Here is a 115,343-nt window from a genome sequence, read left to right on the forward strand (position 1 = left end):
GGGGCGTGCCTCAAGCGAGATGCGCATTCTACAGACCGCAGATTTCCTGTCAACGCGCTTTCGGAAAAAACTTTCTGAACTTCGGTTTACACGTATTAGCCAGGCGATCCGACGTCTACAATGACTTTGCCCGCCGCTTCGACCGCCGTTTTCCGGGCCTCGGCTATGTCCCGCCCTTTCGTCAAAACCACCCCCATACGACGACGGCCCTGCAATTCCGGCTTGCCAAACAGGCGTAACTGGACATTCCGCTCCCCAAGGACGCTCTCAAGACCACCATAACGAACGTTACTGGAATGACCTTCAGGCAGGATAACCGCAGAGGCCGAAGGCCCTAACTGGTTAATAGCGGGTATCGGCAAACCGAGAATGGCGCGGACATGCAAGGCAAACTCCGACAGGTCCTGGGAAATGAGGGTCACCAAACCGGTGTCATGGGGCCGGGGCGACACCTCGGAGAACCAGACTTGATCCCCTTTCACGAACAGCTCCACACCGTAAAGGCCATAACCGCCCAGATCTTCAACCACCGCGCCGGCAATCCGGGCAGCTTCGGCAAACGCCTTGTCGGACATTGGATGGGGCTGCCAGGATTCCCGGTAATCACCATCCTCCTGCCTATGACCAATCGGTGCGCAAAAACTGAGGCCATCCCGATGCTTTACCGTCAGCAAGGTGATTTCGTAATCGAAGTCGACAAAGCCTTCGACAATGACCCGTCCCTCGCCGGCACGCCCGCCACTTTGAGCATATTCCCAGGCCGCCTCGACGTCGCTTTCACCCTTTACCGTGCTCTGCCCCTTACCGGAGGAACTCATCACCGGTTTTACCACCAGTGGCAAGCCGATGGACTGAACAGCGGCGAGGTATTCCTCCCGGGTAGCCGCAAATTGATAAGGCGAGGTTGGCAACCCCAGCTCCTCAGCCGCCAGCCGGCGGATACCTTCCCGGTTCATGGTCAGGTGCACCGCACGGGCGGTGGGTACCACCGAATACCCCTCGCTTTCGAGCTTGACCAGCTCATCGGTGGCGATGGCCTCGATTTCCGGCACGATCAAATCCGGCTTTTCCGTCTCGATCACCCGGCGCAGGGCCTGGCCGTCGAGCATATTGATCACGTGGCTGCGGTGCGCGACTTGCATGGCCGGCGCATTGTCATAACGGTCAACGGCAATGACTTCAACGCCAAGTCGCTGAAGCTCAATCACGACCTCTTTACCCAACTCCCCGGAACCACACATCAGCACCCGGGTCGCGCCAGGTGAAAGTGGCGTCCCGATATGCACCGACTGCCCAGTTGTTTTCATATCACTACTGTCCTTTTGCTTCTTTGCGAATCAAAGCGAAACCTTTTTCTCTCGCTCCGCGACTTTGCGTAACACTTCACGGCGCTGCTCGTTGGTCATGGACGTCCAGCGAAGAATTTCATCGCCCGTCCGCTGGCAGCCGATACACGTATCATTTTCATCCAGTGCACACACACTGACACAGGGCGACCGGACCTTGTCTGAAACACGGCTCATTACAATTTGACTTCCTGCAGGTTGGCGAGATATCGGGAGGCATTTTTTACGTAATGGTCTGCACTCAGCTCCAGCATTTTTTTCTGCTCTTCACTGAGTTCCCGCTTGATCTTGCCCGGCGAGCCCACCACAAGGGAGCCGTCCGGCACCTCCATGCCCTCCGGAATCAGGGTGTTGGCACCAATCAGACAATGCTTACCAATCTTCGCACCATTCAACACCACGGCATTAATGCCGATCAGTGAATAGTCACCAATGTCACAACCGTGGAGCATCACCTTGTGTCCGACGGTGACCCCTTTACCGACGGTCAGCGGAATTCCCGCATCGGTATGCAATACCGAGCCATCCTGGATATTGCTGTTCGGGCCAACCGTGATGACATCGTTGTCGCCACGAATCACCACATTGAACCAGACACTGGCGTTCTCCATCAGCCGGACACTGCCAATAATGGTGGCGTTATCGGCGACAAACTGCCCGTCACCGTGTTTTTCGGGCGTGCGTTGATCAAGGCTGTAAAACATGGTTGTCTCCGTATTGTTATTTTGGCGGTTCAAGAATATCGATACCGGCATCGTAAACGGCGTTGAGGAAGTCCACCAACACCAGCGCCGACATGCCCCATATCTGGTAATGCTGCCACTGATAGCAAGGCACATAGAAGGTATTGTCAATGTAACTCAAAGCATCGGTGCGCTCGCGCCGGTCCTCGAGAAAAAACGAGATAGGTACGCGGAAAATACTCTCGATTTCATCCGGGTTGGCCTGCATCGGACAATCTTCCGGCACGACTCCCACGTAAGGCGTCACCAGTATACGATGCAGGGACATCACCTGGCTCAACGGCGCCACAACATCAATCTGCTCAGGGGGCAGGCCGATTTCCTCGTGGGTTTCCCGCAAGGCGGTGACCAGCAGGGACTCGTCTTCAGCATCACGCATACCGCCCGGATAAGCGACCTGTCCCCGGTGCATGCTGAGCCGTGATGAGCGGAGGGTAAAAATCATTTCCGGGTTATCGGGGTTGTCGGTGATGGGGACAAGCACCGCCGCCTCGGGGAAATCAAGGGTCAGTTGGCTGGGCGCGTAATTCGATAATTTCTCTGACAACAGCTCTCGCACGGGATCGACTCCGGTTAAGGCCAACATGGGATGAGACATGGCCAACGCTGATCGTTAAACTGATCACAATAGTTCACCAGTATACGGGGAAAACCATGAATTATTGCAGCACTTGCGGCAATCCGGTTGAACAACGCATTCCCGATGGGGACAACCGCCACCGCTACGTTTGCGTGAGCTGCGAGACCATACACTACCAGAACCCGAATATTGTGGCGGGCACCGTGGCCGTCTGGCAGGGACAGATTCTGTTGTGCCGCCGGGCCATTGAGCCCCGTTACGGTTACTGGACCCTGCCCGCGGGTTTTATGGAAAACGCTGAAACCACCATGGAAGCGGCGGAGAGGGAAACCCGTGAAGAGGCACTGGCGGAAGTCACCATTGAGGGCCTGTATGCCATGATTGATGTCCCACATATCAATCAGGTGCACATGTTCTACCGGGCGGCCCTGGTGGATGGCCGCTTTGGTGCCGGTGAAGAATCTCTGGAAACCCGCCTGTTTGCGCCCGCCGACATTCCATGGGATGAAATATCCTTTCCCACCGTGCGCAAGACCCTGGAGCTGTTTCTGGCGGATATGGAATCACAGCAGTTCGGGGTTCATGTCACGGACATCCGCCACCCTATGGCAAAAAGGGCCTGATCAGAAGTCTTCGAGCCGATACACCTCATAAGCAGGCTCTTCGTAGGGATGAGCCTGTTTCAACGCGGCCACGGCTTCGGCAATCACATCATCACCGGTAACCAGCTCCACCTTGAATTCACTGACCGTTTCCAATTCACCATTTTTCCCGAGGAACGGATCGCTACCCGCCAGGGGCCGAAACTGCCCCTGGCCCTGACACTGCCAGGCACACTGATCGTAATCGCCGATTTTTCCTGCGCCGGCCTCAAACAGCGCCTGCTTGGTGACCTCCAGATGGGTACCGGGAACGAAGTAACACAGTTTGTACATTTTCCACCCAAATTGATCAAACTTTGTAAATTATTGAGGTTTCCCAAGTTACCCACAAAATCTGTGGATAACTATGGGGATAGTTTTTGGGAATGTCTCGCCAGACCCCATGGTTACTGACCTTACCTCAAATTGGCGAGAAATTCGCCCACTTCATTTATTTCTTATTTTTCATACACTTAGCAAGCATGATCAAAAACCATGCGAGAAATCAGACAGTTGTACACAGATGCAGCAAACGCGCCCCGGAAATGTGCATAAAGGCGCCTCGTCAAGCCCTTGACACACCAATATAGACCCTTTTTTTCACTGATTTCTGTAGACAATGCCCTTGAACCATGTTCCAAAAACCCACAAAAAAAACCGGCCCGCCGCGCCCTGACCAGGGGGCGCAACGAGCCGGCTTTCCCGGAACCAGCTTTCGAGGCCGTCGCCTCTAACCAAGCCAGCGTCTGGCGTTACGGAACATCCGCATCCAGGGACCGTCTTCCTGCCACTCCTGTGGTCGCCAGGAATGCTGTACGGCACGGAATACCCGTTCCGGGTGGGGCATCATAATGGTGACCCGACCATCACGGTTGGTTACACCGGTGATGCCCATCTCGGAACCGTTCGGATTGTACGGGTAGCGGGTGGTCGCCTGACCACGATTATCCACGTACTGCAACGCGACCCGGCCATCTTCTTTCAGGGCCGCAGCCGAGCTACCCGACGGCAGCTCAATCCGCCCCTCGCCATGGGCCACGGCAATCGGCATTCGGGAGCCGGCCATACCATCAAGGAAGGCGGATTCCGACGATTGCACTTCCACCATGGCAAAACGTGCCTCGAACTGTTCGGACTGGTTACGAACAAAACGCGGCCAGCCATCACTACCGGGGATCAGTTCGTGCAGGTTCGACAGCATCTGACAGCCATTACAGACGCCCAGCGCCAGGGTATCCTGCCGATTGAAGAACGCTGCAAACTCGTCACGCACACGGTCATTGAACAGGATTGATTTCGCCCAGCCTTCACCAGCACCCAGTACATCGCCGTAGGAAAAGCCACCACAAGCCACGAGGCTCTGGAAGGCTTCCAGGCTGACCCGCCCCGACAGCAGGTCGCTCATGTGAACGTCAACCGCCTCAAAACCGGCGCGATCAAAGGCCGCCGCCATCTCAACCTGGCCATTCACGCCCTGTTCCCGCAGCACGGCCACCTTTGGCCGGGCGCCACTGCTGACAAACGGCGCCGCGACGTCTTCATTGATATCAAACGTCAGCTCCGCGCTCAGGCCCGGATCTTCGGCATCCAGCAAATTGTCGAACTCTTCCCGGGCGCAATCGGCGTTATCCCGCAGCGACTGGATGCGATAACTGGTCTCTGACCAGAGACGCTGCAATTCCGAACGGGGCTCATCCATCACGGTTTCAGCACCAAACGTGAGCCGCAACCGGTCTTTGTCGTTCAGGGTACCAACGACGCTGATGTGATCTCCCAGCCCCGCACCGGAAAACTGCTGAAGTACAAAGGCGGTGTCTTCCCGACGAACCTGGATCACCGCACCCAGTTCCTCGTTGAACAGCTCACGGGCAAACTGACTGGTTTCTTCAGCCAGGCCATCGAGCTTGATATCGGCACCGGTATGGCCGGCAAAACACATTTCAGCCAGGGTCACGAACAGGCCGCCATCAGAGCGGTCATGGTAAGCCAGCAGTTTATCGTCGGCGTTCAGTCCCTGAATGACCGCAAAGAAGGCCTTGATATCTTCCGGATCGTCCAGGTCCGGCGCCACCGCGCCGGTCTGGCTGTATACCTGGGCCAGAGCCGAGCCACCCAGTCGATTCTGTCCGGCGGCCAGATCAATCAGTATCAGGTCGGTTTCACCGGCATCGGTGCGAAGTTGCGGTGTCAGTGTACGCGCCACGTCGGTTACCGGCGCAAAACCGCTGACAATCAGGGACAGCGGTGAAGTCACGGATTTCTGGTCGCCGTTATCCTCTTCCCAGGTGGTCTTCATGGACATGGAGTCCTTGCCCACCGGAATGGTGATACCCAGTGCCGGGCACAGCTCCATACCCACCGCTTTCACGGTTTCATAAAGGTTTTCGTCTTCACCGGGATGACCGGCGGCAGCCATCCAGTTGGCCGACAGGCGAATGTCCGAAAGCTTGCCAATAGGCGCGGCCGCCAGGTTGGTAATCACCTCACCCACCGACATCCGCCCGGAGGCCGGCGCATCAATAACCGCCACCGGGGTGCGCTCTCCCATGGCCATCGCTTCACCGGTGCGTACGTCAAAGGATGCGGCGGTTACCGCCACATCGGCCACCGGCACCTGCCAGGGCCCTACCATCTGGTCCCGGGCCACAAGGCCGGTAATGGTGCGGTCACCGATAGTGATCAGGAAACTCTTGGAGCCCACAGAAGGCAGACGCAGCACTCGACGAACGGCATCGTGCAGATCGATTTTCGAGGAATCGAAGACCGGCTTTGTGAACGACGAGCGGGTCACACTGCGGTGCATTTTCGGCGGCTTGCCGAACAGCACATCCATGGGCAGGTCAACGGGCTTGTCGTTGAAATAGGAATCCGCCAGCTCCAGGTGGTGGGCCTCGGTGGCCTCGCCCACAACCGCGTACGGACAACGCTCACGACGGCACAGCTCGTCAAACAGATCCAGATTCTCCGGTGCCACCGCCATCACATAGCGTTCCTGGGATTCGTTACACCAGATTTCCAACGGAGACATGCCCGGCTCGTCGCTGGGGATATCACGCAACTCGAATTTGCCGCCACGACCACCGTCTTTGACCAGTTCGGGCATGGCATTGGACAGGCCGCCGGCCCCCACGTCGTGAATAAAGCAGATGGGGTTACTCTCGCCCATCTGCCAGCAGCGGTCGATCACTTCCTGGCAGCGGCGCTCCATTTCCGGATTGCCCCGTTGTACCGACGCAAAATCCAGATTCTCATTGCTGGCACCGGAATCCATGGAGGAAGCCGCACCGCCACCCAGACCAATCAGCATGGACGGCCCGCCGAGGACAATCAGTTTCGCCCCTTCGGGAATGTGACCTTTCTCTACGTGCTGCTCGCTGATGTTGCCCAGACCGCCGGCAATCATGATCGGCTTGTGATAGCCGCGCATTTCCTCGCCGGCAGCCCCCGGCGCCAGGGCCTCGAAGGTCCGGAAATAACCGGCCAGATTCGGCCGGCCAAACTCGTTATTGAACGCCGCCCCGCCAACAGGGCCTTCGATCATGATATCCAGCGGCGAGGCAATGCGCTCGGGCTTGCCATAACCGGTTTCCCAGGGCTGCTCATCGCCTGGCAGGTTCAGGTTGGATACAGTGAAACCGGTGAGACCCGCTTTCGGCTTCGAGCCGCGACCGGTTGCCCCTTCATCGCGAATTTCACCACCGGCGCCCGTGGCGGAACCGGAGAACGGCGAAATTGCTGTCGGGTGGTTGTGGGTTTCCACCTTCATCAGAATGTGAACCGGCTCTTTGTTGTAGCCATAGGTTCCGGTTTCCGGCGCCGGATAAAAACGCCCGGCTTCACTGCCGACAATCACCGAGGCGTTGTCTTTATAGGCGGACAACACGCCCTCGCTATTCATTTCATAGGTGTTGCGAATCATCGCGAACAGCGATTTCTCCTGAGCTTCGCCGTCAATATCCCAACTGGCGTTGAAGATCTTATGCCGGCAGTGTTCGGAGTTTGCCTGGGCAAACATCATCAGCTCAACATCGGTGGGATCTCGCTCAAGCGAGGTAAACGACTCCACCAGGTAATCAATTTCATCATCCGCCAGGGCCAGGCCCAAAGAGGCATTCGCCTTGACCAGTGCCTCGCGGCCGCCGGCCAGAACCGGCACCCGGTTCAGTTGCCGTGGTTCTTCTTCGCTGAACAACAGCTCGGCACCGCCCATCTCGTGGAAGACCTTTTCAGTCATGCGGTCGTGCAGCAACGTGGCAATCTGCTCACGCTGCTCAAGCCCCAGCTTTTTACGGGCCTTCACATAATAGGCCACGCCCCGCTCAATCCGGCGAATCTGGCGCAAGCCGCAGTTACGGGCGATGTCGGTCGCCTTGCTGGACCAGGGCGACAACGTGCCGGGACGGGGAACCACCAGAAACAGCACCCCGTCAGGCTCTTCGGTTTCAGCACTGGGCCCGTAGGTCAGCAACCGGTCCAGCACGGCCTGTTCGGCGTCGGACAAATCCGCCTCCAGGTCGGCAAAGTGCATGAACTCGGCATACACATGGTCCACATCCGGAACCAGTTCCTGGATACGTGAATGCAACTTACGGGAACGGAAAGGCGAGAGCGCGGGCGCGCCGCGAAGTTCAAGCATGATATCAACCTGTATCGCGCGAATCGGGAGACGTTCGAAAGCCGGCAATGATACCCGAAAGAAGGCCAGGGATACAGCAGCCAGACAAGACTCCCCACGGGGAGATTTGTTACCATGTGAGGTACCGATTGACGCCTGAGAGAGTCGCCTTTGTTACCCATTACCGGTCACCGGTCAACCCCGGGCCTTGCCCTGACAGCCCTCCTGCTGGCTGCGCTGGCACTATCCGGCTGTTCGCGCCCCAGCACGCTCCAGGAAATACGTAACGAAGGCGTGTTGCACGTGATTACGCGGGAGGCTCCCTCCCTTTATTACCGGCAGCGGGGTAATCCCACCGGCTACGATTACCAACTGGCTCGGCACCTGGCCGACCACCTGGGCGTCGAGCTCCGGGTCCGGGTGGCCGAAGACAACTCGGAAATCCTCTCGGTACTGGCCAACAACTACGCCCATATTGGCCTGACGGGCGTCACCGACCATCCGGAACTCTCCGACAACTTCCGCACCCTGCCCACCGGCATCAAGGCCCAGTCTGTCATTGTCTATCACCGTGATGCCGAACCGGTATCCGGCATGGAGGAACTGGCCGGCCAGACCGTCCACATGTTGCCGGACAGCAGTCACGAACATCTGATCCAGCAACCCGATGAGAACCATCCGGAAATCCGGCTTCACCCTGGACTGGATGCCGCGGGCCTGCTGGCCAGGGTGGACCGGGGCGAATTCACCTATGCGGCCATTGCCTCCAATGAACTGGAGCTCAACCAGGTTTTTTATCCCAACATCCTGAAGGGATTTGCCCTGAGCCAGCCCAAAGACCTGGTCTGGCTGTTTCCCGCCGATCAGGACACAACACTGGTTAACAAGGTGTCCGATTTTTTCGAACGTGCCCGCCAAAGTGGCCTGATGGCACAGCTGCGGGAACGCTTCTACGGGCACCTGGAACAACTCAATTACGTGGGTGCGCTCACCTTCATGAAACACGTTGAAGCACGGCTGCACCGTTACGAGCCGCTGTTCAGGGAATACGCCCGTGAAACCGGCTTTGACTGGCGACTGCTTGCGGCCATTGGCTACCAGGAATCCCACTGGCGCCCCAATGCCATCTCACCCACTGGCGTGCGTGGACTGATGATGCTCACCCTCTCGACCGCCCGCTATGTAGGCATCGACAACCGGCTCAATCCGGAACAGAGCATCGAGGGTGGCGCCCGGTATTTCCGACGGGTGTATGAAAAAATCCCGGATCGCATCCCCGAGCCGGACCGCACCTGGTTCGCCCTGGCCTCTTATAATGTAGGCTTCGGACACCTGGAGGATGCCCGGCGACTGACCGAAGGCGCGGGCAAAAACCCGGACCGGTGGGTGGATGTAAAGGAATTCCTGCCCCTGCTGGCGCAAAAAGAATGGTACTCAAAAACCCGCTTTGGCTACGCCCGTGGCCACGAGCCGGTATTGTACGTTCAGAATATTCGGCGGTATCTGGATTTTCTGGTGCGACTGACCGAGCCGGAAGCGCCTGCCGGAGCACCCCCTGACAAACAACTGTTCTGGCTGGAGCCCGCCGAGAACGAGGCGCTCGAAGACCGCAGTACAGAAGCCACCGGCAATCCGCCTGCCAGAGCATCACTACCGCCGGAACTGGGTCCGATACCGCCGACGCTATAGATTCTCGGGATCCGTCACGCCCAGCGCCTTTTCCACCTGACCGGAAGAAAAGCCGCGCCGGGCCAGAAAGCGGGCCTGGCGCATTTTTTCCTTCAAATCATCCTGAACCGGCACAAGCCCGAAACGCCGCTCCCGCAGCTGCGCAGCCATCCGGCACCACTGTTCATCAGACACCTGATCAAGACACTCCGGGCTCTGGTGGACACCCCTCTGCTGCAATTCCGCCAGGATGCGCAACGGGCCGTAACCCAGATCCATTCTCTGGCGGGCATACACATCGGCGAAACGCTGGTCATCCAGCCACCCTTCTGCCTCGTATTCGTCAAGGACCGCCTCAATCACGGCCGACTCCAGTTTGCGCTGGCGCAATTTCAGAGCAAGCTCCTGCCGACTGTGTTCGCGCCGGGCCAGCAAGCGCAGGGCAACCGAACGGGCCTTGTATTCAGGATCGTGCTGTTTTTCGTCTTTCACCGATAAGCCCCTTTCCGCACACGCTTGCAAAACGCTAGACTAGCGCCCCGTTTTCATTACTGCCCGACACTGCAAAGTGCCGATGCCCGGTGGCCAGATACTTTGCCGCCACCGCAGACTGGTTTCAATGCCGAAGGATACGTTATGGCTGCATTCATTCAGAAACTGTTCAGAACCCGCAAGGCGACGCCGGTAAAACATCCGAACCAGACGACCAGAAAGCCGTCGGCAAAACAGGAGACACCACCGGCACCAGCTCAGGACAGCAAGGAAGTGCTGGTCAATGAACAGGAAAGCCAGCTGGCAGGCGAGCCGGAGCAAGCCGTTCTGGCAAGGCTTGCCATCGAGGGCGCGACCGCCGGCATCAGGCTTCAGGCTGCGCGGAAACTGTCGGATGAAAGCTGCCTGCAGCAAGTTCAGAAGCAATCCAGGGGCCGCGACAAGAACGTTTACCAAACCGTCAAGCAGACACTACAAACCCTTCGCGAGCAACAGCTGGCCGAACAGGCCGATCAGGAAAAAATTACAGACCTGGTTCGCCAGGCCCGGGAACTGGCGGTAACCGAAGACACAAAACTGTACCAGCCCAGGCTCGAATCACTGCTTGAACAGTGGAAACCCCGGGAAGAAAAAGCAGACACCGAACAGACACGGCAGTTCCTGGAAGCTGTCTACCACTGCCGCGAGCGCCTCAGCGAGTTGGAGCGCGAGCAGAAAGAAGCCGAATGGCACCGCGAGCAGGCACGCCAGCGCACAGAAACGCTGACCCTGCTGGAACAGACCCTGGCCGACCTGAAAAACCACAACCCGGCGACACTACCCTCCACTTCTGCCCTGGATGCCCTGCAGAAGACCCAGGAAAACCGCTGGCTTGAAGCCACCCGCGACACCAGCGTCAGCAAGGCCGAACAAAAGCAGTACGAGCAACACATGCAGGCGCTGCGTAACTACCTCGCCGCCACGCGCCGACTGGAGCAGGCGCGGGAGTCGATCGCCAACCTGCTGCAGAATGAAGCCTCCGGCGATGAAGCCCGGCAACTGTTGAGCGACATTGACTGGCCCAAGGGTTTCACCCTGCCCGACGCACTGGCGTCATTGCAGGCCCAGGCGCAACACCACAAGTCAGAACGCCAAACCCTGGCGGACGAATCGGCCGCACAGAATCGTGAACAGCAAAAAGCCCTGGCCCGCGCGGTCAAAAACACCCTGGCCGAACTCGAAGCGGCCCTGGAGGCAAAGCAATACAAGGAATCAAAACAGCGCCTGAAGGCCGCCCAGCAGCAGTTCCAGCAACTCGACAGCCGGCACAGGAAAGATTTCCAGGCCAGGCTGCAGCTTTTGAACGGCCAGTTCCGGGAATTGAGCGACTGGCAGGGCTTTGCCACCGAACCCAAACAGATCGCCCTGTGCGAACAAATGGAATACCTGGCTGAACAGCCCATGGAGCCGGAAGCCAAAGCCGAACGCATCAAAGAGCTGCAGACCGAGTGGCGGGAACTGGGCGGCTCTTCCGACCGCGCTCTCTGGAAGCGCTTCAAGAGTGCTTCGGATCAAGCCTATGAACCGTGCAGGGAGTACTTCCAGGCCAAATCCGGCCTCAAGCAGGCAAACCTGGAGACGCGGGAGGTCATTTGCGGGCAACTGGCCAGCTTCCTGGATAACATCGACTGGGCCAGCGTGGACTGGAAGAACGCCGAACGCATCCACCAGACCGCCCGCCAGGAATGGAAAGCCGCCTGGCCGGTGGATTTTCGCCAGAACCGTCCATTGCAGAAGCGCTTTGACAGCCTGCTCAAACAGCTTGAAGCACCGCTGAACGACGAGCGGATGAAAAACGAGGCCCTGAAACAGGCCATTGTCGACCGTGCCGAAGCATTGATTGACCACCAGCCACTGGACGAAGCCATGGAGCAGGCCAAAGCGCTGCAGGCCGAGTGGCAGGCGGTCGGCATTACCCGCCACCGGGAAGATCGCAAGCTCTGGAAAGCCTTCCGCAAAGCCTGCGACGCCATTTTTGCCCGGCGGGACAGCGAAAGAGCCAACCGCCAGCAGGAACAGGAGCAGGCCGAACAAGAGGCCCGGGCCAGGCGCGCCCGCAAAATGCAGGCAACCATTCGCCAGTGGCAGGCACTCATCTCCGAGAGGCTGACCGCAACCAGCCCTCTGGAAACACCGGCTCACTGGCCAGAGCTGGTGGCCAGCGCCGGCGAGCAACCCACCCGTGATCTGCTGATCCGGCTGGAAATACTCACCGGCACCGCCAGCCCGGAGGCCGATCAGCCAAGGCGCATGGAAATCCAGGTGCAACGCCTTGCCGAAGGGCTTGGTAGCGAAGAGTCCACCAATCCGCTGGAGGCGGCCGAGCAACTGGTTGCCAGCTGGTGCCTGCAAGACCCTGACCGGGATGTAACCGAGCAGGACGCGGAACGACTGAACCGCGCCCTGGACACATTACTGCCCGCCAGTTGATCTTCCGCGCGATGGACAGATTGTCACATACTGCCGGGCCCTGAACGGTAGCCACCTGCCCGGCGGTTACCTACAATAAAACCTAGCGGCTTGCCGCCGGCACCGGTTCGGCCTGGCCAGTTGTCCCGTCTTTCAGGACTGCCTTCTATGACCATTGCACAAACGTTAAAGAAGTCTTGCTCGCGAGCCGGCATGATCCGGGTAACTGCCCTGGCCCTGCTGCTGCCGGCCCTCTCCGGCGTGCAGGCGAAGGTTGAAACTCCCACGGTTTATGAGCCGGTGGCACCCACCGTGGAACAGGCCCGGGCCAACATCCTGATTGCCAGACAACTCCAGTTCACCCACTTCCGCAACCTGGGAGTCAGTGACGAACTCTCCGCCGACGTCTTCGACGCCTACCTTGATTATCTGGACGGGCAGCGCGTCTATCTGTCCCGGCAAGACATCGACAGCCTTGCTACCTTCCGCGAACGCCTGGGGCCGGCCCTGCGCACGGGCCAGCTGCAACCCGCTTTTGAAATATACAATCTTGTGCAACAACGGATGATTGAGCGGCTGGAATTCGCACTCGGCGTGATTGACACCGGCATAGATCAGCTGGATTTCAGCGAAAACGATCGCATCCGCGTGGATCGTTCGGACGCGACCTGGGTCAAAGACCAGCAGGCCCTGGATGACCTGTGGACCCGTCGCATAAAAAACGCCGTACTTTCCCGTCGGCTCAACGGCACCGATGACGACGTGATCGAGGACAATCTGCGCCGGCGCTATGAAGGGCAACTCAAACGCGCCTATCAGGCCCGCAGCGAGGACGCCTTCCAGGCCTACATGAATGCCTTTACCGGCATGTGGGATCCGCATACCTCCTACTTCTCCCCGCGCACATCGGAAAACTTCAACATCAACATGAGCCTGTCCCTCGAAGGCATCGGCGCGGTACTGCAATCCGACAACGAATACACCAAAGTGGTGCGGCTGGTACCCGGTGGCCCGGCAGCCAAGCAGGGCCAGCTGCAGCCGGCCGATCGAATTGTCTCGGTTGCACAGGAAGGCGAGGAGCCGGTTAACGTGATCGGCTGGAGGCTGGACGAAGTGGTTGACCTGATTCGTGGCCCACGGGACTCCACGGTCACGCTGGAGGTCATTCCGGCCACCGCCAATGACGAAACCATGACCCGCACCATCGACATACAGCGTGACCGGGTCAAACTGGAAGAACAAAGCGCCAGCAAGGATGTGATCGAGCTTGAGCGCCAGGGCAACACCTACACCATTGGCGTGATCACCATTCCGACGTTTTATGCGGACTTCCAGGCCATGCAGGCCGGCGATCCGAACTACAAGAGCACCACCCGTGACGTACGCCGGCTGATCAGCGACCTCAAAGCCGAAGGGGTCGATGGCATTGTCATGGATCTGCGCAACAATGGCGGTGGCGCCCTGCAGGAAGCCAATGACCTGACCGGCCTGTTCATCGAACAGGGCCCGACCGTGCAGATCCGCAACGCCAATAACGACGTTCAGGTACTTAACGACGAAGACCCATCGGTGGCTTACGATGGCCCTCTGGTGGTTCTGGTCAACCGGATGAGCGCCTCCGCCTCGGAAATTTTTGCCGGTGCCATTCAGGACTATGGCCGTGGCCTGGTGGTAGGTTCACAGACCTTCGGCAAGGGAACTGTGCAGGCCGTTCGCCCCCTGAACCACGGTCAGCTGAAAATCACCCAATCCAAGTTTTACCGGGTTTCCGGCGGCTCCACCCAGCACAAAGGGGTGATGCCGGACATAGAGATTCCCTCGCGAATCGACAAAACCCGCATTGGGGAAGACGCCCTGGACCATGCCCTGCCCTGGGACCAGATCGACTCGGTGCCCCATACCCGTTATTTCGACTTCAGCGGCGTGATTGATCAACTGCGAAAGCGTCACGAGCAACGCTTCAGCACCAACCCGGAATTCCGGCTACTGGAGCAGGAAATCGAGTTCCTGAAAGAGCAGAGGCAAACCGACTACGTGAGCCTCAACCTGAACGAGCGCAAGGCGCACTTCGAGCAAATTGAACGTACCCGGCTGCGCATAGCCAATACGCGCCGTGAGATGCGCGGCGAAAAGCCTTTCGACTCACTCGAAGCGCTGGAAGCCTGGCAGGAAGAACAGGCCGCAGACCCCAACAGCACTGACGAAGAGCTGGATTTTGTGATCCGCGAAGGCGGTCATATCATGGCGGACCTGCTGGAGCTGGACCAGAGGATGGCGTCCATTCTGCAGCCGGCCCGATTGGCGGCAAAAAACGAAAACCCCTGACCGGTGGCCGGGCGGGCCTGCGCCCTGCCCAGGCCCAAGGGATCATTTACCGGCGCAACTAGCCGAACAGTGCCTCCATGCCGGTAATGTTGGGGTTATGCACCACGCCTTTCTCGGTCACAATCACATCAATCAGGCTCGCGGGCGTGACATCAAACACCGGGTTGAAGACCTGGACATCCGCCGGCGCCAACTGCCGGCCACCCACCTCGCGAACTTCGGTGGCATCCCGCTCTTCAATGGGAATATCCGCTCCACGGGCCAGCGCCATGTCCACCGTGCTTGACGGTGCAACCACCATAAAGCCCACTTTATGATGCCTCGCCAGCACCGCCAGGCTATAGGTGCCAATCTTGTTCGCCACATCGCCATTGGCGGTAATACGATCAGCGCCGACAACCACCCATTTCACCTTGCCGGCGGCCATAATGGAAGCGGCCGCCCCATCCGCATTCAGAGTAACCGGTATATGATCGCGAGCCAGCTCCCAGGCCGTCAACCGACTGCCCTGTAGCCAGGGCCGCGTTTCATCGGCGTACACCCGTTCAAGCAACTGCTCCCGGTGCAAACGGCGAATCACCCCAAGCGCGGTGCCGTAGCCACCGGTGGCCAGTGCACCGGTATTGCAATGGGTCAGCACACCTATCGGCTGCTCCGGACACATAGCCTCCAGTGCGTGGCCCGCCATGGTGTAGTTGGCTTCTATATCTTCCCGGTGAATGCGAATAGCCTCCGTCTCGAGCCGCTCCGCTGCTTCAGCCAGCGAGTGGCACGCGTGCAGCGTCTGCTCCATGCGCTCCAGCGCCCAGAACAGATTAACCGCCGTCGGCCTCGACGCGGCCAACTCCCGGATACCCTGCTTGATCTCGGCCTGCCAGTCGCCACCACCGGCATACCGGGCGGCCAGCGCCACGCCATAAGCCGCCGCAATACCAATGGCCGGTGCACCCCGCACCACCATGTCGGCAATACATCCGGCCACTTCCGACGCCCGGACCGCCTTCACCCAGCACTCTTCGCCAGGCAACAAACGCTGATCCAGCAGCTCCAGACAGTCGCCATGCCAACGCATCGCCATGGTGGTCTGGTTTTCAATAATGGATGGTCCGGCCATCAGTTGCTCCTTTGTTATCTAAAAAAGCGAGTATACAGCCATCACAACACATTACAGTCAGACTTTACCACCAGATGCCGGGCGTATACGGGTAGGCCTTTCCGGGAATTTCGAAGGCCATGGATGGCCTGAGAGAAGCGCACATGGATGTGCTTGTAGCGGTTCCCGGAAAGGCCTACCCGTATACGCTCCCCCAAGGTAAAGGGCTAGTCCTCTACAACCACCACCGTTATACTTTCAGATTAAACTTCCCGGCGCAGACCACCCGCGCACCAACCGCAAGGCAGGTTAATGACGGCAGACACCATCACCGCAGCCGACACCCGCATCAACGCCCGCTGGCTGATTCCCATGGAACCCTGTGAAGCGGTCCTGGAGCATCAGGCGGTGATTCTCCAGGGCAAGCACATTCTGGCGGTTCTGCCGCAGCATGAGGCAGACCGGCAATACCGCACCCGGGAAACGCTGGACCTGGACACCCACGTGGTACTGCCGGGGCTGATCAACCTTCACGGCCATACCGCCATGTCCCTGTTCCGGGGCTTGGCCGACGATCTGCCGCTGATGACCTGGCTGAACGACCACATCTGGCCGGCCGAGGGAAAGTTTGTCAGCAGTGCCTTTGTCGAAGACGGCAGCCGGCTGGCCATGGCCGAGATGCTGCGAACCGGCACCACCACCTTCTCGGACATGTACTTCTTCCCGGAAGTCACGGCCCAGGCGGCACACGACGTCGGTATGCGCGCGCAAATCTGTTTCCCCCTGCTCGACAGCCCGACCGTCTGGGGCTCCGGGCCTGAAGAATACCTGCAAAAAGGCGCCGGACTGATTGAAACCTGGAAAAACGACGATTACATCATTCCAGCCATTGGCCCCCACGCACCCTACACCGTCTCTGACCAGCCGCTGACAGCGGCGGTCGAGCTGTCCGAAAGCACCGGCGCGCCCCTGCAGATCCACCTGCACGAAACCGCCTTTGAAGTTGATGAGGCCCTGAAAGCCACCGGCCAGCGCCCGGTGGCCCGCATGGCCCAACTGGGTGTATTGAACGCAAACAGCCAGTGCGTGCACATGACCCAGATTGACGACGCTGATCTGGAACAGATAGCCCGCAGCCGGACCCATGTGGTGCACTGCCCGGAATCCAACCTGAAACTGGCCAGTGGCTTTTGCCCGGTGCACCGCCTGATGGAACGGGGTGTCAATGTCGCCGTCGGCACCGATGGTGCGGCCAGCAATAATGACCTGGACCTGTTCGGCGAACTGCAGACCGCCGCCATGGTGGCCAAGGCGGTCTCGGGTGATGCATCCGCCGTCTCTGCCCATCAGGCCCTGGCGATGGCCACCATCAACGGTGCCCGGGCGCTGGGCCTGGAGCATGAAATCGGCTCGCTGGTGGCCGGCAAGCGGGCAGACCTGATCGCCGTTGATCTGGGCGACCCGTTTCTCCAACCGGTGTATGATCCCGCTTCCCACCTGGTTTACAGCAATCATGGGCGGGCAGTAAGCCACAGCTGGATCAACGGCGTACCTCAGTTGCAGGACGGCCGGCTGACCCGCATCGATGTGCCGGATTTGATGCTTCGGGTCAATCACTGGCGTCAACAGATTCTCAGTTAACAGGTAAAGGCCATGAGCAACCACAACATAGACCAGAATGAAATTGCCAAATTTGAAGCCCTGGCCAGTCGCTGGTGGGACCCGAGCAGTGAATTCAAACCACTGCACGACATCAACCCCCTGCGCCTGAACTATATCGACGAGCGTGTACCGCTCGCCGGCAAGAAAGTGGTCGACGTGGGTTGCGGCGGCGGATTGCTGTCCGAAGGCATGGCCCTGCGCGGCGCCCATGTGGTCGGTATCGACATGGGCGAGGCGCCCCTGTCGGTGGCCCGCCTGCACAGCCTGGATTCCGGCGTGAAAGTGGATTACCGTCAGACCACCGTGGAAGCACTGGCAGCCGACCCTGAGCACGCCGGCCAGTACGATGTCGTCACCTGCCTGGAGATGCTGGAACACGTGCCGGACCCGGGCTCGGTTATCAAGGCCTGCGCGCAACTGCTGCGCCCCGGTGGCCACCTGTTTGTCTCCACCATCAACCGCAACCCCAAATCCTTCCTGTTTGCCATTGTCGGCGCTGAATACGTGCTGAAGATGCTGCCCAAGGGCACCCATGAATGGAAAAAGTTCATCCGGCCATCGGAAATGTCTGACTATCTGCGCCAGGCCGGGCTGGATGTGAGCGAGCTGACCGGCATGAGCTACAACCCGCTCACCAAGGAATACAAACTGGGCCGGGACGTGGATGTCAACTACCTGATGCACGCCCGGGACACCCGTGAAGACTGACCGGCAGCCGGCTGCTGTCCTGTTTGATCTGGACGGCACCCTGATTGATACGGCGCCGGATTTCATCCGCTGCCTGAACCAGTTGCGCGCTCAACATGGCCTGCCGGCGCTGCCCGCCGGGCACATCCGGCCGTCTGTGTCCAATGGCGCCCGTGCCATGATTCGTATCGGCTTTGGCCTGGAGCCGGAGCACCCGGACTATCGGCAAAAGCACAGTGCTTTTCTGGACCTCTATGAAGCCGGCGTAGCCATTGAAACCACCCTGTTCGAGGGCATGGATGCCATACTCGAGGCCCTGGAGGACCGCGGTATACCCTGGGGCATTGTCACCAACAAGCCCGCCCGCTTTGCCGTTCCGTTGATTGACGCCCTGGGCCTTGCGGATCGCTGTGGCGCACTGGTTTGCCCCGACCACGTAACCGAGCGCAAGCCCCACCCCGAATCCCTGTTCCTGGCTTGCCGGCAGATCCAGGCAGAACCGATGAAATCTGTCTATGTCGGTGATCATCAGCGGGACATTGAAGCTGGCCGAAACGCCGGAATGCGCACCATCGCCGTGCGCTACGGCTACCTGGAGCAACCGGAGGCGATTGACCTGTGGCAAGCCGATGTTATCGCCGACACGGTCAGCGACCTGGCAAAACTGTTACACTAGCGCCCAGTTAATTTTCACCACCGGCGCCCTGCGCCGGGCAGCCTGATGAACACGGAGACAGGTTATGCACGATTACCAGGCACCTGCCGATCTTCTGAAAGATCGCATCATTATGGTCACCGGTGCCGGCAGCGGTATTGGCCGGGCAGCGGCCATGGCCTACGCCGCGCACGGGGCTACCGTGATTCTGGTGGGCCGGACCGTGGAAAAGCTCGAAGAGGTGTATGACGAGATTGAAGCCGCCGGTTACCCTCAGGCCGCCATCGCCCCGATGAATTTCGAAGGCGCGGCGGTCAAGGAATACGACGAGCTGGCCATGACCATCGAGCAGAACTTCGGCCGGCTCGATGGCCTGTTGCATAACGCCGGCATCCTCGGCGCCCGCAGCCCGGTGGAACTCTACGACCCGGAAACCTGGAACCGCGTCATGCAGGTGAATGCCACCGCACCGTTCCTGATGAGCCGTGCCATGATCCCGCTGCTGCGCAAATCGGCCGATGCCTCGGTCATCTTCACATCCTCTGGCGTCGGCCGTCAGGCAAGGGCCTATTGGGGCGCCTACGCCGTCTCCAAGTTTGCCGTGGAAGGGCTGGCCCAATTGCTGGCCGATGAACTGGATGACGACCAGCACAACATCCGGGTGAACAGTCTGAACCCCGGTGCCACCCGCACCGGCATGCGAGTACTGGCTTACCCGGCCGAAGACCCGAAAAAGAACCCGGACCCGGAAGCGCTGATGCCCGTATACCTGTACCTGATGGGCAGGGACAGTCGCGAACTGAACGGCCAGCAACTTGACGCGCAACCGAAAAAATAATGGAACTGCTGTTTTACACAACCTCCCAGTGCCACCTGTGCGAGCTGGCCGAGGCGCTGCTGGTGCAGACGCCCATGCCCGAGCCGATTCCGGTGGATGTGGTGGACATTGCCCAGTCTGAAACCCTGGTGGAACGCTACGGCACCCGCATTCCGGTGCTGCGCCGTAACGACACCGGCGCCGAGCTGGATTGGCCGTTCACCCAGGACCAGTTACTGACGTTTCTGCAATGAGGATTTTCCAGTCATGTTGATGATCATTTCCCCCGCCAAAACGCTGGATTACGACAGCCCGCTGGCGACAGAAACCCACAGCCAGCCGGATTTCCTGGACGACGCCTGCGAGCTGGTCGACCAGCTCAAGGAACTGGAACCGCATCAGGTCAGCAATCTGATGAGCATCAGCGACAAGCTCGGCCAGCTGAATGCCGAACGCTTCCGCACCTGGCACACGCCGTTCACCCCGGACAATGCCCGCCAGGCGGTGCTGGCGTTCAAGGGCGATGTCTACACCGGCCTGGACGCAGAAAGCTTCAGTGAGGAAGACTTCAGCTTTGCCCAAACCCATCTGCGCATTCTTTCCGGCTTGTATGGTCTGCTCAAGCCACTGGATCTGATGCAACCCTACCGGCTTGAGATGGGCACAAAATTCGAAAATACCCGCGGCAAAGACCTTTACGCATTCTGGGGCAGCAAAATCACCCATGCCCTGAATGACTTGCTGGCCGCCGACGACAAGGTAATGGTAAACCTCGCGTCCAATGAATACTTCAAAAGCGTGAAGAAAAAGGAACTGGACGCCCGGCTGATCACCCCCCAGTTCAAGGACTGGAAAAATGGCCAGTATAAGATGATCAGCTTCTACGCCAAAAAGGCCCGCGGCCTGATGTGCCGCTACGCCATCCAGAATCGCATCAGCAATGCCGAAGACCTGAAAGGCTTCAATCTGGACGGCTACTACTTCAGTGAAGACCAATCCGACAACAACAACTGGGTTTTCCTCCGCGACGAACAGTAAAAGGTTTGTTCGCGCGCATCATCACACTCATGTTCTGTTGAATTCGGAGACTCCATGAACGAAGCAGTATTTTCCCAGATCGCCATGCTGGTGCTTCTGACCGGCCTTATTGTCTGGATGGGATTCATCGTCTGGGACCTGGCAAAGAAATCCCAGGCCGGCAAATTCGGCACCATGGCCCTGTTCACCGTACTCGGTGCCGGGGTGGTTGGTTTCATCATCAAGACCGTACTGGTCGAAATCATGCAAATCTGATCTGACCCGGCCACCCTGATCTGACACCGCAACAAGGATATTCAAACCCATGTGGTTTCGTAACGCCCGATTATTTCGTTTTAGCAAGCCGTTCGACATCTCCGCCGAGGAGCTCGAAGAAAAGCTGCAGGCGGACGCCTTCAAGCCGTGCGGCCCGCAGGAAACCACCCGTTCCGGCTGGGTACCGCCGCTGGGTAAGCACGGCGAGCAACTGGTGCACAGCGCCAACGGTTACCACCTGATTTGCCTGCGCAAGGAAGAAAAAATTCTGCCCGGCCCGGTGGTGAAAGAGGCCGTGGAAGAGCGCGCCGAGGCCATCGAGCTGGAGCAGAGCCGCAAGGTTCGCCGAAAGGAAAAAGATGAGATCAAGGAACAGGTGATGCTGGAAATGCTGCCCCAGGCATTTTCCCGCAACCGTCGCTGCTACGCCTACCTGGCCCCCCAGGATGGGTTCCTGGTGGTGGATGCCGGTTCGGCCAAACAGGCCGACGACCTGGCCTCCACCCTGCGTAAAAGCCTGGGCTCACTGCCGGTTCGCCCGCCGGCGGTGGAACAGGCTCCGGCATTCACCTTCACCGGCTGGCTCAATGAAACCGTGGACCACCCGGCCACCGTGGTACTGGGCAGCGAGTGCGAGCTGAAAGACCCGTCCGAAGACGGCGGCGTGGTGCGCTGCAAGGGGCTGGACCTGAAAGCCGAGGAAATACGCAATCATCTGGACGCCGGCATGCAGGTAACCAAGCTGGCGCTGACCTGGGACGACAACGTCTCATTCGTACTGGATGAGGAACTGGGGATCCGCCGCCTGAAATTCGGTGAAACCCTGCAGGATCAGCTGGAGGAAGTCGATGGCGATGACGCTGTGGCCCGATTCGACGCCGCCTTTACGCTGATGACCCTGGAGTTGTCCCGAATGATTCCGGGGCTGCTGGACGCCCTCGGCGGCGAAGACCGTTCGGCCATCGTGGAGGAATAACCAGCTGCGGCGGGGCAGTCATCACGCAAGCCCGATGACCGCCCCGCCACACAGTCTCTCATCCGTGCTTTTTCAGTTGTTCCTTCTGCCAGTCGCTTTGCGGCTCATTGAGCAACAACCGCAATTCCATCACATCTTCTTCATGGTTATAGCGGATATCGAACCCCAAATGTTCCGCCAGCTGTAACATGGGCCGGTTATCCGGCAGTACATCGCCCACCATTTCGATGGTGCCCCGGGCACGGCAGTAATTGATCATCTTCTGCATCAACCGCAATCCCAGGCCTTCGCCTTTCATACGATCGTCCACCATCACGGCGAATTCACAGCGCAGGTTGTCGGCATCGGTCCAGGTGCGCACGGTGCCCAGGGTTTCCTCGCCGCCACCGCCCTCTCGCCGGGCGTTGGCGATAAATACCATCTCCCGGTCGTAGTCAATCTGCACCATCTGCGCCACATCCTCCCGGGAAAAGTGCTTCCGGTACTGGAAAAACCGGTAACGGATGGATTCCGGAGACTGGTGCTCGTGAAATTCCCGGTGTGCTGGCTCGTCCTCCGCCAGCACCGGACGAATGATCACCCGCCGGCCGGATTTGGGCAGCACGATCCATTCCTCCAGTTCCCGGGGATAGGGCTGGATGATCGGCTGGCCCGGTTCATCATCCAGATCAATGGCAACGCTGACCGCCACCGCCCCGTCGCCGTTAAACAGCAACGGCGAGATCTCCAGACCACGGATTTCCGGCATGTCGATCGCCATCTGGGACAAAGTCACCAGGGTTTCAGAGACCGCGCGAATGTCCTCCTCCGGGCGCAGACTGTGTTCCTCCAGCAGTTTGTACATATAGGTACGCCGCAGCAACTCCCTTGCCAGCACCATGTTCAGGGGTGGCAGGGCAATCTGCCGGTCGGCCATGATACTGACCTGGGCACCGGCCGCGCCACACACCACCAGCGGACCGTACACCGGGTCACGGGTGATGCCGACACTAAACTCAATGCCACCCACATGCTGGTAGGAACGCTGCACCGAAAAGCCCAGGAAACCACTGTCCGGGAAATGCCGGAGATATTCGTCCATCAGAAAATGGCAGCCATCCATAATCGCCTGCTCATTGCCCAGCTTTTTCAGTGTGCCTTTGTAGCGTCGCTGTGACGGGCTCAACTCCATGAATGGATAACAGGCATCCTGATGCAATACGGTGACATCGATCGGCCGCCGCTCAACCGCAAACACCTGTAACACTTCTTCCACATCGTCACAGTACATGGTGTCGACAGTGCTTATGCCATAGTCCCGGATAACGCCCCGGGCTTCTCGGTTCGACAGGTAATAGCGGCCCTGGGCGAGCGCCCGGGTCAACACCCGACGGGTATCACTGTGATCGGCAAAGTGGTCTGTAAAGGATTCCGGCGTTTCCGTCAGAAGGCGCTGGAACCGTTGGTGACGCACATGCTGCATGAACGCCATCACCGCCTTTTCCGGATTGAAGAAAGATGGCAGGCCGGCCCGGTAGAACACATCACGGGATTCCATTACCGTGCTTTGCCCCAGCCAGCAGGTGAACACGTTCAGACGGGTGCCTTTGGCCGCTTCCACCACGGCATTGGCGGTTTCCAGGCTGTTACCCGTCAGGGTCGGAGCGTACATCACCAGCACATTGGCGATGCCGGGGTCCTTTGCCAGTATCTGGATGGCCTGGGCATAGATTTCCGGGGTGGCATCGTAGTTCAGATCAATCGGGTTCTTGCGGGTCCAGTAAGGGGGCAGAATCTCCGACAGTGCATTAAGGGTCTGTGGGGAAAGCTCCGCCAATTCGCCCCCGAGATCCGCCAGACGGTCAACCGCCAGCACTCCCGGGCCCACACCGTTACCCATGATGGCCAGGGATTCGCGGCGTAACGGGCGCATGCGGGTCAGAGTCTCCAGGGCGTCGAACATCTGCCCCAGACCATCCACCCTCAACACACCGGCTCGTTGCAGCATGGCATCGAAAATCGGGTCACTGCGGCGGATACCGGCTGGCAGCTCGTGGGGCTCCCACTCGGATTCCGGCACCCGGCCTGATTTCACCGCGATCACCGGCTTGGTGCGCGACGCCACCCGCACCGCCGACATAAACCTTCGGGGATTGGGGATGTTCTCCATATGCAGAAGAATGGCGCGGGTCTGGGTGTCCTGGGCCAGGTAATCGATGAGGTCATCATGACCGATGTCCATGCCATCACCGAGTGTGAGGAAGTAGGAGAAGCCCACCCCCCGGGCATAGGCCCAGTCCAGCACCGAACTGGCAATGGCGCCGGACTGACCAACAAAAGCGACTTTTCCGGGCAAGGAGCCGATGTGCGCGTAGGTTGCGTTCAACTGCCGGCCCGGCACGATCAACCCGATGGTGTTTGGCCCAAGCACCCGCAGGCCGGTTTTCCTCGCGGCCTCGCGCACAGAGTACATAAGCGGTTTGCCGCTTTTACTGTGGGTACGGGACATGCCACCGGTCATCACAATGGCGGTGCGCACACCAATTTCACCCAACCGTCGGACCACCCTGGGCACGGTGACCGGCGGCGTACAGACAATGGCCAGTTCCGGCACAAAATCCAGCTCGCCGATCCGGCTATGGCACGGCACACCGTAAACCTCCTTGTAGCCACGGCGGTTCACCACCGCCAGGCGCCCCGGGTAATTGCCCTCCAGCAGGTTTCGAACCACCACACCACCGAGATTCTTGGACCGCTCGGACGCGCCCACCACGGCAATGGATTGGGGGTTAAACAGGCTTTCCAGATAGCGGGTACTCAAAATCTCTCTCCCTGACGCCGGCACCAGCGTGTGTTGGCAATCGTCGACACTTGATGCCTCTATCTTAACGTACATCCGGTCAGGTTGATGCCTGCGCGCTATCAACAGCATTGAAAACAACAGGCAGGACAGGCTTCACCCTCGCCTGCTACCATGTCGCCCTGTTTCCATCGAGGTTCGGATTCCGGCTCATGACAACGGCTTTCTACTCCCACGACGACTGCATGAAACACGACATGGGCCCGGACCACCCGGAAAGCCCGGAGCGTATTTCACGCATTCTGGCGCGCCTGGCGGACACCCGGCTGGCGCAGGAACTGCAGTGGATTCGCCCCGATGAAATTACCCGGGAACAACTACTGACGGTACACCCCGAGAGCTACCTGCGGCAGCTCGAAGAACTGCAGCCCACACACGGGCGAGTGTTTACCGATGAAGAGACCGCGATGACCCCCACCACCCTGCGCGCCGCTCGTCTGGCTGCCGGTGCCTGCGTGCAGGCGGTTGACCGGGTTATGACGGGGGCCTCCCGCAATGCCTTTGCCTGCGTGCGTCCACCCGGGCACCACGCCGAACGCGCCCGGTCCATGGGGTTTTGCTTCTACAACAACCCGGCGCTGGCCGCCCTGCACGCATTGACCAACTACGACATTGACCGGGTGGCGATCATCGATTTTGACGTACACCAGGGCAATGGCACGGTGGACATCGTTGGCGGCGACCAACGCATGCTGATGTGCTCCAGCTTCCAACACCCGTTTTTTCCCCATTCCCACGTTTACCGGCAGGCGGGCAACATCATCAATGTGCCCATTGAAGCCGGCTGTGGCTCGGAGGATTATCGTAAACAGGTTATGGACGCCTGGCAGGAGCCACTTCGGGCCTTCAGACCACAATTAGTGGTGGTCTCGGCGGGGTTCGACGGCCACCGGCTGGACCCCATGGGCGAGCTGAACCTTGAGACCGATGACTTCCGCTGGATTACCCAATGGCTGGTTGACCTGGCCGCAGAATATGCCGGTGGCCGCCTGGTCTCGATGCTGGAAGGGGGCTATCACATGGAAGCACTGTGTGACAGTGTGATCGCCCACCTTGAGGTGTTGACGGCGGCCTGAGCAGACCACCACGCCTGCCTTACCCTGAAAAGTCCTCGCCGCCGGCATTGGCCTGCTGAAACGCCGGCCGCTCACCTTCCCGTTGCAGACGAATGGTCACCCGCCGGTTATCAGCCGCCCGCCGGGACGCGGGATACTGGTCGGCATGGGCGCGCACGGTCATCATATCCGGGTCCACGCCTTGAGCCTCCAGGTAATCGGCCACCGCCTGCGCCCGCTCTTCTGACAGTGCCCGGTTATCGATTCGACTACCAATGCTGTCCGAATGGCCATCGACAAACACCCGCTCAATGGCCGGATCAGCCAATACAAACGTGGCTACCTTATCAAGCCATTCCCGGTCGGCTCTGGACAAGCGGGAACTGGCACTGGCAAACGGAATGCGTGAACGACGCACCTGATCGTAATTCACCGGCAACAGGGTCGAGGTGCATTCCCGGTATCCTGCCCAGGGCCCGGCAAAATTCACATTCGATAGCTGAACCCGCACCGGTCTGTCCTGATAGCGGGATTGGCGGCTCAGTGTCGGGCGCATACCGTCCAGCAACCCTTGCACCACCGCCATGGCTTCCCGGTTGCCCAAACGAACCGTACGCCGGTCGCCGGAGACATTCACCGCGCCAATGGCTCTTGGCGCCACGCCCGGGCGCCATGCGGGCGCTTCCACAACCAACCGCCCCTGCCCCGGCCGCATAACCGGCGTATCGCTTTCCAGATAGAAACTGAGCTGCTCGCCGGCCCGGTGGCGAAACACCGCACGACCGTAACCGGGCACATCGTGCACCAGGGAACATTCAAAAATGGATTCCGAGAGGTACCACTGGCTGTTCTCGATACCGGCGCCGTAACTGGAGGCCTGCACCGGCCCGATCATCACCGGCAACAGCGCAGTGCCGCACAGCACAGCCCACCCGTGCCTGAGACGGTACCTTAGAGAGGGGCGAAACCCGTTAGCCATAGTCATGTCCCGAGTAATACAACGAGAAAGTTCGACGAAAACAGTCAACTGACTCCTTAACGGCAACCCCGGGCATTACTTGAGCCCGGCCTTCGCCCCGGGGCAAACATTCGCCCTGCCTTCTGGTATACTCCAGCAAAATTTTTGGCTGCTTTGCGGATGACTTCATGACCAGACAACTGACCATTACCCGCCCGGACGACTGGCACCTGCACGTGCGCGACGGTGAAGTGCTCAACAGCGTGGTACCGGCCACCGCCGCCTGCTTCGGCCGGGCCATCATCATGCCCAACCTGGTACCGCCGGTAACCGACACAAAAGCTGCCCTGGCCTATCGGGAACGTATTCTGGCAGCCGCCGGCGACACCGGCTTCCAGCCGTTGATGACCCTGTACCTCACCGAAAGCACCACACCGGAAACCATCCGCGAGGCAAAAGCCGCCGGTATTATCGCGGCCAAACTCTACCCGGCCGGCGCAACCACCAACTCTGCATCAGGTGTGACAGACATCCGCAACATCTACCCGGTGCTGGAAGCCATGGCCGAATGCGGCATGCTGCTACTGGTGCACGGCGAGGTCACCGACGGGGACATAGACATTTTTGACCGGGAAAAGGTCTTCCTGGAACGGGTGCTGGCGCCAACCCTGGCCGCCTTCCCCAATCTGAAGGTCGTGCTGGAACACATCACCACCGCCGATTCCGTGGCGTTTGTCCGCAACCACCAGGGCGGCAATCTGGGTGCCACCCTCACGCCTCAGCACTTGATGTACAACCGCAACAACATGCTGGTGGGCGGCATTCGCCCGCACCTTTACTGTCTGCCCATTCTCAAGCGCAACCAGCACCAGAAGGCCCTGCGTGAAGCGGTGGCCAGTGGCGACCCACGCTTTTTCCTGGGTACCGATTCCGCCCCGCACGCGCGGGACAAAAAAGAAGCCGCGTGTGGCTGCGCCGGCTGTTACTCCGCCTACGGCGCAATCGGCCTGTATGCGGATATTTTTGACGAGCTGGGCATTCTGGACAAGTTCGAAGCCTTCGCCAGCCACAATGGCCCGGACTTTTACGGCCTGCCCAGAAACACCGACACCATCACCCTGGTGCGCGAGCCCTGGACCATGCCCGATAAGCTGCCGCTGGCAGACGGCCACATTGTGCCCCTGAAAGCCGGTGAAACCGTTAACTGGCGCCTGGCGTAAACAACACCCACATTCACAACGCGAACATCGGAGTTCGAGTGTCAGACGAAAACAAACAGCCCCATCCCCTGTCCCGTCGTTTCCGCGGCTTTTTGCCGGTGGTGGTCGATGTTGAAACCGCCGGCTTCAATGCCGAGCGCGACGCCCTGCTGGAAATTGCTGCCGTGATGCTCACCATGGACGACGACGGCTGGCTGGTGCGCGGTGAAACCCACGTACAGCAGATCGATCCGTTCGAAGGTGCCAACCTGGAACAGTCAGCCCTGGATTTCACCGGCATCGACCCCTGGAGCCTCGACCGCGAAGCGGTGCCGGAGCGCGAAGGCCTGAGCGAAATTTTCCTGCCGATTCGCAAGGCCGTGAAAGCCCATGACTGCAAACGGGCTGTCCTGGTCGGCCACAACGCCACCTTTGATCACAACTTCGTTTTTGCCGCCGCCATGCGCGCCGACATCAAGCGCAATCCGTTCCACCCGTTCTCCACCTTTGACACCGCCACCCTGGCAGGCCTGGCCTATGGCCACACGGTACTGGCCCAGGCCTGCAAACTGGCGGGCATTCCGTTCAGCAACAAGGAAGCGCACTCCGCCGCCTACGACGCCGAAAAAACCGCCGATCTGTTCTGCACCATTGTTAACCGCTGGAAAGAACTGGGCGGCTTTCCGCCACCCGCTGTAGAGCCTGCGGCCGACAGTAACGAAAACGGCCAATCCTGACACCACGCGCCGGGAACTTCCTGGGCCCGGCCGCGTCTCACCTTCCACGAATAATCCGATCCGGACTCATCTCCATGACAGATCAAGCCAATACCGAACGTTACATCACCATTGCCCGGGCCTGCCTGAAGGCCATCAACGATACCGCCACCGACAACGGCTCCCGGGAAGAGAAAATCCAGGCGGTCTACCAGGCCATTGACAGCGCCTTCCAGGCCGAATTTTCCGAATACCAGCAGAACATCGCCATTATGGCCACCGTACTCGAACGCATCGCCGCCGGTGACCTGAGCAGCGAGAAAGCCGCCGACCTGGCCCGGCAAACCCTGGAACAACAACCGAGCACCGGCAACAACACCCGGGTGCACTGACGTCCCGTCGCTGTTGTCCGCCACCGCTGAATTCACTTGAACGAGGGGCTTTATGAACGCGGAACACGCCCGTTTCACAGGTGCCAGGCACCTGCCGGTTTTTCTTCTGATCCTGATGATAACGTTATTTCTCAGCCCGACGGTGAACGCCAGCGTGAATCCCACCAAAAGCCCCAACGACAACAACGACTACCGTTTTCTGGAACTGGACAATGGCCTTCGGGTGATGCTGGTTTCCGATCCACAAGCGGAAAAAGCGGCAGCCTCCCTGAACGTGGCCGTTGGCAGTGGCGACGACCCCGATGACAGGGCCGGTCTCGCCCATTTTCTGGAGCACATGCTGTTCCTGGGAACCGAAAAATACCCCGATGCCGGCGAATACCAGCAGTTCATCCGCAGCCACGGTGGCAGTCATAACGCCTTTACCGCCTTCCAGGACACCAACTATTTCTTTGACGTGGAAGCCGAATTCCTGGAGCCGGCCCTGGACCGCTTCGCCCAGCAGTTCTCCGCACCACTGTTCACACCAGAACTGGTGGACCGGGAGCGCAACGCCGTGCACTCGGAATTTACCGCCAAACTGAAAGACGATGCCCGGCGACTGTTATCGGTGCGCAAAGCCGGCGGCAACCCGGACCATGCATTCAGCCGCTTTGCCGTGGGCAACCTGACCACCCTGGAGAACACCGACGACAACCCGCTACGCCCTGACCTCATCGAGTTCTGGCAACAGCATTACTCCGCCAACATCATGACCCTGGCGGTTTACGGCCCACAGAGCCTGGACGATCTCGAACAAATGGTGCGCCCGCGCTTCAGCGCCATAGAAAACCGCAACCTGAGCCCGAAAACCCACCCCCAGCCGGTGCTGGATGTGGACCGGCTGCCGGAAAAAATCACCGCCGAAAGCCTGAAAGACAGCCGGCACATGACCCTGGCTTTCCCCATACCGTCACAAAAAGCCAACTACAAAACCAAACCGGTCTCGTACCTGGCCAACCTGATTGGCCACGAAGGCGAAGGCAGCCTGTTTGATGTACTGAAAAAAGCCGGCCTGGCGGAAAGCCTGTCTGCCGGCCTGGGCATGGACACCGGCGAACACGCCACCCTGGAAATCAGCCTGTCGCTGACCCGCGAAGGCCTGAAGCGCCAGGACGAGATCATCGCCCTGACCTTCGACTACCTGGACAAAATCCGTGAGAACGGCATTGAAGAGAGCCGGTTCCGGGAAATGCAGCAACTGGCCACCATCGATTTCCGCTACCGGGAAAAAGGCAAGCCAACCAGCGAGGCCATGCGCCTGTCCCGTCTGTTGCGGGATTACCCGGCGGAAGACGTTTTGAGCGCTCCTTGGCTGATGGAACGTTACGCACCGGAACAGTACCGTGAAGTACTGGCACAGCTCACTCCCGACAACCTGCTGGTGCGCGTATCAGAGCCCACACCGGAACTGGATAATCCGCAGATCACCCAGTGGTACCAGACCCCCTGGCAAAGAGTGCCGCTGGATATCACCAGCACCGCCAGTGCCCGACTGGCCAACAAGTTAACGCTGCCGGAAGTGAACCCTTTCGTACCGGAAGACCTGGAACTGGTGCCTGGCCAGACCATGGAACAGCCTAAACGCCTGGCACAGCTGTCCGGCCTGGATGTGTGGTACGCCCGCGACACCCGCTTTGAAACCCCGAAAGCCAATGTACTGGTCAGCCTGCGCACGCCGGCGGCCAGGGGCTCAGCCCGCGAAAAAGTACTGACCCAACTCTTGCTGGATGCCGTCAACCATGGGCTCAACGCCCAGACCTACCCGGCCAGACTGGCAGGGCTGGATTACCGTGTGTACGGCCATTTGCGGGGCATCACCGTGCGCGTGGGCGGCTACAATGACAAACTGCACACCCTGCTGAGCCGGGTGCTGGCCGAACTGGCCAGCCCGGAACTGACAGAACAGCGCTTCAATCTGGCACAGCAACGGCTCATCGACAGCCTGGAAAACAAAGCGAAAAACCGCCCGGTGCAACAAACCTCCGAGTTTGTCCAGACAGCACTGATTGAAGGCACCTTCCCGACGGACGCCAAACTGGCCGCGGCCCGTGACGTTTCACTGAAGGATTTGCAGGTCTTTGCCCAAAAGCTGCTGGCGCAGACCGACCCGGTCATGCTCGCCCACGGCAACTTGACCGAAGCCTCCGCCCTCAACCTGGCCAAACGGGTTGAAGCACAGGTGCTGGCAGTTGGCGGACGCACCGACGTAGCCCGGGCGGGCATTCGCCAACTGCCAGAAGGCCAGACAGACGCCGGCCTTGAGATCGACCATCCGGATACCGGCTACACCCTCTACCTGCAGGGAGACAACACCGGTTATGAGGAGCGGGCGCGTTACCACCTGCTTGCCCAGATTATCGGCAGCCCGTTCTACGAGGAAATCCGCACCAACCGGCAACTGGGGTACATTGTCTACGCCACCAACTTCGAAATACTGGAAACCCCGGCAGTGGCGCTGGTGGTGCAGTCCCCCGAAGCCAGGAGCCAGACCATCGACCAGGCCGTGAGCGAATTTGCCACAAACTTTACCGATGAACTCGCCAAACTGGATGACAACCGCCTTGACCGTGAAAAACAGGCCGTGATCAGCCGCCTGCTGGAAAACGAACGTCAACTGGGCGAAATCTCCAGCCGCTACTGGCAGGAAATCGATCGGGAAAACCACGACTTTGACAGCCGTGAACGCCTGGCCGACGCGATCCGCAAGGTGTCTCTGGAGGAACTGCAGAACACCTTTGAAAAAGCGCTTCTGGAACGTAAAAATGCGCTACTGGTCAGCACCAGTGAACAGCTTCCCGACGCAGGTCAGGTGCTGGAACAGCTGCGCCGCCAACCCACGGTGAACTGACCAACCAACGCAACCCGCCACCATACCTGGCCGGCACCCCTTGAGACCCAAGCCGGTGCCGGCTATGATACGCCCTCTTCAAAAAGCCCCCGTAGCTCATCTGGATAGAGCGTCCCCCTCCTAAGGGGAAGGTAGCAGGTTCGAGTCCTGCCGGGGGTACCAGTTACCCTTCCGCATCGATCCACAACCAACCCCAAACACCTGTTTTAAAAGTCTTTTTTCGAAAAACGGTGTCCTTATCGATCCACAATATTCCGCCCCAATCTACATGTTCTGGGGGTACATCCGGGGTGCAAACTGAAGTTCGCCCCGCTATAGTAGATTTTGTACCCCCAAAAAGAGCTCAAGCCCCGCCATGTCCAGGCCTATAAACCTCCTGACCGACAAAAAAATCCAATCCGCCAAGTTCGAGAAATTCGGTAAACGAACCAAGCTCTCGGATGGAGCCGGACTGTACCTGGACATCCAGCCCTCCGGGAGGTATTGGAGGATGAAGTACCGATTTGACGGCAAGGAGAAAACACTTGCCCTTGGCGTCTACCCGGATGTCTCGCTGAAGCTGGCTAGGGAGCGTCGAACGGGCGCCCGGGAACAGATTGCCGACGGCATTGATCCAAACGAGGTCAGAAAAGAAAAGAAGGCCGCCCTGAAAGAACAGGCAGACACCTTCAAGGCTGTCGCAGAGGACTGGCTCAAGCTAAAGAAAGGCGAGCTTGCCGATAGTACGCTGGAAGTTGCGAAGAGAAGGCTCGAAACATGGGCTTTCCCTAAACTGGGCCACTTGCCGATCAGGGAAATCAAAGCCGCCACTGTCATGGAGGCCCTGAGACCCATTGAAGACCAAGGTAAGCACGAGACCGCACACCGAATCCGGCAACGCATTGGCGAGATCTTTCGATATGCAGTGGCAGCAGATCGCGCTGAGATTGATCCCACAGCAACGTTGAGAGGGCAACTCAAAACCACCCCCACCAGACACCGTTCCGCCATCACCAGCCCAGAGGAGTTAGGCAAGCTGCTGAAGGCCATCGATGCCTATGGAGGGCACGCAACAACCAGGGCCGCTCTGAAGCTGGCTCCCTTGCTATTTCTACGACCGGGAGAGCTTCGCAACGCAGAATGGAGCGAAATAGATCTGGACAACGCAACCTGGATTGTTCCTGGCAAACGCATGAAGGGCACCCAGAAGGCCAAGAGAGCAGGACAAGTCCCTGACCATACTGTACCGCTATCCACTCAGGCCCAGGGCATCCTGAAGGAGCTCAAAACCATCACTGGCCACCAAAGCCTGGTATTTGAATCCGTTAAACGGGGCCGCCCATTGTCAGAGAACACAATCAACGTCGCACTCAAATCGATGGGTTACGATGGCTCTGTCATGGTGGGTCATGGATTCCGGGCAACAGCATCTACCCTCCTTCACGAGCAGAACTGGCAGCCAGAGATCATTGAGCTTCAACTGGCCCACAAACAGCGCAACCAAGTAGCTGCCGCTTACAATCGCTCGGCGCGCATTGAGGATCGGAGGGTAATGATGCAGGAATGGGCTGATTACTTAGACCGGATCAGGAAATCAGAATGACTCTCTGCTCCTTCACAGCCTCAACTATCGTGGGCACCCTTGCCAAATTGATCGAGAACAGCATTCCAGGCATCAGCCAGAGGCTTCACGCTATCTGGTGAGTCTGACGAAGACGAAAAGGTAATCATGCTCTCGATTCCGTCGCCTTGATCAACATTGATGCGGACATCGAGGTCATCCACAGCACATTCCATAACCGCACTCAGCAGTTTCTCGAAGGCAGCCAGGCGATCCAGTCTCTTAGCAAAGCTATCCTCCCGTCGGGATAGTTCAATGCCGGCAGCCTTCAGCTCGTCTTCCCTATCCCTCAATTTCTTGGAATCTTCTTTTATCTTTTGACGCTGCTTTTTCAGGGCAACGCTCTCTCCCCTTCTGACTGCATCTTCATCGGTTATCAGATCTTCAACCACGGTTGATTCACGCAGCCTGGTTGCTCGGGACATTGCCGCCAACTTGACGCAGATGGACTCCCTCAGATCCAGGCGCTTGATTAGCCTCTTCTCCTTTTCCCGGACCCTGCTTGCACGCTCCTGCCTCACCGACTCCAGGAGCAATCGGTAACGTAGCTTGCCAGCGTCAGACCCTTGCAATCTCAGGACCATTTCTACCAGCTGCTCCCTTCGCGGCATTCTTGCTGCGGACCTTCTACGGTTGTCAGCTGGAAGGGCCACATTGTTCTTCTGCAGGTGCTCAATCGCAAAGTCCACGAGCTCTTCCTTCTGAAGACGATCAGCCCACTTCTCAATCCTTGAAATCAATTAGCACACCATCTCATTTGCAAATACTACTCATTTATTTTTTTAAGTACTCATGTAACAAGCTACCATAAACAAAACGTTGTGCAATCGTTATGTTTCACGGGTACTGTATATAGTACCTACTATATATAACTGAGTTCGGCATGCTTCTACGATTTTCATTGATTTCTTGCTCACCTTTCGCAAGGTTTTTCCTGCTTAAATTCGTCACACGTTATGGGAATCAGATGCCGTGGGTGGATCAGGTGACGGAAATTATCAATGCGATTGAACTACCGAAATCACGATTTTATGAAGTCGTCAAAGAGCTTCGCTCATTGGGTGTTCTGGAGGTCCAAGAGACCAAACCCACTGAGATCCATCAGGTCCGATACCAAGTCACTATTGAAGAACCGGAAATATGCTCGTTCGCCCTAAACAATCAACCGCGCTTACATCAGCACAAAGTCGACGAGTTACTGACATTGAAACCACGGCCAATCAGTAGGCGGCCGCATCAGTTAACGATACCTCAGCGGGTCCTAATGATTGCCTTGCTTGAAGAGGCCGATGCGGGAGGAATAATCAGAAATATCGGGTTTTCTGACCTGGCTCAACGGACCGGATTGGCGATACGACAAGTCAAGAATCAGATGGCGAAACTCCGAGAATTTCACTACGTTCGAGTCTCGCTCCCCGGGGGGAACACAACGGGCCTGACTGGGAGATATAACAGCGTTCACGCATTGAATTTAAGACACCCTGATTTCGACCGGCAATCGACATCCGGAGGAATTGTGATTTTCGGGCAGTCGGTCCCGTCCATCCCAGATGAGTACCTCAACTACTTTCACTTCCAACACAGAGAATTACGCAAGGGCCTTTTAAAGCAAAGGCGTACCTCGCATGTACAAATCGACCAACGTGACGAGCTTCTTAAGCTCGCGAGCCGAGCAGGAAATTTGCAAGCGTCTTCTACCTGGATTTTCCTGAACTGGCTTTGCCACGACCTTGCCTCAAGAACATTATCAGAACTCTGGAACGAACTATCAGAACTGACCGCCGGGGAGCTAAACACAATAATTGGCAACAAAATTCGTGGAGAGTGGCTATCCGCCTACCGCGCAATCATAGAAATAGATGACGCCAAAAACCCCGGACAAAAAAAAGCAGTTCGTAGCAAACAGCCCGAGCTGTCGATACTTCCATTGATTGAAATGAGTATGAGCACTGCCGTACGCGATATTGCCGGTGGGGTGAAGAAAGCTCTCACTTATTCGGAAGCCCTACCCAATCACGCCGAGAACTACCATTTCCAAATTCTGCCCATCCCACACAAAGGCGAAAGGGGGCTCTTCGCGCTCGAAATAACGGCAGGCAGTGGAACCCGATTAAATCAAAAAAATGAATTTGTAATGGCCCTTGGGTTTGACCCAAAGCGGGGAAAGATAACTGTTGACAGCATTTCAGATGTCTATGCGCTCAAGCACAACACTCTGGCAATGACAGGGCTAGCCACCCCTCCATTGGCGTGCCCGATACTTGCCAGTCTACCTAAAACGGAGAAGTGAATCCGCCACCGTCTATCGCAGACTTCACAGGCGAGATCAGCGTACGGGGACGGATATTGCTCCTAATACGCTAAACCCCAACTGACCCGGACACCATTTCGGCAAAACTGATCATTTCTTACACCGCCTCCCAATCTTCTGAACCAACAGGTCAGGAGATCAAACATGCAGATTTTACGGCTTAGAGACGTCATTCACACAACAGGCCTCGGCCGCTCATCAATATATAAGTTTTCAGGCCGGGGCCTGTTTCCCCGCCCCATAACTCTTGGTGGCATGTCAGTTGGCTGGAGAGCAGATCGAATAGACCGATGGATTGTTGAACGCATTCGCGAGCGTGATTCCGTCGCCGGAAACGCAGAACACACTACGCCATGGGCCGTCACTATTGGAAAAGAAGGCGAAGGCCAAACGGGCCTTCGGGTCCTCCGCATCAAGCAAGTTATGGAGCTAACAGGCCTCGCCCGGGCAACGGTGTACAAATATATTCACGAAAGAAATTTTCCGCTTCCGGTATCGCTGGTAGGTGCCTCGGTGGGCTGGGTGCGAGCCGAAATCGAGTATTGGCTGGCTTCCTGTGCCGAGGACAGCAGCGACGAGCTCCTCAATGAATCTGAAGCGTTTTCCGAAGCTGCCTGACCCAACCTCAATATACCGTTCTCAGTAACGCCTCTGGCTAGACCCGCTACCGACACTAATTCTTTTTGCAACCAATCGATCTATCCTCCAGTTTTGCGCCACATCCAGCATCCAGCATTCCCGCCTGTCCTAGCAAAGTGACCCATCCCCTTTTGGGTTTGTATGTTATTGGCTATCAGCAGTACGCCTTATCAGTGGATACAGTAGCAAAGAGGAGATGGGCTCACACAGTGAAAGCCCATTGCGGTACTGGGAGTGATTACAGAGATATTGAGAGAATCAACACCTTAAAGCAATGCAGTGGATACAGGTGGCAATGAACCGCATTCAGCAATTCAAACGAGCATCAAAAGGGGCTTAACCGAATTACGTTCAGGAGGACAGATAACTTTTTACATACCGGGGTAATGGTACGAGCACAACGCTCAGGCCATCTAACCTGGAGACTTACAATGGACCAATACGCTTACTACGATACCCCGAACGATGAAGAGATGCTGGACTGGTTGGGCGGATTACACGGCAGTGAAATCATTACCAATGCAGCAGGCCAGCCAATTGCGATGCCCTCAGATTACCACTGGCGCAACGATCTGGTCTGGGTCGACCAACAGCTGAAAGCTATGGCCAATACGCGGCAGTTCCTTGATCACCAGCGACTCATTCAGCCAGAGGCCTTCGGCGCAGATACGGTGGTGTTGGCCCCAGATCCGCTGTTAGAGAGACTGACCACACTTTTCACTGTATTAGTGACCATGTTTCATGAAACAGATATTGGTCAGTACTATCGACCCAGTCCCTACGCTACGCGCTTCCTGTGGGCCTTTGGTCAGTGCGCGTACCTTCATGAGGCTGGATTTCGCCAACCACCAGCAATGAGCCGTCACGAAGCAGAGCAGGTCCTCACTGATCTCAATCAACGACTGGAAGCCTGGCACCAGAGCATGAACCAGCTGGACTTTACTTACGAATGTAATCGCAACCGACGTAACAGCCGCAACAATTACAAACGCCTGTGTGAGCTCATGGAAGCCCTCTTCGAGTGCCACAGTCGCCTGATGGTTGTTCGAGTAGATCTGGGCTACAGCGAGTTCGATAGTCCCTACATTGGCTACGAGACGGCCCGTTATCACCGAAAGCAACTTTGCCACGCATTTAATACCGACCCACTGTTCAACCATTTGTTGGGCTACGCCTGGAAACTGGAATGGCAGCCCAAAAAGGGTTTCCATTACCACTTCATCTTTTTCTTCGATGGCCACCAATGCCAGGAGGACATTACAAAGGCTCGCCTTATTAGTGAAATGTGGGCCAAGGCCATTACCGGCGGCCAAGGTCATCCTTGGAATTGCAACCTCGATGCCGAGCAAACCTACCACTACAACGCCATGGGATGCATCGACTACCATGACACCGCAAAACAACAAGGGCTTTTCAAGCTGGCCAAATACCTGACCAAGATCGACGAATACGCCGCTATGTTGGTTAACGGCAGGACCTTCCAGACAAGCCGCAAACCGAGCAGTCAGGACGGACCACGTCGTGGGCGGCCTCGTTTATATCAGGGCAGGCCTTTTAATTCTGGGCGCTGAGTCGACGTCGATAACTCCTAGCTTGATGTGGACACTGAGCCGCCCGGCATGACCGCTTGAACTCTCCGACAAATACTCTGAGCAATTGGAGGAGAAAGATCTATGAGAGTGCTCAGACTGGCGGAAGTGCAAGATAAAACCGGACTGGCCAGGTCCACACTGTACAAATATGTTGATGCGGGCACGTTTCCACGGCCTATCTACCTTGGCGGCAGAGCCGTCGGCTGGATTGATTCCGAGGTGCACGCATGGTTGCTGGAAAAGCAAGTCGAACGTGATATGACCCATGGAGCAACGAGAGGCTGGAGCCTCTAGGTATTTCGGTGGGCCCCATGGACGTCAGTGGCAGCCAGTGGACGCCGGAAAGGGCCCACCCTACGAACAGACCTGCAATTTTGTGGCATCATGTTGGTTCAACTTAATGAATAGAAAGGGTCGAACTCGTGAACCACAAGAGCCGAGCGGAATCTGCAACAGCTTCCCTTAAAATAATAGTCGAGAGAGTGGAAGCCATTGTCAGTGAAACGGGACGTGACAGAGACCCCACCGTGAACCTGAACCATTTCCTAGACCAGCTCAGCCTTCCTGAGGTGAAGGCGATTTACGTAATCAGTCAAGCTGGAAGAAATCCTTCCTGGCTAGAGGAAACCAGTTCCATAGGCCCTCTTTATGTGAACCTCACGGAGATTCGTCCGGCAAACGAAGGCAAACAAGGCTTCATTAATTTCATCTCAACCAACACGCACAACCTAAGAAACTATATCGATCGGTACCTTGAAACCTGCAGCAGACTGAGCCTTGACCCATTTGAGGAAATAGGAATCCTGATTCAAAACGAAATGGCGCAGGAGCATTGATCCGATCGATCGTGAGGTAACCAATTGAATCACTGGACTAAAGAATTTTAGGTGGCAGCGCTATCAAAAAGGCTCCATCAAGGCCTTATATTACCACCTGAGACCATGTTGCCCAGCGAAGCGATACCAACACCTCAGACACTGCACCTACCGCGAGCTCTGCTTGTCGATCCGAAACGGGCGGAAATTTCGTTTCAGCGGGCTTGCCCCTTGCGTGCAATCTGGCGACCGTGTGAGCAAGACTGGCGACCACAGTTCTTGTCTCTGTCACAGCATCATACTTTTTTATCAGGTAGCCCAGGTCCTTACCGCTTATCTGGAGCTCTATCGACAAGAACACCGTCAAAGCGTCGCGGCACCGGTCTATAACTGAAGCTGGCGGGGAGGAACGGAAGCCCTGCACAACGTCGTCTAGTGCCAATTCGACACGGCGTTGGTCCTCTGCGCTAAGAGCACCTTTTTTTATGTGGGGAAGAAACCCGAACTGCGGCCTCATCTTTATCGTCAGCAGCTCCTGACCAATCGCGTCCGGCTCGAAATGGACCAGCTCACCAATCGTGAAGTTCGCCTGGCTGCCAAAGGTTAACGTGACCTGACCGGGTAACGCACCGCCCAACACACCCTGAAACCCCTGATACTGGAAAGTAATCAACCTGCCATCTTGGCAAGGAGGATGCCCCCAGTACTGAGGTTGAGAGTCCATTCTGCGCCACACATACCCGCGCCGTATTTGGGAAACGGGATCAAACGAAACCTCCTGGAACACGTACTCAGAGACGATAAATGAATCTACTTCCGGCCCAGAAATAGCGTCAGGCAGCTTTCCCCAAATCCGAACTGGAAAAACCGGCACATGCTGGGCTCGTTCTGGACCACGGTCCCGACTGCCGATGTATATGTCTCCGGTATCTTTATCAATGCCTAGATTCTTCAACTGAACCACCCTTACTCAGTGAACGTCGCAGTGCCCGATCTCAAAGCCTATTTCTCTGCTCGGTATTCGGCCACTTACCTATCGGGTATCATTGCGCAGAATCAAACAAGATAGCACCTGGCAGACGACAAGTCGGGATTTCCTCTAGCGGATCGCAGAGCCTAGCAGCTTCCCGCGTAGACTAGTCCGTGGCAACCCGCGTCGCACTTACCAAGACCGCACTCTCTCACTGCGAATAGACAAGGGACCTGTATGCACCGCCTAAGCCATCTGACAATCAAAAACTTCCGGGCATGCCAAAACGTCGCTCTGCCTCTGGAGGGTTATACCCCGCTAGTGGGCCAAAACAACACGGGGAAGTCTACCATCCTCAAGGCCGTTGAGTGGGTTTTGAAGCCAACGGCACTTTCAAAACAGGACTTCCACGACCCCGACATGCCGGTAGAAATCTCTGCGTGTATCGATGGGGTCAGCGAAGCCGTTCTGGATCAAATACCCGAGGCTAAACACCGCAAAGCAATCGCCCCATATTGCAAAAACGGCCGCTTGTGGATTCGCGTCGTCGCTTCCGGCACCACTGCAAAGTCCATCGAAAAACAGGTTTGGGATGCAGAGCAATGTGCGGACGCTGACAAACCCGACCAGTGGCGTAATTATCCAACTGGCCTGCCACAGGCTGTGTCGGCTCTACTCCCAGAGCCGCTGGTTGTCCAGGCAATGCACGACATCGGCGAAGATCTTGGCAAGGCCAAAGCAGGCACAACTATCAAAAGCCTACTCGATGAAATTATGGGGCCGCTTCTGGAGGCCCACGCAGAGCTCAGTGCAGCATTGGAGACAATACACCACGTTTTAACCGCTGACGGCGATAACCGATCAGACCACCTTCAGAAGTTCGATTCCGACGCAACCGACGCACTGGCACATTTTTTCCCGGGTCTCGCTCTTGATCTGGATCTTCAAGTTGTAGACGTCAAAGAATTTTTCAAAGCTGGCGATCTCCACGTCACAGACAAGGTCACAGGTGACAGGCGGCGCTTCGATCAGATGGGTACTGGCACACAACGGGCCATCCAAATGGCCCTAATTCGATATTTGGCGGATACGCGCAAGAGCAGTAACGATAGCCCATCCCGCCGGCTTCTCCTGATCGACGAGCCGGAACTCTATTTGCACCCACAAGGAGTTCGGCGATTGCGGCAGGCGTTATCGCACCTATCTGGCGCCGGTTTTCAAGTTGTCTTCTCCACTCACTCTCCGATGATGCTAAGTCGAGACAACGCAGCCGATACCGTGATTGTTGGGAAAGCTGCCGAGACCGGCGTAAACGTTCGCAAACCACTACGACAAGCTGTCGAAGAGGCGCTGGAAGGAGGGCCAAGTCAATCGCGGACGCTGTTCGAGCTGGGCAACCTGACTGAAATTTACTTTGCAGATCGAGTAGTCATTTGCGAGGGCAAAACGGACCGCCGATTGCTCCCCCTTGCCTACGAGCGGCTTTATGACCAAGCGCCAGAGCTCGATCACATCGCTTTTGTGTCTCTTGGCTCCTGTGCCGACATCCCCAAGGCGCTGACTGTTCTTTCTGCCATGGGCATTAAGGCCTGTGCCATTGCCGACCTGGACTTTGCCTACACACACGCCCGAAGTAGCGGACTCCTTGAACGAAATGGCGAAGACATTCAGTCTGCAAAGCGAGTTCTGAACGGTTTAAGCCAGGAACAAGGGTTTGCGCTCAGTGGCAACGGACTCCCTCAGAACGACAAGAGCTCCGGCTGGTCGGCTGCCGATGCCTGGGCTTGCTACGCAGCCAACGAAGATGGCCAGGCAATTGCCCTGAGTAGCCATGAAACATTAAAGTACACCGGCGTGTGGGTCTGGCTGGAGGGCTGTATCGAACAAGTCACGAAAGCTGACCAGAAGGGTGAAGATGCCATTGCAGAACAAGAAGATACTCTTCGAGCACTCAGCGCGGCCGAGATTGAACAACAGATGCCCGCCTTCAAGGCGTGTTTTGACTGGATCAGGAGTTATTAATGCCAACGCTTGAATTCAAGGGCAAGCAATTTGTCTACTCCCACCACCTTGGGGTGCCATTTCGCGAGTTGAAGGTGATTTCGGACAAATCCCTGCCCGCTAAGGGCCAAAAGCCCTCGTTGGACGACAACCTGATCATCCACGGCGATAATCTGGAAGCACTCAAGGCCCTGCTCCCCACTCACGCCGGAAAGGTCGACTGCATCTTCATTGACCCGCCTTATAACACCGGTAATGAGGGTTGGTGCTACAACGACAACGTGCGTTCTCCTCTAATGAGGGAGTGGTTGAAGAAGTCCGCCAACCCGGTGGACAAGGAAGACCTGGAACGGCACGACAAATGGTTGTGCATGATGTGGCCTCGATTGCAGCTATTGAAAGAGCTTCTATCTGAGCGTGGAAGTATCTGGATTACGCTGGACGATAACGAAGCGCAGCGTTGCAAGATGATGCTGGACGAAATTTTCGGCGAAGAAAACTTCGTTGCATCCTGCATATGGCACAAAATGGACAGCCCCAAGAACACTGCTCGCTACTTCAGCGAAGACCATGACTATTTGCTGGTTTACACAAAGAACATAGCGTTTTGGGAGCTAAACCATCTCCCCAGAACCGATGAGATGGTTTCTCGCTATCAGAACCCAGATAACGACCCGCGTGGACCCTGGCTCCTCAGCGACCTTGACGCAAGAAACAAGTACTCAAAAGGGCTTTACTCCATCACCACTCCGAAAGGACGAGTGATACAAGGCCCACCGAAAGGCAAGTACTGGCGGATCAGCGAAGAAAAGTTCAAGGAAATGGATCAGGACGGGCGAATCTGGTGGGGCGCTGATGGGAATGCAGATCCAAACATTAAGCGATTTCTGAGTGAGGTGCGGGATGGTGTTGTTCCCCAGACGATCTGGAACTGGAAGGACGTAGGCAGCACCCGGCATGCTAAAACTGAGATCCTCAAGGTATTTTCCGATACCGATGAGCGAGAAATTTTTGTTACTCCGAAGCCCAAGGCCCTCGTAGCACGGGTACTGGCGATTGCGACAGATAAGAACTCTCTCATTCTGGATTCATTTGCGGGCAGCGCAACCACAGCTCACTCCGTCCTGGAAGCCAACAAAAAGGACGACGGAAACCGCCGCTTCATACTTATCGAGTGCGAAGATTATGCAGATACTCTCACTGCTGAACGCGTGCGCAGGGTAATCAATGGCTACCCTTACACCGGTACTCAGCGTGACGAACTGCACCGAGAAAACATTACCTGGAGCACATTCGAGAAGAAGCACTCCAAGGTGCTGGACCATGTTGCGTCTATAGAGAATCTGCAGGGCCACGAATACGACAAGATCAGTAAACAGATAAAAGATGGCGTGCTCACTGTCACCGGTGAGCGCAAGGTGAAAGGAACCGCGCCAGGGCTCGGGGGAAGCTTCACCTATTGCACACTCGGCGAACCTATAGACATTGAAAGCCTGCTTACCGGCAAGGGACTGCCCACCTTCGAGGCACTGGCCCGCTATGTTTTCTACACTGCCACAGGCCAATCACTGGCCAAAGTCGGCGAACCGGCACCCGATGGCTTTATTGGTGAGACAGACCTATTCCGAGTACACCTATTCTACCAGCCAAACCGGGAATGGTTGCGTTCCAATGAAGCTGCACTGAATGCCGAGAGGGTGACGGCGATAGAACAGAACAGCAAAGGTGGCAAACGCGCAATTGTTTTCGCCGTTGCTAAGTTCATGAGCCAGAAAGAACTGACTGCCCGCCGCATCGAGTTCTGCCAACTCCCCTATGCAGTCCACAGAATCCTGGGGGATTGAGCATGGAACTGAAGGAGTACCAACAAGGTGTATTGAGCAAGCTGGACCGTTACTTGTCAGTGCTTCAAGAGCAGCGCGAGCAGGCTGAAGAATTTGTTGAGTTCCAGCAAAGCAAAGGCAAAACGGCGACCCTTGGCGATTACTGCCGCGAAACATGGGATCAACTCAATGCAGAGCGGCTACTGCCTTATCTTTATCATGGCGACCAACCGGTAGTAGCGCCCCACCTGTCTCGCCATGATGGCCAGGGCCTTTCGATACCCAACATATGCTTCAAGGTGCCGACTGGCGGCGGCAAAACGCTGCTGGCCACCGCCGCCTTGGAACGTGTGCAAACGGACTACTTCAAGCGCCAGCTTGGACTGGTTTTATGGGTTGTGCCCTCTGAAGCCATCTATCGACAAACCTGGAAGCAACTAGCAAACCGCGAACACCCCTACCGACAAATGCTGGAACGCGCATCTGGTGGACGGGTAAAGCTGTTAGAAAAAGGCGATGCCTTCACTCGCCGTGATGTGGAAGGCCAGCTGTGTGTAATGCTACTAATGCTTCCCTCTGCCGCACGGAAATCCAAAGAAACGCTGCGCCTGTTCCGCGACAGCGGGCGCTTTACTTCCTTTTTTCCAATCGAGGATGACAGCGAGGCAAACCGTGCCCTTTTGGATAAAGTGCCAAACCTGGACCAGAATGACCTGGCTGACCTTGGTTTTGCTGAAGGGGTCGTGCCGGACTCCGTTTCAATCAAGCAAAGCTTGGGTAATGTGTTGCGACTGGTGCGCCCAGTTGTCGTAATCGATGAGGGCCACAAGGCCTATTCCGACACGGCTCGCGATACTATCGCCGGTTTTAATCCCCGCTTCATTCTGGAGCTATCCGCTACACCGAATACCAACAACAAGCACCAGTCCAATGTCCTGGTGAACGTGCCTGGGGCGGATCTCAAAGATGAAGAGATGATCAAGCTGCCCATCAACGTGATCAACGAGGGCAAAGGTGGTTGGAAGCACACTCTGACTTTGGCCCATTTGAAACAACAGGATTTAGAGCGAGCAGCGCTCGCCTTCCAGAATGAGACAGGGCGCTATATTCGGCCTATCGTTCTGGTGCGAGTGGAACGCACCGGAAAAGAGCAACGTGATTCCGGGATGGTTCACGCAGAGGATGCCCGGGAGTACCTGCGGGATCAGTTGGGAGTAAAGGAAGAACACATACGCCTCAAAACCTCTAGCGATGATGAGTTGGCTGACGAGGACCTCCTTTCGCCGACCTCTTCCGTGCGATTCATCATCACCAAGGACGCACTGCGTGAAGGTTGGGACTGTCCATTCGCCTACGCGCTGGCGGTGCTGTCACGCACGACCGCAACCACCGCACTGACACAAATGATCGGCCGGGTGCTGCGCCAGCCTCATGCCAAAGCTACAGGGGTCCCCGCACTGGACGAGTGTTACGTATTCACGTTCGATCAGGATGTAACGGCGGCAATTAACAGTGTGCGCAAGGGCCTGGAAGATGAGGGGATGTCAGACCTGGCCTCTAGCGTAACATCGGTAGACCCTGGTACCGGAAAACCACGGAATATGCGCCGCGAGACCATTCAGCGGCGAAATGAGTTTGCCGGTTTGCCGCCGATCTTTCTGCCCCGGGTACTACATCGAGACATTAATTCGCCTGATGGCTACCGGCCTTTGGATTACGAAAGGGATGTTCTCGGTGCTTTGGATTGGGAGGCTTTGCAGTTTCTTGGCGCCGACAAAGCCACTATGGATACTGACAAGCTTGAACGCACTGTGGCCAGGGTGACACTTGATCGAAACGCAAAAAAAGACGGACAAACCTCATTCGCGCTTGAACAAGAAGCCGTTTACTCCGTACCAGAGGAAGGATTGGACATACCCTACTTGGTGCGTCAGCTCCTGGATGTCGTACCAAACCCATGGCAAGGCATGCGCCTGCTTGAGGAAACACTCACTGCCCTGAGAAATCGGGACGTGACCGAGGCTCAGATCTACGCAAACCGGCTTGACTTGATTCAGGCAATGAAGGTCGACTTGCGAGAACAAGTCAACGCAATGGCTGAAAACCTATTCCGAGATAAACTCGATAGCGGGGAGATCAGCCTGCGCCTGGTATCGTCGAATGACCCAGCCCTTAACTGGAAAATTGCCGAGACTCTGGAAATCAACGTCTCTGACGTGGACCCGCTGCTGTATCGCAAGAATGGCGACCCACTTGAAAAGAGCCTGTTCGAGAAGGTCTATCAAAGTGAGCTTAACGATCTGGAGAAAAGCACCGCCTGGTACCTGGACGAGAGCAAATGCATTTATTGGTGGCACCGCATTGCCGTCAACCAGCGTTCATACGGGTTACAGGGGTGGCAGCGCCATCGGGTTTACCCCGATCTCCTCGCCTGCGTGCACGGTGTTGAAAATGGCAAATTCCGTTTCTCAGTACTCGAAACCAAGGGTGACCACCTGAAGGGTAATGACGATACCGAGTATAAGCAGAAACTCTTTGACCTATTTACCCGATATGCGGATGTGACAGCATCCATCGGGCAGCTTGCACTTGAGGGGCAAGACGAGCCCTTGAGTTTCAGAATGGTGATGGAGAAAGACTGGAAAGAGACCCTGGTTGATGAGGGCATCCGCTGAAAAGCGGTTGCCGGGCTGGCACCATATCGGGTGGTGCCAACCCCATCCCTCACTCAGGTTTATTGCAGGAGCTCGGCGAAATCGATATCAAACTCCTGCTCTAAATACTTTACCGTTTGTGGCTGGCCATCCAGCGAAGCCCGGACCAACTGAGAAGTAAACAACCCGCTCTTAGACTTCCACTTCGCCTCACTTCGGGGGACAGCCTTCACCCAATCGACGAGGGCAACATACTCAGAGTTTTCCAAATCATTCGAATTCTCAGCGATATTTGGGCAAACCAGTTCTTTCTGAAGAAGCGGAATGTTTCCAACCAAGACATCGCGAACCGGTTTCGCACACTGGGTAACTTGCCCTACCCCAACGAATCCCTGACCTTTTAAATAGGCCGCCACGAAGTCCCCGACTTGAAGCCCCTGAATAGCATCGCGAAAGCGCGGCGCCTGACCTGCCGAAATAAATCCGTACTGGACATAATCATCCCAGTTGCGATGCAAGCCTTCCCCAACGTTGTAATAGTAAAGCCCATTCTGAAAATCGAACCCGGAAAGATTCTTGTGCAACGAATCGTGAGGCCGGAAATTGTCAGCGTAGTGGCCGGAGGAAACATTTGTCAGCTGCTTACCCAATTTCCAAAGCAGCGTCTTCTCAACCAACAGCGCATCGTGCTCGGACAGATTACGAGCAATCACCCGAATGATTGGCTCTAACCCTTCTTTCCTGATCGCCTTAATCCGTCTGGTCTTCTCGCTATCCGATTCATCATTCACATGGGCGTACTTCCGGGAGCCCTTTCCTTTTCCATAATAAAACTCCTCGAAATTCCGAGGGTCGATGTAAACGTATACGTAATAATTGCTCATGGGCTCTCAGGAGTCGCTGCCAAGGGATGCATTCTCATACGCTATTTCGCCGGGCAAGTACTGGTACATACGACGTAGGATTCCCGGCATGCTCTCAGCGTTTCTGTTTTAAAGCCAACTTGATTCCCCTGTGAAACGCAAGAAGAGTAGCTTTTTGAGCATTCCCTTACGCAGCTCGACTCCAACCCACTTACATCTACATCTTTGATGCTATAAGCGCATCCATAAAGGCTGAGCAACACTCCAACGAGAGTAGCGACTTTCAACTCTGAACTCAGGATCATACATAGCTGCCTTTCTTGTATTTCTGCGCCCCAGTTTCGGGTCACGCCAAAAAACTTCCGGTTACGTAGCGGTAGCGTTCAATTTGATTAAGGCTCTAGGCATCCACCGCATCTGTTCTGATTTTGGTCCTTGTATAGTTGATCGGCGGATACTCGCAATGATTCTGAAAATACCACCAAAGGAATTGCCCCTCAGCTTCGATCAAGGTTTTTCCGAACCTACGGTAATCACAAACAGCAACTTCTATCGGACCATACTGCCGTAGTATTGCGTTGAATTTCAGTGAATTGGCTTTTGAAGTTGCATGCAGGTTCGCATGAGGAAAATATCTTGATCTGAAATCATTCTTCGTTTGGCCAATGTAGAGGATACGGCTTTCGCCATATAGCCTAGGGACCGGCATCGAAGACAAAAAGAAGTAGATTATGCCTTTTGCCTTCGAAGCCTCAGCTGACCCATAAACCTTCTCAAATGAATCCTTTGACAGCTTGTCAATTTGGCCTGGAAGTCGCTCAAACCCATCAACAAGAGGGTATAGATCGTTTTTAGTGATCAAAATCATCCCCTATTGTGGAATGGCCTGAAAGATGCGTTGTTCCGTCTGGTAGCCACTCAATATTCATTGCTCCATCACCAAAACGAACTACTCCCTCTTTTCTCGGTGTTTCAGCACACTGCCCGCGATACGCAACGAAATTGTCGAGAAGATCGATCAAATGCACCTTGAAACCGGATTCCGTGATCTGGTCGGATATATCCTTTTCAAGCGTCCAGGACGTGCCGCTTAAACGATCTTCATTGTCTTCGGCCCTGAAAACCACCTCACCCTTTACATCTACAATACCCGGGTGCTGCTGAGCGAGCATAGCGAGGCGAGCGGATTCAAAATTCGGATCAAAATTCGGCATCTCTTTTCCTTTTAATCATTCTTGGTCAGGTTAGAACACAGACACGACATTGCATATCGCATTAACGAGCCAGCTCAGCCGCTGCTCTCGCAAGACCAATTGGCGAGTGGTATTTTGCTCGATCCTACTTTTCGGCGTTGCAGTCCAAGCTGCCCGCCTTTGCGTCCTGAATTTCGATATGGATCTTCACGATCTTCTGGATGAACGGGAGGCAATGTTCTGTAAAAAACTCCCTGGCCCTGTTGATACGAAATGGGTCAAGTATCTTGTGAAGCGCCTGCTCAAGCTCGGCATAATTTTGGACATCGAACGTTTCAATCACGCGGAATTTTGTTGGAACTCCGGTCGTGTAGAGCTGCCGAATGCGCGCAGAGACATCACCTGTAGTGATACCAATCTTGACAATTTCCACACCCAATTTTGTGAATAGCCCGGTACCAAGAACGTAGACTGTGCCAAATCCTTGCTCCAAGAGCAGCAAGTTCTCCGACTCTATTAGATCCTCCGCTTCGACCTCTGTCTCCCCCGGAATCGAAGACGAGGGGTCCATTGTCAAGGTCATTGGCCGAGTTGATTTGTCGGCGAATATATCTGATGCCTGTCGTGTGGCGATATAAATTTCAGCCAAAAGAGCATGGTCTAGATTGTTGTAGTGGCCTTTGTCGACATTTCTGCGATGGGCCGCTGTTCCATACCAATCCGGACAGTCCGCTTTGATCTGATCGCGTATCTGTTGAGGAGTTGCCCCTTCAGGTCTGTCACGCAAGATCATTCGAATGAGGTCAATAAACTTCATCGCCAACAAACTCCTCCAATTCAGGCTAGATAAGGCTGAAAACTGCCATTGATGCTGCTGTGATCAGGGGGCATGAAAATTGGCACCGGTTATCAAGGCTTGTTCAAAGGCCAGACTTTGGTCCCAATGCTTTTGAATTTCGTCACCGCCAAAGCGCCACGTTCATTCCTTGCTTTCGAACCCGGCGCCAGGATTGCAGCTTCGATTAAGTGGCGGTCAGCCTCCCACATTTCGATTACTTCAAACCTGTCGTCCAGCAAAACCAGCAAGACGATGTCCCATTCATGGTCAAGGCGAATCGATCCCAGCCTTTGACCAGGGCCAGGTTTCTCTGGCAAACAACGGCCCTTTATCTGAACCTTTCGTCCCGCACGATCAGTGGCATCGTAACCAGCTTGTCTCGCCTCGGCTAACTTTAAATCGAGTAGCTTAGCGGCGCTGAACTCTGCAATTTCGCCTGTAATCCCTAACGGTTTGCCAGTCAGCTTTTTAAAACGAATAGCCACGTCTTTTGCAGCCGAAAGAATCTCCTGCAACTCGTTATTCACGGAATTCCTTTTGATTGGGAATTCGCCGCCCTGATCGTGTATGCGAGTATTAGCCATTATCCAACAACGTCTTCAGGTGGCTCATATTTCGTCGTAACGTAACCAACTGACTCTCTGCATCCAAGATGTGCTCATTTTCATGTAGCACGAGTGTGCTGGCCTCGCCTGAGAAGTACAAACACCTTGCAAGTCGAATGCAGGTTTCAAAAACCGTATCGGCAACCATCCGCACATGTTGGCTCTCTTGATTATTCCTGAGGATGTCCCCTGAAAACTCGAAAGCGCGAAGTACCTCCGTAGATATGGTCTCCTCATCACCTATTTGAACCTGAAGCTCGTGCCCGACTAGGCCTCGGTGAAGCGCTTCTAGGGCTAACCTGTGATATTTATCATCCAGCTCTTTGCTCATGGCTAACACCAGCAACTATTAATAGATCTGAAAAGGAGAAGTCGGAACGGTACCATGTCGCAACAACGAGGCTCAGGAAAGCCACCTCCACACGATTAATCAACAGGTTAGACTACTCCCTTTGCCCTTACCATGAGTTTTCTGGAACTTTTCATCGCCCAGCACGAGAATCACCAGCTTGGCCAGTAACACTTCACCAGTCAGCACCTCACCACAAAAAATAAACATACTCAGAGTCAGACAAGTGGCCCCCATAGGACCACTTGCCAGAATCTAACCAGAAATCGACCTCGCCGAATCGACATCTCTCTTCAGCTTCGATACAACAGAAGAATGGTCCGGCGATTCTTCGCGAGGAGCAACGGGATAAAACTCCTCAACCACCTGACTCACCTCATCCTCATCGTACTCAAACAGCGCATTACCAAATCCCTTCGCTGCAGCCGCATCCAGCGCAGCCTGATCAACGCCTTCCTCTTTTACCTGCCTGGCCTTTTCCCTTGCCTCGGCCACCGCTTCCCGCAGTGACAGCCCTTCCTTGACCACCAAATCCACATAGTAGATCGGCGTGCGATGACTCTGTGTAGTGCTTTTCCCTCGCAGTTTCAATTCCAACGGCATGTACGCCAGCAGACCACCAGAGACTGCCTGGTAGTAACTCAGCCTGGCAGCAAGCGTCCGGATGCTGTTAAAGCCGGTGGTGCGGAAGATGAAGGTACCGAGATCATCGTCGTCACCGACCTTCACGTTCAGGCGGCCATACGGCTTGCACAGGCCGCCTTTGCCGAACTCACATAACGTCGGCCCCGGGCACGGCAAAGACTGCACTCCCGACTGCGTCAGGCGCTTACAGGTGTCGCCATTGCCTACACACATAGGCCGTCCGCTTTTGCGGTCGAACATGGTGTACTCCGCCCTTAGGTTGAGATCCGCATCGTTGAACAGCATGCGCACCGGGATGGTCCGCAGTTTGCTGTTTGGGGCATCCTTTCTTAGTTCCTCGTCTAGCGGATGAAGCAGCCACCCGGCGTCCTTTTCCTGGATCTGGGAGGTGATGGTGAATTGATCGTCCTTTTGCGGTAGCCGGATGCCATTCTTTTCAACGACTCGACCAATGCTGATACGCCCCAAAACCGGAGGCGTGATGGCTAAACCTTTAATCATGATGACTCTCCTGAAAAAGGACCACGGGACACTCGTCACGCCCGCGTGGCCAAAGGGGGTTTTATGCTTGGATGAGGAATCGACGGCTTCCTGGCTTCGTCAGTGGGTATTGCTCCAGCAGTTCTGGCTGATCCTTCAACAGCTGTTTCACGTTGAGCCCAACGGAATCCTTGCTCCGTTTCCAGCTCACGCTGCCACTCGGGAAGGTTGCCTTTGAGGCTTCGCCCATCTGACTCTCGATTCGCTGTTTCAGGTGGGATTCGGTAGATCTGAGGGCTTCCATTTCCTTGCGGATTGCCAGCAATTCGTCGAAGGCATCGGACAGCTCCTTGCTTTGGCTGAAGTCCAGGATCTCCCCTCTATCCACTGGGTACAGGTGGCGTAAGGCACGTTCAGCAGAATCGGTTCCATCGACCGGTGGTGGGGTATCCGTCTCCACAAAACCCCAGAACTGGCGCTCCAGCACGTACAGCGCCTCGATGAGCTCTTCATTCCGCTCAATGCGGTAGATCTTCAACTCCTGACCACACAGCAGAACGCATACGTCGGCTGCCTGTTTGCCGGTGACAGCCAGTTGGTGCTGAACCTGGCACTGGATGTAATCCGGCACGCCCTCGTTCCACAGGCGCGACCCGAACTCCCCTGCCGTTTTGCACTCCAGGATTTGCACGTCGTCATCGGCCACCACGGAGTAATCCAGGTTGGCCAACATCCAGTGCTTTTCCGGGTCTGGATGCTGCAATACTGCATTCACCCGGCGCACCTTACGGCCGGTTTGCTGGCTGTACTGCTCGGCCACAATCGGTTCCAGGATATGCCCCCAGTAGACCGGTGAAGCGGGATCGTCTGAATCCGGTTTTGGTAAGCCATTGTCTCTGCCGGTCTTCACCATCCAGAGTTCCAACTGGGATTGGTATGGGTTCATGCCCACGGCTGCAGCCGCATCGCTACTGCCAATACCCTGTTTACGTACCCTCAACCACTCATCCCGGCTGAGGCCTTTGGTGGAGACAAGGCGCAACGCTGGTCGTTGTTTCTGAATTACCTTTTCACTCATGCCCATGGCGTTTTCCTCCAGACATAAAAAAGCCCACCAGAGCATCAGGCTCCGGCGGGCTTTATGGCGGTTTTGCGAGTTGTAGGATTGGCTCAAGCCACAAGTGACATGGCCTGCTCTAATGCACGGCTCTTCAAGGCTGCACCGGTGCCAAACCAGGCTGAATCCAGTCGGTGATCCACGGTTTTGGCTCGACGTTGATGATCGACGAACTCCGTTACCGCATTTAGCAGCCCGTATGCTGTGCCATCAGATGAAGCCAACGTCGCGCCCATGCCCTCACCTTCATAAAGTGACAGAGCTTTGGCCATGGATCGCTCGTTCGTTTTGCCAACACCACTTCCGGAATCATCAGTGAATACCTTCAGGAAGTAGTTCCTGGCCTCAGTGGTCTTCACCTTTCGCTCACTCAGGGTCTTCAGGCCATACATAAACTGGTCCCAAGCTGAGACCGAAATTCCTAGCTGCTTCTTGACCAGGTCCGCATCGAAGGCAGTGTTGTGCTTCACTTTTACGGAGTTGGCCGTGGAGCCTTTCAGGGCAACCGCGAGGGTGTTGTTGCACACCACTCGGATGCTGGTGAACTGAGCAGTCGTCGCCATCGTTCCATCGCAAGCGGTTGCCAGCAGGACATAGGCATTGGTTTGATCGTTGCCTTTGAGCATGCCCGATTGGCCGGTGCGGGCCAGAGCCCACATCTTGCGGCCACCTTTAAGGACCCCGGCTGTCTCCAGCTCAAAACCAGAAACCTCGGTCAGATCCCGATAGAACTCCAGGATCTCCTCGGGCTGGACCACTTTGAAGCGATTACCGACAACTGACAGCGGCGCCTTGGTATCCGAGCGGTAAAGCACTTTAGAATCCGGGTAGGACAGGATTTCACCTAAGCTGCCACTGGAATTGGTGACGAAGCGGACAGGGCTTTCCTGAATCTGCCAATCCAAGCCCGCTTGTTTTGCCCAGACCTCCAAGGGCTGATTCGAAGTCAGTTCGTTCCCCAGGCCATGCCAGGGGGTTTGACCAACGTAGGCCATTTGTTCAATGAGATGTGCCATTGTTGTTCTCCTATGGAATTTGCGAGTGGAATCAGCGGATATCGTCGCGGGAGTCGGGATCGGTACTGAAGGAATAGCCGCAATCAAGGCAGCGAAGGTTGTCCAGCACACGGTCATCCAGGACATCGCCCAGAATCACGCCAGCGGAAGCGCCAGTGGCACCACCCAGCAGCGCACCAATGACGGCACCACCGATACCACCCACGGTTGCACCTACGGGACCGGCAACGATTCCCAGGGCAGCACCCGCTTGGGCACCGGCCGTGGCAGCCGCATAGCCGCCGTAGGTACCGGCAGACGCACCGACCACACCGGCAGTTTTCTTGCCGTAGTTGTTCTTACCAATCCGCCGAGACAGGCAGTTGGGGCATTGTTCAGACATTGGAAATTACCTCTGTGAATTGGGAGGGAGAACACTGTCAGTGCCTTGGTTCACAGAGGTGATATAGGTTTGAGATTTTTTTGAATTCGCACACCCGGGCTTTATGCGGATTTAATTGCGTTGATTCCGGGCAGCCCCTTTAGATTCCTGAGGAGTCGAGCTGCTATTTACTGGGCCAGCGAGGGTGCAACTCATCAATCTGGTATGGGTGCGAGTGTTCAACCCCCGAATCAGCGACGTGCGGATGGGTCAATGCCAACTCACTGTGCTGGTGAACGACTTCCGACGGATCAACTGCGGGCCACAGGCGAAAAGCTGGGATTAGGGAAAATAAAGCCATAGCCGAAAATACAATCAGGGTGACCTGAATACCCAGTACAGACCCAAGCCAACCCGCAAGCGGATATGAAATCAACCAACCAGCATGAGATAGTGAAAACTGCGCGGCAAAGAGCGCCGGGCGGTCTTCAGCATGGGAAGACTTCGTAAGGACCCTGCCGATGGGCGTTTGAACGGTGGAAAAACCAACGCCTAACCATGCCCACACGGGTAATAGCCATTCCAGAGATTCCACCGGTAGCGCGAGAACCAAGCCGAACACAAGAATCCCGCCTCCCGTTAGCATAACTTGCCGGTCCTGCCAGCGCTTCAGTAGAGCTGGTAACGCCAATGCCGCCAACATGGAACCGCCACCAAACGCGGCAAAAGCCATAGCCGTATGCTGGTCGGTAAGGCCGAATTGTCCCTGCACCAGCACAACCGTATTCACGATCACCATGGCTCCCGCAAGACTGACAACCAGGTTCAGCGCCATCACCCCACGCAGGCGAGGAGTAGCCAAGAAAATTCTGAATCCGGCCCGTGCGCGATCATAAACGCCGCGACGTTTTTCCGATTTGGCCCGGGAGGGCAACGCAACGGACACCACGAGCAAGGCTGATGCGATAAAACCGATTACCGTGCCCGAGAACAATGCCTGCCAGCTGGTGGCAAGCAGAATCAACGCCGCGAGCGCAGGACTGATGAGGTTTTCCAGATCGTAAGCCAATCGGGAAAGCGACAGCGCCTTGGTGTAATCGACTTCATCGGGGAGAGTCTCCGGAATAGTAGACTGGAAGGTTGGTGTAAAGGCCGCCGATGCGGACTGAAGGACCGCGATTAGCACGTACACTTCCCACACTTCGGTGACGAAAGGCAAAGCCAGCGCTGTCGCTGCTCGAATCACATCCAGAGAGACCAGCAGAGCACGACGGGGTATGTTCTCCGCCAGAGCTGATGCCAGCGGGGCTATCAAGACATAAGCGACCATCTTGATAGCCATGGCTGTGCCGAGGACCTGTCCGGCCTCGTCTCCGGCCAGGTCGAACGCCAGCAGACTCAAGGCCACCGTCGCCAGCCCGGTACCCAGCAATGCAACCACCTGGGCCAAGAACAAATGGCGATAGGTTCGGTGTTTCAGAATCTCAAGCATGGCTCCACCAGTGGCAGCGTCAGAAATGGAAAGGTTGTGGTAGAAATATGACTACAGTAGCATTTCCATGCTATCCCCCCAGGGGGGATAGGTCAAAAGAGGGATTCTACCCTCAGGCATACCAATCACCAGCCTTGCCGGGAACACTGTTATGCACCATGAACGACTCGACCATTGGCAACACAATCACGTCTTCGGTCAGGATCTGAAGCGATCTGGCGAAACCCGAACACTCATCGTAGTGGGCCTGACGCTGGCGATGATGGTCTGGGAGATCCTGGCCGGTATCGTTTATGGCTCTATGGCTTTGCTGGCCGATGGCCTGCACATGGGATCGCACGCGGTGGCTCTGGGTATTGCCGCCTTTGCGTACGCGTATGCCAGGAAAAACGCAGGCAACGCCCGATTCTCTTTCGGGACTGGGAAAGTCAATGCGCTGGGTGGCTTCACCGGCGCGATTCTGCTGGCTGTCTTCGCGCTCTACATGGTCATAGAGAGCGTTAGGCGTTTTATCCAGCCCGTCCCGATATCCTTCGATGGGGCCATCTTCGTGGCCATTATCGGCCTGGTGGTCAACGGGGTGTCAGCTTGGATACTGGGGGATGCAGGTCATGACCATGGTCAAAGTCATGGGCATGATCACGGTCACCACCATCATCACCATGACCACAACCGCCGGGCCGCTTACCTGCATGTACTTGCGGATGCGCTGACATCAGTCCTGGCCATTATTGCTCTTCTGGCGGGTAAATATGCCGGATGGAACTGGATGGACCCGATGATGGGGATTATCGGTGCGATTCTGGTAACCCGTTGGTCATGGCATCTGCTGAAAGACACCTCAAAGGTCCTTCTCGACGAGCAACATCAGGACATGGAGGAAACCGTCAAACAGGCCGTCGAAGACGACGATGCCAAAGTCAGTGATCTGCATGTGTGGGCGATAGGCCCAAACATTCATGCGGCTATTGTCTCAGTGGTCTCGCATCAGCCCGAGTCGCCTACAGTCTATAAGGAGCGCATTCAGGCACGCTGTCAGTCCCTGGTCCACGTGACCGTGGAGCCTTTCCGGTGTGATTAGCAGGGAGGGCACTTTTTGAGAAGTAATGAGGTCACAGATACCGGGCAATTGCCTTGAATTCATCGACCCGCTGCTGTTGCTCTGACTCCAGCGGTCCGATGGCATCATCGAGGCAATGCTCAATGTGGTCCTGTACTAGCACGCGTTTGGCCTGTTGAATGGCCTTTTCAACGGCGTGAAGCTGCTGGGCCAGCTCCAGGCAGGGTTTTCCCTGGTCAATCATCCCAATCACGCTTTCAAGATGGCCGTTCGCTCGCTTCAGGCGTTTGATGATATTCGGGTGAGATTGATGCGTGTGATCATTTACCATGTTTAATTCCTATCCCCCATGGGGGGATGGTATCCTCTGTTTTCGTTGAAATCCAACCACAAGCTCGACGATTTAAATCGATGATTTCGACCATTCACCAGAGAAAACTGCTTCCCACGCTCCTCATGCTGTTCGCATTGGCGGGCCTGTCACTGTCGGTGATTGGCGAGTCATTCTCTCACGGTGTGGCCGAGATAGCAGGCGACTGGGAGTTCCAGGCGGATGGCCATGCTGGCAATCATGGTGGACACGGACACAGTCACGATTTCGACGAAGAACCAGAGTCACCTTCACTGCATCACGATGCTGGCAATCACACCCACGAGACCGTGGACCAGCTCAGGATTCCATTCGTTTCCCAAAGCCCGACCGTTTTCCGGCAGGCCATTCCATTTGCCGGAGGTTCTCCCCGCAGTTTGCGCTATCGGCTCGAACGCCCTCCAAAAGCCTCTCTTCTCGTTTGATTCTTGCCGCTTACGCGGCCCGAGAAAATAATTTCGATTGGAGTCTTTATGTTGTCAAGCTTGCTTGGCGGTTGCCGTAGTGTGTCCCCACTGGGCACCGGTAGTCGTCTGTTCTGGATATTTCTAACCCTGGGCTTACTGGGTATGAGTACCGATGCGCTCGCCCATGCAGTCGCTCAGGGCGATAAAGGGTACATCCAGGAAATTACCGGGATAAACCTTATTGCGTTCATCTATCTGGGGGCCAAACACATGGTCACCGGCTATGACCACCTGCTGTTCCTGCTGGGTGTCATTTTCTTCCTCTATCAAATGAAGCACATCGCGATCTACGTGAGCTTGTTTGCGTTGGGGCATTCCACAACCATGTTGCTGGGCGTGTACTTCAACGTCGGCATCAACAGCTATCTCATTGATGCGATTATCGGCCTGTCCATCGTCTACAAGGCGCTGGACAACATTGGTGCCTATCAGCGGTGGTTTGGCTTCCAGCCCAACACCAAGGCCGCCACGTTGATTTTCGGGTTCTTCCATGGCTTTGGCCTGTCCACCAAGATCATCGAATACGACATCTCGCCGGACGGCCTGATTCCGAACCTCCTCGCCTTCAATGTGGGCGTGGAAATCGGACAGTTAATCGCCCTGGCCATGATCCTGATTGTCATCAGCTTCTGGCGAAAAACCGACGGCTTTTTCCGCCATGCCTACACCGCCAACGTGGCCATGATGAGTGCAGGTTTTCTGCTCTTTGGCTATCAGCTCACCGGTTACTTTGTCGCCTGATTCTGGAGATTTTTTATGTACAACACAGATATACCCAACCGTGAAGAACTGCCCAGCACTGCCAAGCTGATTCGCTCCACCATCATTGCCGCAATTGTGGCGCTGGTTCTGCTGGTAACCGTGGTCATGCCCGCCGAGTATGCCCTGGACCCAACCGGCGCAGGTCGCCTTTTGGGCCTGACTGAAATGGGCGAAATCAAGGAGCAGCTCGCCGAAGAGGCTGCTGCTGACGAGGCTGCCCAGATGGTGGCTGTTCAATCCTCAACTGAGCGAGAAGCCCCGGAAGTCAAAGAGCCTGTCGTGGCTGAAGCCGTTGAGGAGCCAGCTCCCTCATCTGAAGCAGAGGTTGCGTCTGCCGAGCCAGAGGCTGCGCCTGTGTCCGAACCAGAAATTGCGGAACCTCAGTGGCAGGATGAAGTGCGTGTGGTTCTCACACCCGGAGAGGGCACCGAATTCAAGCTCACCATGGAGGAAGGTGCCGTAGCCCGGTTCTCGTGGGTATCAGAAGGTGGTCCGATCAACTTCGATACCCATGGTGATGGAGGCGGTCAGTCAATTTCTTACGAGAAAGGTCGGGGCGTGCCGGAAGACGAGGGCAAGCTGGAGGCTGCCTTCACTGGCAACCATGGCTGGTTCTTCAGAAACCGGAATGACAACGACATCACTCTGGTGCTTCGCACCGGAGGGGATTACGGGCAGCTGAAAAAAATGCTGTAATAGAGTTCTGGGGCAAAAGACTGGCAGAACGCCAATCTTTTGCCCTTCATAACTGGTCCAGATCGCCACAAGTGAATCGCCTCGCGATCTAATTGCACTTTGCACTTGAATGCTTGCTACCATACCTCTTTGGGAATCGCCCCTGTGTACAGAAATCATTTTGGGGGTACAAGTGGGGGCATATATCAAGATAAAAAAAATAAACAAGCATATAAAACAAGTACCTGTATAAACTTATGAGTCCTGCCGGGGGTACCAGTTACCCCGCACTCGACGACCCACCAGCCCGGCCAACGCAATCAACAACAGCACAAACACCCCCGGCTCAGGCACCGGCAAAGCTGCGGCCAGCGCGCTGATTCGCAGGGTGAACGAGCTCTGATCTGTATAGTCAAAGCTGAAGGCATCAATAAAGCTGGTTACGTTGAACTTGCCCAGGTCTTCAATGACATCAACACCAGCCAGGCAGGGTACGCCGGGCACCGGAATATCAGCGCAGACCGCCAAGCTCAATCCGCCAGCACTTGCCTGAGACTGAATCGCGGCTTCCACATCAGCAATGCTTTCGTATCTGGTGCCGTCATTACCGAATGCCAGACTGACGATTTCTCCTGCGGCATCGATACCACGGTTCATAATCCACTGGCCGGAAGAGGCATCGAAATGCGCCATTAATATCGCGTCGGTGAGTGGGTCACCATCATCGTCCAGAAAATAGCCGTCCGGGGCCATGGAGTACGACATCCAGTCACCGAACAGGCCCTCATAGCCATATTCACCGCCGAACAGGCCGGTGGTCTGGAAAAAGTCCTCACTCACCAGGTCGAGTGCGAACCCGCTCCTATCCGGGCTGAAATACCCCGTCAGCCGGTCGCGCCGCTCATCCGTGCCAAACAGGCCCTGGGCAAACAGCGAGCTGAACTCGTTATTTCCGGGGTCTTCACCAAAGTCGACAAAGCCCAACCCATCTCCCGTCGTGGACTGGGTAAAGGCGTCGCCAATGCCAAAGCCCAGGCTCATGGTAAAGCCGCTCAGCAGGCTGTCGGTGGCGTTACCATATTTCTGGAACACCCGGTACAGGCCGTCATTGCCCTCGGCAAACGGTTCTCCGCTCAGGTCAAACACCAGGTCGATGGCGCCGGCACTGGTCTGGTCAAGCTTGAAACGCTTGCCGCTCTGAAACGGGCCATTACAGGTGGCATCGCCGGCCGCCATAATGCAGTTGTCCACCGGGTTTCCGGATGCCTACAACGGCGCATCATTCACCACCTTGAGCCCGGGCTCCGCCCCTTCCACCAGGTCATACTTGATGTATCCGTTGGTGCTGGCGGCACTGTCTACCGGAGCCTTGTCGTAGACATCGCTGTAGTACACGCCATCACTGTCCGGGCCGGATACCAGCACATTGTCCAGGTTCCAGCCAGTAATCTGCGCGGCTGAAGCCGTGCCACTTGAAAGCCCTGCAACCGCGAGGGCCAGGGAGGAATACAGAATAGATTTTGAGCGTTTCATGGCCATGTCTCTTTCTCCTTTGAGAACAATGCAACAGGGAGCAACACTGTCACCCTGGTGAGCCATGCTGAGCAGGAGCTGGACCAATCACACGGAAATAACGAACAAACAAGAAGCTATATACGCTTCTTGATCTCACCCACTGCAAACTCAGGCCAATTATGTAAACATCCCTGACATTCACCGGCCCGGGTGTTTGCGGTTTCACCCACCAGGCCCTTGCATTAGAGCGAACCGGTCACGCAGTATCCCGCTCACCCAAACTGCGACCAACCTGTAAAAGAGGACGAAATAATGGAGAAGCGGCCCGGAGCGGTATTCTATTCTTCACTGCTTATACTCATCGGGTTTGTCGCCGTGGGTGCGCTTTACCCTGAACAGCTCTCCTCCACCGCCTCAACAGCCCTCGGCTTTACCACCGATCATTTCGGCTGGCTGTACCTGTTCGTCACCACCGGTTTTTTGTTGTTCTGCATTGGCGTGGGCCTGTCGGATTACGGCCACATTCGTCTGGGGGCGGATGGCGAAAGCCCCGAGTTCCCCTACCCTGCCTGGCTGGGCATGATTTTCTCCGCCGGCATGGGGGTGGGCCTGGTGTTCTGGGGCGTGGCCGAACCCATGACCCACTACAACCAGCCGCCGCTGGGACTGGCCGAGCCCCAAACGCCAGACGCCGCCAGCCTGGGCATGCGGTATTCACTATTCCACTGGGGCTTCCATCAATGGGCCAACTTCGCGCTGGTGGGGCTGGCCATTGCCTATGTGCGCTTCCGCCGGCAACGGCCCGGCATGATCAGCGAAGCCTTCCGGGCCACCCTCGGAAACCGTATCGACGGCCCTATCGGGCATGGCATTAACGTGCTGGCTGTCGTCTCCACTGTCTTTGGCGTTGCCACCACACTTGGGCTGGGCATTATCCAGATCAACAGTGGCCTGGGCTCAGTGGCCGATGTCGGTTTCGGCAGCACCCAGCAACTGGCCATTCTGGGCGGCGTCTCGCTCATCTTTCTGGCCTGCTCGCTGATGCCACTGGAAAGTGGCGTGCGCTACGTCAGCGACGCCAATATGGTCCTGGCGGCAGCACTGCTGGTGTTCGTGTTCGCCATCGGCCCCACCGATTTCATCACCGCCGCCATGACCAATGGCATCGGTGAATACTTCAGCAACATGATCGGCATGAGCCTGGTGATGACACCCTACACCGGCGAGGATTGGGTCGAGCGCTGGACCATCTTCTACTGGGCCTGGGGGCTGTCCTGGGCGCCATTTGTTGGCAGTTTCATTGCCCGCATTTCCCGGGGCCGGACCATTCGCGAGTTTATCCTGGGTGTGATTGGCATGCCGGTACTGCTGAGTATCGTCTGGTTTTCCACCTTCGGCGGCTCGGCGCTGTTTTACGAAATCTTTGAAGACGGCGGTATTGCCGCCTCGGTCAGCCAGGAGATCAGCTCCGGGCTGTTCCATATGCTGGAATTCCTGCCCTTCCACGAGATCACCGGCCCGCTGGTGCTGCTGCTGATCATCCTGTTCGTGATTACCTCGGCCAACTCCGCCACCTTCGTGCTGGGCATGTTCACCAGTCATGGCACCATCACCCCGAAACCACTCATGCGGGTGCTGTGGGGCGTGGTGCAGGTACTGGTGGCAGGCGTATTGCTGTTAAGTGGTGGGCTGGAAGCGCTGCAAACCATCTCCATTGTGGCAGCGCTGCCGTTTATGGTTCTGATGATCTTCATGGCCGCTTCATTGCTCAAATCCCTGCGTGAGGAGCGTCGCCAGGCGGAATTCCATGAAGCACTTCAGCGCAGCCGCATTCAGCAGATGCTCGAAGAGTACGAAGAGAAAAAAGAGCAGGCAGAAGTGGAAGAAGTATGGGGCGACCACATCGAGCCGCCCAAGGATTATGTGGATTACAGTCGCTGAAAGAAGGGGCCGGTGAGTCTCCCGGCGATATCCTTCGGCTTTACAACAGTTTCAGCCCCGCCGATCAGTGGTTGGCTGAAACCGGGCCGAAATCAATCGCAGACAGCGCTTCGTTCACCTGGAATACCTTGCCATTCACTTCCGGCACGCCAAAGCTCTTGAGCCTGTCGGTGTGCATGGCCAGATAGGCCCGCGCGCTCGTTTCGTCCTCGAACAGGTAAATTCCGCCGGCTTCATTGGTTTCGGGGTTCTCGGTCCAGATTTTCCAGATAAAACCCGGCTCACGGGTGATGGATTCGGCCAGCTCTTTCATCGCCTCGGCCATGTCATCGCCGAACGGGCCTGTGAAGGGAAAGTCGACTTGCAGTAGCGTCTTCATGAGCATCTCCGGTTCTATAAAAGTCGGTTGGTAACGGGGATAACGAAAATTGTTTAGCAGGACCTTACATTGTTGCATTTTGGCAATAATGCAGGCATAAACATATGCTTGAAGCTCGTGAAACTACCTGCACCGGTTACTCGATCATGAAAACAGGGAAGTCGGCTTACCAAGCCGCAGTCGTCTTCGTGTTATTCGTTGCCAGCCTGTTTATTGGCCAGGCACACGCTGAATCCAGACAACTGGCCTACCTCGTTTCAGACAAGCGTATCCCATTCTGGGACATCATGGCGCGTGGTATTCAGGCCCAGGCCGGCGAACTCGGTTATTCAGTGAAGGTGTTCAGCGCCGACAACCGTGCCAAAACCGAGCTGCAAAATACTGCTACCGTCCTGAAGCAGGAGGTGGATGGTATCATTCTCTCGCCCACCAATTCGTCAGCCGCGGTGACCATCCTGAAACTGGCGGGCCAGGCCGAAGTACCAGTCGTGGTAGCGGATATTGGCGCCGATACAGACAACTATTTAAGCTATATCCAGTCCGACAATTATCAGGGTGCCTTTGATCTGGGGCGGATTCTGGCCAAACGGCTCAAGAACAAGGGCTGGCAGCAAGGCCGCGTAGGAATTGTCGCCATTCCCCAAAGCCGGGACAACGGCAAGGCCAGAACCCGCGGGTTTCTGGACGCACTGGCCGAGCACCGCATCAAGGTTGCGGACATCCATCAGCAGTCCGATTTTTCCTACCGGGAAACCTACGATTACACCAGCGGCCTGATAGCCAGGCACCCCGACCTGCGGGCAGTCTGGCTGCAGGGATCGAACCGCTACCAGGCGGCTCTGGATGCTATCAACGATGCCGGGAAAAGCGACGAAATACTGTTGATCTGTTTCGATGCAGAACCGGAATTTATTGAGATGATTGAAACCGGTGCCCTGGTAGGCGCCGGTATGCAGCAACCTTTTCTGATGGGTCGATTGGCAGTCCGATCACTGGATCGGCATTTTCAGGGTGAGACAGTCGACCCACAACAGCAGGTGGGTGTGCTGGCAGTATCAAACCGTAATCTGAACACTCTGCTGCCCATTATCCAGCGCAATGTGCTGGGTCAGGAGGCAGCTGAATGATCCCAAGCCAGCACAACAGTGCCCGCAACCCGCCATCCCTGCTGTTGCGTATTACCATCGCCCTGATTGCCCTGATTGTGTTGGTGTTTACGCTGCATGGCCTGTACCTCTACAAGATTCAGCGTGCGGAATTGCTCAACAACATGCACCAAAGCGTCGAACACAGCCTGCAGCGGCTGAGCACCAACATTGGCCCGTTCATGGAGGCCTACGCCATCAATGATTACGAGCAACTGGTGGCCACTGAAACCGCCCTGGAAAATCATTTTGCAGTCGTTGTCCGGAATCGGAAAATGGGGGAAATTCTGGGGGACGAGCACTACATTTCCGGACAGATCATTACTGACGCCGGCGATTACACAGGCTTTGATCACACCGACCCGCAAATGACCCAGCGGCTGGACCAGGCCTTTTACTCCGACACCCTGCCAATCACCGGCAGCAATGGCGACCCCCTGGGGTCTGTTTCGGTTTACGCCTCGAACGAACCGCTGCTGCGCAAGCTCCAAGCCCTTCTGATTGAAGAAATCATCATCAGCGTACTGTTTGCGGCGGTTCTGACGTTTTTGCTGATTTTCGTTCTGCGACGTTATTTTCTGCGCTCCATACAGCACATCGGCTCGGCGCTGAAACACTCCGATGACGAGGGCATCCCTCTCAGACCCCTGCCGCGCTTCAAGTATCAGGAGGTGCAGATTTTAAGCCAAACCATCAACACCATGCTGGAGTCCATCAAAAACGCCCGGGCCAAACAGAAAGTCCAGCAGTTACGCCTTGAAAATACCATCACCGGCACCCGGACAGGTACCTGGGAGTGGAACGTCGCCACCGGGGAGACCATTTTCAATGAACGCTGGGCGGAAATTGTCGGTTACACGCTGGCCGAACTGGAGCCGGTGTCCATCCACACCTGGGAAAAGCTGACCCACCCGGAGGACCTGAAACTAAGTAGCGAACAGCTGCAAAAACACTTTCAGGGCGAACTGGATTACTACGAATGCGAAGTACGCATGCGCCACAAGCAGGGCCACTGGGTATGGGTGATTGATCGCGGCTGCGTCATGACCTGGTCTGATCAGGGCGAGCCGCTGGTGATGTACGGCACACATCAGGACATCAGCACAGACAAGGAAGCTCAGGAGCAACTGTCCATGGCCGCCGGGGTATTCAAATATGCCCGCGAAGGGATCATCCTGACCAGCGTGGATGGCATCATCCTGGATGCCAACCGGGCCTTTACCGCGCTCACCGGCTACCACCGCAGCGAACTGACCGGTCACCGTTACGACTCACTGATCCCGGAAAAACACGACCAGGCCTTTTTCAACAGCATCCTGGATTCGCTGCGACGGGATGGCGTCTGGAATGGCGAATTCGAGATGCCCTGTAAGAATGGCACCAGCTTTCCCTCACTGATGACCATTGCCGCCGCCCGTGACCATGTTGGCCGGGTGCAGCACTTTGTCACCCTGGTGGCCGATGTTTCCAGCCTGAAACAGAACGAGGACAGGCTTCGGATGATTGCCCACTACGACGGGCTGACCGGCCTTCCCAACCGGCTTCTGTTAACCGAACGACTGCGCCACGCCATCACCGTGGCGCGCCGCAACCAGACCTTGCTGGCGGTGGTGTTCCTGGATCTGGACGGGTTCAAGGAAGTGAACGACACCTATGGCCACAGTGCCGGCGACGAGCTGCTCAAGGTGCTGTCCGACCGCATGCAGCAGACCCTCCGGGACTGCGACACCGTTGCGCGACTGGGCGGCGATGAGTTTGTCATCCTGCTGCCGGACCTCGCCCGCAAGGAAAACTGCAGGCCCGTTCTGGAGCGACTGCTAACTTCCCTGTGCTGCCCTGTCACCCTGAGCCAGGGACATGCCGGGGTATCTGCCAGCATCGGCGTCAGCCTGTCTTCCCTGGACAAGGAAGTGGATGCCGACATTCTTATCCGCCAGGCCGACATGGCCATGTATCAGGCCAAACAGAATGGCAAGAATCGGTTCTGTTTTTTCAGCAAGGAAACCGCCGATTACCTGGACAGCGCCTCAGCCTAAACAGCGCTGACAAAAAGCATCCAGGTCCCGCACCTCTTCCAGGCACAGGCTATGCTCCATGCCGTAGCGGTGGTATTCGGGCTGGTAACCCTGTTGCTGCAGAATCTCCACAGCCTGCTGACCCAGTGCCTCCGGCACCATGGGATCGCGGGTGCCATGGGCGACGAATACGGGCAGGTTCCGGTTGGCTTCTGAACGATGAACGCTGCCGGCCGTGGCATAGTATGTGGACAACGCGAACAACCCCGCCAGCGGTTGCTCAAAACTCAGAGCCATTTCGTAGGCCACGGCCCCGCCCTGGGAAAAACCGCCAACCAGAATCTTATCGGAAGGCACGCCCCGCTCGATTTCCTGCTCCACCAGCTCCCGCACCGCGTCAGCAGACACCCGCAGCTGTTTTTCATCCACTTCACGGTTGATGCTCATGGCCAGAATGTCATACCAGGCTGGCATGCGCATGCCGCCATTAATGGTAACCGGCAAATCCGGTGCGTGAGGGAAGATAAAACGAACCGCGCGTTTTTTGGCAAACGCCAGTTCCGGTACCACCGGTTCGAAATCGTGGCCATTGGCACCCAGGCCATGAAGCCAGACAACCGAGGCTTCCGGGTTGGGACCGGTTTCAATAACGAGGGAATCCAGAGAAGGCATTGACTGCTCCGACTGTTGAATGGGGTGCAACAGGATACCAGAAGCAGTCAGCCAGCGGGCATGGTGCCCGCCGGCTGAAAGGCAGGTTTATTCGACGCGGAACGCTTCCACCATCGGCTCGATGCCCGGGAACATGCCAATCGCCAGCATGATCACGCACAGCACACCAAACACAATGCCCGGGATAATCCAGCGACCGGTATGGCCCAGCTCTTTGCCACGCTCCTTGCAGCCAATCAGGCCCAGGTTGTCCAGCAGTACGGTCAGAGACCAGCCGAATACCGGGTTCACCATGGAAGAGGCAAAGATGACCACGGCCGCCGATTCGGTGGTCTTGCCCTTGCGGGTCATCTGCATGCCGGCTTCCAGCAGCGGCAGGAACACACCGACGATCAGGGCCACGCTCAGCACCGGCGGCCAGACCGCCAGATCCATGGGGAAGCCCAGCAGCGCGGTGACCAGACACAGGATACCGGTGAAGATTGCGCCACCGGGAATCGGGCGTTTGGCGATCGCAGCCGGCACCATGTAAGTTCCCCAGGAGGAGGCAATGTTGGCACCACCCAGGGCGGTACCGACCACCTGACGGGCGGAAGCGCCAATCATGGTGTCGTCAATGTTCATGATGACCCGCTCGGAATTCTTAGGGTAGTTCAGACGCTGGAACACCTGGTGCCCCAGGAAATCCGGCGACCACATGGCCACGGCCAGAACGGCAAACGGCGCTACCGCGAGGAAAGCCTGAAAGTCCGGCAGCCCCAGCTGCCAACCGGTGTCTTCACCCCACCAGTAGGTCGGATCAACAATCGGGAAGCCTGGCTCGGTGGTGAACTCAAAGGGCGCGCCCAGGGCAAAAGCCACCACCCCAGCCAGCAAACAGCCCAGCGGTACCGCCAGCCAGCGCTTGCTGATGTGCTCCAGCCACGCATACATGACGATCGTCAGCAGCAGAACCACGAAGGCAACATAGCCGTGCCCGAAGCCTTCCGCCCAGGTAAACAGGCGCTCGACCTGGCTGGTCACACCGATAAAGCCCAGGTAAAGCAGCAAACCACCGGCCACACCGTTACTGGTGAGTTTGGTCAGAAGACTACCACCCTTGGTAATACCGAGAATAAAGCCCAGAACACCAATCATGATACCCAGTGCCATCGGGTGACCGCCGGCGGCCACAATCAGCGGGATCATGGCGATCAATGGCCCGTGAGTACCGGCCAGGTTTGCTCTGGGGTTCAAAAAACCGGAAATCAGGATAACGAACAGAACGGCGGCAATGACCAGCTCGAAGCGCACGTTTTCGGTGATAAATTCTTTCGACAACCCGAGCGGCGTCGCGAACGCGGCCACAATTGCAGCCACCATGACCACCTTGCCGATGGTCGCGGCCATGGCCGGCACCCAGTCTTCCCACTCGAAGTTGTAATCCCTGAACGGGAGGTTTGGTCGCCAGCGACGCGGCGCCATGACTTGCAGTTCGTGCTCCAGATATTCTTCGCGAGTTGCAAACTCGGATCTTGGCTTCCGTTGCGCAAGATAGCTGTTCTTGGCGTTCTGCTCAGACATACGAGAATCCACGACTTGAGAATTTTCGCCGCGATACTATGGGGCTGGGCGCCAGCAATCTATTCGCCCTTAGGCTAAGACGGGCACTTTTTGAACAAAATTGGCTTATTGATTGCTGTATAGGCTAAACTTGTATTTTTGCAACCGCTTATTTACAACGAATTATTATATGAATATCCAGGATCAAAGGCGCCAGATTGTCACCCGCTCCGCTATTGCAGCGGTGATGACCGGCATCCTGGTCGCGGTGGCGGTGGCAGTCCCTCTGATCAACAAAACCAGCACCCTCACCACCGAGCTGGCTGCCAACGTGGCGAAAACCAAGACCGAAAATCTGCGAACCGTACTGGAACAACACCAGGACCTGGCCCGGCAAACCGCCAGCCGGACCGAACTGGCTAAAAAACTGGGCGCCTACGCCCGTGACGAGATCAGCCTGGGCGAGCTGCAAACCTTCACCTACCCGCGGCTGCGCGATGCGGCCCGGGGCATCGACAACCTGGCGGCCATTGTACGCTTTGATCTGGCGGGCAACGAGGTGGCCCGGATCGGCCCCATGGCGCAAACCTTACCCCAGCACATCACGCTGCCAACGGCCCTGGACCTTCAGACCTACCCCCTGGCTACCGGCGGCCAAAGCCAGCCACTGCTGCATACCATTGGCAAGATCCAGACCAGCGAACAGGCCGTGGGCTACGATTTGCTGCTGTTTACCCCGGAACCTTTCCAGCGGATTTTCACCAGCGACGACAACTTTGATATCTGCCTTCTGGATGTGCCCCGGACCAAACGTCTGGCCATGACTCCAGACAATCAGCGAGTGGTCCTGACACCACCCTCCGGCTGCCTGCACGATAAAAACAGCACCCACACAAGCACCGATGGCGATTACGCCCTGGCACGAACCGCAGACGGCGCCCACGTGATCAGTTTCGTCCTGCCGCTGGAAGGCTACAGCTGGGAGGTGCACACCCGTTCGGAGGCGTCCGAGATATTTTCCGGCGTCACCCGGGAAATACTGGTGGCACTATCCATCATTCTTGGCTTATCCGCGTTCTCCGGCCTGCTGGTAAAGCGCTCGCTCAAACCACTGGTGCACACGCTCAGCCGCCAGGCAGACGAAATCGCCCGCTCTTCGGAGGAACTGCGGCAGGCCTACCAGGTGTTTGAACACACCCACGAGGTGGTGGTAATCGCCGATTTGCAGCTGAACATTATCCGCGCCAATCCGGCGTTTATCGATGTCACCGGCCTGCCGGCCCGCAAGGTGATTCGCCAGAAGATCACCGACTTTCTCGCCACGGACATGAGCAACCAGAAGGTTGTTGAATGGCTGCAGGAGCAACTGGCAACCCAAAAAATGTGGCAGGGAGAAATCTGGCTACAAACCGCCAAGGGCAGGGCCAGTCCGTACCTGGTGACCGTATCGCCGATCACCGATAGCCTGGGCCAGACCCGGCACTATGTAATGACCTTCACCGACATCGCTGAACGCGTAAAGTCGGAAAAGAAAATCCACCATCTGGCGCACCACGACGAGCTGACCGGCCTGCCCAACCGCAGCGCGCTGGAGCAACACCTGCGCCAAACGCTTGACCAGCACCAGGATACCCGGACCCTGTTCGCCGTCATGTTCCTGGACCTGGACAAGTTCAAACCGGTGAACGACGAATACGGTCATAACGCCGGCGACGACCTGTTGGCCCATGTTGCCAAACGTCTGCAGAACTGCCTTCGGGAAGGGGATTTTGTGGGGCGCCGGGGTGGTGATGAATTCCAGATCATCACCGCCCGGCTTCGCCAGCCGGACGATGCCGAAGCCATTGCGACAAAGATCATCAACGTACTGAACGAGCCGTTCGAAATTCAGGGACACACCGTGGGAATTGGCGCTTCGGTGGGTATTGCCCTTTACCCTCGCGACGGACGCACAGCCATTGATCTGGTGGGAGCGGCAGACGCTGCCATGTACCGGGTGAAGGCCGAGGGTCGCAACAACGTGGCCTTCGCCTGACCGCCGACCGGCCCTACGGGCCAGCCGGCGCTGCCTTGGCTCAGTCCCGTGAAAGGCGGAACTGTTCGATCGTCTTGTGCAGGGTTTCCGCCATGGCCAGCAAATCGGCCGCCACTCTTGCGGTTTCCTGGGCATCGTTGGAGGTCTGCTCGGCGGAGCGGCTGATCTCGATCACATTCTGATTGATGGATTCAGACACGTCGCTCTGCTCGTTGGCAGCACTCTCCATTTCCTCATTGAGGGTCGTAATCTCCCGCACCGCCTCGGCAATGGTCTGCAGCTCATGCTCGACTTTCATGATGGCGTTAACCTGCTCTTCGGCCATTTCCGAAGCGTGGCGCATGGTGCCGACACAATCCACCACTTCACTCTTCAGGCCATCGATAGTCTTGCGGATTTCCTCGGTGGAATCCTGGGTGCGTGAAGCCAGTGCCCGCACCTCGTCGGCCACCACCGAGAAGCCACGACCCTGCTCGCCAGCCCGGGCTGCCTCGATGGCTGCGTTCAGGGCCAGCAGGTTGGTCTGGTCGGCAATCTCGGAGATCATTTCCAGACGATCAGCCATTTCCGTGGTGCGCTGATCCAGCTGCTCGATACGCTGGGCGCCGGCCTGCACCTCGCTGTTCAGCGACTCAATGCCCTGGACCGCGTTGTGCGCCAGTTTCTCGCCATCCTGCGCTGCCTTGGTGGTGTCGGCCGACTTGCGGGCAGTGTTCATGGCGTTCTCGCGCACCTGCACCGCCGAGGCCGCCATTTCCGTGGTGGCACTGGCCACCTGGTCGGTGTTATCTCTCTGGGCCAGCACTTCACGCTCGGTGGTCTCCGCCTTGCCAGCAATGGACCGTGCCGAACTTTCCACTTTCTCGGCGTTTTCCACCACGGTCAGCATGCTTTCGCGGATTTTCGACACCATGCGATTGAACGCCCGGGAAACCGAACCGATTTCATCGTTACGGGACACATCCAACTGCAGCGTCAGATCGGAGTTGGTGGCAATTTCATCCATGCGGTCATGCAATTTGCGCAACCGGGAAAACACCAACCGGCCAAGCACGAAGGTCACCATGATGAAAATCATCACGAAGATCAGGATTTGCACACCGCCGCTGAAGAACAACTGCTTCTGCAGGCGGGCGTCGCTCTTGGCCAGGGAGTAGTCCACCCGCACGGCGCCCAGCACGGAGCCTTCCTTGCCGGGGTGGCAGGACATGCAATTCACACCCTGGTAATTGGAGCTCGCCAGCATCGGCTCAATCAGCGTATAAACGCGCCCATCCTCGTTTGTTGAATAGGCCTCAATACGCTCGCCCTTCAACGCTTTTTTATCCAGCGCGTCCCGCTCGCCCTCGTCTGCGTTGGCGGTGCCGTACATATCAATCAGCTGGTCACTGCGAATAACACGCACATCCAGCACCTCTTCCGGTGCCGTGGCCTTGTTACGCAACACATCCTTATTTCCGATGGTGCCAGTCACCATCATGGTATTCAGACCATCAAAGTAGGATTTGGCCAGCCCGTCCACGTACTTGTGGCTGTACTCCTCCAAATGCGCACGTTGGGACCAGGCGCTGTAGGCGATCGTGAACACCAGAATGACCGTAAACGCGGCAGCAAGCGCGGCCAGAAGAAGAAAGCGGATTGAATAATGTTTTTTCATGACGCCCCGGCAAAAACTGGACAATGGTTAAGGTCTGTCTGTATTGACGGCCGGCCTGCCTGGAACTTTAGCTGCCGCCGCTTTTATATGACGCTTTTACTTATAGGTTTTCTGGATAGCGAACGGTACCCGACTTTCGCCTGCCACGCACCTTAATTTCTGGCCCGGAACCTGCATACCCTCCACCCAACACCCCAAGTGACAACATTCCGGCAATTTTTTACCGCTGGAGGAGGAAATACACCATGTCTTTGCTGGCATCGCTCATACAGGCAAGCACCCGTTTTCAGCAAGCCATGGACCAGCGTCAGCCGGCAGCCACCGGTAACGCTGATACCCAGCCAAAAGCCGCCGAGAAGCCGCCCGAACCTGCCGGCACGCCCGGCGATGACCGTTTCACGCCATCCGGACGAAGCATCGACAACACCGAGCTGAAAACCCGCGCGCTGACACTCGGCGAGTACAAGCAAACCGTGGCGCAGGACCTGTCGTTTGTCCGGGAAACACTGCGACACAAGCTTGCCGAGTACAACCTGCACCCGGCTACCAGCGTAAACGTCAGCAAAGGAGAGAATGGAACCATTCAGGTAGACGGCTCCATGACAGACAATCTGAAAGAAAAAATCGGGCAGGACCTGAACAACAACAAGGGTTTTCAGGAAGCCTTCAGCCGCCTGAGCGTGACAGAACCCACACTCGACTTCATGGACAACGCCCTGAAACTGAACCAGGCCTATGGCGTCAACAATTCGTTGCTGGATTCCATGGTCAGCGAGAATGAGCAATTCAACGGACTGCAGGACCTGGTGCATCGCTACGACAACCTCAAACGCAGCGCCAGTGGCCAGCAACCTGTGAGCACCGCCAGCCAGCAGCGTTACGCCTTCAGCCTGAACGCCCGGGCCTGAAGCCCGGGCAGAACCCGCTTAAACCTCAAATGGCGACGGGTCGCCTTTGCCAACGCGAGTCACCTCCGGCACCTCGCCGGTAAAATTCACCACCGTGGTGGCTTCCATACCGCAATTGCCGCCATCGATAATCAGATCCAGTTCGTGTTCGAGCGCATCGCGGATATCCTCCGGATCGGTCATCGGCTCGGTCTCGCCAGGCAGAATCAGCGTACTGCTCATGATCGGCTCGCCCAACTCACTGAGCAGCTCCCGGACAATCTCATTATCCGGCACCCGCACACCGATGGACTTGCGTTTGGGATGCAGCAAACGGCGCGGCACCTCGCTGGTGGCATCCAGAATGAACGTATAGGGCCCCGGCGTGAAGGTCTTCAGCAGCCGGTACTGAGTGTTATCCACCTTGGCATACACGCCAATATCCGACAGATCACGACACACCAGCGTGAAGTTATGCTTGTCATCCAGCCTGCGAATCCGCTTGATCCGATCCGCCGCCTGCTTGTCACCCAGGTGGCAGCCAATGGCATAACCGGAGTCGGTCGGGTACACAATCACCCCGCCCTTACGCAAAATATCCACCGCCTGCTTGATCAACCGCTTCTGCGGCGTTTCGGGATGGATCTGAAAAAACTGGCTCATACATCTGCTCCCTGTTTCAGTTTTGCGGCCATGGCGTCATCACCTTTCGAGCCGCCCATGCACCCCGGCGAACCCGGTGCCGCCTGACCACTCTCGCGCCACTCCTCCGGCGTATACAAATGCAACGCCAGGGCATGCACCGGCCCGGCCATCTCATCGGCCAGAACCTGATAAATCGCCTGATGCCGACGCACCTTCATCTGCCCCTCGAACGCCGGCGACACCATCGTCACCTTGAAATGCGTCTCCGAATTCGGCGGCACCGAGTGCATATGACTCTCGTTCTCCACCGACAACACCGAAGCCTCAAACGCCTCGGCGAGTTTTGATTCAATGGCTTGTTGTACTTTCATAGAATTAACCCTAACTCCCCATCCGCTTTTGCGTAAACGGCGACCAGCACGAAGTCTGACGCGCTGCTGCGGTAAGCCCTCACGAAAGTGTCTGTTGCCAAGGATGGCAACAGCAAGCCCCCATGGAAGGGTTCACGGCGTCTTTCGTGAGGGCTTACCGCAGAAGCGCCACCCCCACGCTCTCAAGCACCATACCACGACAGCTTACTACACAAAGCCAGCCACCCCCGAAGCCCTTGACACAAAACCACCAAACCGCCACATTCCAACACCATTCAGCAAGCACTCGTCCCAGCCATGCACCTGTACATCGCCGAAAAACCCAGCCTGGCCAGGGCCATCGCCGCCACCCTGCCCGGCCCCTACCAGAAAGGCCAGGGCTACATCCGCTGCGGCCAGGGCCAGGATGCCGCTACCGTCAGCTGGTGCATCGGCCACCTGCTGGAGCCCGCCGAACCGGCCCGCTACAACCCGGCCTGGCAGAAATGGCGCCTGGAACATCTGCCCATGTTCCCGGAACACTGGCAGCTGACCCCGAAAGACAGTGTCAAACAGCAATTCAAAGTCCTCGAATCACTTATCCGCCAGGCAAGCACCATCACCCACGCCGGCGACCCGGACCGCGAAGGCCAGTTGCTGGTCGACGAAGTATTACGTTTTGTAGGCACCCAGGCACCGGTCTATCGGGTACTGATCAACGACCTGACCCCCACCGCCGTTGCCCGGGCCATCAAGACACCGCGCGATAACCGGGAATTCCGCAGCCTGTCCCATTCCGCCCTGGCCCGCCAGCGTGCCGACTGGCTGTTCGGCATTAACCTCAGCCGGTTCTATACACTCAGCTACCAGCAACAGGGCGAACAGGGGGTGTATTCAGTCGGCCGGGTACAAACCCCGGTACTGGGCCTGGTGGTTGAACGGGACAACACCATTGAGAACTTCCAGCCCAAACCCTGGTACCGGATTGAAGGGCAGTTTCACGCAAGCGAACCCGAGGCCGACCCGTCTCCGTTTACCGCCCGCTGGCTGCCGGATGACACCCTGCAAGAACACCTGGACGAAGAAAACCGGTTACTGAACCGGGGCATCGCCGAGCAAATTGTTTCAGACATACAGGGCCGCCCCGGCCACATCAGTGAATCCCGCTTCCGGGACAGGCCCGAAGCGCCGCCCCTGCCACTGTCATTGTCGGTCCTGCAAATAGAAGCCGGCCGGCTCTACCGCATGGGCGCCAAGGAGGTACTGGACACCGCCCAGAACCTGTATGAGCGGCACCAACTGATCACCTATCCGCGCTCCGACTGCCGCTATCTGCCCGAAGAACATCACGCCCAGGCCGGCCAGGTGGTCAGGGCTGTCAGCCGAGTGGCCACCGAACTGGAACCGCTGACCGCATCGCTGGATACCAACCGCCGCTCAGCCGCCTGGAACGACAAAAAGGTCGACGCCCACCACGCCATCATTCCCACAGCGCGGGCCACGGCGAATGGCAAACTGACCGCAGCCGAAGCGAAAATCTACGGGCTTGTCAGCCGCTATTACCTCATGCAGTTTGCGGAAAACGCCGTGCACCGGGAGGGCCGGCTGACCGTCACGGTGCTGCAGCACCGGTTCCGGGCCACCGAAACCGCGCTCCTGCAGCCCGGCTGGAAAATACTGGAAGTTCGCCAGAAAGACCAAGCGGCAGACACCCCAAAGGCGCCACTGCCAAGACTGGAGACATCAGAGCCGGTGCTGTGCAAAAAGGCCGACATCAAAGAGCGCACCACCCAGCCGCCTTCACACTTCACCGACGCCACCCTGCTATCAGCGATGACCAACATCGCCCGCTTTGTTGCCGACCCCGAACTGCGTAAAACTCTGCGGGACACCGATGGCCTGGGCACCGAAGCCACCCGGGCAGCGATCATCGACACTCTGTTCCGCCGCGACTACCTGTTCCGGGACAAGCGCTATATCCGCGCCACCGACAAAGCCAAAGCGCTGATTGCCGCTCTTCCGGACTCCATCCGCACGCCCGACCGTACTGCGGTATGGGAAGCCACACTGGAAGCCATCCGGCGGGGCGAGGCCGACCCGCGCGGGTTCATCAGCCAGTTGCAGGAAGAAATCGCCGGACTGATCAACCGGCAACCGGCGGTGGCCAGCACTGACGGCCCCACTGAAAGCGCGATCCACTGCCCCAAATGCCGGGCGCCCATGGTTCAGCGAGACGGTAAATTCGGGGCCTTTTTCGCCTGCACCCGCTACCCCCGATGCAAGGGCACAAGACCTCTGGAGAACAGCGAACCGGAGGACGGCACCAGCCAGAAGCCCATCCCCTGCCCCCACTGTTTTTCACCACTGGTGCGCCGAAAAGGCAAGAAAGGCTGGTTCTGGGGCTGCAGTAATTACCCGGGCTGCCGACAAACACTGAACGACAACAACGGACAACCGGAGCTTCCGGCCTGACATCTCCGACTTAAGCGTTACGGATTTCTACATATCGATGCTGAACACAGACCTTTTTTCTGGGATAATCCAATGACATCAGCGGTCAGTATTTAGTCACTGGCAAGAAGCCAAAACAATCAGACATACAGGCTATCGGGGACCAGGATCCATGCGCATTGCTCTGCTGGAAGACGAACACGAACAGGCGCAAAACATCCGTTGGATTATGTCTGAACGGGACCATCAGTGTGATACCTTTGCCAGCGGCCAGGAATTCCTTGGCGCCGTGCTGCACCGCAGCTATGACCTGATGATCCTGGACTGGCAAATTCCCGACATGCCGGGCATTGATGTGCTACGCAGCGTACGGGCCCAGCTGGACTGGCCGTTGCCGGCCATTTTTCTGACCCAGCGCGACACCGAAGAAGACATCGTCAGCGCACTCGATGCCGGTGCGGACGATTACCTGGCCAAACCCGCCCGCGAGGCCGAACTGGTTGCCCGAATCAATGCCCTGGTACGTCGCAGCAACCCCGACAACGACCAGGCCGTACTGGCGTACGGTCCATTCCGGATAAACACCCAGCAACGCAGCATCCACCTGCACGGGCAGGCCCTGAATCTGACCGACAAGGATTTCGACCTGACACTGTTTCTGTTCCGCAACCAGGGCCGCCTGCTGACCCGGGAAATGTTGCTCGAACGTGTTTGGGGCATGACACGCAACCTCAACACCCGCACCGTTGACACCCACATGAGCCGACTGCGCCGGCGCCTGGGACTGAACCCCGAGAACGGGTTCCGGATTAAAACCATTTACCAGCGCGGCTACCGGTTGGAAGCAATCAAAGCCACCGACAGCCCGCACACCATGACGAACACCGCCGCCCATGCCTGATATCCGGAAACACCGAGCCCGTCCGGCCATTCTGGCCATCCTGCTTGTGCTGCCAGCACTGGCTGCCGCTGAGCTGTCCATCACCCGGGGCTCGGCACTGACAGCCAACGTTGATGCGGATTACCGGCAAACGGCCAACTCGGCTCTGTCGTGGTCAGACCGCAAACCACAGCCGGCCCGTGCCAGCTCCGTGTCCGGCAATGTCTCTCACATTTCCGGTGTCACCGGCAGCAGGCGCCCGCTAACCGAGGGCGCCATGATCCGGGTGGGCGATGAACTACTATCCGGCTCCGGTTCCGCTGCCATACAGCTGGCAGACGGCACGGAACTGCGGCTGTCACCCGATTCAAGGCTGATGTTCAACCGGCTCGACCGGCAAGCCTCCTCAAAGGCCACCGACACCCGCCTGCGCCTGCACAGGGGCGAGCTCCACAGCCGGGTAACCCCGGTGAAGGAAAATGGCGGCCGCTTTGAAATCGAGACACCCTCTTCCATTGCCGCCGTGAAGGGCACCGTATTCGCGCTTCAGGCGGACAACAACGGTAGCCGGATTCAGGTGACCGAAGGCTCGGTGGATTTCGGCCGCCCCGGCAACACCCGTGCAGTACCCGCCGGTTACGGAGCCAGCCTGTCCACCGACAACGGCGACAGCGTCCGTGTCAGGCAGTTGCCACCGGCTCCCACCCTGGACACACTGCCGGCCGTGGTTGACCGGCTGCCGCTGGAGATAAGCTGGCAGTCCCTGTGGCCATCACGCTACCGGCTCGATATCTTCGATGAAGACACCGGCACCTGGCTTCACAGCCGGGAAGTATCCGGTACCGGCCACACGGTCAGTGACCTGGACAATGGCCGCTATGAAATTCAGCTGGCCGCCCTGAATCAGCAGGAAATTGCCGGCATGCCAGACACAGCCACACTGGAAGTGAACGTACAGGCAGCCCAACCCAAGCTGATCGCTCCCGCTGACGGCGACACCGTTAACGAAGACAAGCCGACGTTCCGCTGGCAGCTTACCGGAAACAACGAAACCGCCCGGGTGGAAATTGCCGAGACCACGGCCTTTGAGAATCTGATCGCCACCAGTAACTGGGCAGACGCCAACGAGGCCTCCCCAACAAGCTCGCTTGGCCCGGGGCAGTATTACTGGCGGGTAGCAAGTCGGGCCGGCGGCAGCTCCGAAGCGCTCTCCGAAAGCCGCAAACTGGTCATCAACGGCTCCCTGCCACCGGTACGGATCATCAGCGTGAACTATCTGGACAAACAGGTTCGCATATACTGGGAGGAGGTGGATACAGCCACCGACTACCGTTTACAGCTGGCAGAGGAACCGGAATTCCGCAACATCATCAAGGAGGCCGATGTGGACGACACCACCGCGGCTTTACGGCTGATTCCGGGGCGCCGGTATTTTGTTCGCGTGAAAGCCATATCCGACGGACCGCTTGCTAGCCGCTGGGGACCGGGCCGGGAACTCTACCTCGAATAATTCATGGAGCCAGTCAGCCGCCACCCAAGCCAGCTTTTGCGCCAGCTCATTGCCCTTTTTCAGCCTGAAGGCTGGCTGCTGGCCGAGAACCATGAGTTGCTGCAACACCGGAATATGTCGCTGGAGCAGGCCCCGGCCCGCCTCCCACCCGGGCAGTGGCTGCATCACCAGCAGTTCAGCTGGCTGGCCCTGGAGCGCGCCGACTCCAGATACCTGATCGGCTTGTCGTTACCGGACGACCTTACCCGCGAAGTTATCCAGAATTACCTGCAACACCTGGCGCCCACGCAACCGGTCGCACGGCTTTCCGGAGCTGAACGCCGGGCCCGCGCGCAAGGCTTCGTCCGCCACGCTTTCGAACACATGCCCGACGGCATTATCGTCACCGACCAGTTGGGCGTGATTGTCTTCGCCAACCGGCACATTGAACGCTGGTTTCACGAGCCCATGCCCAGCCTGGGCGGCATGCCACTGGCAACCCTGCTGCAAGGCCATGACCCCCGGGAACAGCCACCCTGGCACGAGACCGTATCCGACACCCTGACCCAACAGGAAAGCCGGACAGTGGATCTGAACCTGCACGGCAAGGACTTTCTGATCCACTTTGCCCCTTTCACCCTGCCCGACACCGAACAGCCAGGCATTGTCGCCAACATTTCGGACATTACCGAGCTGCGCCAACAGCAACGCCAGCACCGGGAGGCGATCGACTTCATTTCCCACGATGTGCGCTCGCCCCTGGTGTCACAACTGGCCCTGATCGAGCAGATCAAACGGGCGCCGGAACACATTGACGCCGGGCAGATAGAGCAACTGGGGCGGCTGGCCAGGCGCAGCTATCATTTGGCCGAGGAGTTTGTGCAACTGGCCCGGGCTGAACAGCTGAACGAGGCACGATTCTACGACTGTGAACTGCTGGCCATCGTCGAAAATGCCCGCGACAGCGTATGCGAGCAAGCACTGGACAAAAACATCTCGCTGCAGCTGCAGGGCACCGAAGATCTCTGGCTAAACGGCAACGCCGAGCTTCTGGAACGAACCGTAATCAACCTGCTGACCAACGCCGTGCAATACAGCCCCGAGCACTCCTGCATCACCATTGATGTGTACCGGGCCGGCCACCTGGCCTGCGTGACCGTGGCAGACGAGGGTATGGGCATCGCCCCAGAAGAACTGCCCTACCTGTTTGACCGTTACCACCGGCCCAAAAGCACAGAACTGGCCGGGCAGCATGGCACTGGTCTGGGCCTGTCTTTCGTGCGCACGGTGATCGAAAAACACCGGGGCGAGATCGCCGTGGACTCCCGACCGAATGAAGGCGCGGCATTCACACTGAAATTGCCGATTGCCAATCCAATGGTGTGATGGTTTTGCAGTTTGAGTCGGTGTAATCTACCCCTGTCTAACCAAGACATGGACAAGGAAAAGGAGACCTTTATGAGACTGACAAAAACCCTCATCGCGCTGTTCGCAGCTGCTGTACTCGCCGGGTGTGCCGGCAAAAGCCCTATCCCGCAAACCGAAGGTAAAACCGCCACCACCCAGATCAACATGTGGTCCTACAAAGGTGAGCTGGAAACGACCCACTACGCCGTGGACACGCTGATTCCAGTAAATTCCAAAGTGGACATTCTCGACACCACCAGCAAAACCATCACTTTCCGGGTGAAAGATACCGGCATGGAAGTGACCCTGGTGAACAAGGCCAAATATACCCAAATGGGTATTGAGGGCATCTACGACCGCTACTTTGGTGACTCCAACGTTAACCTGAGCAAGTTCACCAAGCTGGAACGCGACGCCATCGAAAGTGGCCGAGTGGTGGAAGGCATGTCCAAGGATGCGGTTCTGGTCGCCCGTGGTTACCCGCCCGCCCACCAGACTCCGACCCTGGAAAGCAACAGCTGGCGCTACTGGCAGTCCCGCTTTGACACCATCATCGTCAACTTCGACGACGGAAAGGTTTCCAGTATCCGCAACTAAGGTACTGATTCACCCCGCATTACGGATTTCTTGAAAAACAGGTTGGCAAACGGTCGGAATATCATTATCATGCGCTCCACGTTGATCGGGGCACACCGGTTAACAACCAGTTTGATGCGGGGTGGAGCAGTCTGGTAGCTCGTCGGGCTCATAACCCGAAGGTCGTTGGTTCGAATCCAGCCCCCGCTACCAATTAAATAAAAAAGGCCAGCGTTTGCTGGCCTTTTTTATTTACGACTTTGGAAAGATGCAATCAACGGCAGCGCCTCTTCCATGTGCGCAAAGCGGTGGTTGCCACCCTCAAACATTTCCACCTGATAGTAATCCTTCAGCACTTCCCGAGTGTGCCGGGCATCAATCACTTCGTCGCCCTCATCCAGAAGGATCAGACCACAGCCGTTTTTGGCGATGGGATAATAACTGGCGACCACAGATTCCGTGAGCGTGTAGGGCTTGCCTTGGTAGTCCTCGCCAGAACCAATGTATTTGCATAGTGTCTGGGAAGGTTCTACCGCCGGATTGATCGCCACAAATGGAATGCCCAGAGACGCGCCGAGTTCCGCAGCCAGCCAACCGCCCATGGAGGTACCGACGATCAGGTCTACCTTGGCGAAGTTGCCCTGCTCGATCACATGGCTGACTACTTCATCGGCGCGGCTGGTGTAATCGATGTGACAGCCACCGACAGAGCCGAGCCTTGCCAGAGTGTGGATTTTGGATTTGTTGGGATCAAAGCTGCTCGCGAAGCCGTGGCAGTAGAAAAGGTTGAGCATAAAGCCTCCCGCGGGGCGGAGCTTCGGGTGGATTCCTGGGCCGCTGGTCAATGCTGAACAGAATCTGCGTCTGTCCCGCCGTCCACACTTTCCATATTTTCCATACCGGCCATCCCTCCCATGGACATGCCCTGGTTGAGATGAGCCATGGTCACCTCTTTAAACGCCAGAACATTTCCGCCGAACTCCCCGGCAAAGGCGGCGGCATCATCCTGACTGGCAAACGAAGCCAGGGTCGGCCCCATGGCACCGGTCTTCTCCGAACCCACGACGTACCAGGCTTCCCGGGCATCGATCAGGTGCCGGTCGTCCGGCTCATGCCAGTCAGCCCGGGCCATGTCATGCACATACAAGGTGTGGTCCCGGTTTTTGTTCTCTGGCTGTAACAGCCAGGCAAACAGGTCCCGGGTAGAGCAGAATTTTTGCACCTTCTCGCCCTTCTCCGGGAAGGCTTCTCCCTTGGGGCCGGGAAAGCGGGTGATCGCCATGCCACAGACATGACATTCATCCCCGGACTCAAAATGCACCGGGTCGGGGCGGGCGGTCGTTTCTGCCGATTCCTGCGTACAGCCGGCCAGCAATAACACCGCCAGCGCCAGTCCGAACCCTCGCTTTAAAATAGACGCCATGGTTATGTTCCTCTCAGATTCGACGATTACGGAAAAGCAGCAGGGCGGCGGCCAGTGGCAGGACGCACCACATCACCAGAGCCAGCCACAGGCCGGCGGGGCCAACGGGCAGGTCAGCCCCCAGGCTCAATACACCGCTCAAGGGCTCACTACCGCTAAAGGCCACAATGTTGAGCAGGCGGTAGATGTCTGTGGGGTTGAGCATCAGCAACCAGGGCATGAGTTCCGGGTTCAGCGTGCCCTCGCTGGCCACCAGCCCCCCCAACAGCATGAGATCGAAGATGAGCACAAAGAAAAACCAGATGGTCAGGGCAAGCCCCGCCGCCACCGGCTTTTCGCTCACCCGGACACTGACCAGATAAGCCAATGCAATAAACCCCAGTCCCAACAGAATGGTGGAGCCAATAAACCGGCCCATAGCGGTCGCCAGGCTGACGATGGCCACCTCCTCCACCAGCAGGGCAATGGCCACCCCGGCCACCCCAAAACCAATCACCGTTGCCAGGCCCAGGGTCAGGCCGTGGCCCAGGAACTTGCCCAGCAGCAGTTGGCTGCGGCTGAGGGGATAGGTCATCAGCAACAGTAGCGTGCCTCCCTCTTCCTCACCCACAACAGCATCGTAGGCAAGCAGCAGGGCAATCAGAGGAATGAGGAAAATCCCCAGGCTGGCCAGGCTGGCAATCGTGGCCGGCGTGGAGGCATAACCAACCTGCCCGGCGGCCGCTGCACCGAACCAGGCGATACCAAGCGCCAGGGTTGCGAACACGAAGGAGATAGCCACCAGCCAACGGTTGCGAAGGCTGTCACTCAACTCTTTTCGGGCGATGGTCCATACGGCGTTCATTGGGCCCCTCCCCGGTGGGCGAGACCGCCATCACCGATAAAGTGTACATAGATATCCTCCAGACTCGGCTGGTGGATAGACAAATCAGCAATCGCCCCCGATGCCATTAAACCCTGCAATAACGACATCTTTTGTTGTGGGGCAACCTCCACAGTCAAGCGCCCGTCCCCTTGCCTGACCACGACCTCATGCCCACGGGTGGCGGAATTGACGGCCGTTTCCAGAGCCTCAACATCCCCCGCGGGCGTCAGGTCCAGAGTTACCGGCATATCCGCCTGTCTGCGCAATGACGGCAGGTCGCCAACGGCTTTCAGTGCGCCAGAGGTCAGAATGGCCGCGCGGTCGATATAGGGTTCCACCCCCGGCAACACATGGGAGCACAGCACAATACCAGTGCCTTCATCGCGCAATTGCCGCAACAGCCGGTAAAGGTCTGCGGTTGCGACCGGGTCCAGCCCTACCGTGGGTTCATCGAGCATCAGCAACCGGGGTTTCCCCAGTAGCGCCTGGGCCAGCCCGAGACGCTGTCGCATGCCCTTTGAGTAGGTACGGGTGCGGGCGTCCATGGCATCCGCCAGGCCCACCTGTGACAGCAGTTCCGGCACCTGGGCGGGCGACGCGCCCTTCAGTCGGGCAAAATGAGCCAGGATTTCCCGTCCGGTCAACTGCGGATAGAACATGACATTTTCGGGCAGATAGCCGATATGCTGGCTCACCCTTGGGTCGCCCGCCTCGCCTCCAAGTACGGACAACCTGCCCGCACTTGGTGTCATCAGCCCCAGAATCAGTTTGATGGTGGTGGTCTTGCCGGCGCCGTTATGGCCGAAAAGCCCCAGAATCTCTCCGGGCTCCAACTGGAGAGTCACATCCTGCAGGACCGTCTCCCGGTCATATCGATGGCTGATGGTATCCAGCTCAAAACAGTTCATCGGGTCTCCAATTGCAGAGGTTCGGGAATGCTCATGAGGGGATGCGGGTCACTCACCCCGGCCGCTTTGACAACCGGGAAAGCCTCCTGCACCCAGCGCAGGGTATCCACGGCCGGGCTGAACATCAGGACTTTGGCCTCCGGATACTTCCAGAGCAGCCGGTCCACGTTGTCGTTGGGTTCATAGGGCACATCACCGACACCGTCCTGGTCCCGGTCCCAGCCCAGATAGTCACTCCAGTAGTTGCCTTTGCCCTCGCTGGCCCAGGTCTGGGGCCGGGTGGCAACGTACTTGACCTGCCGCTGGTTATTCACAAAGGCATTACCAGACACCTGGTTATCCTCGGAGCCGGCGGTCAGGTGAATACCGATATTGCTGTTGGCAAAAAGGTTGCCTTCAAAGGTGTTGTATAGGGAGTTGTAGATAAACAGGGCCTTGCCCTCGGCGCCGTCAATGGAGACCCCGGCAGACTGGCCCTGGGACACTCCGGTCACCACATTGCCTCTCAGTTCCGACTGGGTAATGAAATTCATCAGGATGCCGTAGTTCTCGTCATTCTCGGACCGGTTGTTGATCACCCGCAGGCGTTTGCTCTGCATCAGCGCATAGCCGGTACGGGTCCCCCGGGTTACATTGTTCTCCAGGAGATTATCCATGGAATACATGTAATGGATGCCGTAGCGAAGATCTGTCATCACATTGCCGCGCAGGGTGTTGTGATTGGAGGTCTCGATGTAAATGGCATCGCGGGTCTGACTAATGTCATTACCTTCGATCAGCGCCCCGGTGGTATTGAACAGATGGATACCATTACCGCGATCCTGGGAACGAAGGCTGTCATCCCCCCGGATACGGTTGTTGCGCACGGTGACATCCGGCGTTGCATCCAGCCAGATACCGAACGCCGCCCCCTGCAGGCGATTATTTTCGACGACTGCCCCACGGGCTTCCCGGGCTACAAAAATCCCCGCATCCAGCTCGTTCAGATCGCTGCCCCAGTTGCGGACGAAACATCCGGAGAGGGTCACCTCCCGGGCAATAATGTCCACGGCACTGCCCTGCCCGCCGGCATCTATTACCGTGTCGGGATGACAGGACACATTCACCCCGGGCACCCGGATGGCCAGCGACGGAACCTGCCCGGCAGGCAGCTCGAAGGCGTCCCCCGGCTCCAGGGCGTTCAACTGCTCCTGCAGGTTCGCGTGTGCGGTCAGCGATAACAGGGCGACGATCAGGGCCACTCCATAACGCAAAGGTGAATACATCAACGCCCCTCGGAAACGAAAGTTATCTTCGGTCAACACCGAAGCTGGGCAAGCCAATTCAAGGACATACCGGAGCCCCCGAAGGAGCCCCGGCATACCAGCGGCCTATCAGGCCTTCTCGACCAGCATGCGACCACGCATTTCCATGTGCAGCGCATGACAGAACCAGTTGCAGTAGTACCAGTGAACCCCCGGACGATCCGCCACAAAGGTTACCGACGATGTCTGCTGCGGGCTGATTTCCATGCTCACACCATGGTTGACCATGCAGAAGCCGTGAGTCACGTCCTCGATGGTATCCAGGTTGGTCACATAGACAGTCACCTCGTCACCCTGCTTCACCTTGAACTCGGTCAGGTTGAACTGGGGGGCGACTGACGTCATGTATACCCGCACCTTGTTACCATCACGGATGACCTTGTTGTCGAGCTCCAGAGTGATGCCATCCTTTTCAGCCTGTTCACGGGCAGAGGCAAAGAACGGGTCTTTGCGGTCCCAGATTTTCTTGGTCTGGGTAATCTGGTCACGGCGCAACAGGATGCAATCATGGGGTTCGGCGAAGGTCGGGCCATCGTGCACCAGCTTCATCTCTTCACCGGAGATATCGATCAACTGATCGTTTTCCGGGTGCAGCGGACCGGCAGGCAGGAAGCGGTCCTTGGAGAACTTGGACAGCACCACCAGCCACTTGCCATCAGCATCACGTGATTCGGTCAGGGAAGCGTGGTTATGGCCAGGCTGGTAGTGAACATCCAGTTTCTGGCGGATGTAGTTCACCTTCTCGCCATTGTAATTCCTGATCGCATCGGCAATGTTCCACTTAACCACCTGGCTGTCGATGAACAACGTGGTGTAGGCGTTGCCCTTGCCATCGTAGGTTGTGTGCAGCGGCCCAAGCCCCAGCTCCGGCTCGGCCACCACGGTATCCCGAGGTTCGATCTTGCTGTCGAACAGATCGTCCAGCTTGTCGATGGCAATGATGGAGACGGTCGGAGACAGCTTGCCGTTGGCAATGAAGTATTTGCCGTCCGGCGAGGTGTTAAGACCGTGCGGGTTTTTCGGCACCGGAATGTAACGGGTCAGCTCAGAACCCTGGCGACCGTCGACCACTGGCACCTTGGAATCACCCAGGGTCTTGTAGTTGCCGCTCTTTACAGCCTGTTCGATGCGCTCGATGTTGAACACAACCGCCCAGTCGCGGTCATTGCGCATGGTGCCGGCCAGATCCAGCGCCTTCTCGGAGTTGTAACAGGTTGCGCAGGCATACTTGCCGGTGTAGTCGGCATCAACGTTATCCAGGTTACCATCGACAATTACCTGGAAGGCCACCTCCATGGTCTCGGCGTCCAGCGCGTTGAACATGGTGAAACTGCTTTCCAGACTGGTGTCGCTGCCGTCGTTCGGGTGCGGGATTACGTATTCGGCATTACAGAAGACATAGTTGGTCTTCGGTACTTTCTGCAGGCGCAGACCGTGGATCGCCTGGACGTTGGGGATCGTGGTGATCTTGTCGCACTTCATGATATCGAGCCGGATACGCGCCACGCGGGTATTGGCTTTATCATTGATAAACAGGTACTTGCCGTCGTAACGGCCGTCTGTCATGGAAATGTGCGGGTGGTGGCAGTCACCGTTCTGGTGGGTGTTGTCATGGCCCAGAACGTCCTTACTCTCATTGGTCAGGCCCCAGCCAGTGGCGGAGTCCACATTGAATACCGGAATGCGCATGATCTCACGCATGGACGGGACGCCCAGCACCCTCACCTCACCGGAATGACCGCCACTCCAGAAACCGTAATACTCATCCAGTTCGCCGGGGTGAATGACATAATTGTTACGCGCTTCTTCCGATGCCGCGGCAAAAGCCTCCCTGGACATGACCGCGGTGCCCAGACCGGAGGCACCCGCCACACCAGCCAGGGCTGCAGCCCCCATGAACCGGCGGCGGCTCAGGCCACCTTCAGCCGGTTCCGGCGCGTCTTTCATCAGTTCGTCTCGTTTTTTCATAGCCTATTACTCCGTTTCTATTATGACGGTTCTTGGTTTTCAGGTTTTCGGGTACTGCTGCTTACTCCACTTGGGCTACCGGAATCTGCTCCGGGTGCCCGGGGGCGTTGTGACCACGGCGCTTGCCACGCCGCTTGACGATCAGCGGCGGACACTTGTGGTCATCGAAATAGGTCATCTGACAATCCAGGCAGTAGTGGCATTCCATGTAGTTGATGCGGCCATCGGGGTGAATGGCCTGGACCTCACACTCCTTGTCACAGAGCCGACAGGGATTACCGCATTCCTTGCGCCGCTTGAGCCAGTCGAACACCCGGAGCTTGGTTGGCAGTGCCAGTGCCGCGCCCAGAGGGCAGAGGTAACGGCAGTAGACCTTGCGGGTGAACAGGTTGACCACCAGAAGAGCCACGGCATAGAGAACAAAGGGCCAGCTGCGGGCGAAATGCAGGGTAATGGCCGTTTTGAAAGGCTCCACTTCGGCCATCTGCTCTGCGGTACCCATGGCCTCAAGAGAGACCCCGAACAACACCAGCAGAATGATGTACTTGATGGCCCAGAGCCGCTCGTGCCAGGCAAAAGGTACGGTGTACTGGGGAATCTTCAGCTTCCGGGCAATCTCGTTGAGCAATTCCTGCAGCGCGCCGAAGGGGCACAACCAGCCGCAGTAAACCGCCCGGCCCCAAAGCAGCACGATGCCCGCGACCACCGCCCAGAGGACAAAGATGATCGGATCGATCAGGAAGGTCTCCCAGCTGAAACCACTGATCAGGCTGTTGACGAATGTCAGTACATTGACAATGGATAACTGCCCGAGGGCATACCAGCCAATAAAGACCAGGGTGTAAACCAGAAACCCGTGCCGGATCCAGCGCATCATCCGGGGCTTTCTCACCAGCCAGTCCTGGAAAAACAGGATGAACAGCAGAACGGCAATTCCAACTCCCAGCACCGTGATCTGGAACTGTTTCTGATACCAGACCTGCACCCACATCGGCTGGGATTCCAGCCACTCTTCCTCGGTGACCACCGGTTCGGGGCGAGTGTAGTAGGTATCCGGCAACTGGTACTCCAGGGGAAACACCTGGAACTCGCTGTCCAACGGGCCTGTCTGGCGCTTTACCGTGAGCTCCAGGGTCCAGGGCGTACCGGGATCAAAGTTGTACTGTTGCCGGATGATAAAGATCGCCATTTCATTGAAATCCGGCATACCCTCGGCATAAACATCGCTCAGGCGATAGTAATCCAGGTCCCGGAAGTTGAAGGTGTCACCGAACTGACGGATCTGGATGCGATCAAAAATGCCGCCGCGGACGTACCCCGACCCCTTGAACGAATAATCCCCGTTGGCCATGACGGCAATAGCGTGCTCCCCGGGTTTCAGTTCCGCTTTCAACCGGCGGTACTGGTTTTCCCCCAGCAAATTACGGCCGATTGTCGGGACATCCAGGTAGGTGGCATACAGGTCTATCAGGGTGTCTTCCCGTTCTGCCTGTGAGGCCTCGTCAATGCCTTCAGCGGGCGTGCCCAAAAACGCATCGTCCACCTGGCCCCGGGTAAGGCGAAGCCGTCGTACCGCGCCGTTTCCGGTCAATTCCTCCCAGGTTCGGGGCTGAAACCCGTCGCTCCGGATCTGCGCCATCGGTGGCCGGCTGGACGCACCACCTTCAATCACGCCAAGTTCCACGCCCACCCTGTGTGCCGTGCGCATCAGTACTTCGTTGATCACCATGACGGTCACCGTGGCTCCGGAGACACCATCAACAGCGACCTTCCGCTCATTCGACGTGCCACCAACAGTGACTTTCTGGTCGGCTTTCAGGCCAACGTACTGATCGGTGAATTCGTGCAGTTTGCGCTCAGGAATACCGACGAGCAGGATGGGTTCGTGATGTTCTATAACCCGGGCAGCGCGGATTTTTCCCTCCGGATCAAGGACCACAACCGCATTGACCGGCTTGCCGGAATAGGCTGGCGTCTGAACAAAGTCCAGGCTCTGGTAGACATAGCCTTTAAGCTTTTCACCGGCATAGAGGGCCTGGATGGCCCGGTTTTCTTCCAGCGGCTGGTAACGGGTTACTTCCGGGAAGGTCTTTTCAATAACCTGACGACCGGCCACCGGCTCATAGCCGGAAACAGGCGCCGCCTGCAGTGCCGTGGCGGAAAAACCACCCATCAGGAGACATAACAGCAAAATCCTGACAACCAGCGTCACACGACCTCCCCAGCGTAATATTGCATTGCATCCAATCCAATCCGCGTTAACTTCAATTCAAATGCCTCTTTTCGAATTCATTCATAAAAAATGTCTGTTAAAAAATACTAAAACGCCGCATCGGGAAAATCGCTCCCTCTATGGAGGTAGAATCCGGGCAACCTGCAGGGAATTGATTCAGCTCAATCCGTCAAGAATCAGTGCCGGCCTTATTCTCCTTGCTGTCGCTCTTCACTGACCGCATCCGCCTCCCGGTATGCCAGGCGGCCGAATACGATGCCGAACTCAAACAAAATCCACATGGGAACAGCCAACAGGGTCTGGGAGATGATGTCTGGCGGGGTCAGCATCATGCCAATCACGAAACAGGCCACCACGACATACGGACGCTTGGCCGCCAGATCCTGTGGCGTGGTAGCACCCGAGAGTATGAGAAGTACGGTGGCGATGGGGATTTCAAAGGCAATGCCGAAGGCGAAGAACATCTTGAGCACGAAGTTCAGATAGCTGTTGATGTCGGGCAATTCGACAATGCCCTCCGGCCCGATCGCTGTGAAGAACCCGAACACCAGCGGAAAAACGACAAAGTAGGCAAACAGCGCTCCGGCATAGAAAAGAATGACCGAAGTGAACAACAGTGGGAACGCCAGACGCTTCTCATGGACATAAAGACCCGGCGCAATGAAGCTCCATATCTGGAACAGCACATAGGGAATGGCGGCGAACACTGACAGCACCAGGGCCAGCTTCAGGGGCGCGAAAAACGGCGAGGTAATGTCGGTGGCGATCATGGTCTGGCCAACCGGCAGCAATTCTCGCAACGGCTCCGACAGCAACAGATAAAGCTCGTTGGCAAACGGATAGATCGCCGCAAAACAGATAGCCACGGCCACCACCACTTTCAGTAGCCGACTGCGCAACTCCAGCAGGTGCTCGATCAGAGGCATTTCCCGCTGTTCGGGAGGCGATTGTTGGACATTAGTGTGGGCGGTCATGGGTGTGGTCGAATGAAAACTCTGGTGGTTAGGAGATTGCCCGGGAGTTGCTGTCCAGGCGATTGTCGGCGGCCGGTGTGTTGCTCGCCTGGTCGGGGCCCTTATCGGATACGATCATCTGTTCGTACTGTTTGGCTTCATCCAGCGCGCCCCGGACGGTTTTCTGCACATCTTCAAGGCCGACATCACCGGCCTTGCGGAGCTGTTCATGCAGCTCCTCGGCCTTGAGCTGACGGTCCAGCTCGGAGGTGAACTCGCCAACCATTCGACGTGCCCCGCCAACCCAGCGCCCGGCAGCACGAGCTGCCGTTGGTAGTCGCTCGGGCCCCAACACCATCAGCGCAATCACACCGCTGATCAGCAGTTCCAGAAAGCCGATATCGAACATTCAGGCGGCACTTAGCCTTGCTTTTCCCGGAACGTCTGCTCGGCATCTGCCGTCTGAGCGTCCCGGAATTCCAGAGCTTCCGGGTCGCCGGATGTGCTCCCGTCCTCATTCATGGACTTCTTGAAACCGCGGATGGCACCACCCAGATCCGTGCCGATACCCCGCAGTTTCTTGGTTCCGAACAACAGGATGACAATGGTGAGAACGATCAGAAGCTGCCAGATGCTGATACCGCCGATACCCATGGGAAATCCTCATTTGAATATTTCAGATGGAATTCAGTGTACGCCAGTGCCTGACAGCGCCGGAATTCCTCCTTTGGGGTACCTAATCCAGGGAGCTGACGCAGCGCCGGCGGTAGAAGGCCCCGCCGGCTGAGCGAGTTACTTACCGGTGATTGACCGTTCAGCTGCTCTGGAAAGGAGGAAACACTTGACACGCCCTACTCCCATCTGTACTATTCGCACCACGTTGATCGGGGGACACCGGTTAACAACCAGTTTTGATGCGGGGTGGAGCAGTCTGGTAGCTCGTCGGGCTCATAACCCGAAGGTCGTTGGTTCGAATCCAGCCCCCGCTACCAATTGAACGAAAAAGGCCAGCTTTTGCTGGCCTTTTTTTGTTTGTGCAGAATAAAGTCCCACCTGAACCCGCCCTGTTACACGACAGAGATTTGAGGCAGCTCAACAGTTCCTGTTGTCCTACACGCTGATTTTTCTGTGCGCCCTGGGTTCGGCCTCCTTTCTGTACTTCAGCACCGATGCAGGCGAAGCGAAATCGCTGAATGTGGCCGGCGCTCAGCGCATGCTCAGCCAGCGGGTTGCCAAGGAAGTACAAATGGTCGCCGCTGGTGTGGAAGATCGCACCCAGGCACAACAAACCATTGAACAGTGGGAGCGCGCCCACCAATGGTTGCTCAATGGCAGCGAAGAGGCCGGCGTACGGGATGTGGCAAAACAAATCGATGACAGCACAACCCGCGCCGCTGACGTGATCGGGCAGGCCCAACAGGGCGTGGAACAGCAACAGTCCGACACTGACCAGGTGGCCACAGCGGTTAATGAGATGAGCGCCACGGTCCAGGAAGTCGCCCGCAACACCAGTGAGACAGCGGAAGCCTCCGCGCGAGCCGATGACCGGGCAGGATCCGGCCAGAAAACGCTGTCCGATGCCGCCGCGATGGTTCAGGCACTTTCCGGTCGCATGGGCGAATTGCAACAACTCACCACATGGCTGCAGGAAGAGAGCAAAGAAGTAGGCACCGTGCTGTCGGTCATCACCGATATTGCAGACCAGACCAACCTGCTGGCCCTGAACGCCGCTATTGAGGCGGCACGCGCCGGCGAAGCCGGGCGCGGATTTGCGGTAGTCGCCGACGAGGTTCACGGACTGGCCCGCCGGACTCAGGAATCCATCGGCAAGATTGGTGATATCGTCGACCGCTTTCAGTCAGGCACGGGCGAAGTTGCCAAAGCCATGCTCAAAGGCCAGGATGAAGCCCATCATGGCGCGGATGCCATGAGCGAGGCCGAGAGCACTCTGGGCAATAAACCAACTGCTTTGGGCCCACGGGGAATTATCTCCCGTTGCGTGGGTCAAAGCAGTTAACCGCCTTTGCACGATCCAGAGGATTCAAGACGTGTCTATGAACTTTTCCTCCCTTCGCCTAAAGCTGCTACTGGTCGCAGGCCTTGCCATTCTGACCGGCTGTCAGGCGGGCACCACCAATGCAGAATCCGCTGACAGCTCTTTCGCTCCCGATGCCCCATCCCTGGAAGTCGCAACCTTTGCCGGAGGCTGCTTCTGGTGCGTGGAAGCGGGATTTGAAAAAATCCCGGGCGTGGTGGAAGCCGTGTCCGGCTACAGCGGTGGCACTGAAAAGGACCCCACCTACGAACAGGTTTCCCGTGGCCAGACCGGACACACAGAAGCCGTACAGGTTTACTATGATCCGGATAAAATCACCTACGAAGGCCTGTTGCAGGGCCTGTGGCGCATGATGGACCCGACCGACGCCAACGGCCAGTTTGTCGACCGGGGCAAACAGTATCGTCCGGCGATCTTCTATCACGACAACGAACAGAAACAGCTGGCCCGGGCGTCAAAGCAGGCCCTGGCAGAATCGGGGCGTTATGACGACCCGGTGGTGATCGAGATTGTGCCCTTTGAGAGCTTTTACGAGGCCGAGGCCTACCATCAGAACTATTACAAGGAAAATCCGGTCCGCTATAAGGTATACACCTACAACTCCGGCCGGTACCAGTTCATCGAAAAGGTCTGGGGCGACGATCAGGAAATCGATTACAGCCAGTTCCGCCCGGAGACATCCGGCGATGCCGACGAGGCGCAGCCCCCTGCTGCTGACAGGCACAGCGCCAAAGGCTTTGACGCCAGCCGTTTCCAGATGCCCTCGGACGAAGAATTGAAAGAGCGACTGACCCCGCTGCAATACAAGGTCACCCAGGAAGACGGCACGGAGAGAGCCTTCGACAACCCTTACGATCAGGAAAAACGGGCCGGTCTTTACGTGGACATCGTTTCCGGAGAGCCGCTGTTCTCTTCCAGCGACAAGTACGACTCAGGCACCGGATGGCCCAGCTTTGTCCGGCCCATCCACTCAGATGCGGTGGTGGAAAAGGAAGACCGGAGCTGGTTCGGGGTGCGTACGGAAATCCGCAGTGCGGTGGCTGACTCCCATCTGGGTCATGTATTCACCGACGGCCCGGACCCAACCGGGCTGCGCTACTGCATGAACTCCGCCGCCATGCGCTTCATCCCCAAGGAAGACCTGGAGGAGGAAGGCTATGGCGAGTACGTGGACCAGGTCGGCCCACCGATGGATGTGGGTAAAAACTGACGGGTCAGGGCAGGTCCGTCACCGCGCCGGTTGAGGCGGAGCTGACCGTCCTGGCGTACTTGGCCAGCACGCCCCGGGTTACGCGGGGCGACGGCGCCTGCCAGGCCTTCTGCCGACGCTCCATTTCCTGCTCGGACACATCCAGAGAGATGGTATTGTTCACGGCATCGATGGTAATGGTGTCACCCTCCTCAACCAGTGCGATCGGACCACCCACCGCGGCTTCCGGGGTAATGTGCCCCACCACAAAGCCATGGCTGCCACCGGAGAACCGGCCGTCGGTGATCAAGGCAACGTCATTGCCCAACCCCTTGCCCATAATCGCAGAGGTGGGGCTGAGCATTTCCCGCATGCCCGGGCCGCCCTTTGGCCCCTCGTAACGAATCACCAGCACATCACCGGCCACCACCGTGTTGTCCAGAATACGCGCCTGGGCCTCTTCCTCGGAATGAAACACCCGGGCCCGACCAGAAAAGTGCGTGCCTTCCTTGCCGGTAATCTTGGCCACCGAACCCTCCGGGGCCAGGTTGCCGTATAGAATCCGCAAATGGCTATCCGGTTTTATGGGGTTTTCAAAGGCGTGAATGATCTGCTGGTCTTCCGGATAGGGTTCAACATCCGCCAGATTGTCCGCCAATGTGCGCCCGGTAACGGTCAGGCAATCGCCGTGCAATAGCCCACGCTCGAGCAACATTTTCATCAAGGGCTGAATGCCGCCAATGGCCACCAGCTCCGACATCATGTAATGCCCCGAGGGTCGCAGGTCGGCCAGCACCGGCACCTGTTTGCCGATACGCACAAAGTCATCCAGCGAAAGCTCCACGCCCATGGTGTTGGCCATCGCCAGCAAGTGCAGCACCGCGTTGGTGGAACCACCCAGCGCGATCACCACGGTTATGGCATTCTCGAACGCCTGGCGGGTCATGATGTCGGAGGGCTTGATGTCATGCTCCAGCAGTTTGAGAACCGCCTCACCGGCCGCCTCACAGTCCGCCACCTTGGTTTGCGACACCGCGTTCTGCGCGGAGCTGCCCGGCAAACTCATGCCCATGGCCTCAATGGCGGAAGCCATGGTGTTGGCCGTATACATACCGCCGCAGGAACCCGGCCCCGGAATGGCCGTTTCCTCGATCTGTTTGACGTCGATCAGATCCATATTGCCCCGGGCGTGGGCGCCCACCGCCTCGAACACAGAGATGATGTCCGTATGGTTCTCACCCGGCTGGATGGTGCCGCCGTAAACAAATACCGATGGGCGGTCCAGCCGTGCCAGACCCATCATGCATCCGGGCATATTTTTGTCACAGCCACCGATGGCCACCAGGCCGTCAAAGCCCTCGCAGCCGGCCACGGTTTCAATGGAATCGGCAATCACCTCCCGGGACACCAGGGAATATTTCATGCCCTCGGTGCCATTGGCGATGCCGTCTGAAATGGTGATGGTGTTGAAAATCAGGCTCTTGCCACCGGCCCGGTCGGCCCCACTGGAAGCATGGCGGGCCAGGCCATCGATGTGCATATTGCACGGGGTGAGGTTGCTCCAGGTGGAGGCAATACCAATCTGGGGCTTGCGGAAGTCTTCATCCTGAAACCCCACCGCGCGGAGCATGGCGCGACTGGCGGATTTGTTGATGCCATCGACCACCGGGGCCGAATGGCGTCGCCGTTTATCGGTTGTCATGAACACTGCCTCCCTTATCGGTTGCGCTGCGTTAGTCGACACCCTCGAACAGATCTTCGGGAAAATCCGCCTCCGGAAGCTGGAACATGCCAACGTTCTCCAGGGCCTCGTTCACTGGCCGGAACGAACGCCGATGCTCGGGCGTTACGCCCAGCCGGTTCAGCGCTTCGAGGTGTACTGGCGTAGGATAGCCCTTATGGCCTGCCAGGCCAAAACCTGGGTATTGCGCGTCAAGCGCCACCATTTCCCTGTCCCGGGTGACTTTTGCCAGTATCGACGCCGCACTGATGGCCGCGACACGGCTGTCCCCCTTCACCACTGGCTCCGAAGGCCAGTGCCATTTCGGGCAACGGTTACCATCCACCAACACATATTCGGGCTTGATGGCCAGGCCATCCACTGCCCGCTGCATCGCCACCATGGTGGCCTGGTAGATGTTCAGTTGATCAATTTCATGGGCTTCGCAACGCCCCAGGCTCCAGCAGGCGGCCTTTTCAATAATCTCATCGTACAGTGCCAGGCGTTTTTTCTCGGTCAGTTTTTTCGAATCCGCCAGCCCGGCAATCGGTTGTTCCGGATCCAGAATCACCGCCGCCGTAACTACGGCGCCAATCAACGGCCCACGCCCGACTTCGTCCACACCGGCCAGACGCCAGCCAGTGTAGTGGCATTCAAAAGGTGGCAGGGGTTGGGCAGCCATCAGCGCGACCTCTCCAACAAACCGGAAATGGCCTCGGCGGCTTTTTCATCCGCGCCCTGGCGCAGGCTTTCGTGGAGTTCGGTGAAGGCGGTCTGCAGGCGGGTTCTTTCCTGTTCGTTTTCCAGTCGCTCAAGAACGGCCTCGCCCAGGGCATCCGCAGTGGCATCGTCCTGCAACAACTCGGGTACCAGTGGCTGTTTTGCCAACAGGTTGGGCAACGCCACCCAGGGCACCTTCACCAGTTTCGAGAGCAGTTTGTAACTGAGGTTGCTCAACCGGTACCCCACCACCATGGGCTTTTTCAGCAACATGGCCTCCAGGGTGGCGGTGCCCGAGGCCAGCAATACCACGTCGCTGGCCGCCATCACTTCCCGGGAACGCCCCTGCACCAGTGTGACCGGCAGTTTCACCGCCAGCGATTCCACCAGCGCCTGGATCTGTTTTTGCCGGTCCCGGTTCACACAGGGAATCACCAGTTGAATATCCGGGCGGCGTTCCTGTAACCAGCGGGCAGCTTCCAGGAACAGGGTGCCCAGCCGCTCCACTTCCCCTCCCCGGCTACCGGGAAGGATGGCCAACACCGGTTTGTCCGCGTCAAGAGCCAGCGACTCACGCGCGCCGGCGGTATCGGTATGCATGGCAATACGATCGGCCAGGGGGTGCCCCACAAACGCCACCGGCACCCCGTGTTCTTCATAGAAGCGCGCTTCAAACGGGAACAGCGTCAGCATAAGATCCACTGATTTGGCAATCTTGAAGATCCGCTTCTGCCGCCAGGCCCAGACCGAGGGGCTGACATAATGGACAGAGGGAATGCCCGCCTCTCGGCAACGGCGTTCAACGGTCAGGGTAAAATCCGGGGAGTCGATACCAATCACCACATCCGGGCGATTGGAGAAGAAATAATCGAGCAGGCGGGCGCGAATGGCAAACAGTTCGCGAATGCGCCCCAGCACTTCCACCAGCCCCATCACCGACAAACGCTCCATTGGCACCAGGGACTGGAAGCCTTCGGCAATCATCTCGTCACCACCAATGCCGACAAAACGGGCACCGGGGTAGCGTTTACGCAAGGAGCGAATCAGGCCGGCCCCAAGGATATCGCCGGAAGCTTCTCCGGCGACAATCCCGATCAGCGGCGCATTGGCGGGTCTGCGGGTGGTGTTGATGGAAGTAAGAGAGGGTAAGCTCAACGCACTGCCCCGACGATCAACGGATAATGCCGCGGTCGGTGCCCTGCAACGAATCAATCAGCGGCTGCACTTCCGGCACATCGGCGAATTGGCTGCGCAGTTCCGCCAACGCCTGTTCGGTGGTCAGACCCTGGCGGTAAATCACCTTGTAGGCCCGGCGCAGCGCCATCAGCACTTCCTTGGAGAAGCCCCGGCGTTTCAGACCTTCTACGTTCATGCCATGGGGCTCGGCTGACTGACCGCTGGCCATCACGTAAGCGGGAATATCCTTGAGCACGATACTGCCGCCGGCCGCCATGCTATGCGGGCCAATGTGGCAGAACTGGTGCACCATGGTGCCACCACCAAGAATGGCGTGGTCGCCCACGGTGACATGGCCTGCCAGCGTGGCACAGTTGGCCAGGATGGTCTCGTTGCCCACCACGCAGTCATGGGCCACATGGACATAGGCCATCAGCAGGTTACCGTTGCCAATGCGGGTTTCGCCGCGGTCCTGGATAGTGCCCCGGTGAATGGTGCAGTTTTCCCGGATCACGTTGTCGTCACCGATCACCAGCGTGGTGGGCTCGCCGGCGTATTTCTTGTCCTGGCACTCCTCGCCAATACTGGAGAACTGAAAAATGCGGTTATTCCGGCCGATCACCGTCGGCCCTTTGACAACAACGTGGGACAGGATTTCAGTGCCTTCACCAATCTCAACCCCGGGGCCGATATAACTCCACGGGCCCACGGTCACGTTCTCCGCCAGCTTCGCGGACGGATCGACAATCGCCTGAGGATGAATACCCGACCAGTCGGTTGCTGCCATCAAACTTCTCTCTCAGCGGTCAGAATTTCGGCCACGCACACCACTTCACCATCCACCAGCGCCCGGCAATTAAAGCGCCAGATTCCACGCTTGGCAGACACAAACTCTGATTCCATATCCAGACGATCACCCGGGAACACCGGGCGCTTGAAGCGGACTTTACTGGAGCCGGCCAGGTACTGGATCAAACCGTCTGCAGGCTTGCGGCCAACGGTGACAAAACCGAGAACTCCGGAAAGCTGCGCCATGGCTTCGATAATCAGAACGCCCGGCATAATCGGGTTATTGGGGAAATGCCCGGTAAAGAACGGCTCGTTGAACGAGATATTCTTGTAACCCTTGGCCGAGACACCGCTCTCGACTTCAGTTACCCGATCCACCAGCAAGAACGGGTAACGGTGTGGCAGATATTCCAGAATTTCATCGATATGCATCATGTTCTTTGGCCTCAGCCCTTTGATTTCTTTTCAAGTTCTCGCACACGCCGTGCCAGAGCATCCAGTTGCCGGAAACGCACGGCGTTCCTGCGCCAATTCCGGTTGGTATCCGCACTGGTGCCGGAAGAATACACTCCCGGTTCACGAATATCACCGGTAACCAGTGTCATTCCTGTCAAATGCACCTGATCAGCAATATTCAGGTGCCCGGCCACGCCGGAGGCGCCGCCGAATACACAGTGCCTGCCAATGCGGGTACTGCCGGCAATGCCCACCATGGCTGCCATCGCGCTGTGCTCGCCAATCTGCACGTTGTGGGCAATCTGGATCAGGTTATCCAGTTTCACGCCGTTACCGATGACGGTATTGTCCAGCGCACCACGATCAATGGTGGTGTTGGCTCCCACCTCCACATCGTCGCCCAGCTCAACGCCACCCAGTTGAGCGATGCGGTGCCAACTGCCATTTTCGTTGGCAAAACCAAAGCCGTCGGAGCCAATCACGGCACCACTGAGAATATGGCAACGCCGGCCAACACGAATATCGTGGGCCAGGGTTACCCGGGGACGTATAACCGAGTGTTCACCAATGGTGGTGCGGGCGCCAATCACGCTACCAGCACCAATCACCACATGCGCTCCAACAACGACATCGGCCTCGATCACAACGTGAGGGCCGATACTGGCGGTTTCATCAATTCTGGCGGAATCATCCACGACCGCGCTGGGGTGGATACCGGCTGGCGCCACGGGTGCGGGATCGAACCAGTGACTGATCCGAGCATACCCCATGTAGGGGTTGTCCAGTAACAGGACATTGGTCGGAGAATCATCAGCAACCTCCGGCGCCACGATCACCGCCGAAGCGCGGGTGCTCTCCAGGTGTTTTGCGTAGGCTGGGTTGGCCAGGAAACTGATCTGGCCCGGGCCGGCGGCCTGGAGCGTGGCCAGTCCGGTAATGACAGTGTCGGGATCTCCCCGGAGGCTGGCTCCCAAGGCATCGGCAATATCCTGTAGCCGATAGGACGTCTGTGTCATCGATTTCTCCGGATACCGGGGCCGGGGAGCCCCTCGTTAATCACTGGTTCAGCTTGTCCAGAAGCGCTTCGGTCAGGTTCATGTCCGGCTTGGCGTACACCACGGCTTCGCTCGGCAGAATCAGGTCCAGGTCATTCTCTTCCAGCAATTCCTGCACGGCAGCGTCCACTTCCGGGCGGGCATTTTCCACAAACTGTTGCTTGCGCTGGTTGACGGTGGCATCCAGACGTTGCTTGAGCTGGTTGAATTCCTGAACCTTGCGCTGAAACTGACCGGACAATTCCTTGCGTTCACTTTCGTTCATCATGGCGCCATCCTTCTCAAGGCGCTCCTGCAGCTTTTGCGCTTCCTGCTGGGCCTGGCGCACCCGGTTTTCCTCGTCACCGAAATCCCGTTCCAGTTGTTCGGAGAAAGCTCGGGCATCGTCCGAGGAAAACAGTGCCTGGCGAAGATCCACCACACCGATGCGCGTTTCCGCAACGGCCTGCAAAGAAAAGGCCATCAACAGGGTGGCGCCAATCATCGTGAATAAACGGTTCATGATCAATCTCCTTACGGTTGTGCTTTCTTATTTTGCCGACGTTATCAGAAGCTCTGGCCCAGCGAGAACTGGAATACCTGGGTATCGTCACCGGACTGGTCATTCAGAGGCTGCGCCAGACTGAAAGCCAGCGGACCCACGGCGGTAATCCACTGGAAGCTGACGCCGGCAGAGGCGCGCAGTTCGCCAAGTTCCGGATCATAGCCCCGGGAATCATCAAACACCTGGCCGGCATCGACAAACAGCGAAGTACGCATGGACCGGGTATCGCCGGCAAACGGTGTGGGGACAATCAGCTCCAGGCCGGCCTCGGTCAGCAGGTTACCACCGAACGGATCTTCGTCATTATCGTAGGGGCTGACAACGGTGTTACCCAGCGAGTTGGCCTCATACCCACGAACAGAGCCAAAGCCACCGGCATAGTAGTGCTCGAAGAAAGGCATCTGCTCCCGGTCACCGTAACCGTCGCCGTAACCAATTTCACCCCGGGCACGTATCACCCACCGATTGCTCTCAGTCAACGGGAAGTAGTAGTTGGTCTTGTAGCTGGCCTTGTAGAAGGTCAGATCACTACCCGGCACCGCCACATCCAGAGACAGGGAGTGGCTGTAACCATCCGTTGGCAACACACCCCGGTTCAGGGTGCTGCGTCGCCAACTGCCAAACACAAAGTAATTGAGGAAGGAGTCGCCTTCATCATCCATAAAGTCGAGAACTTCCGTCGACGTGTAGCGACCATCCTTGACATTTGACTGCGTCAGCCCGACCCCGAAATTCAACCGGGTAATGGAATCTGTCGGATACCCGAACGTTAGCCGCGCGCCGTATTCATCCAGCAGATAGGACGAAATATCCTCTTCATCATAATCGGTTTCCCGGCCAAACACGCTGAAGCCCCGGCTCACGCCATCCACCGTGTAATACGGGTCGGAATAGGAAATATTGGCGCTCTTTACCGATTCACTGACGTTTACGCCAAACGAGGCGCGCTTGCCGGTTCCGAAGAAGTTGTTTTCAGAAACGGAGGCGCCGAGGATCACACCGGAACTCTGTGAGAAACCAACGGATGCCGACAGGCTGCCGGTCGGCTGCTCCGTGACACTGTAATTCACATCCACCAGATCATCGGTACCGGGCACCGGCACGGTGTCCACATCCACGGTCTGGAAGAAGCCCAGCCGATCAAGGCGGGTCTTGGAGAATTCAATACGATCAGTGGAGGCCACGCCGCCTTCCATCTGAGTCATTTCCTGGCGCAGCACTTCATCCTTGGTGGACACGTTGCCTTCAAAGTTGATACGGCGAACATACGCCCGCTTGCCCGGCTCGACATAGAAGGTGACGGCCGCAGTGTTGTCGCCGTCCGGCTCGGGTACGGCATTCACATTGGCAAACGCATAGCCTTCCCGTCCCAGGCGGTACGACAGGGATTCGGCAATATTGGTGGCCTTGGAGCGGGAGAAAACATCGCCTTCTTTCAGGGTTATCAGCTCACGCAGCTCCTCTTCCTCGACAATCAGGTCACCCCGCAGGCGGATATCAGAGACCGTGTATTGCTCTCCCTCTTCCAGGGAAACGGCAATAAACACCTGCTGTTTGTCCGGTGAAATGGAGACCTGACTGGAGGCCACGCTGAAATCCAGATAGCCCCGGTCCAGATAGAAGGAACGCAGGGTTTCCAGATCCCCGCTCAGTTTTTCCCGCGCGTACTTGTCTTTGTTGGTCAGTGAGTTCCACCAACTGCTGGTACGCAGTTCAAAGAGTTCGATCAACTCGTCGTCGCTGAAATCCTCATTGCCGACAATGTTGATATGCTGAATAGCGGCAACGGACCCTTCGTTGATGTCCAGACGGATGGCAACGCGGTTTTGCGGCAGCTCTTCCGCCGTGGCCTTCACCCGGGCATTGTAACGGCCCTGGCCAATATAGGAGCGAAGGATCTCAAGCTCCAGACGCTCCAGAGTGGCGCGCTGGAATACCTGACCCTCTTCCAGGCCGGCACCGGCCAGCGCATCCATCAGCATCTCGGTTTCGATATTCTCGTTACCGTCGATCTCAATAGAGGAAATGGAAGGCCTTTCCTTTACCGTCAGAATCAGCACGCCGCCGTCGCGACTGGCCTGCACATCGGTAAACATGCCACTTCGAAACAGTTCCTTGATCGCGTCCGCCAGTTCCGCCTCATCAATCTGTTCACCGATGTTGACCGGGAAAGCGGCAAACACAGAACCTGCCGAGACCCTCTGAAGGCCTTCCACTTCGATATCCGCGACCGTGAATTCATCTGCCATCGCCGACTGGGTACCGGTGGTACCGATCGCGAGGCCAACAGCTACAGCTAGAAGGGAACGTCTCATTCAGTTTTCGCCTGGTTAATATGCGGTAAAGGGCTCGCAATTCTCACAACCGCATCAGGTCGTTGTAAAGAGCAAACACCATTAAAGTCAGTATCAAAGCCATACCAATTCGTAATCCAAGGGCCTGAGCCTGCTCGGATAACGGCTTGCGGCGAATGGCTTCGATTGTGTAATAAACAATATGGCCGCCGTCCAGCACCGGCACCGGCAGCAGGTTCAGCACCCCAAGACTCACACTCAGGTAAGCAAGGAAGCTGATAAAATCCTCGAAACCGGAGCTTACGCTGGCCTCGGCCACCCGGGCAATAGTGATTGGCCCGCTCAGGTTGGTGGGGGACAGCAGCCCAGTCACCATTTTCTGGATGGCGACCAATGTCAGCCGGGTATCGGCCCAGGTCTCGGAAACGGCATTGGGAACAGCCTGCAGCGGACCATAGCGCACTTCACGCAGCGCTTCATCCGGCCAGGAAATAGCCGCCACACCGGCACCCACGAAACCGATCTCCTCGCCCTGCTCGGTGGTTTTGGACGCAGGACGAATCGTCAGTTGACGGGTTTCACCGTTACGTTCAACCGTGAGCGCCAGTGTCTTTTCAGGTGAGCCCCGAATGTGTTCAACCAGTGCAAACCAGTCCGGTACCGGCTCGTTGTTCACCGCAACGATCCGATCGCCTTCCTTCAGGCCAGCCGCTTTGGCGCGGCCATCGTCGGTAATCTGCCCCAGTACCGCCGGCACATCCGGACGCCAGGGCGTAATGCCAAACTCGGTCAGGGGGTCGGGCGTATCATCGCTCAGCCGCCAGCCGCCAAGATTGCCGGCCAACGAACTGTGACTGCCGTCCCGGGAGACTTCAAGCTCAACACGCCCCTGTTCGCCCGCGCGCTCCAGCAGGCGCATGCTGACATCCCGCCAGGAGTCCACCTGGCGGCCATCAATGGCATGCAACTCCATGCCCTCGCGCAGCCCTACCCTCTCGGCCACGCTGTCCGGCTCTACCGAGCCGACAATAGGTGCCACAGAGGTCACCCCCACCACACTCAGCAGCCAGTAGGCGGCGATGGCAAACAGAAAGTTGGCCACGGGCCCGGCGGCGGCGATGGCGATGCGCTGCCCAGGCGACTTGGAGGTAAAGGCCTGGTCCCTGAGCTCGTCGGGAACCGGGCCTTCACGCTCATCCAGCATTTTCACGTAACCGCCCAGGGGAATCGCGGCTATCGCATACTCGGTGCCGTGGCGGTCATACCAGGAAAACAGGGGTTTGCCAAAGCCAACGGAGAAGCGCAGCACTTTCACGCCAAACCGGCGAGCTACCCAGAAGTGCCCGAATTCGTGCAGGGTAACCAGAATGCCCAAGGTCAGGGCCAGTGCCAGAACGGTTTGAAGCAGCTGCATACAGGGTCGGTTTAACGCCTCGGCTCGGTCAGCAAGAAGACAACAGTGCCCGGGCAACGTCCCGGGCCTCTGAATCCTTGGCAAAAATCGTATCGAAACTGTCCGCCGGAGCGACTGCTACCGACAACAGGGTTTTCTCTATGATAACGGGGATATCGGCAAAGCACAGCCCACCATCGAGAAATGCCGCAACCGCCATTTCATTCGCCGCATTCAGCACCGCCGGAGCGGTTCCGCCGGCCGCAAACGCCTCGGCTGCCAGCCGGAGACAGGGAAAGCGCGCAAGGTCCGGGCGCTCGAAATGGAAGCGGCCAATGGCAAACAGGTCCAGTGGTGCCACGCCGGCGTCAATGCGTTCGGGCCATGCCAGGCCATTGGCAATCGGGGTGCGCATGTCCGGGCTGCCCATTTGGGCAAGTACGGACCCGTCGGCGTATTCCACCATGGAGTGAATAATGCTTTCGGGATGAACATGAACCTCGACCGAGGCAGGCGTGGTATTGAACAGCCAGCATGCTTCAATCAGCTCAAGGCCCTTGTTCATCAAGGTGGCGGAATCCACCGAGATTTTCCGGCCCATGGACCAGTTGGGGTGGGCGCAGGCCTGGGCCGGCGTCACGTCCCGCAGTTTATCCGCCGCCAGTTCACGGAACGGACCGCCGGACGCCGTCAGCAGAATTCGGGTAATGCCGGCGCCGGCGGGGTCGCGGACCTTGTCGGCGGGCATGCACTGGAAAATGGCGTTGTGTTCGGAATCAATGGGCAGCAGTTCGGCACCGGATTCCGCCACCGCATCCATGAACAACTGTCCGGACATCACCAGCGCTTCCTTGTTGGCTAGCAACACCCGCTTGCCGGCTCGCACGGCGGCCAGGGTGGGCACAAGGCCGGCCGCACCAACAATGGCGGCCATCACGGTGCTGCAGGCCTCGTCCGAGGCCACTTGTACCAGGCCTGATTCTCCGGCAAGCACCTGTGTGGCCGGAAAGTCCGCAAGCAGAGCTTGCAGTTCGGCAGCGGCCTTTTCATCGGCCATCACCGCATAGGCCGGCGCAAATTCCCGGCAAAGCGCTGCCAGCTCGCTGGCCTTCGTGCCTGCCGTGAGCGCGTACACAGAAAACCGATCCGGGTGGCGGCGAACCACATCCAGCGTACTCAGGCCAATTGAGCCGGTCGCTCCCAGAACCGTCAAGTGACGACGACCGACCATCATGAACCTGCCACCAACCAACCCAGCAGCGTCAGCAGCAGGGCAAAGACCGGTATGGCCGCCGTCAGGCTGTCCACCCGATCCATAATGCCACCATGGCCAGGCAGCAATTGACTGCTGTCTTTAATACCGCGAAAACGTTTCATCATGCTTTCAAGCAGATCACCGAGTACGGACACAAAACCGGTTACCACACTGGCCAGCATCAGCAGCAGGGCTTCGAATACACTGGCCGAGGCCAGGGCGCTGGCTGCAACAGCAAGCACCAGAACGGCGACCAGACCACCCCACACCCCGGCCCAGGACTTACCCGGGCTGACCCGGGGAGCGAGTTTGGCTTTACCAAACGCCCGGCCGGCAAAATAGGCGCCGATATCGGCCACCCAAACCACGAAGAAGATGTAGAGAATGGCCAGCAGGCTGTTGCTCACCTCCCCAAACTGCAGTGTACCGGTGCGCAAATGATTCAGTCCGACCCAGGCAGGCACCAGCACAAACACACCCATCAGCGCCCGGACCGGCACCGCCCCCCAGGCTCCGGAGCCGGCCGGATAGCGACACACCAGGGTAAAACATACCAACCACCAGAGCACTGACAACCACAAGACTTCTGTCGCCGGTGCCTGACGCAGGGCGAACAGCAGGCCGGCAAATGCCAGCGCATACAGGACACGTCCCGGCTGCCCCTCAATACCTGACATATTGGCCCATTCCCAGGCCCCCAGGGTAATAATCGCGCCAGTGAACAGGGCAAATCCCAGTGGCGGCAAAAAGAAAATGCCGCCAATGGCAATGGGGGCAAGAACAAGCGCGGTGATAATTCGGGTTTTCAGCACGGCATTGGTCGCTTTATCGCGTTATTTTTTTGTGGAGCGGGCAGCAATCTGGTCGTCCGTCTGGCCAAAACGACGCTTACGACCGGCGTAGACCGTCAGGGCCTCACGCATTTGCTCCGCCTTGAAGTCTGGCCAGAACACACCGGGGAAATAGAACTCGGTATAGGCAAGGTGCCAGAGCAGGAAATTACTGATGCGCTGCTCACCGGCGGTGCGAACCAGCAAGTCAGGCATGGGAAGGTCGCCAATGCTCAGGTGCTGCTGGATCAGCTCTTCGGTGATGTCAGCAGGCTGCAATTCACCGGCCGCCACTTTTTCCGCCAGCCGCTGGTTTGCCTGGGTCAGATCCCAGCGGCCGCCGTAATTGGCGGCAATGACCAGGGTCAGGCCGGTATTATCAGCCGTCAGTTCCTCGGCCTTCTGCATGTGCTTCTGGATGGCCTGACTGAACGCAGAGCGGTCCCCGATCATGCGCAGGCGGATATTGTTTCGATGCAGCTTGCGCACCTCCCGCTCCAGAGCGAACAGGAACAGACGCATCAGGGCCGAGACTTCGTCTTTGGGCCGGCGCCAGTTCTCGCTGGAAAAGGCAAACAGCGTCAACACCTCGACGCCTTCCCGGGCGCAGGTCTCCACCACCGCTTTAACGGCATCCACCCCGGCTTTGTGACCGGCCACGCCGGTCAGACCGTGCTCCTTAGCCCAGCGGTTATTGCCATCCATGATAATGGCCACGTGCCTCGGAATCTTGCCCGCTTCCAGCGGAATGTCTGCGCTTACTGGTTCTGTCATTCAATCCTCGGCGCGGCAGGCCTTTACCTGCCGTGGGGTTGCACCGGTCAGCCGCAATGGCGGGTTACACCGCCATCAGGTCCTCTTCCTTGGCTTTCAGAAGCTTGTCGACTTCGGCGATGTGCTTGTCGGTCAGCTTCTGGATCTGGTCTTCCGCCTGACGCTCTTCGTCTTCGGTGATCTCCTTCTCCTTCAGCAGATCCTTGACCATGCTGTTGGCATCGCGGCGGGCATTACGGATGGAAACCCGCGCATGCTCGGCATCCGCTTTCGCCTGTTTGACCATTTCCCGGCGGGTGTCCTCGGTCAGCATCGGCATGGGAACACGGATGATGTCACCGTTGGTGGCCGGATTCAGCCCCAGATCCGAGCTCATGATGGCCTTCTCAATGGTAGGCACCAGGTTCTTTTCCCAGGGTGCAACAGCCAGGGTGCGGTTGTCTTCCACGGTAATGCCGGCCACCTGTTTAAGCGGCGTGGGCTGACCGTAGTAACTGACCATCACACTGTCCAGAATAGCCGGGTGGGCGCGGCCGGTGCGAATCTTGTTGAAGGCGTGGTGCAAAGAGTCCAGGCCTTTCTGCATTTTCTTTTCCGCGTCTTTCTTGATGTCTTCAATCACGTCAGCGTCCTCGATAAAGTTATTCGATCAATGTGCCTTCTTTTTCGCCGGTCACAATGCGGGTCAGCACGCCCGGGCGGTTCATATCGAACACGCGCAACGGCATGCCATGGTCCCGGGCCAGGCAGATGGCGGTCAAATCCATGACGCCCAGCTTTTTGTCCAGCACCTCGTCATAGGTCAAATAATCGTACTTGACCGCCGTCGGGTCCAGATTCGGATCAGCGGAGTATACGCCATCAACCTTGGTCGCCTTGAGCACCGCATCGGCCTCGATTTCAATACCTCGAAGGCAAGCGGCAGAATCGGTGGTGAAGAACGGGTTGCCGGTACCGGCGCTGAAGATAACCACGTCGCCTTCTTTCAGATCACGTACGGCGCGGCGGCGGTCGTAGTGCTCAACAATACCGCTCATGGGGATGGCAGACATCACGCGGGTACGAATGTTGGAGCGCTCAAGGGCATCACGCATGGCCAGGCCGTTCATCACGGTCGCCAGCATACCCATGTGATCGCCGGTTACCCGGTCCAGACCAGCGGCGTTCAGCGCTGCACCCCGGAACAGGTTGCCACCGCCAATCACCAGTGCAACCTGTACACCAATGCCAATGAGCGCACCGATTTCCAGGGCCATGCGATCAAGAACCTTGGGATCAATACCGAATTCGTGCTCCCCGACCAGGGCTTCGCCACTGAGCTTTAGCAGAACACGCTTGTATCTGGGCTGGTTTTTCGAAGATGTCGGCATGAAGATCCCCTTTTGTCTGTTAGCTATCCGGCGTCAAAACCTTTGCAGGCTTGTATCTGACATACTCCTCAGACAAAAAAGGGGTATCTCAGATACAAGCCCGCCACGAAAGCCGGTAACCGGCTGACGTGGCAGACTCGGGTGGCACCACCAGGTGATGGCGCCTTTAAAGCGGGATCAGGCTTTGCCAGTACCGGCAGCCGCAGCTACCTCGGCAGCGAAATCCACTTCTTCTTTCTCGATGCCTTCGCCAACTTCCAGACGAACGAAGCCAACCAGCTCACCGCCAACAGACTTGATCAGTTCGCCCACAGTCTGGTCCGGGTTCTTAACGAACGGCTGCTCAACCAGGCTGTTTTCCTTCAGGAACTTCTTGATACGGCCGCCCATCATCTTCTCGACGATTTCAGCAGGCTTGCCTTCCATATCCGGCTGGGCCTTGATCACTTCTTCTTCTTTCTTCAGCTCTTCCTGCGGCATGTCTTCCGGCTTGCCAACACGCGGGTTTACCGCGGCAGCGTGCATGGCCACGTCACGGGCCACTTCCGGATCACCAGCAGAGATGGCAACGACACAGGCAATCTTGTTGTTGCTGTGAACGTAGCCGCCGACCACCGGACCTTCAACTTTCACGATGCGACGCACGGTGATGTTCTCGCCGATCTTCTGAACCAGCGCTTCACGCTTGGCTTCCAGATCGCTGTCCATCAGCTTGGCCACGTCGGTCTCGCCCTTCTCGAAAGCAACGTCCAGCACTTCGTTGGCGAAGTTGATGAGGTTTTCATCACGGGCCACGAAATCGGTTTCGGAATTCACTTCCAGAATGTAGCCCACGGTGTTGTCGTCGGAGATCTTGACCAGAGACACACCTTCAGCGGCGGTACGGCCAGCCTTCTTGGCGGCTTTCAGACCGGAAGACTTGCGCAGCTCTTCGATTGCCGCGTCAACACTGCCGTCAGCTTCAACCAGTGCTTTTTTGCACTCCATCATGCCAAGGCCAGTGCGCTCACGCAGCTCTTTGACCATTGCAGCGGTAATTGCAGCCATGTTCAATCCTCTTAACAGTTCGGTATTCGGGGAAGGAAGGCGCGCCGGCAACCCGGCCGGCGCGCTTCACTCATCTGTTGCAGGCCCGGCCTTATTCGGCAGCGGGAGCAGCGCCTTCGGCGTCTTCGCTGACTTCCACAAACTCATCAGCGCCGGCACCAGCGGCCTGGCTGGCTTCGATGCAGGCATCAGCGGCAGCCTTCACATAAATCTGGATGGCGCGAATAGCGTCATCGTTGCCCGGAATCACGTAATCAACGCCGTCCGGATCGCTGTTGGTATCAACAACGCCGATAACCGGAATGCCCAGCTTGTTGGCTTCCTTGATGGCGATGCGCTCGTGGTCCACGTCGATCACGAACATGGCGTCCGGCAGACCGCCCATATCCTTGATACCACCGATAGAACGCTCCAGGCGCTCCATTTCACGGGTACGATCCAGGGCTTCTTTCTTGGTCAGCTTGTCGAAAGTACCGTCTTTGCTCTGGGTTTCCAGATCACGGTAGCGACGGATGGACTGACGAATGGTCTTGTAGTTGGTCAGCATACCGCCCAACCAGCGATGGTTGACGTACGGCTGGCCAGCGCGCAGCGCTTCTTCCTTGATGATCTTGGCAGCGGAGCGCTTGGTGCCTACGAACAGAATCTTGTTCTTGTTCTCGGCCAGACCCTGAATCACGTTCAGAGCTTCCTGCATGGCCGGAACGGTCTGTTCCAGGTTGATGATATGAATCTTGTTGCGGGCGCCGAAAATGTACTTGGACATTTTCGGGTTCCAGTAGCGAGTCTGGTGACCAAAGTGAGCACCTGCTTTCAGCAGGTCACGCATATTTACCTGAGCCATGATAGTTACCTTTTTAGCTTCGGGTTAGACCTCCACGCGTCCGATTGCCCCAACCGTTCGCCCGCCCCGCATCTGCGTTTCTGGCAAGCCCGGCACCCTGGGACAACGTGCTGACACGTGTGTGAATTTGCCGGATTCGTTTCCGGCGGCGCGTTTATACCACAAAGCACCCTTCAAACGCCATTATTTTTGCCTATGTACTTCAAGAGCGCTTCCTTGTACCGGCGCGCTCCGGCCCTTAAAATGGAGGTTTGATGCAAATCAACAGGAAGCCCGATGTCTGTAACAATCAAGACTCCCGAAGAAATCGAGAAAATGCGCGTCGCCGGTCGCCTGGCGGCCGAGGTGCTCCAGATGCTGGACGAGCACGTCAAACCCGGCGTGACCACCGAAGAACTGGACCGCCTGGCCCACGACTACATCGTCAATGAGCAGAAGGCCATTCCGGCGCCACTGAACTACAAGGGCTTCCCGAAATCCATCTGCACCTCGGTCAACCACGTGGTATGCCACGGCATCCCCACCGACAAGAAAGTGCTGAAAGACGGCGACATCATCAACATTGATGTGACCGTGATCAAAGATGGCTACCACGGCGACACCAGTAAAATGTGGATTGTCGGTAAACCCAAGCCCGGCACTGAGCGCCTGGTGCGCATTACCCAGGAGTGCCTGTATAAAGGCATTGAACTGGTTAAACCCGGCGCCCGCCTGGGGGATATCGGCTACGCCATCCAGAAGCACGCCGAAAAGCACCGTTACTCCGTGGTCCGGGATTTCTGTGGCCACGGCATCGGCAAGGTGTTCCACGAAGAGCCACAGGTGATGCACTACGGTACGCCGGGCACCGGCTTTGAGTTGAAAGAGGGAATGACCTTCACCATTGAGCCGATGATCAACCAGGGCAAGTACCAAACCAAGGTGCTCGCCGACGGCTGGACTGCGGTCACCAAGGATCACAAGCTTTCCGCGCAGTGGGAACACACGCTGCTGGTCACCGCTGACGGCTGTGAAGTGCTGACCAAACGCCCGGAAGAGACGATTTAAGTGGCCCGGAGCGAGCTGGAAACCCGCATCAGCCATGACATCTCGCCGGTGGGTGCGGCCCGGCAATTGCTCCGTGAAAGTTACGAGGCCGATGCCGAGGCCTTTCGCCAGGGTGCGGACGTACGGGCCCTGGTACACGCCCGGGCCAATACCGTTGACCGGGTGCTGGAGCTGGTCTGGAACCGTTACCCCTTTGCCCGCTCCCCGGACATTGCCCTGGTAGCCGTCGGCGGATACGGGCGGGGAGAGCTGCACCCGCATTCCGATATCGACCTGCTGATCCTTACCCGTCACGGCATCGAGGCCGGCTGGCAGGAAGACCTGAGCGCCTTCGTTACCCTGCTCTGGGACCTGAAGCTGGACATTGGCCACAGTGTGCGCAGCATGGACGAGTCCATCGCCGCGGCCCGCGAAGACATCACCATCCTGACCAACCTGCTGGAAACCCGCACCATTGCCGGCCCGGATGCCTTGCGGGCAGAGCTCAGCGACAAAGTCTACTCCGACGACGTCAGCACAGACCGCCAGTATTTCCTGGCCAAGCGGGCGGAACAAAAACGCCGCCACAAAAAATACGGGCATACCGAGTACAACCTGGAGCCCAACGTCAAAGGCTCCCCCGGCGCCCTGCGTGATATCCAGACCATTGGCTGGATTACCAAACGCCATTTCGGCCTGCAGAACATCGCCGACCTTACCCGCTTCAGCATTCTGACCAGCGAAGAACACGAGATCCTGTACCGGGGCGAAACTTTTTTATGGCGTCTGCGCTACGGCCTGCAACTGGTAGCCGACCGCAACGAAAACCGACTGCTGTTCGACTACCAGCGCACCCTGGCAGAAATGCTCGGTTACCACGACGAAGGCAAACGCCTGGGCGTGGAGCTGATGATGCAGCAGTACTACCGCACCGTTCTGGCCCTGGCCGAACTGGCCGATGTCATCCTGCAGTATTACGACGAAGCCATCCTGACCGGCGACGGCGAAGACGAGATACGTCCCCTGAACAACCGCTTCCAGATTCGTAACCGCTACATAGAGGCGGTCAACAACCAGGTGTTTGCCTACGCACCCTACGCCATCATGGAAATCTTCGTGCTGATGGCCCAGCACCCGGAAATCAAAGGCATACGCGCCACCACCATCCGCTCCATGCGGGCACACCGGCACCTGATTGACGACGCCTTCCGCTCGGACCTGGCAGTGACCACTCTGTTCATGGAGCTGCTGCGCACCCCGCACGCACTGGACAAAACCCTGTCCGCCATGAAGAAATACAGTGTACTGGGTCGCTATTTGCCGGAGTTCGGTCAGATTATCGGCCAGATGCAGCACGACCTGTTCCATATCTTTACCGTGGACACCCACACCATGCGGGTGATCCGCAACATGTCGCAGCTGGCCAACGGTGAAGCCGAAAGCGATGACTACCCGCTCGCACTGAAACTGATCAACCGTCTGCCCAAGCTCGAAACCCTGTACATTGCCGGCCTGTACCACGATGTGGCCAAGGGCCGGGGCGGCGACCATTCCGAACTGGGCGCGATTGACGCCGAAGCTTTCTGCCGGCGCCACCACCTGAGCGAGCGGGACACCCAACTGGTGTCCTGGCTGGTGGAGAACCACCTGCTGATGTCCATGACCGCCCAGCGCAAGGACATTTCGGACCCGGACATCATCCAGGGCTTCGCCCGGGCCATGCCCAGCCAGGCGCACCTGGATTACCTGTACATCCTGACCGTATGCGACATCAGCGCCACCAACCCCAAACTCTGGAATACCTGGCGCGCCACGCTGCTGCGCCAGCTGTATGTGGAAGCCAAACGAGCGCTGCGCCGGGGCACCGACAACCCACTGACCCGGCAGGACTGGATTCGCGCCACCCGGGAAGAAGCCCGGGAAATCCTGCACAAACAGAACATCAGTGACGAAGACATTGACCGGGTGTGGAACACCGTCGACGAAGACTACTTCCTGCAGGACTCCACCGTCGATATCGCCTGGCAAACGGCCGCCATCGTCAGCCACGGCGACGATCCGGACCCACTGGTGCTGATCCGGGACACCCGTGGCGGCCCCACCGACGGCTATTCACAGATCATCATCTACGTGAAAAACCGCGTCGCCCTGTTTGCCGCCACCACGGCGGTGCTGGAGCAACTGAACCTGAACATCGTCGATGCCCGGATCAATTCCAGCGACGACGGCCCCTATTCGATCAGTTCCTACGTGGTGCTGGACGAACAAGGCCAGCCGCTGGGGGTGGACCCGGCCCGCAAGGAGCGTGTGCGCCGCCGGCTGGTGGAGGAACTGGACAACCCCGAAGACTATCCAGACATCATCCACCGGCGCACGCCCCGGCAGCTCAAACACTTTGCCTTCCCCACCGAGGTGACCCTGTCGAACGACACCATCAACCAGCGCACGGTGATGGAAGTCATCACACCAGACCGACCAGGTCTGCTGGCACGCATCGGCCAGGTGCTGCTGGAACACCGGGTACGGCTGACCAACGCCAAAATCGCCACGCTGGGCGAACGCGTGGAAGACGTTTTCTTTATTACCGATGAACACGGGGCGCCCCTGCGGGATGCCGACACCTGCCAGGCCCTGCAACAGGACCTCACGAAAATGCTGGACGACATTCAATGAACCCGAATCTTGACCGATTGCACCCCTACCCGTTTGAGAAACTCGCCAAACTGAAGGCCGGCATCTCCGTGCCGGACCACCTGGCACCTATCTCGCTGGGCATTGGCGAACCCAAGCACCCATCACCGGGGTTCGTGAAACAGGTGATCGCCGACAACCTGGACAAGCTGGCCAATTACCCGACCACCAAGGGCACCGACGAACTGCGTTGTGCCATTGCCGGCTGGGCCACCCGCCGCTTTGACCTGGCCGAAGGCACCCTGGACCCGGCTCGCCACGTGGTGCCTGTGAACGGCACCCGGGAGGGTATCTTTTCCCTGGTGCAGTCACTGATCGACAGCAGCCAACCGGCCACCGTCGTCAGCCCCAACCCGTTTTACCAGATCTACGAGGGCGCAGCCTTCCTGGCCGGCGCCAACCCGGTCTACCTGCCGTGTGATGCCAGCAACGGCTTTATCCCGGACTTCGACGCGGTGCCGGATAACGTCTGGGCCGATTGCCAGTTGCTGTTCCTGTGCTCGCCGGGTAACCCCAGCGGGGCGGTGATGCCGAGGGAAACCCTGGCCAGAGTGATAGAACTGGCGGACAAACACGATTTCGTGATCGCCTCGGACGAGTGCTACTCCGAACTCTACCCGGACGAAGCCAACCCGCCCGAAGGACTGCTGCAAACCTGCGCGGCCATCGGCCGGCACGATTTCAAACGCTGCATCGTGTTCCACAGCCTGTCCAAGCGCAGCAACCTGCCGGGCCTGCGCTCGGGCTTCGTGGCCGGCGACGCGGACGTGCTGGCCGGGTACCTCAAATACCGCACCTACCACGGCTGCGCCATGCCCGTTCAGAACCAGCTAGCCAGCATCGCCGCCTGGAACGACGAAGACCACGTGCGGGAAAACCGCGCCGCCTACCGGGAGAAATTCGAAGCGGTGGTGCCGATCCTGCGTGAAGTCATGAACGTGGACTACCCGGACGCCGGCTTCTACCTCTGGCCGGAAACACCCATGAGCGACGAAACCTTCGCCCGCGAACTGTCCGCCCGACAGAACGTACACGTACTGCCCGGCCGCTACCTGTCCCGCACCGTGGATGGCCATAATCCTGGGGAAAACCGGGTGCGGATGGCGCTGGTGGCGCCGCTGGAGGAGTGCGTGGAGGCTGCACGGCGAATTGTGGAGTTTGTTAAGGATTTTGAATCATGAAGCTATACGGCATCAAAAACTGCGACACCGTGAAGAAGGCCCGCAAGTGGCTGGATGAAAACGGCATCAGCCATGACTTCCACGACTTCAAAAAAGACGGCCTCACCAGCGACAAGCTAAGCGAGTGGGAACAGGCCGTGGGCTGGGAAGCGCTGATCAACAAACGCGGCACCACCTGGCGGAAACTTCCGCAAGAGGTTCGTGATACCATTGCCGCCCAAAGCGCCCACGAGCTCATGCTGGAGAACCCCTCCATCATCAAACGCCCAGTGGTTGAACGGGGCGACAAGGTTACCGTGGGCTTTAACGCAGACCAGTGGGCTGCGTGGGCTGACTGATTAATTTTCGGCCACGGAATCCACGGAAGAACACGGAAAGAAAAGATTTTTTAGCCACTAAATCCACGAAAGAACACGAAATTCAAAAACGATAAGCTTTTGTCTTTAATGTTTTTTTAGTGTTCTTTCGTGGGTTTCGTGGCAAAACTGTCTTTGTCTTTTCATTTTTCCGTGTTCTTCCGTGGATTCCGTGGCAAAACTTTCTTTATTTTCGTTAAAAGGAGCACATTCAGATGAGCTTTGCATTCGGCATCGGCATCGGCACCCAGAACAAACAAGGCGAATGGCTTGAGGTGTTCTACCAGCAGCCCATCCTGACCCCGGCCAACGACCTGAGAGACGTTGTGGAAAGCACACTGGGCTACCAGGGTGGCAACCAGGCCATCAGCGTCACCGCCGAGCAGTTAACCAAGCTGGCCGACGCCCTGCGCCAGATCGGCCAGACCGACCAGGCCAAACTGGCCGAAAAAGCCGCCGACAGCAAACGCCCGGTCGTCGTGACCATGCTGGCCACCGACGACACCGCCTCCAGCACGCCGGAGGTGTACCTGAAGCTGCACCTGATTT

104 protein-coding genes, 3 tRNA genes and 1 pseudogene (1 of these 108 running past the window's edge) are annotated in these 115,343 nt (G+C 57.5%); 50 read left to right on the forward strand and 58 right to left on the reverse strand.

Translation table 11 applies throughout. The annotated features are described in order from the left end of the window. Nucleotides 1-95: 95 nt before the first annotated feature. The 4 genes from purT to BMZ63_RS00020 are packed head-to-tail and all read right to left on the reverse strand — an operon-like array spanning nt 96 to nt 2,648. Nucleotides 96-1,307 carry a formate-dependent phosphoribosylglycinamide formyltransferase gene (purT, locus tag BMZ63_RS00005; protein ID WP_091700127.1) on the reverse strand — a complete coding sequence of 404 codons (1,212 nt, stop codon included), beginning with the start codon at nt 1,305-1,307 and terminating at the stop codon, nt 96-98. Nucleotides 1,308-1,337: 30 nt separating this feature from the next. Next, nucleotides 1,338-1,523, reverse strand: coding sequence for a DUF1289 domain-containing protein (locus BMZ63_RS00010; protein WP_091700129.1), 186 nt, complete (start codon nt 1,521-1,523; stop codon nt 1,338-1,340). Then, entirely contained in the window at nt 1,523-2,050 is a 528-nt protein-coding gene (locus tag BMZ63_RS00015; RefSeq protein ID WP_091700131.1) for a gamma carbonic anhydrase family protein, read from the reverse strand. The genes BMZ63_RS00010 and BMZ63_RS00015 overlap by 1 nt, the downstream gene beginning before the upstream one ends. Before the next feature lie 16 nt (nt 2,051-2,066). Further along, the gene (locus BMZ63_RS00020; RefSeq protein WP_091700133.1) at nt 2,067-2,648 is read right to left on the reverse strand and encodes an NUDIX hydrolase; all 582 of its coding nucleotides are present in this window, start codon (nt 2,646-2,648) and stop codon (nt 2,067-2,069) included. Nucleotides 2,649-2,743: 95 nt separating this feature from the next. Between BMZ63_RS00020 and BMZ63_RS00025 the strand changes: the two genes are divergently transcribed. Further along, nucleotides 2,744-3,292: an NUDIX hydrolase gene (locus BMZ63_RS00025; RefSeq protein ID WP_091700135.1), complete on the forward strand. Its 549-nt coding sequence runs from the start codon at nt 2,744-2,746 to the stop codon at nt 3,290-3,292. Here BMZ63_RS00025 and BMZ63_RS00030 read toward each other — a convergent pair whose 3' ends face one another. Together BMZ63_RS00030 and purL are read right to left on the reverse strand one after the other, a co-directional pair. Beyond that, nucleotides 3,293-3,604, reverse strand: coding sequence for a YqfO family protein (locus BMZ63_RS00030; protein ID WP_091700137.1), 312 nt, complete (start codon nt 3,602-3,604; stop codon nt 3,293-3,295). It abuts the gene before it with no gap. A gap of 436 nt (nt 3,605-4,040) precedes the next feature. After that, the gene (purL, locus tag BMZ63_RS00035; protein ID WP_091700139.1) at nt 4,041-7,946 is read right to left on the reverse strand and encodes a phosphoribosylformylglycinamidine synthase; all 3,906 of its coding nucleotides are present in this window, start codon (nt 7,944-7,946) and stop codon (nt 4,041-4,043) included. A 159-nt stretch (nt 7,947-8,105) separates the two neighbouring features. Here purL and mltF point away from each other — a divergent pair, with 159 nt between their 5' ends. After that, on the forward strand, nt 8,106-9,614 hold the full coding sequence (gene mltF, locus BMZ63_RS00040) for a membrane-bound lytic murein transglycosylase MltF (RefSeq protein ID WP_244888362.1): 1,509 nt from the start codon (nt 8,106-8,108) through the stop codon (nt 9,612-9,614). On the opposite strand, the gene BMZ63_RS00045 is transcribed toward mltF, so the two are convergent. Then, nucleotides 9,609-10,085 (reverse strand): regulatory protein RecX, encoded by a 477-nt coding sequence (locus BMZ63_RS00045; protein ID WP_227663628.1) that lies wholly within the window; start codon nt 10,083-10,085, stop codon nt 9,609-9,611. The genes mltF and BMZ63_RS00045 overlap by 6 nt on opposite strands. A gap of 144 nt (nt 10,086-10,229) precedes the next feature. Here BMZ63_RS00045 and BMZ63_RS00050 point away from each other — a divergent pair, with 144 nt between their 5' ends. Continuing rightward, complete coding sequence (locus BMZ63_RS00050; protein ID WP_091700141.1) at nt 10,230-12,554, forward strand: DUF349 domain-containing protein; 2,325 nt, start codon at nt 10,230-10,232, stop codon at nt 12,552-12,554. 147 nt (nt 12,555-12,701) lie between these two features. Next, nucleotides 12,702-14,858, forward strand: coding sequence for a carboxy terminal-processing peptidase (locus tag BMZ63_RS00055; protein WP_091700143.1), 2,157 nt, complete (start codon nt 12,702-12,704; stop codon nt 14,856-14,858). Between the two features lie 58 nt (nt 14,859-14,916). Here BMZ63_RS00055 and mtnA read toward each other — a convergent pair whose 3' ends face one another. After that, the gene (gene mtnA / locus BMZ63_RS00060) at nt 14,917-15,972 is read right to left on the reverse strand and encodes an S-methyl-5-thioribose-1-phosphate isomerase (RefSeq protein WP_091700145.1); all 1,056 of its coding nucleotides are present in this window, start codon (nt 15,970-15,972) and stop codon (nt 14,917-14,919) included. A 291-nt stretch (nt 15,973-16,263) separates the two neighbouring features. Between mtnA and BMZ63_RS00065 the strand changes: the two genes are divergently transcribed. From BMZ63_RS00065 to rdgC, 8 genes are all read left to right on the forward strand, one after another. After that, nucleotides 16,264-17,592, forward strand: coding sequence for a TRZ/ATZ family hydrolase (locus BMZ63_RS00065; protein ID WP_091700147.1), 1,329 nt, complete (start codon nt 16,264-16,266; stop codon nt 17,590-17,592). Between the two features lie 12 nt (nt 17,593-17,604). Further along, nucleotides 17,605-18,321, forward strand: coding sequence for a bifunctional 2-polyprenyl-6-hydroxyphenol methylase/3-demethylubiquinol 3-O-methyltransferase UbiG (ubiG, locus tag BMZ63_RS00070; RefSeq protein WP_091700149.1), 717 nt, complete (start codon nt 17,605-17,607; stop codon nt 18,319-18,321). Further along, nucleotides 18,311-18,976 carry a phosphoglycolate phosphatase gene (gph, locus tag BMZ63_RS00075; RefSeq protein ID WP_091700151.1) on the forward strand — a complete coding sequence of 222 codons (666 nt, stop codon included), beginning with the start codon at nt 18,311-18,313 and terminating at the stop codon, nt 18,974-18,976. The genes ubiG and gph overlap by 11 nt, the downstream gene beginning before the upstream one ends. Nucleotides 18,977-19,040: 64 nt before the next feature. Continuing rightward, a complete protein-coding gene (locus tag BMZ63_RS00080; RefSeq protein WP_091700153.1) occupies nt 19,041-19,793 on the forward strand; it encodes a YciK family oxidoreductase in 753 nt (250 codons plus the stop codon). Further along, the gene (locus BMZ63_RS00085; protein ID WP_091700155.1) at nt 19,793-20,026 is read left to right on the forward strand and encodes a glutaredoxin family protein; all 234 of its coding nucleotides are present in this window, start codon (nt 19,793-19,795) and stop codon (nt 20,024-20,026) included. Before BMZ63_RS00080 ends, BMZ63_RS00085 begins: the two co-directional genes overlap by 1 nt. A 13-nt stretch (nt 20,027-20,039) precedes the next feature. Then, nucleotides 20,040-20,810 (forward strand): peroxide stress protein YaaA, encoded by a 771-nt coding sequence (yaaA, locus tag BMZ63_RS00090; RefSeq protein WP_091700157.1) that lies wholly within the window; start codon nt 20,040-20,042, stop codon nt 20,808-20,810. 54 nt (nt 20,811-20,864) lie between these two features. Further along, nucleotides 20,865-21,065 (forward strand): DUF2788 domain-containing protein, encoded by a 201-nt coding sequence (locus BMZ63_RS00095; RefSeq protein ID WP_091700159.1) that lies wholly within the window; start codon nt 20,865-20,867, stop codon nt 21,063-21,065. A 49-nt stretch (nt 21,066-21,114) separates the two neighbouring features. Further along, nucleotides 21,115-22,041, forward strand: coding sequence for a recombination-associated protein RdgC (gene rdgC / locus BMZ63_RS00100; protein WP_091700161.1), 927 nt, complete (start codon nt 21,115-21,117; stop codon nt 22,039-22,041). A 58-nt stretch (nt 22,042-22,099) separates the two neighbouring features. On the opposite strand, the gene BMZ63_RS00105 is transcribed toward rdgC, so the two are convergent. Beyond that, nucleotides 22,100-24,841, reverse strand: coding sequence for a bifunctional acetate--CoA ligase family protein/GNAT family N-acetyltransferase (locus BMZ63_RS00105; protein WP_091700163.1), 2,742 nt, complete (start codon nt 24,839-24,841; stop codon nt 22,100-22,102). A gap of 191 nt (nt 24,842-25,032) precedes the next feature. Here BMZ63_RS00105 and BMZ63_RS00110 point away from each other — a divergent pair, with 191 nt between their 5' ends. Then, on the forward strand, nt 25,033-25,956 hold the full coding sequence (locus tag BMZ63_RS00110; protein WP_091700165.1) for a histone deacetylase family protein: 924 nt from the start codon (nt 25,033-25,035) through the stop codon (nt 25,954-25,956). A 19-nt stretch (nt 25,957-25,975) separates the two neighbouring features. On the opposite strand, the gene BMZ63_RS00115 is transcribed toward BMZ63_RS00110, so the two are convergent. Continuing rightward, entirely contained in the window at nt 25,976-26,830 is an 855-nt protein-coding gene (locus BMZ63_RS00115) for a flagellar protein MotY (RefSeq protein WP_244888363.1), read from the reverse strand. A gap of 251 nt (nt 26,831-27,081) precedes the next feature. On the opposite strand from BMZ63_RS00115, the gene pyrC reads away from it, so the two are divergent. The 6 genes from pyrC to BMZ63_RS00145 all read left to right on the forward strand — a co-directional run bounded on the left by pyrC (nt 27,082) and on the right by BMZ63_RS00145 (nt 33,672). Next, the gene (gene pyrC, locus BMZ63_RS00120; protein WP_091700169.1) at nt 27,082-28,113 is read left to right on the forward strand and encodes a dihydroorotase; all 1,032 of its coding nucleotides are present in this window, start codon (nt 27,082-27,084) and stop codon (nt 28,111-28,113) included. 38 nt (nt 28,114-28,151) lie between these two features. After that, on the forward strand, nt 28,152-28,829 hold the full coding sequence (gene rnt, locus BMZ63_RS00125; RefSeq protein WP_091700170.1) for a ribonuclease T: 678 nt from the start codon (nt 28,152-28,154) through the stop codon (nt 28,827-28,829). Nucleotides 28,830-28,903: 74 nt separating this feature from the next. After that, a complete protein-coding gene (locus BMZ63_RS00130) occupies nt 28,904-29,200 on the forward strand; it encodes a hypothetical protein (protein WP_091700172.1) in 297 nt (98 codons plus the stop codon). 52 nt (nt 29,201-29,252) lie between these two features. Then, nucleotides 29,253-32,090 carry an insulinase family protein gene (locus tag BMZ63_RS00135; protein WP_177186997.1) on the forward strand — a complete coding sequence of 946 codons (2,838 nt, stop codon included), beginning with the start codon at nt 29,253-29,255 and terminating at the stop codon, nt 32,088-32,090. An 85-nt stretch (nt 32,091-32,175) separates the two neighbouring features. Beyond that, nucleotides 32,176-32,252: transfer RNA gene (locus BMZ63_RS00140), tRNA-Arg, on the forward strand. 193 nt (nt 32,253-32,445) lie between these two features. Then, nucleotides 32,446-33,672, forward strand: coding sequence for a tyrosine-type recombinase/integrase (locus tag BMZ63_RS00145; RefSeq protein ID WP_091700174.1), 1,227 nt, complete (start codon nt 32,446-32,448; stop codon nt 33,670-33,672). Between the two features lie 20 nt (nt 33,673-33,692). Here BMZ63_RS00145 and BMZ63_RS00150 read toward each other — a convergent pair whose 3' ends face one another. Next, on the reverse strand, nt 33,693-34,430 hold the full coding sequence (locus BMZ63_RS00150; protein ID WP_091700176.1) for a hypothetical protein: 738 nt from the start codon (nt 34,428-34,430) through the stop codon (nt 33,693-33,695). Nucleotides 34,431-34,657: 227 nt separating this feature from the next. Between BMZ63_RS00150 and BMZ63_RS00155 the strand changes: the two genes are divergently transcribed. The 5 genes from BMZ63_RS00155 (at nt 34,658) to BMZ63_RS00175 (ending at nt 39,068) form a co-directional block, all read left to right on the forward strand. Continuing rightward, entirely contained in the window at nt 34,658-35,980 is a 1,323-nt protein-coding gene (locus BMZ63_RS00155; protein WP_091700178.1) for a hypothetical protein, read from the forward strand. A gap of 165 nt (nt 35,981-36,145) precedes the next feature. After that, a complete protein-coding gene (locus BMZ63_RS15245) occupies nt 36,146-36,619 on the forward strand; it encodes an AlpA family phage regulatory protein (RefSeq protein WP_308429646.1) in 474 nt (157 codons plus the stop codon). Between the two features lie 452 nt (nt 36,620-37,071). Further along, nucleotides 37,072-38,211, forward strand: coding sequence for a YagK/YfjJ domain-containing protein (locus tag BMZ63_RS00165; protein ID WP_091700179.1), 1,140 nt, complete (start codon nt 37,072-37,074; stop codon nt 38,209-38,211). Between the two features lie 102 nt (nt 38,212-38,313). After that, nucleotides 38,314-38,526 (forward strand): helix-turn-helix transcriptional regulator, encoded by a 213-nt coding sequence (locus BMZ63_RS00170; protein ID WP_004581731.1) that lies wholly within the window; start codon nt 38,314-38,316, stop codon nt 38,524-38,526. 128 nt (nt 38,527-38,654) lie between these two features. Continuing rightward, a complete protein-coding gene (locus BMZ63_RS00175) occupies nt 38,655-39,068 on the forward strand; it encodes a hypothetical protein (RefSeq protein ID WP_091700181.1) in 414 nt (137 codons plus the stop codon). 85 nt (nt 39,069-39,153) lie between these two features. Here BMZ63_RS00175 and BMZ63_RS00180 read toward each other — a convergent pair whose 3' ends face one another. Beyond that, nucleotides 39,154-40,011, reverse strand: coding sequence for a hypothetical protein (locus BMZ63_RS00180; protein ID WP_244888360.1), 858 nt, complete (start codon nt 40,009-40,011; stop codon nt 39,154-39,156). Nucleotides 40,012-40,254: 243 nt separating this feature from the next. Here BMZ63_RS00180 and BMZ63_RS00185 point away from each other — a divergent pair, with 243 nt between their 5' ends. From BMZ63_RS00185 to BMZ63_RS00195, 3 genes are read left to right on the forward strand one after another with little or no spacing between them, the layout of a single operon-like run. Beyond that, complete coding sequence (locus BMZ63_RS00185) at nt 40,255-42,039, forward strand: ATP-dependent nuclease (RefSeq protein ID WP_091700185.1); 1,785 nt, start codon at nt 40,255-40,257, stop codon at nt 42,037-42,039. Next, a complete protein-coding gene (locus BMZ63_RS00190) occupies nt 42,039-43,862 on the forward strand; it encodes a site-specific DNA-methyltransferase (protein WP_091700187.1) in 1,824 nt (607 codons plus the stop codon). The genes BMZ63_RS00185 and BMZ63_RS00190 overlap by 1 nt, the downstream gene beginning before the upstream one ends. Before the next feature lie 2 nt (nt 43,863-43,864). Beyond that, a complete protein-coding gene (locus BMZ63_RS00195) occupies nt 43,865-46,516 on the forward strand; it encodes a DEAD/DEAH box helicase (RefSeq protein WP_091700189.1) in 2,652 nt (883 codons plus the stop codon). A 59-nt stretch (nt 46,517-46,575) separates the two neighbouring features. Here BMZ63_RS00195 and BMZ63_RS00200 read toward each other — a convergent pair whose 3' ends face one another. The 11 genes from BMZ63_RS00200 to BMZ63_RS00250 form a co-directional block, all read right to left on the reverse strand. Next, nucleotides 46,576-47,379 (reverse strand): GIY-YIG nuclease family protein, encoded by an 804-nt coding sequence (locus BMZ63_RS00200; protein ID WP_091700191.1) that lies wholly within the window; start codon nt 47,377-47,379, stop codon nt 46,576-46,578. A 379-nt stretch (nt 47,380-47,758) separates the two neighbouring features. Continuing rightward, complete coding sequence (locus BMZ63_RS00205) at nt 47,759-48,220, reverse strand: hypothetical protein (RefSeq protein WP_143072184.1); 462 nt, start codon at nt 48,218-48,220, stop codon at nt 47,759-47,761. Then, nucleotides 48,210-48,572 carry a hypothetical protein gene (locus tag BMZ63_RS00210; RefSeq protein WP_091700195.1) on the reverse strand — a complete coding sequence of 121 codons (363 nt, stop codon included), beginning with the start codon at nt 48,570-48,572 and terminating at the stop codon, nt 48,210-48,212. Before BMZ63_RS00210 ends, BMZ63_RS00205 begins: the two co-directional genes overlap by 11 nt. Nucleotides 48,573-48,696: 124 nt before the next feature. Beyond that, on the reverse strand, nt 48,697-49,368 hold the full coding sequence (locus tag BMZ63_RS15005; RefSeq protein WP_091700197.1) for a GIY-YIG nuclease family protein: 672 nt from the start codon (nt 49,366-49,368) through the stop codon (nt 48,697-48,699). A 92-nt stretch (nt 49,369-49,460) separates the two neighbouring features. Further along, nucleotides 49,461-49,916 (reverse strand): DUF6998 domain-containing protein, encoded by a 456-nt coding sequence (locus BMZ63_RS00220; RefSeq protein ID WP_218141205.1) that lies wholly within the window; start codon nt 49,914-49,916, stop codon nt 49,461-49,463. Nucleotides 49,917-49,965: 49 nt separating this feature from the next. After that, nucleotides 49,966-50,325, reverse strand: a complete 360-nt coding sequence (locus BMZ63_RS00225) for a hypothetical protein (protein WP_091700201.1) — start codon at nt 50,323-50,325, stop codon at nt 49,966-49,968. 273 nt (nt 50,326-50,598) lie between these two features. Further along, on the reverse strand, nt 50,599-51,489 hold the full coding sequence (locus BMZ63_RS00230; protein WP_091700203.1) for a recombination directionality factor: 891 nt from the start codon (nt 51,487-51,489) through the stop codon (nt 50,599-50,601). A 61-nt stretch (nt 51,490-51,550) separates the two neighbouring features. After that, on the reverse strand, nt 51,551-52,552 hold the full coding sequence (locus BMZ63_RS00235; RefSeq protein WP_177186998.1) for a YqaJ viral recombinase family nuclease: 1,002 nt from the start codon (nt 52,550-52,552) through the stop codon (nt 51,551-51,553). Between the two features lie 86 nt (nt 52,553-52,638). Next, nucleotides 52,639-53,601, reverse strand: a complete 963-nt coding sequence (locus BMZ63_RS00240) for a DUF932 domain-containing protein (protein WP_091700207.1) — start codon at nt 53,599-53,601, stop codon at nt 52,639-52,641. Between the two features lie 31 nt (nt 53,602-53,632). Next, complete coding sequence (locus BMZ63_RS00245; protein WP_091700209.1) at nt 53,633-53,983, reverse strand: hypothetical protein; 351 nt, start codon at nt 53,981-53,983, stop codon at nt 53,633-53,635. A gap of 163 nt (nt 53,984-54,146) precedes the next feature. After that, nucleotides 54,147-55,454, reverse strand: coding sequence for an MFS transporter (locus BMZ63_RS00250; RefSeq protein ID WP_091700211.1), 1,308 nt, complete (start codon nt 55,452-55,454; stop codon nt 54,147-54,149). A 151-nt stretch (nt 55,455-55,605) separates the two neighbouring features. Here BMZ63_RS00250 and dmeF point away from each other — a divergent pair, with 151 nt between their 5' ends. Further along, nucleotides 55,606-56,535: a CDF family Co(II)/Ni(II) efflux transporter DmeF gene (gene dmeF / locus BMZ63_RS00255; protein WP_091700213.1), complete on the forward strand. Its 930-nt coding sequence runs from the start codon at nt 55,606-55,608 to the stop codon at nt 56,533-56,535. A 31-nt stretch (nt 56,536-56,566) separates the two neighbouring features. On the opposite strand, the gene BMZ63_RS00260 is transcribed toward dmeF, so the two are convergent. Next, nucleotides 56,567-56,845, reverse strand: a complete 279-nt coding sequence (locus BMZ63_RS00260; RefSeq protein WP_091700215.1) for a metal-sensing transcriptional repressor — start codon at nt 56,843-56,845, stop codon at nt 56,567-56,569. Between the two features lie 80 nt (nt 56,846-56,925). On the opposite strand from BMZ63_RS00260, the gene BMZ63_RS00265 reads away from it, so the two are divergent. Genes BMZ63_RS00265 through BMZ63_RS00275 form a run of 3 tightly spaced genes read left to right on the forward strand, consistent with a single transcriptional unit; the run spans nt 56,926 to nt 58,809 of the window. Continuing rightward, nucleotides 56,926-57,309 (forward strand): hypothetical protein, encoded by a 384-nt coding sequence (locus tag BMZ63_RS00265; protein WP_091700905.1) that lies wholly within the window; start codon nt 56,926-56,928, stop codon nt 57,307-57,309. 48 nt (nt 57,310-57,357) lie between these two features. Then, entirely contained in the window at nt 57,358-58,092 is a 735-nt protein-coding gene (locus BMZ63_RS00270) for a HupE/UreJ family protein (protein ID WP_177186999.1), read from the forward strand. A gap of 15 nt (nt 58,093-58,107) precedes the next feature. Further along, nucleotides 58,108-58,809, forward strand: coding sequence for a hypothetical protein (locus BMZ63_RS00275; protein WP_091700217.1), 702 nt, complete (start codon nt 58,108-58,110; stop codon nt 58,807-58,809). 234 nt (nt 58,810-59,043) lie between these two features. Here BMZ63_RS00275 and BMZ63_RS00280 read toward each other — a convergent pair whose 3' ends face one another. Then, on the reverse strand, nt 59,044-60,039 hold the full coding sequence (locus BMZ63_RS00280; RefSeq protein ID WP_091700219.1) for a PEP-CTERM sorting domain-containing protein: 996 nt from the start codon (nt 60,037-60,039) through the stop codon (nt 59,044-59,046). 15 nt (nt 60,040-60,054) lie between these two features. Beyond that, nucleotides 60,055-60,327, reverse strand: coding sequence for a hypothetical protein (locus tag BMZ63_RS00285; RefSeq protein ID WP_091700220.1), 273 nt, complete (start codon nt 60,325-60,327; stop codon nt 60,055-60,057). A 288-nt stretch (nt 60,328-60,615) separates the two neighbouring features. Here BMZ63_RS00285 and BMZ63_RS00290 point away from each other — a divergent pair, with 288 nt between their 5' ends. Next, on the forward strand, nt 60,616-62,244 hold the full coding sequence (locus BMZ63_RS00290) for a BCCT family transporter (protein ID WP_091700222.1): 1,629 nt from the start codon (nt 60,616-60,618) through the stop codon (nt 62,242-62,244). Nucleotides 62,245-62,308: 64 nt separating this feature from the next. Here the strand turns inward: BMZ63_RS00290 and BMZ63_RS00295 are convergent, their stop codons facing one another. Beyond that, on the reverse strand, nt 62,309-62,623 hold the full coding sequence (locus tag BMZ63_RS00295) for a monooxygenase (RefSeq protein WP_091700224.1): 315 nt from the start codon (nt 62,621-62,623) through the stop codon (nt 62,309-62,311). A gap of 146 nt (nt 62,624-62,769) precedes the next feature. Between BMZ63_RS00295 and BMZ63_RS00300 the strand changes: the two genes are divergently transcribed. Further along, nucleotides 62,770-63,750 carry a substrate-binding domain-containing protein gene (locus tag BMZ63_RS00300; RefSeq protein ID WP_091700911.1) on the forward strand — a complete coding sequence of 327 codons (981 nt, stop codon included), beginning with the start codon at nt 62,770-62,772 and terminating at the stop codon, nt 63,748-63,750. Further along, a complete protein-coding gene (locus tag BMZ63_RS00305) occupies nt 63,747-65,804 on the forward strand; it encodes a sensor domain-containing protein (protein ID WP_091700226.1) in 2,058 nt (685 codons plus the stop codon). Before BMZ63_RS00300 ends, BMZ63_RS00305 begins: the two co-directional genes overlap by 4 nt. On the opposite strand, the gene BMZ63_RS00310 is transcribed toward BMZ63_RS00305, so the two are convergent. Together BMZ63_RS00310 and BMZ63_RS00315 are read right to left on the reverse strand one after the other, a co-directional pair. Further along, nucleotides 65,796-66,455: an alpha/beta hydrolase gene (locus BMZ63_RS00310; RefSeq protein WP_091700228.1), complete on the reverse strand. Its 660-nt coding sequence runs from the start codon at nt 66,453-66,455 to the stop codon at nt 65,796-65,798. The two genes, BMZ63_RS00305 and BMZ63_RS00310, sit on opposite strands and share 9 nt — an antisense overlap. Nucleotides 66,456-66,542: 87 nt before the next feature. Next, on the reverse strand, nt 66,543-68,018 hold the full coding sequence (locus BMZ63_RS00315; protein ID WP_091700230.1) for a DUF3360 family protein: 1,476 nt from the start codon (nt 68,016-68,018) through the stop codon (nt 66,543-66,545). 169 nt (nt 68,019-68,187) lie between these two features. Here BMZ63_RS00315 and BMZ63_RS00320 point away from each other — a divergent pair, with 169 nt between their 5' ends. After that, nucleotides 68,188-70,032 carry a diguanylate cyclase domain-containing protein gene (locus tag BMZ63_RS00320; RefSeq protein WP_091700232.1) on the forward strand — a complete coding sequence of 615 codons (1,845 nt, stop codon included), beginning with the start codon at nt 68,188-68,190 and terminating at the stop codon, nt 70,030-70,032. Between the two features lie 40 nt (nt 70,033-70,072). Here the strand turns inward: BMZ63_RS00320 and BMZ63_RS00325 are convergent, their stop codons facing one another. Beyond that, entirely contained in the window at nt 70,073-71,689 is a 1,617-nt protein-coding gene (locus tag BMZ63_RS00325; protein ID WP_091700234.1) for a methyl-accepting chemotaxis protein, read from the reverse strand. 245 nt (nt 71,690-71,934) lie between these two features. On the opposite strand from BMZ63_RS00325, the gene BMZ63_RS00330 reads away from it, so the two are divergent. After that, the gene (locus tag BMZ63_RS00330; protein ID WP_091700236.1) at nt 71,935-72,597 is read left to right on the forward strand and encodes a hypothetical protein; all 663 of its coding nucleotides are present in this window, start codon (nt 71,935-71,937) and stop codon (nt 72,595-72,597) included. Nucleotides 72,598-72,615: 18 nt separating this feature from the next. On the opposite strand, the gene BMZ63_RS00335 is transcribed toward BMZ63_RS00330, so the two are convergent. Together BMZ63_RS00335 and BMZ63_RS00340 are read right to left on the reverse strand one after the other, a co-directional pair. Next, entirely contained in the window at nt 72,616-73,239 is a 624-nt protein-coding gene (locus BMZ63_RS00335; protein ID WP_091700238.1) for an L-threonylcarbamoyladenylate synthase, read from the reverse strand. Then, a complete protein-coding gene (locus tag BMZ63_RS00340; protein ID WP_091700240.1) occupies nt 73,236-73,592 on the reverse strand; it encodes a BolA family protein in 357 nt (118 codons plus the stop codon). Before BMZ63_RS00340 ends, BMZ63_RS00335 begins: the two co-directional genes overlap by 4 nt. 297 nt (nt 73,593-73,889) lie before the next feature. Between BMZ63_RS00340 and BMZ63_RS00345 the strand changes: the two genes are divergently transcribed. The 6 genes from BMZ63_RS00345 to BMZ63_RS00370 all read left to right on the forward strand — a co-directional run bounded on the left by BMZ63_RS00345 (nt 73,890) and on the right by BMZ63_RS00370 (nt 80,587). Next, a complete protein-coding gene (locus BMZ63_RS00345; protein WP_091700242.1) occupies nt 73,890-76,043 on the forward strand; it encodes a DNA topoisomerase III in 2,154 nt (717 codons plus the stop codon). A gap of 151 nt (nt 76,044-76,194) precedes the next feature. Then, nucleotides 76,195-76,923: a response regulator transcription factor gene (locus tag BMZ63_RS00350; RefSeq protein ID WP_091700244.1), complete on the forward strand. Its 729-nt coding sequence runs from the start codon at nt 76,195-76,197 to the stop codon at nt 76,921-76,923. Next, the gene (locus tag BMZ63_RS00355; protein WP_091700246.1) at nt 76,916-78,412 is read left to right on the forward strand and encodes a FecR domain-containing protein; all 1,497 of its coding nucleotides are present in this window, start codon (nt 76,916-76,918) and stop codon (nt 78,410-78,412) included. The genes BMZ63_RS00350 and BMZ63_RS00355 overlap by 8 nt, the downstream gene beginning before the upstream one ends. Nucleotides 78,413-78,415: 3 nt before the next feature. Then, on the forward strand, nt 78,416-79,777 hold the full coding sequence (locus BMZ63_RS00360) for a PAS domain-containing sensor histidine kinase (RefSeq protein WP_091700248.1): 1,362 nt from the start codon (nt 78,416-78,418) through the stop codon (nt 79,775-79,777). A 72-nt stretch (nt 79,778-79,849) separates the two neighbouring features. Further along, a complete protein-coding gene (locus BMZ63_RS00365; RefSeq protein ID WP_091700250.1) occupies nt 79,850-80,395 on the forward strand; it encodes a hypothetical protein in 546 nt (181 codons plus the stop codon). A gap of 115 nt (nt 80,396-80,510) precedes the next feature. Further along, a tRNA-Met gene (locus tag BMZ63_RS00370) sits at nt 80,511-80,587 on the forward strand. Nucleotides 80,588-80,622: 35 nt separating this feature from the next. Here BMZ63_RS00370 and BMZ63_RS00375 read toward each other — a convergent pair. The 10 genes and pseudogenes from BMZ63_RS00375 to tatA all read right to left on the reverse strand — a co-directional run bounded on the left by BMZ63_RS00375 (nt 80,623) and on the right by tatA (nt 90,682). Beyond that, the gene (locus BMZ63_RS00375) at nt 80,623-81,168 is read right to left on the reverse strand and encodes a YqiA/YcfP family alpha/beta fold hydrolase (RefSeq protein WP_091700252.1); all 546 of its coding nucleotides are present in this window, start codon (nt 81,166-81,168) and stop codon (nt 80,623-80,625) included. 47 nt (nt 81,169-81,215) lie between these two features. Next, nucleotides 81,216-81,797: a nitrous oxide reductase accessory protein NosL gene (locus BMZ63_RS00380; protein WP_091700254.1), complete on the reverse strand. Its 582-nt coding sequence runs from the start codon at nt 81,795-81,797 to the stop codon at nt 81,216-81,218. A 13-nt stretch (nt 81,798-81,810) separates the two neighbouring features. After that, nucleotides 81,811-82,641, reverse strand: coding sequence for an ABC transporter permease (locus BMZ63_RS00385; RefSeq protein ID WP_091700256.1), 831 nt, complete (start codon nt 82,639-82,641; stop codon nt 81,811-81,813). After that, on the reverse strand, nt 82,638-83,570 hold the full coding sequence (locus tag BMZ63_RS00390; RefSeq protein WP_091700258.1) for an ABC transporter ATP-binding protein: 933 nt from the start codon (nt 83,568-83,570) through the stop codon (nt 82,638-82,640). Before BMZ63_RS00390 ends, BMZ63_RS00385 begins: the two co-directional genes overlap by 4 nt. Then, nucleotides 83,567-84,835, reverse strand: a complete 1,269-nt coding sequence (locus BMZ63_RS00395) for a nitrous oxide reductase family maturation protein NosD (protein ID WP_091700260.1) — start codon at nt 84,833-84,835, stop codon at nt 83,567-83,569. Before BMZ63_RS00395 ends, BMZ63_RS00390 begins: the two co-directional genes overlap by 4 nt. Before the next feature lie 108 nt (nt 84,836-84,943). Then, nucleotides 84,944-86,821, reverse strand: coding sequence for a TAT-dependent nitrous-oxide reductase (gene nosZ / locus BMZ63_RS00400; protein WP_227663637.1), 1,878 nt, complete (start codon nt 86,819-86,821; stop codon nt 84,944-84,946). An 82-nt stretch (nt 86,822-86,903) separates the two neighbouring features. Continuing rightward, entirely contained in the window at nt 86,904-89,015 is a 2,112-nt protein-coding gene (gene nosR, locus BMZ63_RS00405) for a transcriptional regulator NosR (protein WP_091700264.1), read from the reverse strand. A gap of 248 nt (nt 89,016-89,263) precedes the next feature. Next, on the reverse strand, nt 89,264-90,049 hold the full coding sequence (gene tatC / locus BMZ63_RS00410; RefSeq protein ID WP_091700266.1) for a twin-arginine translocase subunit TatC: 786 nt from the start codon (nt 90,047-90,049) through the stop codon (nt 89,264-89,266). A gap of 111 nt (nt 90,050-90,160) precedes the next feature. Next, nucleotides 90,161-90,437, reverse strand: a pseudogene (gene tatB / locus BMZ63_RS00415) (Sec-independent protein translocase protein TatB); the annotation flags it as partial. Between the two features lie 11 nt (nt 90,438-90,448). Further along, nucleotides 90,449-90,682: a twin-arginine translocase TatA/TatE family subunit gene (gene tatA / locus BMZ63_RS00420; protein WP_091700270.1), complete on the reverse strand. Its 234-nt coding sequence runs from the start codon at nt 90,680-90,682 to the stop codon at nt 90,449-90,451. A gap of 261 nt (nt 90,683-90,943) precedes the next feature. Between tatA and BMZ63_RS00425 the strand changes: the two genes are divergently transcribed. The 3 genes from BMZ63_RS00425 (at nt 90,944) to msrB (ending at nt 93,294) form a co-directional block, all read left to right on the forward strand. Next, nucleotides 90,944-91,020, forward strand: a tRNA-Met gene (locus BMZ63_RS00425). A gap of 113 nt (nt 91,021-91,133) precedes the next feature. Then, nucleotides 91,134-92,045, forward strand: coding sequence for a methyl-accepting chemotaxis protein (locus tag BMZ63_RS00430; protein WP_091700272.1), 912 nt, complete (start codon nt 91,134-91,136; stop codon nt 92,043-92,045). A 37-nt stretch (nt 92,046-92,082) separates the two neighbouring features. Then, nucleotides 92,083-93,294, forward strand: coding sequence for a peptide-methionine (R)-S-oxide reductase MsrB (msrB, locus tag BMZ63_RS00435; RefSeq protein ID WP_091700274.1), 1,212 nt, complete (start codon nt 92,083-92,085; stop codon nt 93,292-93,294). Between the two features lie 4 nt (nt 93,295-93,298). On the opposite strand, the gene ilvD is transcribed toward msrB, so the two are convergent. From ilvD to rpsB, 16 genes are all read right to left on the reverse strand, one after another. After that, a complete protein-coding gene (gene ilvD, locus BMZ63_RS00440; protein WP_091700276.1) occupies nt 93,299-94,975 on the reverse strand; it encodes a dihydroxy-acid dehydratase in 1,677 nt (558 codons plus the stop codon). 31 nt (nt 94,976-95,006) lie between these two features. Then, a complete protein-coding gene (rnhB, locus tag BMZ63_RS00445; RefSeq protein WP_091700278.1) occupies nt 95,007-95,675 on the reverse strand; it encodes a ribonuclease HII in 669 nt (222 codons plus the stop codon). Next, nucleotides 95,675-96,844, reverse strand: coding sequence for a lipid-A-disaccharide synthase (lpxB, locus tag BMZ63_RS00450; protein ID WP_091700914.1), 1,170 nt, complete (start codon nt 96,842-96,844; stop codon nt 95,675-95,677). Before lpxB ends, rnhB begins: the two co-directional genes overlap by 1 nt. 40 nt (nt 96,845-96,884) lie before the next feature. Next, the gene (lpxA, locus tag BMZ63_RS00455) at nt 96,885-97,676 is read right to left on the reverse strand and encodes an acyl-ACP--UDP-N-acetylglucosamine O-acyltransferase (RefSeq protein WP_091700280.1); all 792 of its coding nucleotides are present in this window, start codon (nt 97,674-97,676) and stop codon (nt 96,885-96,887) included. After that, nucleotides 97,676-98,113: a 3-hydroxyacyl-ACP dehydratase FabZ gene (fabZ, locus tag BMZ63_RS00460; RefSeq protein ID WP_091700282.1), complete on the reverse strand. Its 438-nt coding sequence runs from the start codon at nt 98,111-98,113 to the stop codon at nt 97,676-97,678. The genes lpxA and fabZ overlap by 1 nt, the downstream gene beginning before the upstream one ends. 11 nt (nt 98,114-98,124) lie before the next feature. Further along, the gene (lpxD, locus tag BMZ63_RS00465) at nt 98,125-99,150 is read right to left on the reverse strand and encodes a UDP-3-O-(3-hydroxymyristoyl)glucosamine N-acyltransferase (protein ID WP_091700284.1); all 1,026 of its coding nucleotides are present in this window, start codon (nt 99,148-99,150) and stop codon (nt 98,125-98,127) included. A gap of 40 nt (nt 99,151-99,190) precedes the next feature. After that, nucleotides 99,191-99,691: an OmpH/Skp family outer membrane protein gene (locus tag BMZ63_RS00470; RefSeq protein ID WP_091700286.1), complete on the reverse strand. Its 501-nt coding sequence runs from the start codon at nt 99,689-99,691 to the stop codon at nt 99,191-99,193. 44 nt (nt 99,692-99,735) lie between these two features. After that, a complete protein-coding gene (gene bamA, locus BMZ63_RS00475; protein WP_091700288.1) occupies nt 99,736-102,048 on the reverse strand; it encodes an outer membrane protein assembly factor BamA in 2,313 nt (770 codons plus the stop codon). A gap of 43 nt (nt 102,049-102,091) precedes the next feature. Continuing rightward, nucleotides 102,092-103,441: an RIP metalloprotease RseP gene (rseP, locus tag BMZ63_RS00480; RefSeq protein ID WP_091700290.1), complete on the reverse strand. Its 1,350-nt coding sequence runs from the start codon at nt 103,439-103,441 to the stop codon at nt 102,092-102,094. Nucleotides 103,442-103,469: 28 nt separating this feature from the next. Continuing rightward, nucleotides 103,470-104,651, reverse strand: coding sequence for a 1-deoxy-D-xylulose-5-phosphate reductoisomerase (gene ispC / locus BMZ63_RS00485; protein ID WP_091700292.1), 1,182 nt, complete (start codon nt 104,649-104,651; stop codon nt 103,470-103,472). Beyond that, nucleotides 104,651-105,487: a phosphatidate cytidylyltransferase gene (locus tag BMZ63_RS00490; protein ID WP_091700293.1), complete on the reverse strand. Its 837-nt coding sequence runs from the start codon at nt 105,485-105,487 to the stop codon at nt 104,651-104,653. The genes ispC and BMZ63_RS00490 overlap by 1 nt, the downstream gene beginning before the upstream one ends. A 21-nt stretch (nt 105,488-105,508) precedes the next feature. Beyond that, nucleotides 105,509-106,279, reverse strand: coding sequence for an undecaprenyl pyrophosphate synthase (locus BMZ63_RS00495; protein ID WP_091700295.1), 771 nt, complete (start codon nt 106,277-106,279; stop codon nt 105,509-105,511). Nucleotides 106,280-106,343: 64 nt separating this feature from the next. Next, nucleotides 106,344-106,901: a ribosome recycling factor gene (gene frr, locus BMZ63_RS00500; protein ID WP_091700297.1), complete on the reverse strand. Its 558-nt coding sequence runs from the start codon at nt 106,899-106,901 to the stop codon at nt 106,344-106,346. A 19-nt stretch (nt 106,902-106,920) separates the two neighbouring features. After that, a complete protein-coding gene (gene pyrH / locus BMZ63_RS00505) occupies nt 106,921-107,649 on the reverse strand; it encodes a UMP kinase (protein WP_091700299.1) in 729 nt (242 codons plus the stop codon). Between the two features lie 177 nt (nt 107,650-107,826). Then, nucleotides 107,827-108,696, reverse strand: coding sequence for a translation elongation factor Ts (tsf, locus tag BMZ63_RS00510; protein ID WP_091700301.1), 870 nt, complete (start codon nt 108,694-108,696; stop codon nt 107,827-107,829). 91 nt (nt 108,697-108,787) lie between these two features. Then, nucleotides 108,788-109,540 (reverse strand): 30S ribosomal protein S2, encoded by a 753-nt coding sequence (gene rpsB, locus BMZ63_RS00515; protein WP_091700303.1) that lies wholly within the window; start codon nt 109,538-109,540, stop codon nt 108,788-108,790. Nucleotides 109,541-109,816: 276 nt separating this feature from the next. On the opposite strand from rpsB, the gene map reads away from it, so the two are divergent. The 5 genes from map to dapD all read left to right on the forward strand — a co-directional run. Then, on the forward strand, nt 109,817-110,587 hold the full coding sequence (gene map, locus BMZ63_RS00520; protein WP_091700305.1) for a type I methionyl aminopeptidase: 771 nt from the start codon (nt 109,817-109,819) through the stop codon (nt 110,585-110,587). Then, nucleotides 110,588-113,239: a [protein-PII] uridylyltransferase gene (locus tag BMZ63_RS00525; RefSeq protein WP_091700307.1), complete on the forward strand. Its 2,652-nt coding sequence runs from the start codon at nt 110,588-110,590 to the stop codon at nt 113,237-113,239. After that, nucleotides 113,236-114,438 carry a succinyldiaminopimelate transaminase gene (gene dapC, locus BMZ63_RS00530; protein ID WP_091700309.1) on the forward strand — a complete coding sequence of 401 codons (1,203 nt, stop codon included), beginning with the start codon at nt 113,236-113,238 and terminating at the stop codon, nt 114,436-114,438. The genes BMZ63_RS00525 and dapC overlap by 4 nt, the downstream gene beginning before the upstream one ends. Then, nucleotides 114,435-114,776: an ArsC family reductase gene (locus BMZ63_RS00535; RefSeq protein WP_091700311.1), complete on the forward strand. Its 342-nt coding sequence runs from the start codon at nt 114,435-114,437 to the stop codon at nt 114,774-114,776. The genes dapC and BMZ63_RS00535 overlap by 4 nt, the downstream gene beginning before the upstream one ends. A 233-nt stretch (nt 114,777-115,009) precedes the next feature. Then, nucleotides 115,010-115,343, forward strand: partial view of a 2,3,4,5-tetrahydropyridine-2,6-dicarboxylate N-succinyltransferase gene (gene dapD / locus BMZ63_RS00540; protein WP_091700313.1) — the 5' portion only. It continues 695 nt past the right edge of the window; only the first 334 of its 1,029 coding nucleotides appear in the window; it begins with the start codon at nt 115,010-115,012; its stop codon lies off the right edge, out of view.

This window comes from Marinobacter persicus (assembly GCF_900114155.1).
GTDB classification, from domain to species: Bacteria; Pseudomonadota; Gammaproteobacteria; order Pseudomonadales; family Oleiphilaceae; genus Marinobacter; species Marinobacter persicus.

Bases quoted from the DNA above. Each gene is read 5' to 3' on its own strand.
- purT (WP_091700127.1), bottom strand. From the start codon at position 1,307: ATGAAAACAACTGGGCAGTCGGTGCATATCGGGACGCCACTTTCACCT.
- BMZ63_RS00010 (WP_091700129.1), bottom strand. From the start codon at position 1,523: ATGAGCCGTGTTTCAGACAAGGTCCGGTCGCCCTGTGTCAGTGTGTGT.
- BMZ63_RS00015 (WP_091700131.1), bottom strand. From the start codon at position 2,050: ATGTTTTACAGCCTTGATCAACGCACGCCCGAAAAACACGGTGACGGG.
- BMZ63_RS00025 (WP_091700135.1), top strand. From the start codon at position 2,744: ATGAATTATTGCAGCACTTGCGGCAATCCGGTTGAACAACGCATTCCC.
- BMZ63_RS00030 (WP_091700137.1), bottom strand. From the start codon at position 3,604: ATGTACAAACTGTGTTACTTCGTTCCCGGTACCCATCTGGAGGTCACC.
- purL (WP_091700139.1), bottom strand. From the start codon at position 7,946: ATGCTTGAACTTCGCGGCGCGCCCGCGCTCTCGCCTTTCCGTTCCCGT.
- BMZ63_RS00050 (WP_091700141.1), top strand. From the start codon at position 10,230: ATGGCTGCATTCATTCAGAAACTGTTCAGAACCCGCAAGGCGACGCCG.
- BMZ63_RS00055 (WP_091700143.1), top strand. From the start codon at position 12,702: ATGACCATTGCACAAACGTTAAAGAAGTCTTGCTCGCGAGCCGGCATG.
- mtnA (WP_091700145.1), bottom strand. From the start codon at position 15,972: ATGGCCGGACCATCCATTATTGAAAACCAGACCACCATGGCGATGCGT.
- BMZ63_RS00065 (WP_091700147.1), top strand. From the start codon at position 16,264: ATGACGGCAGACACCATCACCGCAGCCGACACCCGCATCAACGCCCGC.
- ubiG (WP_091700149.1), top strand. From the start codon at position 17,605: ATGAGCAACCACAACATAGACCAGAATGAAATTGCCAAATTTGAAGCC.
- BMZ63_RS00080 (WP_091700153.1), top strand. From the start codon at position 19,041: ATGCACGATTACCAGGCACCTGCCGATCTTCTGAAAGATCGCATCATT.
- BMZ63_RS00085 (WP_091700155.1), top strand. From the start codon at position 19,793: ATGGAACTGCTGTTTTACACAACCTCCCAGTGCCACCTGTGCGAGCTG.
- yaaA (WP_091700157.1), top strand. From the start codon at position 20,040: ATGTTGATGATCATTTCCCCCGCCAAAACGCTGGATTACGACAGCCCG.
- BMZ63_RS00095 (WP_091700159.1), top strand. From the start codon at position 20,865: ATGAACGAAGCAGTATTTTCCCAGATCGCCATGCTGGTGCTTCTGACC.
- rdgC (WP_091700161.1), top strand. From the start codon at position 21,115: ATGTGGTTTCGTAACGCCCGATTATTTCGTTTTAGCAAGCCGTTCGAC.
- BMZ63_RS00110 (WP_091700165.1), top strand. From the start codon at position 25,033: ATGACAACGGCTTTCTACTCCCACGACGACTGCATGAAACACGACATG.
- BMZ63_RS00115 (WP_244888363.1), bottom strand. From the start codon at position 26,830: ATGATCGGGCCGGTGCAGGCCTCCAGTTACGGCGCCGGTATCGAGAAC.
- pyrC (WP_091700169.1), top strand. From the start codon at position 27,082: ATGACCAGACAACTGACCATTACCCGCCCGGACGACTGGCACCTGCAC.
- BMZ63_RS00130 (WP_091700172.1), top strand. From the start codon at position 28,904: ATGACAGATCAAGCCAATACCGAACGTTACATCACCATTGCCCGGGCC.
- BMZ63_RS00135 (WP_177186997.1), top strand. From the start codon at position 29,253: ATGAACGCGGAACACGCCCGTTTCACAGGTGCCAGGCACCTGCCGGTT.
- BMZ63_RS00145 (WP_091700174.1), top strand. From the start codon at position 32,446: ATGTCCAGGCCTATAAACCTCCTGACCGACAAAAAAATCCAATCCGCC.
- BMZ63_RS00155 (WP_091700178.1), top strand. From the start codon at position 34,658: ATGCCGTGGGTGGATCAGGTGACGGAAATTATCAATGCGATTGAACTA.
- BMZ63_RS15245 (WP_308429646.1), top strand. From the start codon at position 36,146: ATGCAGATTTTACGGCTTAGAGACGTCATTCACACAACAGGCCTCGGC.
- BMZ63_RS00165 (WP_091700179.1), top strand. From the start codon at position 37,072: ATGGACCAATACGCTTACTACGATACCCCGAACGATGAAGAGATGCTG.
- BMZ63_RS00170 (WP_004581731.1), top strand. From the start codon at position 38,314: ATGAGAGTGCTCAGACTGGCGGAAGTGCAAGATAAAACCGGACTGGCC.
- BMZ63_RS00185 (WP_091700185.1), top strand. From the start codon at position 40,255: ATGCACCGCCTAAGCCATCTGACAATCAAAAACTTCCGGGCATGCCAA.
- BMZ63_RS00190 (WP_091700187.1), top strand. From the start codon at position 42,039: ATGCCAACGCTTGAATTCAAGGGCAAGCAATTTGTCTACTCCCACCAC.
- BMZ63_RS00195 (WP_091700189.1), top strand. From the start codon at position 43,865: ATGGAACTGAAGGAGTACCAACAAGGTGTATTGAGCAAGCTGGACCGT.
- BMZ63_RS00200 (WP_091700191.1), bottom strand. From the start codon at position 47,379: ATGAGCAATTATTACGTATACGTTTACATCGACCCTCGGAATTTCGAG.
- BMZ63_RS00210 (WP_091700195.1), bottom strand. From the start codon at position 48,572: ATGCCGAATTTTGATCCGAATTTTGAATCCGCTCGCCTCGCTATGCTC.
- BMZ63_RS15005 (WP_091700197.1), bottom strand. From the start codon at position 49,368: ATGAAGTTTATTGACCTCATTCGAATGATCTTGCGTGACAGACCTGAA.
- BMZ63_RS00225 (WP_091700201.1), bottom strand. From the start codon at position 50,325: ATGAGCAAAGAGCTGGATGATAAATATCACAGGTTAGCCCTAGAAGCG.
- BMZ63_RS00230 (WP_091700203.1), bottom strand. From the start codon at position 51,489: ATGATTAAAGGTTTAGCCATCACGCCTCCGGTTTTGGGGCGTATCAGC.
- BMZ63_RS00235 (WP_177186998.1), bottom strand. From the start codon at position 52,552: ATGGGCATGAGTGAAAAGGTAATTCAGAAACAACGACCAGCGTTGCGC.
- BMZ63_RS00240 (WP_091700207.1), bottom strand. From the start codon at position 53,601: ATGGCACATCTCATTGAACAAATGGCCTACGTTGGTCAAACCCCCTGG.
- BMZ63_RS00245 (WP_091700209.1), bottom strand. From the start codon at position 53,983: ATGTCTGAACAATGCCCCAACTGCCTGTCTCGGCGGATTGGTAAGAAC.
- BMZ63_RS00250 (WP_091700211.1), bottom strand. From the start codon at position 55,454: ATGCTTGAGATTCTGAAACACCGAACCTATCGCCATTTGTTCTTGGCC.
- dmeF (WP_091700213.1), top strand. From the start codon at position 55,606: ATGCACCATGAACGACTCGACCATTGGCAACACAATCACGTCTTCGGT.
- BMZ63_RS00260 (WP_091700215.1), bottom strand. From the start codon at position 56,845: ATGGTAAATGATCACACGCATCAATCTCACCCGAATATCATCAAACGC.
- BMZ63_RS00265 (WP_091700905.1), top strand. From the start codon at position 56,926: ATGATTTCGACCATTCACCAGAGAAAACTGCTTCCCACGCTCCTCATG.
- BMZ63_RS00270 (WP_177186999.1), top strand. From the start codon at position 57,358: ATGTTGTCAAGCTTGCTTGGCGGTTGCCGTAGTGTGTCCCCACTGGGC.
- BMZ63_RS00275 (WP_091700217.1), top strand. From the start codon at position 58,108: ATGTACAACACAGATATACCCAACCGTGAAGAACTGCCCAGCACTGCC.
- BMZ63_RS00285 (WP_091700220.1), bottom strand. From the start codon at position 60,327: ATGGCCATGAAACGCTCAAAATCTATTCTGTATTCCTCCCTGGCCCTC.
- BMZ63_RS00290 (WP_091700222.1), top strand. From the start codon at position 60,616: ATGGAGAAGCGGCCCGGAGCGGTATTCTATTCTTCACTGCTTATACTC.
- BMZ63_RS00295 (WP_091700224.1), bottom strand. From the start codon at position 62,623: ATGAAGACGCTACTGCAAGTCGACTTTCCCTTCACAGGCCCGTTCGGC.
- BMZ63_RS00300 (WP_091700911.1), top strand. From the start codon at position 62,770: ATGAAAACAGGGAAGTCGGCTTACCAAGCCGCAGTCGTCTTCGTGTTA.
- BMZ63_RS00305 (WP_091700226.1), top strand. From the start codon at position 63,747: ATGATCCCAAGCCAGCACAACAGTGCCCGCAACCCGCCATCCCTGCTG.
- BMZ63_RS00310 (WP_091700228.1), bottom strand. From the start codon at position 66,455: ATGCCTTCTCTGGATTCCCTCGTTATTGAAACCGGTCCCAACCCGGAA.
- BMZ63_RS00315 (WP_091700230.1), bottom strand. From the start codon at position 68,018: ATGTCTGAGCAGAACGCCAAGAACAGCTATCTTGCGCAACGGAAGCCA.
- BMZ63_RS00320 (WP_091700232.1), top strand. From the start codon at position 68,188: ATGAATATCCAGGATCAAAGGCGCCAGATTGTCACCCGCTCCGCTATT.
- BMZ63_RS00325 (WP_091700234.1), bottom strand. From the start codon at position 71,689: ATGAAAAAACATTATTCAATCCGCTTTCTTCTTCTGGCCGCGCTTGCT.
- BMZ63_RS00330 (WP_091700236.1), top strand. From the start codon at position 71,935: ATGTCTTTGCTGGCATCGCTCATACAGGCAAGCACCCGTTTTCAGCAA.
- BMZ63_RS00335 (WP_091700238.1), bottom strand. From the start codon at position 73,239: ATGAGCCAGTTTTTTCAGATCCATCCCGAAACGCCGCAGAAGCGGTTG.
- BMZ63_RS00340 (WP_091700240.1), bottom strand. From the start codon at position 73,592: ATGAAAGTACAACAAGCCATTGAATCAAAACTCGCCGAGGCGTTTGAG.
- BMZ63_RS00345 (WP_091700242.1), top strand. From the start codon at position 73,890: ATGCACCTGTACATCGCCGAAAAACCCAGCCTGGCCAGGGCCATCGCC.
- BMZ63_RS00350 (WP_091700244.1), top strand. From the start codon at position 76,195: ATGCGCATTGCTCTGCTGGAAGACGAACACGAACAGGCGCAAAACATC.
- BMZ63_RS00355 (WP_091700246.1), top strand. From the start codon at position 76,916: ATGCCTGATATCCGGAAACACCGAGCCCGTCCGGCCATTCTGGCCATC.
- BMZ63_RS00360 (WP_091700248.1), top strand. From the start codon at position 78,416: ATGGAGCCAGTCAGCCGCCACCCAAGCCAGCTTTTGCGCCAGCTCATT.
- BMZ63_RS00365 (WP_091700250.1), top strand. From the start codon at position 79,850: ATGAGACTGACAAAAACCCTCATCGCGCTGTTCGCAGCTGCTGTACTC.
- BMZ63_RS00375 (WP_091700252.1), bottom strand. From the start codon at position 81,168: ATGCTCAACCTTTTCTACTGCCACGGCTTCGCGAGCAGCTTTGATCCC.
- BMZ63_RS00380 (WP_091700254.1), bottom strand. From the start codon at position 81,797: ATGGCGTCTATTTTAAAGCGAGGGTTCGGACTGGCGCTGGCGGTGTTA.
- BMZ63_RS00385 (WP_091700256.1), bottom strand. From the start codon at position 82,641: ATGAACGCCGTATGGACCATCGCCCGAAAAGAGTTGAGTGACAGCCTT.
- BMZ63_RS00390 (WP_091700258.1), bottom strand. From the start codon at position 83,570: ATGAACTGTTTTGAGCTGGATACCATCAGCCATCGATATGACCGGGAG.
- BMZ63_RS00395 (WP_091700260.1), bottom strand. From the start codon at position 84,835: ATGTATTCACCTTTGCGTTATGGAGTGGCCCTGATCGTCGCCCTGTTA.
- nosZ (WP_227663637.1), bottom strand. From the start codon at position 86,821: ATGAAAGACGCGCCGGAACCGGCTGAAGGTGGCCTGAGCCGCCGCCGG.
- nosR (WP_091700264.1), bottom strand. From the start codon at position 89,015: ATGGGTGGTTTTTCCGCCACGGCACTGCAGGCGGCGCCTGTTTCCGGC.
- tatC (WP_091700266.1), bottom strand. From the start codon at position 90,049: ATGACCGCCCACACTAATGTCCAACAATCGCCTCCCGAACAGCGGGAA.
- tatA (WP_091700270.1), bottom strand. From the start codon at position 90,682: ATGGGTATCGGCGGTATCAGCATCTGGCAGCTTCTGATCGTTCTCACC.
- msrB (WP_091700274.1), top strand. From the start codon at position 92,083: ATGAACTTTTCCTCCCTTCGCCTAAAGCTGCTACTGGTCGCAGGCCTT.
- ilvD (WP_091700276.1), bottom strand. From the start codon at position 94,975: ATGACAACCGATAAACGGCGACGCCATTCGGCCCCGGTGGTCGATGGC.
- rnhB (WP_091700278.1), bottom strand. From the start codon at position 95,675: ATGGCTGCCCAACCCCTGCCACCTTTTGAATGCCACTACACTGGCTGG.
- lpxA (WP_091700280.1), bottom strand. From the start codon at position 97,676: ATGGCAGCAACCGACTGGTCGGGTATTCATCCTCAGGCGATTGTCGAT.
- fabZ (WP_091700282.1), bottom strand. From the start codon at position 98,113: ATGATGCATATCGATGAAATTCTGGAATATCTGCCACACCGTTACCCG.
- lpxD (WP_091700284.1), bottom strand. From the start codon at position 99,150: ATGACACAGACGTCCTATCGGCTACAGGATATTGCCGATGCCTTGGGA.
- BMZ63_RS00470 (WP_091700286.1), bottom strand. From the start codon at position 99,691: ATGAACCGTTTATTCACGATGATTGGCGCCACCCTGTTGATGGCCTTT.
- bamA (WP_091700288.1), bottom strand. From the start codon at position 102,048: ATGAGACGTTCCCTTCTAGCTGTAGCTGTTGGCCTCGCGATCGGTACC.
- rseP (WP_091700290.1), bottom strand. From the start codon at position 103,441: ATGCAGCTGCTTCAAACCGTTCTGGCACTGGCCCTGACCTTGGGCATT.
- ispC (WP_091700292.1), bottom strand. From the start codon at position 104,651: ATGGTCGGTCGTCGTCACTTGACGGTTCTGGGAGCGACCGGCTCAATT.
- BMZ63_RS00495 (WP_091700295.1), bottom strand. From the start codon at position 106,279: ATGACAGAACCAGTAAGCGCAGACATTCCGCTGGAAGCGGGCAAGATT.
- pyrH (WP_091700299.1), bottom strand. From the start codon at position 107,649: ATGCCGACATCTTCGAAAAACCAGCCCAGATACAAGCGTGTTCTGCTA.
- tsf (WP_091700301.1), bottom strand. From the start codon at position 108,696: ATGGCTGCAATTACCGCTGCAATGGTCAAAGAGCTGCGTGAGCGCACT.
- rpsB (WP_091700303.1), bottom strand. From the start codon at position 109,540: ATGGCTCAGGTAAATATGCGTGACCTGCTGAAAGCAGGTGCTCACTTT.
- map (WP_091700305.1), top strand. From the start codon at position 109,817: ATGTCTGTAACAATCAAGACTCCCGAAGAAATCGAGAAAATGCGCGTC.
- dapC (WP_091700309.1), top strand. From the start codon at position 113,236: ATGAACCCGAATCTTGACCGATTGCACCCCTACCCGTTTGAGAAACTC.
- BMZ63_RS00535 (WP_091700311.1), top strand. From the start codon at position 114,435: ATGAAGCTATACGGCATCAAAAACTGCGACACCGTGAAGAAGGCCCGC.